Origin of the sequence: Paenibacillus sp. FSL H8-0280, assembly GCF_045040665.1 — a bacterium.
Taxonomy (GTDB): domain Bacteria; phylum Bacillota; class Bacilli; order Paenibacillales; family Paenibacillaceae; genus Paenibacillus; species Paenibacillus xylanexedens_A.
On record NZ_CP150296.1, the window covers coordinates 461,371 to 576,713 of the forward strand.

At 47.4% G+C, this 115,343-nt stretch carries 105 protein-coding genes and 2 riboswitches (2 of these 107 only partly in view); of the genes, 79 read left to right on the forward strand and 26 right to left on the reverse strand.

Going from position 1 to position 115,343, the window contains the following annotated elements:
* Positions 1-39, forward strand: partial view of a hypothetical protein gene (locus MHI12_RS02195; protein ID WP_017691019.1) — the final stretch only. The gene continues 129 nt to the left of window position 1, outside the view; the window shows 39 of its 168 coding nt (coding positions 130-168); its start codon lies beyond the left edge, outside the window; its stop codon occupies positions 37-39.
* A gap of 133 nt (positions 40-172) precedes the next feature.
* Here MHI12_RS02195 and MHI12_RS02200 read toward each other — a convergent pair whose 3' ends face one another.
* The 3 genes from MHI12_RS02200 to MHI12_RS02210 form a co-directional block, all read right to left on the reverse strand.
* Complete coding sequence (locus MHI12_RS02200) at positions 173-2,005, reverse strand: diguanylate cyclase (RefSeq protein WP_405171385.1); 1,833 nt, start codon at positions 2,003-2,005, stop codon at positions 173-175.
* A gap of 530 nt (positions 2,006-2,535) precedes the next feature.
* Entirely contained in the window at positions 2,536-3,126 is a 591-nt protein-coding gene (locus MHI12_RS02205; RefSeq protein ID WP_338590296.1) for a DUF5317 domain-containing protein, read from the reverse strand.
* A gap of 242 nt (positions 3,127-3,368) precedes the next feature.
* Positions 3,369-4,790: a hypothetical protein gene (locus tag MHI12_RS02210; protein WP_405171386.1), complete on the reverse strand. Its 1,422-nt coding sequence runs from the start codon at positions 4,788-4,790 to the stop codon at positions 3,369-3,371.
* Positions 4,791-5,066: 276 nt separating this feature from the next.
* On the opposite strand from MHI12_RS02210, the gene MHI12_RS02215 reads away from it, so the two are divergent.
* The 7 genes from MHI12_RS02215 (at position 5,067) to MHI12_RS02245 (ending at position 12,096) form a co-directional block, all read left to right on the forward strand.
* A complete protein-coding gene (locus MHI12_RS02215; protein ID WP_017691014.1) occupies positions 5,067-6,098 on the forward strand; it encodes a BMP family protein in 1,032 nt (343 codons plus the stop codon).
* Positions 6,099-6,328: 230 nt separating this feature from the next.
* A complete protein-coding gene (locus MHI12_RS02220; RefSeq protein WP_405171387.1) occupies positions 6,329-7,828 on the forward strand; it encodes an ABC transporter ATP-binding protein in 1,500 nt (499 codons plus the stop codon).
* The gene (locus MHI12_RS02225) at positions 7,825-8,892 is read left to right on the forward strand and encodes an ABC transporter permease (protein ID WP_253429402.1); all 1,068 of its coding nucleotides are present in this window, start codon (positions 7,825-7,827) and stop codon (positions 8,890-8,892) included. The genes MHI12_RS02220 and MHI12_RS02225 overlap by 4 nt, the downstream gene beginning before the upstream one ends.
* Entirely contained in the window at positions 8,876-9,799 is a 924-nt protein-coding gene (locus tag MHI12_RS02230) for an ABC transporter permease (protein WP_315939294.1), read from the forward strand. The genes MHI12_RS02225 and MHI12_RS02230 overlap by 17 nt, the downstream gene beginning before the upstream one ends.
* 47 nt (positions 9,800-9,846) lie before the next feature.
* Positions 9,847-10,518: a sulfite oxidase-like oxidoreductase gene (locus MHI12_RS02235; RefSeq protein WP_017691010.1), complete on the forward strand. Its 672-nt coding sequence runs from the start codon at positions 9,847-9,849 to the stop codon at positions 10,516-10,518.
* 1 nt (position 10,519) lies between these two features.
* The gene (locus MHI12_RS02240) at positions 10,520-11,278 is read left to right on the forward strand and encodes a nucleoside phosphorylase (RefSeq protein ID WP_405171388.1); all 759 of its coding nucleotides are present in this window, start codon (positions 10,520-10,522) and stop codon (positions 11,276-11,278) included.
* A gap of 206 nt (positions 11,279-11,484) precedes the next feature.
* Positions 11,485-12,096, forward strand: a complete 612-nt coding sequence (locus MHI12_RS02245; RefSeq protein WP_405171389.1) for a hypothetical protein — start codon at positions 11,485-11,487, stop codon at positions 12,094-12,096.
* Positions 12,097-12,161: 65 nt separating this feature from the next.
* Here MHI12_RS02245 and MHI12_RS02250 read toward each other — a convergent pair whose 3' ends face one another.
* Positions 12,162-12,347, reverse strand: a complete 186-nt coding sequence (locus MHI12_RS02250) for a hypothetical protein (protein WP_076319539.1) — start codon at positions 12,345-12,347, stop codon at positions 12,162-12,164.
* Positions 12,348-12,482: 135 nt separating this feature from the next.
* Between MHI12_RS02250 and MHI12_RS02255 the strand changes: the two genes are divergently transcribed.
* The 9 genes from MHI12_RS02255 to nfsA all read left to right on the forward strand — a co-directional run bounded on the left by MHI12_RS02255 (position 12,483) and on the right by nfsA (position 20,165).
* A complete protein-coding gene (locus MHI12_RS02255; RefSeq protein WP_101314873.1) occupies positions 12,483-12,770 on the forward strand; it encodes a hypothetical protein in 288 nt (95 codons plus the stop codon).
* Positions 12,771-12,874: 104 nt separating this feature from the next.
* On the forward strand, positions 12,875-13,060 hold the full coding sequence (locus MHI12_RS02260; protein WP_017691007.1) for a hypothetical protein: 186 nt from the start codon (positions 12,875-12,877) through the stop codon (positions 13,058-13,060).
* A 135-nt stretch (positions 13,061-13,195) separates the two neighbouring features.
* Positions 13,196-13,672 carry a GNAT family N-acetyltransferase gene (locus MHI12_RS02265; protein WP_405171390.1) on the forward strand — a complete coding sequence of 159 codons (477 nt, stop codon included), beginning with the start codon at positions 13,196-13,198 and terminating at the stop codon, positions 13,670-13,672.
* A 122-nt stretch (positions 13,673-13,794) separates the two neighbouring features.
* Positions 13,795-14,193 (forward strand): metal-sensitive transcriptional regulator, encoded by a 399-nt coding sequence (locus tag MHI12_RS02270; protein WP_405172919.1) that lies wholly within the window; start codon positions 13,795-13,797, stop codon positions 14,191-14,193.
* Positions 14,194-14,252: 59 nt separating this feature from the next.
* Complete coding sequence (locus tag MHI12_RS02275) at positions 14,253-14,453, forward strand: copper ion binding protein (RefSeq protein WP_253429412.1); 201 nt, start codon at positions 14,253-14,255, stop codon at positions 14,451-14,453.
* Positions 14,454-14,671: 218 nt separating this feature from the next.
* A complete protein-coding gene (locus MHI12_RS02280; RefSeq protein ID WP_405172920.1) occupies positions 14,672-17,158 on the forward strand; it encodes a heavy metal translocating P-type ATPase in 2,487 nt (828 codons plus the stop codon).
* A 355-nt stretch (positions 17,159-17,513) separates the two neighbouring features.
* Entirely contained in the window at positions 17,514-18,674 is a 1,161-nt protein-coding gene (locus tag MHI12_RS02285; RefSeq protein WP_405171391.1) for a YhgE/Pip domain-containing protein, read from the forward strand.
* A 155-nt stretch (positions 18,675-18,829) separates the two neighbouring features.
* Positions 18,830-19,429 carry a TetR family transcriptional regulator gene (locus MHI12_RS02290; RefSeq protein ID WP_074093225.1) on the forward strand — a complete coding sequence of 200 codons (600 nt, stop codon included), beginning with the start codon at positions 18,830-18,832 and terminating at the stop codon, positions 19,427-19,429.
* On the forward strand, positions 19,422-20,165 hold the full coding sequence (gene nfsA, locus MHI12_RS02295; RefSeq protein WP_405171392.1) for an oxygen-insensitive NADPH nitroreductase: 744 nt from the start codon (positions 19,422-19,424) through the stop codon (positions 20,163-20,165). Before MHI12_RS02290 ends, nfsA begins: the two co-directional genes overlap by 8 nt.
* Positions 20,166-20,464: 299 nt before the next feature.
* On the opposite strand, the gene MHI12_RS02300 is transcribed toward nfsA, so the two are convergent.
* From MHI12_RS02300 to MHI12_RS02330, 7 genes are all read right to left on the reverse strand, one after another.
* Positions 20,465-21,295: a TatD family hydrolase gene (locus MHI12_RS02300; protein ID WP_405171393.1), complete on the reverse strand. Its 831-nt coding sequence runs from the start codon at positions 21,293-21,295 to the stop codon at positions 20,465-20,467.
* Between the two features lie 81 nt (positions 21,296-21,376).
* A complete protein-coding gene (locus tag MHI12_RS02305; protein WP_405171394.1) occupies positions 21,377-22,285 on the reverse strand; it encodes an ABC transporter ATP-binding protein in 909 nt (302 codons plus the stop codon).
* A gap of 37 nt (positions 22,286-22,322) precedes the next feature.
* Positions 22,323-23,081: an ABC transporter permease gene (locus MHI12_RS02310; RefSeq protein WP_405171395.1), complete on the reverse strand. Its 759-nt coding sequence runs from the start codon at positions 23,079-23,081 to the stop codon at positions 22,323-22,325.
* Positions 23,081-23,371, reverse strand: a complete 291-nt coding sequence (locus MHI12_RS02315; RefSeq protein ID WP_127551654.1) for a thiamine-binding protein — start codon at positions 23,369-23,371, stop codon at positions 23,081-23,083. Before MHI12_RS02315 ends, MHI12_RS02310 begins: the two co-directional genes overlap by 1 nt.
* A 223-nt stretch (positions 23,372-23,594) precedes the next feature.
* Positions 23,595-24,635, reverse strand: a complete 1,041-nt coding sequence (locus MHI12_RS02320; protein ID WP_405171396.1) for an ABC transporter substrate-binding protein — start codon at positions 24,633-24,635, stop codon at positions 23,595-23,597.
* 307 nt (positions 24,636-24,942) lie between these two features.
* Positions 24,943-25,055: riboswitch (TPP riboswitch) on the reverse strand.
* Positions 25,056-25,199: 144 nt separating this feature from the next.
* Positions 25,200-25,955 (reverse strand): NAD-dependent epimerase/dehydratase family protein, encoded by a 756-nt coding sequence (locus tag MHI12_RS02325; RefSeq protein ID WP_405171397.1) that lies wholly within the window; start codon positions 25,953-25,955, stop codon positions 25,200-25,202.
* A gap of 17 nt (positions 25,956-25,972) precedes the next feature.
* Positions 25,973-26,359: a VOC family protein gene (locus MHI12_RS02330; protein WP_076253877.1), complete on the reverse strand. Its 387-nt coding sequence runs from the start codon at positions 26,357-26,359 to the stop codon at positions 25,973-25,975.
* 174 nt (positions 26,360-26,533) lie between these two features.
* Between MHI12_RS02330 and MHI12_RS02335 the strand changes: the two genes are divergently transcribed.
* On the forward strand, positions 26,534-27,043 hold the full coding sequence (locus MHI12_RS02335; protein WP_341005900.1) for a hypothetical protein: 510 nt from the start codon (positions 26,534-26,536) through the stop codon (positions 27,041-27,043).
* Positions 27,044-27,467: 424 nt separating this feature from the next.
* Here the strand turns inward: MHI12_RS02335 and MHI12_RS02340 are convergent, their stop codons facing one another.
* Complete coding sequence (locus MHI12_RS02340) at positions 27,468-28,703, reverse strand: MFS transporter (RefSeq protein WP_405171398.1); 1,236 nt, start codon at positions 28,701-28,703, stop codon at positions 27,468-27,470.
* A 387-nt stretch (positions 28,704-29,090) separates the two neighbouring features.
* On the opposite strand from MHI12_RS02340, the gene serS reads away from it, so the two are divergent.
* The 27 genes from serS to MHI12_RS02475 all read left to right on the forward strand — a co-directional run bounded on the left by serS (position 29,091) and on the right by MHI12_RS02475 (position 57,836).
* Positions 29,091-30,389 (forward strand): serine--tRNA ligase, encoded by a 1,299-nt coding sequence (gene serS / locus MHI12_RS02345; protein ID WP_405171399.1) that lies wholly within the window; start codon positions 29,091-29,093, stop codon positions 30,387-30,389.
* 276 nt (positions 30,390-30,665) lie between these two features.
* Entirely contained in the window at positions 30,666-31,772 is a 1,107-nt protein-coding gene (locus MHI12_RS02350; protein ID WP_405171400.1) for an Ig-like domain-containing protein, read from the forward strand.
* Between the two features lie 384 nt (positions 31,773-32,156).
* A complete protein-coding gene (locus MHI12_RS02355; protein WP_405171401.1) occupies positions 32,157-32,708 on the forward strand; it encodes a GrpB family protein in 552 nt (183 codons plus the stop codon).
* A gap of 4 nt (positions 32,709-32,712) precedes the next feature.
* Complete coding sequence (locus tag MHI12_RS02360; RefSeq protein WP_341005905.1) at positions 32,713-33,120, forward strand: DUF2809 domain-containing protein; 408 nt, start codon at positions 32,713-32,715, stop codon at positions 33,118-33,120.
* Between the two features lie 28 nt (positions 33,121-33,148).
* On the forward strand, positions 33,149-33,706 hold the full coding sequence (locus tag MHI12_RS02365) for a GNAT family N-acetyltransferase (protein WP_405171402.1): 558 nt from the start codon (positions 33,149-33,151) through the stop codon (positions 33,704-33,706).
* Positions 33,707-33,757: 51 nt separating this feature from the next.
* Positions 33,758-34,087, forward strand: a complete 330-nt coding sequence (locus tag MHI12_RS02370) for a DUF952 domain-containing protein (protein WP_036673184.1) — start codon at positions 33,758-33,760, stop codon at positions 34,085-34,087.
* 68 nt (positions 34,088-34,155) lie between these two features.
* The gene (locus tag MHI12_RS02375) at positions 34,156-34,746 is read left to right on the forward strand and encodes a DUF1572 family protein (protein ID WP_405171403.1); all 591 of its coding nucleotides are present in this window, start codon (positions 34,156-34,158) and stop codon (positions 34,744-34,746) included.
* Positions 34,743-35,333, forward strand: coding sequence for a histidine phosphatase family protein (locus tag MHI12_RS02380; RefSeq protein WP_405171404.1), 591 nt, complete (start codon positions 34,743-34,745; stop codon positions 35,331-35,333). The genes MHI12_RS02375 and MHI12_RS02380 overlap by 4 nt, the downstream gene beginning before the upstream one ends.
* Positions 35,334-35,336: 3 nt before the next feature.
* Complete coding sequence (locus MHI12_RS02385) at positions 35,337-36,170, forward strand: DUF2785 domain-containing protein (RefSeq protein ID WP_405171405.1); 834 nt, start codon at positions 35,337-35,339, stop codon at positions 36,168-36,170.
* Positions 36,171-36,208: 38 nt separating this feature from the next.
* On the forward strand, positions 36,209-36,925 hold the full coding sequence (gene pxpB / locus MHI12_RS02390; RefSeq protein ID WP_405171406.1) for a 5-oxoprolinase subunit PxpB: 717 nt from the start codon (positions 36,209-36,211) through the stop codon (positions 36,923-36,925).
* The gene (locus tag MHI12_RS02395) at positions 36,922-37,953 is read left to right on the forward strand and encodes a biotin-dependent carboxyltransferase family protein (RefSeq protein ID WP_405171407.1); all 1,032 of its coding nucleotides are present in this window, start codon (positions 36,922-36,924) and stop codon (positions 37,951-37,953) included. The genes pxpB and MHI12_RS02395 overlap by 4 nt, the downstream gene beginning before the upstream one ends.
* A complete protein-coding gene (locus MHI12_RS02400) occupies positions 37,953-38,726 on the forward strand; it encodes a LamB/YcsF family protein (RefSeq protein WP_405171408.1) in 774 nt (257 codons plus the stop codon). The genes MHI12_RS02395 and MHI12_RS02400 overlap by 1 nt, the downstream gene beginning before the upstream one ends.
* A gap of 86 nt (positions 38,727-38,812) precedes the next feature.
* Positions 38,813-39,271: an NUDIX domain-containing protein gene (locus MHI12_RS02405; protein WP_339285239.1), complete on the forward strand. Its 459-nt coding sequence runs from the start codon at positions 38,813-38,815 to the stop codon at positions 39,269-39,271.
* Between the two features lie 456 nt (positions 39,272-39,727).
* The gene (locus MHI12_RS02410; protein ID WP_405171409.1) at positions 39,728-40,144 is read left to right on the forward strand and encodes a pyridoxamine 5'-phosphate oxidase family protein; all 417 of its coding nucleotides are present in this window, start codon (positions 39,728-39,730) and stop codon (positions 40,142-40,144) included.
* A gap of 477 nt (positions 40,145-40,621) precedes the next feature.
* A complete protein-coding gene (locus tag MHI12_RS02415) occupies positions 40,622-42,895 on the forward strand; it encodes a bifunctional 2',3'-cyclic-nucleotide 2'-phosphodiesterase/3'-nucleotidase (protein ID WP_405171410.1) in 2,274 nt (757 codons plus the stop codon).
* Positions 42,896-43,107: 212 nt separating this feature from the next.
* The gene (locus MHI12_RS02420; protein ID WP_405171411.1) at positions 43,108-44,166 is read left to right on the forward strand and encodes an EAL domain-containing protein; all 1,059 of its coding nucleotides are present in this window, start codon (positions 43,108-43,110) and stop codon (positions 44,164-44,166) included.
* Positions 44,167-44,339: 173 nt separating this feature from the next.
* Positions 44,340-46,427, forward strand: a complete 2,088-nt coding sequence (locus MHI12_RS02425; protein WP_405171412.1) for a methyl-accepting chemotaxis protein — start codon at positions 44,340-44,342, stop codon at positions 46,425-46,427.
* A gap of 187 nt (positions 46,428-46,614) precedes the next feature.
* Positions 46,615-47,907 carry an arsenic transporter gene (locus tag MHI12_RS02430; protein WP_047840355.1) on the forward strand — a complete coding sequence of 431 codons (1,293 nt, stop codon included), beginning with the start codon at positions 46,615-46,617 and terminating at the stop codon, positions 47,905-47,907.
* 685 nt (positions 47,908-48,592) lie between these two features.
* A complete protein-coding gene (locus MHI12_RS02435; RefSeq protein WP_341005916.1) occupies positions 48,593-49,519 on the forward strand; it encodes a phosphate ABC transporter substrate-binding protein in 927 nt (308 codons plus the stop codon).
* 115 nt (positions 49,520-49,634) lie between these two features.
* On the forward strand, positions 49,635-50,570 hold the full coding sequence (gene pstC, locus MHI12_RS02440; RefSeq protein ID WP_017690972.1) for a phosphate ABC transporter permease subunit PstC: 936 nt from the start codon (positions 49,635-49,637) through the stop codon (positions 50,568-50,570).
* Positions 50,571-50,572: 2 nt separating this feature from the next.
* Positions 50,573-51,460, forward strand: coding sequence for a phosphate ABC transporter permease PstA (gene pstA / locus MHI12_RS02445; RefSeq protein ID WP_026081329.1), 888 nt, complete (start codon positions 50,573-50,575; stop codon positions 51,458-51,460).
* A gap of 12 nt (positions 51,461-51,472) precedes the next feature.
* Positions 51,473-52,228, forward strand: coding sequence for a phosphate ABC transporter ATP-binding protein PstB (gene pstB, locus MHI12_RS02450; RefSeq protein ID WP_036616781.1), 756 nt, complete (start codon positions 51,473-51,475; stop codon positions 52,226-52,228).
* Between the two features lie 195 nt (positions 52,229-52,423).
* Positions 52,424-53,440, forward strand: coding sequence for a phosphotransferase enzyme family protein (locus MHI12_RS02455; protein ID WP_405171413.1), 1,017 nt, complete (start codon positions 52,424-52,426; stop codon positions 53,438-53,440).
* A 355-nt stretch (positions 53,441-53,795) separates the two neighbouring features.
* Positions 53,796-53,921: riboswitch (glycine riboswitch) on the forward strand.
* A gap of 251 nt (positions 53,922-54,172) precedes the next feature.
* Positions 54,173-54,862 carry an L-serine ammonia-lyase, iron-sulfur-dependent subunit beta gene (sdaAB, locus tag MHI12_RS02460; protein WP_074093257.1) on the forward strand — a complete coding sequence of 230 codons (690 nt, stop codon included), beginning with the start codon at positions 54,173-54,175 and terminating at the stop codon, positions 54,860-54,862.
* Positions 54,852-55,790 (forward strand): L-serine ammonia-lyase, iron-sulfur-dependent, subunit alpha, encoded by a 939-nt coding sequence (sdaAA, locus tag MHI12_RS02465; protein ID WP_405171414.1) that lies wholly within the window; start codon positions 54,852-54,854, stop codon positions 55,788-55,790. Before sdaAB ends, sdaAA begins: the two co-directional genes overlap by 11 nt.
* A 264-nt stretch (positions 55,791-56,054) precedes the next feature.
* Entirely contained in the window at positions 56,055-57,269 is a 1,215-nt protein-coding gene (locus MHI12_RS02470; RefSeq protein ID WP_405171415.1) for a YhgE/Pip domain-containing protein, read from the forward strand.
* A gap of 54 nt (positions 57,270-57,323) precedes the next feature.
* Positions 57,324-57,836 carry a PadR family transcriptional regulator gene (locus MHI12_RS02475; protein WP_341005920.1) on the forward strand — a complete coding sequence of 171 codons (513 nt, stop codon included), beginning with the start codon at positions 57,324-57,326 and terminating at the stop codon, positions 57,834-57,836.
* Between the two features lie 134 nt (positions 57,837-57,970).
* Here the strand turns inward: MHI12_RS02475 and MHI12_RS02480 are convergent, their stop codons facing one another.
* Positions 57,971-59,725 (reverse strand): alpha-glycosidase, encoded by a 1,755-nt coding sequence (locus MHI12_RS02480; RefSeq protein ID WP_405171416.1) that lies wholly within the window; start codon positions 59,723-59,725, stop codon positions 57,971-57,973.
* A gap of 225 nt (positions 59,726-59,950) precedes the next feature.
* Here MHI12_RS02480 and MHI12_RS02485 point away from each other — a divergent pair, with 225 nt between their 5' ends.
* The 5 genes from MHI12_RS02485 to MHI12_RS02505 all read left to right on the forward strand — a co-directional run bounded on the left by MHI12_RS02485 (position 59,951) and on the right by MHI12_RS02505 (position 64,645).
* Positions 59,951-60,634 (forward strand): response regulator transcription factor, encoded by a 684-nt coding sequence (locus MHI12_RS02485; protein ID WP_341005922.1) that lies wholly within the window; start codon positions 59,951-59,953, stop codon positions 60,632-60,634.
* Between the two features lie 56 nt (positions 60,635-60,690).
* Positions 60,691-62,202: a HAMP domain-containing sensor histidine kinase gene (locus tag MHI12_RS02490; protein ID WP_341005923.1), complete on the forward strand. Its 1,512-nt coding sequence runs from the start codon at positions 60,691-60,693 to the stop codon at positions 62,200-62,202.
* 79 nt (positions 62,203-62,281) lie between these two features.
* Positions 62,282-63,196 (forward strand): ABC transporter ATP-binding protein, encoded by a 915-nt coding sequence (locus MHI12_RS02495; protein WP_036607503.1) that lies wholly within the window; start codon positions 62,282-62,284, stop codon positions 63,194-63,196.
* On the forward strand, positions 63,193-63,909 hold the full coding sequence (locus tag MHI12_RS02500) for an ABC transporter permease (protein ID WP_341005924.1): 717 nt from the start codon (positions 63,193-63,195) through the stop codon (positions 63,907-63,909). Before MHI12_RS02495 ends, MHI12_RS02500 begins: the two co-directional genes overlap by 4 nt.
* A 1-nt stretch (position 63,910) precedes the next feature.
* Positions 63,911-64,645, forward strand: a complete 735-nt coding sequence (locus MHI12_RS02505; RefSeq protein WP_405171417.1) for an ABC transporter permease — start codon at positions 63,911-63,913, stop codon at positions 64,643-64,645.
* Between the two features lie 93 nt (positions 64,646-64,738).
* Here MHI12_RS02505 and MHI12_RS02510 read toward each other — a convergent pair whose 3' ends face one another.
* Positions 64,739-65,299, reverse strand: a complete 561-nt coding sequence (locus tag MHI12_RS02510) for an acyltransferase (RefSeq protein WP_405171418.1) — start codon at positions 65,297-65,299, stop codon at positions 64,739-64,741.
* A gap of 678 nt (positions 65,300-65,977) precedes the next feature.
* Here MHI12_RS02510 and MHI12_RS02515 point away from each other — a divergent pair.
* A complete protein-coding gene (locus MHI12_RS02515) occupies positions 65,978-68,686 on the forward strand; it encodes a PAS domain S-box protein (RefSeq protein ID WP_405171419.1) in 2,709 nt (902 codons plus the stop codon).
* A gap of 163 nt (positions 68,687-68,849) precedes the next feature.
* Here MHI12_RS02515 and MHI12_RS02520 read toward each other — a convergent pair whose 3' ends face one another.
* Entirely contained in the window at positions 68,850-69,803 is a 954-nt protein-coding gene (locus MHI12_RS02520) for an L-lactate dehydrogenase (RefSeq protein WP_405171420.1), read from the reverse strand.
* Positions 69,804-70,347: 544 nt separating this feature from the next.
* On the opposite strand from MHI12_RS02520, the gene MHI12_RS02525 reads away from it, so the two are divergent.
* Both MHI12_RS02525 and MHI12_RS02530 read left to right on the forward strand, forming a co-directional pair.
* Positions 70,348-71,028, forward strand: coding sequence for a hypothetical protein (locus MHI12_RS02525; protein ID WP_405171421.1), 681 nt, complete (start codon positions 70,348-70,350; stop codon positions 71,026-71,028).
* Between the two features lie 135 nt (positions 71,029-71,163).
* Entirely contained in the window at positions 71,164-71,985 is an 822-nt protein-coding gene (locus MHI12_RS02530; RefSeq protein WP_405171422.1) for a serine/threonine protein kinase, read from the forward strand.
* A 219-nt stretch (positions 71,986-72,204) separates the two neighbouring features.
* Here MHI12_RS02530 and MHI12_RS02535 read toward each other — a convergent pair whose 3' ends face one another.
* Positions 72,205-72,414 carry a hypothetical protein gene (locus MHI12_RS02535; RefSeq protein WP_074093270.1) on the reverse strand — a complete coding sequence of 70 codons (210 nt, stop codon included), beginning with the start codon at positions 72,412-72,414 and terminating at the stop codon, positions 72,205-72,207.
* A gap of 207 nt (positions 72,415-72,621) precedes the next feature.
* On the opposite strand from MHI12_RS02535, the gene map reads away from it, so the two are divergent.
* Positions 72,622-73,368 (forward strand): type I methionyl aminopeptidase, encoded by a 747-nt coding sequence (gene map / locus MHI12_RS02540; protein WP_405171423.1) that lies wholly within the window; start codon positions 72,622-72,624, stop codon positions 73,366-73,368.
* A gap of 174 nt (positions 73,369-73,542) precedes the next feature.
* Positions 73,543-74,556: an NADP-dependent oxidoreductase gene (locus tag MHI12_RS02545; protein ID WP_341005929.1), complete on the forward strand. Its 1,014-nt coding sequence runs from the start codon at positions 73,543-73,545 to the stop codon at positions 74,554-74,556.
* Positions 74,557-74,676: 120 nt separating this feature from the next.
* Here the strand turns inward: MHI12_RS02545 and MHI12_RS02550 are convergent, their stop codons facing one another.
* Positions 74,677-75,162 (reverse strand): CcdC family protein, encoded by a 486-nt coding sequence (locus MHI12_RS02550; RefSeq protein ID WP_179088578.1) that lies wholly within the window; start codon positions 75,160-75,162, stop codon positions 74,677-74,679.
* Positions 75,163-75,379: 217 nt separating this feature from the next.
* On the opposite strand from MHI12_RS02550, the gene MHI12_RS02555 reads away from it, so the two are divergent.
* Genes MHI12_RS02555 through MHI12_RS02565 form a run of 3 tightly spaced genes read left to right on the forward strand, consistent with a single transcriptional unit; the run spans position 75,380 to position 79,147 of the window.
* Entirely contained in the window at positions 75,380-76,525 is a 1,146-nt protein-coding gene (locus MHI12_RS02555) for a HEAT repeat domain-containing protein (RefSeq protein WP_405171424.1), read from the forward strand.
* Positions 76,515-77,963, forward strand: coding sequence for a glycosyltransferase family 2 protein (locus MHI12_RS02560; RefSeq protein ID WP_405171425.1), 1,449 nt, complete (start codon positions 76,515-76,517; stop codon positions 77,961-77,963). The genes MHI12_RS02555 and MHI12_RS02560 overlap by 11 nt, the downstream gene beginning before the upstream one ends.
* A gap of 53 nt (positions 77,964-78,016) precedes the next feature.
* Positions 78,017-79,147, forward strand: a complete 1,131-nt coding sequence (locus MHI12_RS02565; protein WP_405171426.1) for a hypothetical protein — start codon at positions 78,017-78,019, stop codon at positions 79,145-79,147.
* A gap of 140 nt (positions 79,148-79,287) precedes the next feature.
* Here MHI12_RS02565 and MHI12_RS02570 read toward each other — a convergent pair whose 3' ends face one another.
* The 4 genes from MHI12_RS02570 to MHI12_RS02585 all read right to left on the reverse strand — a co-directional run bounded on the left by MHI12_RS02570 (position 79,288) and on the right by MHI12_RS02585 (position 81,808).
* Positions 79,288-79,791, reverse strand: coding sequence for a DUF3600 domain-containing protein (locus tag MHI12_RS02570; protein ID WP_405171427.1), 504 nt, complete (start codon positions 79,789-79,791; stop codon positions 79,288-79,290).
* Positions 79,781-80,344, reverse strand: a complete 564-nt coding sequence (locus MHI12_RS02575) for a sigma-70 family RNA polymerase sigma factor (protein ID WP_405171428.1) — start codon at positions 80,342-80,344, stop codon at positions 79,781-79,783. Before MHI12_RS02575 ends, MHI12_RS02570 begins: the two co-directional genes overlap by 11 nt.
* 163 nt (positions 80,345-80,507) lie before the next feature.
* A complete protein-coding gene (locus MHI12_RS02580; RefSeq protein WP_405171429.1) occupies positions 80,508-81,080 on the reverse strand; it encodes a TetR/AcrR family transcriptional regulator in 573 nt (190 codons plus the stop codon).
* Positions 81,077-81,808, reverse strand: a complete 732-nt coding sequence (locus tag MHI12_RS02585) for an MBL fold metallo-hydrolase (protein WP_405171430.1) — start codon at positions 81,806-81,808, stop codon at positions 81,077-81,079. Before MHI12_RS02585 ends, MHI12_RS02580 begins: the two co-directional genes overlap by 4 nt.
* A gap of 431 nt (positions 81,809-82,239) precedes the next feature.
* Here MHI12_RS02585 and MHI12_RS02590 point away from each other — a divergent pair, with 431 nt between their 5' ends.
* From MHI12_RS02590 to MHI12_RS02600, 3 genes are all read left to right on the forward strand, one after another.
* Complete coding sequence (locus MHI12_RS02590) at positions 82,240-82,704, forward strand: RrF2 family transcriptional regulator (protein ID WP_405171431.1); 465 nt, start codon at positions 82,240-82,242, stop codon at positions 82,702-82,704.
* Positions 82,705-82,719: 15 nt separating this feature from the next.
* Positions 82,720-82,902 carry a hypothetical protein gene (locus MHI12_RS02595; RefSeq protein ID WP_405171432.1) on the forward strand — a complete coding sequence of 61 codons (183 nt, stop codon included), beginning with the start codon at positions 82,720-82,722 and terminating at the stop codon, positions 82,900-82,902.
* A gap of 65 nt (positions 82,903-82,967) precedes the next feature.
* Positions 82,968-83,594: a nitroreductase family protein gene (locus MHI12_RS02600; protein ID WP_076215923.1), complete on the forward strand. Its 627-nt coding sequence runs from the start codon at positions 82,968-82,970 to the stop codon at positions 83,592-83,594.
* A 184-nt stretch (positions 83,595-83,778) separates the two neighbouring features.
* Here the strand turns inward: MHI12_RS02600 and MHI12_RS02605 are convergent, their stop codons facing one another.
* Both MHI12_RS02605 and MHI12_RS02610 read right to left on the reverse strand, forming a co-directional pair.
* Entirely contained in the window at positions 83,779-84,462 is a 684-nt protein-coding gene (locus MHI12_RS02605) for an S-layer homology domain-containing protein (protein ID WP_074093279.1), read from the reverse strand.
* 146 nt (positions 84,463-84,608) lie between these two features.
* Positions 84,609-85,469: an AraC family transcriptional regulator gene (locus MHI12_RS02610; protein WP_405171433.1), complete on the reverse strand. Its 861-nt coding sequence runs from the start codon at positions 85,467-85,469 to the stop codon at positions 84,609-84,611.
* Between the two features lie 234 nt (positions 85,470-85,703).
* Between MHI12_RS02610 and MHI12_RS02615 the strand changes: the two genes are divergently transcribed.
* The 7 genes from MHI12_RS02615 (at position 85,704) to MHI12_RS02645 (ending at position 94,307) form a co-directional block, all read left to right on the forward strand.
* Positions 85,704-86,759: a lactonase family protein gene (locus MHI12_RS02615; protein WP_405171434.1), complete on the forward strand. Its 1,056-nt coding sequence runs from the start codon at positions 85,704-85,706 to the stop codon at positions 86,757-86,759.
* 236 nt (positions 86,760-86,995) lie between these two features.
* Positions 86,996-88,363: a helix-turn-helix domain-containing protein gene (locus MHI12_RS02620; protein ID WP_405171435.1), complete on the forward strand. Its 1,368-nt coding sequence runs from the start codon at positions 86,996-86,998 to the stop codon at positions 88,361-88,363.
* A 243-nt stretch (positions 88,364-88,606) separates the two neighbouring features.
* Positions 88,607-90,484, forward strand: a complete 1,878-nt coding sequence (locus tag MHI12_RS02625; protein ID WP_405171436.1) for a rhamnogalacturonan lyase — start codon at positions 88,607-88,609, stop codon at positions 90,482-90,484.
* A 480-nt stretch (positions 90,485-90,964) separates the two neighbouring features.
* Positions 90,965-92,044, forward strand: a complete 1,080-nt coding sequence (locus MHI12_RS02630) for a sulfate ABC transporter substrate-binding protein (RefSeq protein ID WP_405171437.1) — start codon at positions 90,965-90,967, stop codon at positions 92,042-92,044.
* A gap of 87 nt (positions 92,045-92,131) precedes the next feature.
* Positions 92,132-92,968 carry a sulfate ABC transporter permease subunit CysT gene (gene cysT, locus MHI12_RS02635; protein ID WP_076319500.1) on the forward strand — a complete coding sequence of 279 codons (837 nt, stop codon included), beginning with the start codon at positions 92,132-92,134 and terminating at the stop codon, positions 92,966-92,968.
* Positions 92,969-93,035: 67 nt separating this feature from the next.
* A complete protein-coding gene (gene cysW / locus MHI12_RS02640; protein WP_405171438.1) occupies positions 93,036-93,911 on the forward strand; it encodes a sulfate ABC transporter permease subunit CysW in 876 nt (291 codons plus the stop codon).
* Positions 93,912-94,067: 156 nt separating this feature from the next.
* Positions 94,068-94,307 carry a YezD family protein gene (locus MHI12_RS02645; RefSeq protein ID WP_036607453.1) on the forward strand — a complete coding sequence of 80 codons (240 nt, stop codon included), beginning with the start codon at positions 94,068-94,070 and terminating at the stop codon, positions 94,305-94,307.
* 101 nt (positions 94,308-94,408) lie between these two features.
* On the opposite strand, the gene MHI12_RS02650 is transcribed toward MHI12_RS02645, so the two are convergent.
* The gene (locus MHI12_RS02650; protein ID WP_405171439.1) at positions 94,409-95,947 is read right to left on the reverse strand and encodes an extracellular solute-binding protein; all 1,539 of its coding nucleotides are present in this window, start codon (positions 95,945-95,947) and stop codon (positions 94,409-94,411) included.
* A gap of 315 nt (positions 95,948-96,262) precedes the next feature.
* Positions 96,263-98,584 carry a helix-turn-helix domain-containing protein gene (locus MHI12_RS02655; RefSeq protein ID WP_405171440.1) on the reverse strand — a complete coding sequence of 774 codons (2,322 nt, stop codon included), beginning with the start codon at positions 98,582-98,584 and terminating at the stop codon, positions 96,263-96,265.
* Positions 98,585-98,948: 364 nt separating this feature from the next.
* On the opposite strand from MHI12_RS02655, the gene MHI12_RS02660 reads away from it, so the two are divergent.
* Positions 98,949-101,660, forward strand: a complete 2,712-nt coding sequence (locus MHI12_RS02660) for an S-layer homology domain-containing protein (RefSeq protein WP_405172921.1) — start codon at positions 98,949-98,951, stop codon at positions 101,658-101,660.
* A 972-nt stretch (positions 101,661-102,632) separates the two neighbouring features.
* On the opposite strand, the gene MHI12_RS02665 is transcribed toward MHI12_RS02660, so the two are convergent.
* Positions 102,633-103,520: a hypothetical protein gene (locus MHI12_RS02665; RefSeq protein ID WP_405171441.1), complete on the reverse strand. Its 888-nt coding sequence runs from the start codon at positions 103,518-103,520 to the stop codon at positions 102,633-102,635.
* A gap of 111 nt (positions 103,521-103,631) precedes the next feature.
* Between MHI12_RS02665 and MHI12_RS02670 the strand changes: the two genes are divergently transcribed.
* The 10 genes from MHI12_RS02670 to MHI12_RS02715 all read left to right on the forward strand — a co-directional run.
* Positions 103,632-104,045 carry a GNAT family N-acetyltransferase gene (locus MHI12_RS02670; RefSeq protein ID WP_405171442.1) on the forward strand — a complete coding sequence of 138 codons (414 nt, stop codon included), beginning with the start codon at positions 103,632-103,634 and terminating at the stop codon, positions 104,043-104,045.
* 158 nt (positions 104,046-104,203) lie between these two features.
* Entirely contained in the window at positions 104,204-104,581 is a 378-nt protein-coding gene (locus MHI12_RS02675) for a hypothetical protein (RefSeq protein ID WP_062837265.1), read from the forward strand.
* Positions 104,571-105,842 (forward strand): MFS transporter, encoded by a 1,272-nt coding sequence (locus MHI12_RS02680; RefSeq protein ID WP_341009768.1) that lies wholly within the window; start codon positions 104,571-104,573, stop codon positions 105,840-105,842. Before MHI12_RS02675 ends, MHI12_RS02680 begins: the two co-directional genes overlap by 11 nt.
* A 185-nt stretch (positions 105,843-106,027) precedes the next feature.
* Entirely contained in the window at positions 106,028-106,165 is a 138-nt protein-coding gene (locus MHI12_RS02685) for a hypothetical protein (RefSeq protein ID WP_161799395.1), read from the forward strand.
* A gap of 118 nt (positions 106,166-106,283) precedes the next feature.
* Positions 106,284-109,028: a lanthionine synthetase LanC family protein gene (locus MHI12_RS02690; protein WP_405171443.1), complete on the forward strand. Its 2,745-nt coding sequence runs from the start codon at positions 106,284-106,286 to the stop codon at positions 109,026-109,028.
* Entirely contained in the window at positions 109,006-109,806 is an 801-nt protein-coding gene (locus MHI12_RS02695) for a hypothetical protein (RefSeq protein WP_405171444.1), read from the forward strand. The genes MHI12_RS02690 and MHI12_RS02695 overlap by 23 nt, the downstream gene beginning before the upstream one ends.
* Positions 109,803-111,269, forward strand: a complete 1,467-nt coding sequence (locus MHI12_RS02700) for a tetratricopeptide repeat protein (protein WP_405171445.1) — start codon at positions 109,803-109,805, stop codon at positions 111,267-111,269. Before MHI12_RS02695 ends, MHI12_RS02700 begins: the two co-directional genes overlap by 4 nt.
* Positions 111,251-113,008, forward strand: a complete 1,758-nt coding sequence (locus tag MHI12_RS02705) for an alpha/beta hydrolase family protein (protein WP_405171446.1) — start codon at positions 111,251-111,253, stop codon at positions 113,006-113,008. The genes MHI12_RS02700 and MHI12_RS02705 overlap by 19 nt, the downstream gene beginning before the upstream one ends.
* 263 nt (positions 113,009-113,271) lie before the next feature.
* Positions 113,272-113,904, forward strand: a complete 633-nt coding sequence (locus MHI12_RS02710; protein WP_405171447.1) for an NAD(P)-dependent oxidoreductase — start codon at positions 113,272-113,274, stop codon at positions 113,902-113,904.
* 203 nt (positions 113,905-114,107) lie between these two features.
* A protein-coding gene (locus tag MHI12_RS02715; protein ID WP_405171448.1) for an NAD(P)H-hydrate dehydratase crosses the window boundary here: on the forward strand, positions 114,108-115,343 show its 5' portion. It continues 444 nt past the right edge of the window; only the first 1,236 of its 1,680 coding nucleotides appear in the window; the start codon lies at positions 114,108-114,110; its stop codon lies beyond the right edge, outside the window.

The window sequence follows — 115,343 nt, forward strand, 5'->3', positions numbered from 1 at the left end:
CTGCATCAGACCTCACATGAGCTGAATACCAAATCTTAATGTAGAATCTGCACGAGAATGAAGTTGTCTGGTGTACGATTCATTCCATGAAAATGAAAATGGCGCTATCTCCGATCAGACCGGGGATAGCGCTTTTACTTTTTCAGGGCTTATAGAAGAAGCTCTGTTTATTTTACTGCAACTGTTGCTGAGCGGTTCTTTTCTCAATATATTGAATGAACAACTCGGCAAGCTCCGGATCGAACTGTGAACCCGAACATGCGCGTAGCTCTCGAATCGCTTCTTCCACGTTCTTGGTTTCCTGATACGGCCGCTCTGTCGTCATGGCATCAAAGGAGTCAATCACGGTCAGCATCCGGCAGAGCCGGGGAATCTCGTTACCCTTCAGGCCGTAAGGATAGCCTTTGCCATCATAGCGCTCGTGGTGAAGTTCAATATACGGAATCAGATCGGCGAAGCGATCGTTCGTGATCACCATTTTTTTGCCCCAAGTGACATGTCCTTTGATCGTTTCCCATTCTTCTGCGGTGAGCTTGTCCTTTTTGTTCAGAATGGACCAAGGAATCTCCAGTTTGCCGATGTCATGAATCAGTGCTCCCAGCACGAAACGACGTTTCTCGGCATTGTCCAGTGCGAGCAATTCACTGATATCCAGTGCATATTTGTAGACCCGTTTGGAATGTTTAAACGTATCCATATCCTTGTATCTGAACAGATTGAGCTGCTGCTCGATGTCACGAACGTCCTGTACCAGATCAATCTCGTGTTCCATGCCATCATTGCTGCCGTGGCGGTGCACGTTGTTCTTGCCCTGTTTCTTCGCATAATACAGTGCTTTATCCGCCTGATCCACAAGCTGGGATTTGTTATACATATCCACCTGATAGGGCGCAACGCCAGCAGAGAAGGAGAGACAACCGTGTGGAAACACTTCAACGCCTTCAAATGGCGTGTCGTTCAGTTGTTTACGCAGCTTGTTCATGAACCTGTAGGATTCGTCCAACTCCATGCCTGGCATGAGCAAAGTAAACTCTTCCCCTCCATAACGAAAGGCGGTAACAGGTGTGCCTTCCGTCTTTCGCATCAGAAAATCCCCCAGCAGGGCCAGCAGACTGTCGCCTTGAAGGTGGCCAAAACGATCGTTATACTTTTTGAAATCATCAATATCAATAAGCCCCAGACAGAGCGGTGTTCCTTGCGTACGAGCGGTAGTGAGTTCATTTTCCAACATACTTTCAAAATAACTATGGTTGAACAGACCTGTGCGTTGATCCGTATTAGCTTTCTCCTCAATGCTCTGATACATGACAAACAACTGCTTGAATGCATGGGAGAGCAGGATACTGAGACTCAGATACAACAACAGACCGAGCACGCCATTGTGCACAACCAGAATCGTCAGGACAAGCGCCAGAATCAGCGTACATAAATAAACCAGCAGGGATTCGGTAACGAATGCCCGCTTCATCTGCTGTAATGCATCCTTTGTTGAGAAATGAAAGAATAAGCCAAGTGTGATCGTGTTGATGATGAAGTAGGCTGCGAGTGCTGCAAAATAAGGTATCAGGTTATAGCCGTCCAGAGTTCCCGATTGCCCGCCAGTCCACTCAAACACGGCAGCTGCTCCTGTAATCATGAGACTGTAGATGCTGAAATTGACAATGTGTTTCCACCAAGTGAGCTTGCGCTCTTTGATTAACAGGATGATGGAGACAGGAAGCAGTACAGACAAACTGAAAGCTCCGCCAAACATGAATATACAGGCAAGGTATACCGATGAATCCATGGATTGCTGATTGCCTTTGGGTGGAATCTGGAACGTGAAATAATCCAGAATTAACGCCGCACCCAGCATGGTGTAGACCATAACCCAATCCGCCGTGGTTAGATGAAGGTAAGACCACTTATTCATGTACAGAAAAACACCGATCCCGGTACAACTAAGCAAAATAACATACAGACTGCTTCGATCTGCCTTATGGATAAGGTTACGAATAAAGTTCATAAAAAATCTCCTGCTTGGGTTTAGTCTACTCTTGATGTGTATATAAATTGAGCTGATGGGTATTAACACTTACACTTCGATGACAGAACAACCTTCCGATCGCTGTTATCCCCAGATTTTTTGATCTCTTTTCCAAAAGGGAAAATCCCGGGATAGCATATGCTTCCGATGTAGCTTTCTTTTAGAAAGCTTTTAGGCGAACACTTCGCTTCTTCAGGTTATTTCTGTCCTCTCCGTTTTCGTGTAAATGTTCAGTTCAATATATAATTGGTGTTCTTGTATATGGATATACTATATAGATGTATAACATACCAAGTTGCCTGCCAAAAATCCAGAAAGAAAAAACAGGCCGCTGGCAGCCTGTTTGTCTTGTTTGGCGGTATGGATACTAGCCGCCCAGCTTGTATCCCGAAGTTAATGCTACAACGACAGAAGCCACGATGATTGCGTTGATGACAATGCGGGAATATTTCACACCTTCAAATTTTTTCATGGAGAAGACCTCCCTTCCTTGGAGTCTACCTGTTTCTTCAAGCCTGATGAGTTTTAGCAGGTTGCACAGCCTTTTTGTCCCGATTCACCATCATGTACTGGATAAAAAGGAATATGCCAACGTTCATGACCACATCACCGATGCTGATGACTTGAGTCCGTGGATAAGGGCTGGAGAGTGGGATGATATCACCGAGAAAAGGCAAACGTGTAGATGCATCCATCATAAAATGCTTTGATACAGCGCCGCCTTCCCTGAGCATGTCTACATAATAGGGTCCCAGTACAGCAGAAGCTTCTACAGAAACTGGCATTCGCCCACCATTTACAGCCATAACGGCAAAATTGAGAAATACCCCAATCCAGATGAGCATGAAACCGGTGTGGTGTCTGTTGAGCCACAGGAAAGCGAGCCCTGTAATGTAGACGGCAGCAAAGAGATAACCATTAATGGATGCCACCCATTCAAATCGTTCCTGGAGATAGAAAATAAAGAACTGGATTAGCAACAATACCGGGAAAATCCAGCCACTTCGCAGCTTGAGTGCTGCAAACTGGTTGAGCCCATGCCGCAACCCGCCCCGAAAAAATCCAACGATCAAGCCTAGTAGAATACCGTCATATACCATGGAGTAACTCCTGTTCGTGCGGAGATATGCAATATGATTGCGTGTTTGTGTACATAAAGGATTCGACCTTATATTGGTAATTCCTGCATGAGAAAAATGATTTTGTAGAAGAAATTTGCAAAATGCTGAACAAAAAACCGCCTTTACGAATCTAGGGGTCGAAACCCCTGTAAAATTCGGTAAAGACGGATGTTTACAATGCCAAAATATGAGCTTTAATTCGGTTGGAGACGGAATTTATTTTATTCAGATCCACCGTTCAGATAGTTGAAGAAAGGCTGGTCCACCCAGAAGTCATACGTCGTAATGTCCGCATCAGGTGCCAGTTTCAGGAAACCTTCCCGAATGGATTTGGCATTCTCTTTCAGAGAGAAGGACTGAGCATAGTAATTGCCAAGCGCGATCTTATTATTGGAGATGACAGGGTAGTTCGCCAATGCGGTTGGTGAATAATACAGCGGTTGCCACCAGGAACTGAGAATCAATGGCGATGTACTGTCACTGTTCTTCTTGGCATATTTCAGAACAATGTCGTTGAAGCGAACTTTGTCTGCCACATTGTTGAACTCGAACTGAATATCATATTCCTTCGCAGAAGCAATATAGTTGCCGTTCTCAATCTGTGTCACTTTATAGTCTGGTGTTTCCTTTGGCTCGCCCCATTCCTTCAAATAAATGAAGGCAGATGTCTTCGGCTGGAATTGTACATCGGCGTCAATGCCTTCACTACGCAGCAAACCAACCAACTGTACAGCATGTTGAATATTATCGTGGCCGTAGGTAAGTGTCAGTTCATCGATAAAGTTGGAATCAAAGCGGCTATCCTTCAGGTTGTAACCTGTTACGAGATCATCTCGCAGGGCCTGATCCACAATCTTTCTCAGCTCAGGTGATTCAATCAGATCCGCTGTGCGATATGCAGCATACAATTTGGAATAGATGTCCGCATCGCCGGAACGCCCAATCTCATGTTTGTATTTCCCTTGACTGACCAGTACACGTCCAAGCAAAGTATTAGCGAAATCTTTACTTGCTACGCCACCCTTAAGGAGAGCGGGGTATAGGCTTTCAGGAATCAGGCCTGTATCGATCGCAGCAGCCAGCTCCTGTGCGGCTTGTCCCTGAACACGGTTTGGGTTAATGCCAACTTTGGCAAGCGCTTTGGCCGTTTTCTCTGTGGGATATGTATAAGCCAGTTCCTTGAATCCGGCTGCTTTCACCGCGATGAAGACGGCGGCATAAGTGCTCAGTTGATCCTTGGCACGTACTTCTGTACCCGTAAGAACCCCATTATTGTATAAGGATACGGCAGCATCATAAGAAGAATCACCAGAGGCCAGATCAGTAAAGGCAGGAGCTTTGGCTTCACTGTCACTTGCTTGAGTTGCTTCCGTGATGGCTGCAATGGCTTGAATGAAATCACCTTTGGTAATCTGTTGCGGCAATTGAATGTTGTATTTCGCTTGCAAGAATTGAGCAAAATCCGCTGCGCTTTCCGTGTAAGCAACTGGCGCCTGAGCTACCGGTCCTTTGACACTTTGTGAGGTGGTGGGTTTAGCCGGAGTTGCAGATGCTGCAGAAGCGGAAGCGGGCAAGCTAAGACTGCCGAGTGTTACCGGAGCGGCGAGTAGGGCCGCCAACGTGATCTGGGTGATTTTTTTCAAATGAATAGCCTCCTTAAAATGGGTTGGAAAATGATCAGCTTTGGGTTATAATTCTGACAATTCCTATCAGAATAGAATAATTGGATTGACTTTAGCACGGAGACGCGTTGGATGTCAACGAAAAAAAGCTTGATACAGAACGGTTTCCAAAGCTTGGTAGAAAGCGAATTGTCAATTATATTCTATTTGAGTGTATACGCTCAAAGATTTATTGACAAGGATCGACAGTATCCGCTAGGATAAGAAAAAAGAATGTTGAAAAGGGGTATTTTCAAAATGAAAAGAGGTTTATCGTTCGTCTTATCGATCATCATGTTGGCTATTTTGTTGGCAGCTTGTGGGAATTCGGCTTCCAAAGACGAACAATCCGCCCAAGGCAGTGATTCGGAGAAATCTCTTCGGATGGCCCTCGTACTTCCCGAAAAAATAGGGGTTAACCCTTTCTTTGTACAGATGGATGAAGGCTTCAAAAAAGCAGGCGAAGAATTCAAAGTAGATACCAAGACGATTGAATCGACAGACCCGGCAGCATTTGAACAAAATCTGCGTGCTGCGGTTGCCGAGAATTATGATCTGATTATTACAGCAACTTTCCAGGCGGAAGATGCATTGAAGAAAGTCGCTGCAGAGAATCCGGACAAGTCCTTTGCAATTGTAGATACAACCGTTGATCTTCCTAACGTTCGTAGTGTTGGTTTCCGTGAATATGAAGGGGCGTACCTGCTCGGTGCAGCTGCTGGATTGTCCACCAAAACAGATAAAGTCGGCATGATTGCAGCAATGGATGTACCCTTGATCAAGAAATATACGGAAGGTTTCAAAGCAGGATTGGAATCCGTGAATCCGGACGCAGAATTCCTCGTGAACTATGTAGGTGGATTTAATGACCCGGCCAAAGCAAAAGAATTGGCGTTGGTACAATTCGGAAAAGGCGCTGACTTCATCGCTGGCGCATCCGCTGTAGGTGATCTCGGCGTGTTCGAAGCAGCCAAAGAAAAAGGCTTCTACACTTCCGGTCAGGATACGGACCGTACTGTTGAAGACCCGGAACATATCGTATTGTCTCAATTGAAGTCAACCGATACGGTTGCTTATGAGACTGTGAAAGATTTTGTAGAAGGCAACTTCAAAGCAGGCGCTGTTAACTACGGTTTGAAAGAAGACGGTGTAGGCCTGACTTACGTTACACGTGACAGCGAATCTCCATTGAATGCTTTTGTTGGACAAGAAGTGATCGACAAAGTTAAAGCAATTAAGGATGATATCGTATCCGGCAAAATCGTAGTCAAAGATCCATTGCAACAATAGTTTTGATTGTTCTTTTCAATGAATGAGTGATGGAATTGATCAGCCGGCTGCCCGATCAGGCAGCCGGTTTTGCTGCTATTAAATGACCAGTATATGTTCAACTTATCGTTTACACGATAACGAAGAGGACAGAAATAACCTAAGGAAGCAACGCGATCGGAAGGTTATTCTGTCATCGTAGTGGCGAGTGTAACCTTTTTAAGTTGAACTGAGGGGAGCGAACGCAAGATATGCTGTTGGAGATGGAGCACATTACGAAGAAATACGGCGGCTTCACCGCTAACCGTGACATCCGTTTTAATTTGCGTGAGGGAGAGATTCATGCCCTTGTCGGTGAGAACGGAGCCGGTAAAACAACCTTGATGCGTATGCTGTACGGTATGGAACAGCCTACGTCAGGCACAATCAAAGTCCGTGGACGCGAGGTAAGCTTTGCTACGCCTTCCCAGGCGATGGCAAGTGGCATCGGCATGGTGCACCAGCATTTCATGCTGTTCCCTTCCTTTACGGTGGCGGAGAACATCGTGATCGGACGCGAACCGGCTAAGGCAGGCGCATTTGACCGCAAAAAAGCAGCAGCCCAGGTGAACGAGCTTGGCAGACAATATGGCATGCCGGTTGACCCGTGGAAAAAAGTGTCTGAGTGCCCGCTTGGCATGCAGCAGCGTGTTGAAATTCTCAAGGTGCTGCATCAGGGCGCAGACATCATTATATTGGACGAACCTTCAGCGGTACTGACACCGCTTGAAGTGAAGGAACTGCTGGCGAATATGAAATCTCTCGCCAAGTTGGGCAAAACCTTTGTACTGATCACGCACAAGCTGCAAGAAGTTATGGATGTAGCTGACCGGATCACGGTACTTCGGGATGGTCAGGTGACAGGTACGTTGGAAGCGAAGGATACACATGTGGAGGAATTGTCCCGTCTGATGGTTGGTCGTGAACTTGTGCGTATGGACAAGCAGCCATCGGTTCCAGCCGAAGCCGTGCTTCAAGTGGAAGGGGTTAATCTGTCCGGAGCGAAGGATCGTTCGGCGCTCAAGGACATCCACATGGAGGTACGAAAAGGTGAGGTCGTGGGTATAGCAGGCATCTCGGGTAACGGCCAGTCGGAACTGATTCAAGTGATTGCGGGACTTCGTAAGGCGGACAGTGGTCGCGTCTTGCTCTCCGGGCAGGATACAACCAACTGGCCGGTACGGCGCATTCGGGAGCATGGACTTGCTCATATCCCGGAAGATCGTTACATGTGGGGAGCGGCCAAGGATGCGAGTGTTCGCGAGAACGGGCTAATGGGACACCATCATCGCTTGCAGTCACGCGGCATTATCAAAGCCAAAGCGGCAAGAACAATGGTAGAGAGCTGGATCCAACAGTTCAGCATCAAGACAGGTTCTGCGGAGACCAAGGCACAGTTTCTGTCTGGAGGAAACTTGCAGAAGCTGATTGCTGCCCGTGAATTTGCACAGGATACACCGTTTCTGATTGCAGCCGAACCGACTCGTGGTGTGGATATCGGAGCGATGGAGACAATCCATGCTGAATTGCTGCGCAAACGTAGCGAGGGCGCGGGTATTCTGCTCATTTCATCGGAGTTGTCCGAAATTTTGCAATTATCTGATCGGATTATTGTCATGTATGAAGGCGAAATTGCCGGAGAACTGAGAGCAGAGGAAGCAACTGAGGAACAGATCAGCTTGTTAATGGCAGGAGGGAAAGAGCGGATATGAATCGGGTAAAAGAAACACTTCGCGGACTCGTACAGCCGCTGCTTGCCGTATTCATCGGTCTGATTGCAGGGGCTGTGGCGATTCTGATCGTTGGCGGTAATGTGGTGGATACGTATGCGGAGATGTGGAAAGGGGCCTTCGGCAACTTCTACTTCTTCACCAATACGTTGGCTCGTTCCACACCAATCATCTTGGCGGGGCTTGGCGTAGCATTGGCATTCCGTGCTGGATTCTTCAACATGGGAGCCGAAGGCCAGATGATTCTTGGCGGGCTTAGTGCCGCGCTCACGGCGCTCTATCTGCCAGGTCCGGGCTGGTTCGTGTGTATTGCTGCGATTGTAGCAGGTATTATTGCCGGGGGACTCTGGTCTCTGTTTGCAGGCTGGCTGGATGCACGCTTCGGCATGAACTTGTTGATCACGACTCTACTACTTAACTATATTGCCATTTATTTCGGGGGCTACATGGTCTCCTATCCATTTAAGGACCGCACAGGATCTGCAGCAATGGCTCAGACACCCATGATTGACCAGAGTATCTGGTTGCCGAAGTTGTTCCAGGGCATGGGGCTGCATGCAGGCTTCATTATTGCCATTGTAGCGGCCATTCTGATCTACTGGTTCACGCATAAAACGGTGACCGGTTACGAGATCCGCATGCTCGGCAGCAACCCGTCCTTTGCAACCTACGGTGGTGTTCGCCGCATTCGCATGATGATGCTGTCCATGGTCATCAGTGGTGGACTTGCTGGACTCGCGGGTGCGGGGGAAGTGCTCGGTACACAGTACCGTTTCCTTGATGGCTCATTGTCATCGGCAAGTTACGCATGGAGCGGCATTATGGCCACGTTGCTTGCCCGCTCGCATCCACTCGGTACAGCTGTAGCAGCTATTTTGCTGGCTGCGTTACAGACAGGTGCCATGGGGATGGAACGGAATACGGATGTGCCGTTGGAAGTCGGCAGTGTCATCCAGGCTGTATTGACGTTATTTGTATCAGCTCAGATCGGTTATTCATTCCTGAAGCGGAGAAAGGAGAAAAAGTCCAATGCAACAACTGTTTGATGCAGCCATGTTTGGCTCAACCTTGCGGATTATGACTCCAATCCTGCTTGCAGCGCTCGGTGGGGCTTTATGTTCCCGTGTCGGTCTGTTCAACGTGGGTCTTGAAGGACTGGTTCTGATCGGTGCATTCTCCGCAATTGTCGGCAATTATCTGTTTGGCAATGTGCTGCTTGCTGTACTTTTTTCCATTATAATTGTGATGTTATTCTCGGCGCTCTTTGCCTTTATAAGCATTAATCTGAAGGCCAACGCCATCGTGGTCGGGATCTCGCTCAACTTCCTGGCTGCGGGGGTGACGACCTTTGCATTGCGTGCGATTTTTGATGTAAAAGGTGCATACTACGACAAAGACATGGTGGGACTTCCCAAGTGGGATATTCCGCTGATCAAGGACATTCCGTGGTTGGGCGATGTATTATCGGGACATAGTCCTCTGGTCTACCTCGGCATTGTGCTCGTGATTGCACTGCAATTTTATCTGTTCAAAAGTGTATCCGGCTTCCGCCTGCGCTCCGTCGGGGAGAACCCGATTGCAGCGCAGAGCATCGGGATCAAGGTACGTGGCATCCAGTATGGTGCCGTTCTGATGTGCGGTGTGTTGTGCGCTCTGGCTGGAGCGCAGTTGTCGCTCGGTCAGGTAACGATGTTTACCGAAGGCATGACCGCTGGTCGTGGCTTTATCGCGCTGGTAGCAACGATGCTGGGGCAAGCGAATCCGCTTGGCGTGATGGGTTCCAGTGTGCTGTTTGGCTTCATGGAAGCATTGAGTATTCGTCTGCAAGGATTCTCCTTGCCAACCCATTTCACATTGATGCTGCCGTATATTGTGACGCTGGTCGCGATGTTCTTTTTCAAAGACCGTACTTATGCACAGGATGCACTGAAAGCGGGCGGAAGCTCGCGTTAATTCCTGAATGTCTATGTTAGAGACAGTAAAAGAAGGAGGAATTTCACTTGCATAACAAGGCTGAACGTTTGAAAAAAAGTAAAACCCCGGCACCCAAAACAGGTAACGATCACGGAGATCGGCTGCCGCCGGGACAGATGCTGACGGAGAAATTCCCGATTCTGCATGAAGGGGAAGTGCCGGAATATGACCTGTCCACGTGGGATCTGAAGGTATTCGGCGAAGTGGAAGAGGAGAAGGTCTTCTCCCTAGCTGAGTTGCAGGCGATGCCTCAGGTGAACACGGTGAGTGATATTCACTGTGTTACCCGTTGGTCGAAATTCGATACGCCGTGGGAAGGGATTCGCTTTTCCGATTTTGTGAAGCTTCTGGGGGTTAAACCGGAAGCGAAATACGTTATGATCCATGCGGATCATGATTATGAAACAAATGTACCGCTTGAAGAATTGATGCATGATGATGTATTGCTTGCATTCAAATATAACGGTGAGCCGCTAACGCCCAAGCATGGTTTTCCGCTGCGTATGGTCGTGCCACAACTCTACTTCTGGAAGAGTGCGAAGTGGATACGTGGTCTGGAGTTTATGACAGAAGACCGTAACGGATTCTGGGAAGTGAATGGTTTCCACCATTTTGCCGATCCGTTCAAGGAACAACGCTTCTCGGGTGAAGATCTGCCGATTCCGGAAGACGAGTGGACGAAGAAGGAGTTTGATTGATATGTTGATGCCTATTTTGCAGATTCATTCGGAAGACATGCCGGCATACGCCATCGTCTGTGGTGATCCGGCACGTGCGGAGAAGATTTCCCGCAAGCTGGAGCAGGTGAAAGAACTGGCGTTCAGTCGGGAGTATCGTACGTTTGTTGGTTTGTATGATGGAGTGCAGATGGCTGTCGTCAGCCATGGTGTAGGTTCACCTGGAGCAGCTGTCTGCTTCGAGGAATTGATTCGCGCGGGTGTAACGACTCTGATTCGTGTTGGTACAGCGGGATCGTATACAGCCGATTATCCGGCAGGTAGTGTGATTGTGAGTACAGCCGCTGTTCGTTCGGATGGGTTGACTCGTCAACTGGTACCAGATGGTTTCCCAGCGGTAGCGGACATTGGGGTGACACAAGCGTTGATCGAAGCTGCTCGTGAGCAAGAAAGCGCGGATGCTGCAACATTTGCAGGCAAAGTGGGCGTTGGTATCACCGTAACGCTGGATGCGTTCTTTGCAGGCGTAGAAGAGATTCCACACCGCAAGTACAAGCAGGCTGGAGCACTTGCGGCTGAAATGGAAATTGCGGCGCTCTATATCGTCAGCACCCTGCGTGGTGCTCGCGCCGGAGCCATTGTCGCGATCGATGGATTCGCGGACAGCGATCTGGCTGCCGAGTATGATCCGCATACGGATGCGGTTGGACAAGCGGTGGAGCGTGAGATTAATGCAGCGCTACGTGCGCTATCCGCGCTTGCTCGCCAGGATCAAGCATAGGCTGGTTAAGGCAAGTATGCATTTTTGTTTATTGTTACAAGCATAACAGTAGAAGTTGTCCATTTGATGTGGATAATATAATAGGGCGTCCCGCAAGGTCATGAATATGACCCAAGGGGCGTCCTTTCCTTTTTAAGAGGGGGATGCAGGTACAGTAGCGAATTGTATTTGCAGGGCATGTCATTAAATTAGGAGAGTGATTAAATATGGGCTGGAGTGAATTACGTGAAATTCCTAATGAATACAGCGATGAAGTACAGCGGATTGATGAGCAACTTTTGAAACTGGTTGCAGCCAGAAAGGACATAACCGGAGCTGCCCAATACCAACCCCCTCAAAATACCATCGATGAATGGGTGAGCTTACTGGATATGAAGGAGGAAGATATCCGATATGTTCTCCGTAGCGTGCAACCGATGCCGCAAAGACACTACTTTCCAAGTGAACCTCTTCAATTGACGAGTGTGGTGCCGATTATGAAGAAAATGATCAAAGATTCGTGTGAGTATATGATCACGCATTCGATGCAATATGAAGGCGAAAGCCTCGTTTATGTGGAGATTCAATATAAGGGGAATGAAGCTGAGCGTATACAAATGGTTCCACATTTGGCTCTGGAAATATTCAGCGAACAGAGACATATCACCATGCGACATGGCAGTCGTGGAGGAGGTGGGGAGACGCAAATTAGTTTCCGAGTGGTTCCTGCTCTTCCTTCGTCTCTGGAAAACGTTCGATTCTCCTTGATTCCCTCAATACCAGAGATGGAATACAAAGTAGAGGAAATCATTTTGGATAAACAGGTTGATTTCGATTAACGGGGAACAGGATATATCATGAAAAATGACGTATGGATAATGCGCATGTACTAAGGGCGCAAAATCTATACGTCATTATGTTTATCTGGGTAAATAACACCTTGTTCTTTCTCAAATTCTTCAATATGTTGTTCAATAAGATACTCAATTTGCATTGCAATAGATCGTTTGTTTTTGTCCGCAATCACTTTAATTTTCTCAAAATTCTTTTCTCGCAGCCTAAGTGTAAAGACTCTTTTATCTGTAGCCATGAAATAAAATCTCCTCAAAAAGTAATGTTCATATTGTATCATTACAAAATAATTCAATATACAATCATATTGACATCTAAGTGATGTCACTCTAATATTTATATTCATAGTGACGTCACTTTTTTGGAGGGGAACATGGAGGACTTCGAAGAAATATTTAACCAGTTCAAAGCTCTTCGTATGGAGAGTATCGGAAATCTTGTGATTTATAATTCAAAAGAATATAAAAGATTGAGTCAAGAAAGTGATCGTTTGTTTATGGAGCTATGTGAATATGTTAAGCCAGAGGGGATGGCTTTATTTTTGGACTATTGTAATGTAATAACCCTTCTTCAGGGTACAGCAGAGTCAGTAATGTACGAGCAAGGGTTTAGAGATGGATTTAGCTTAATAAAGTTAATGTTTAATTCAAATAACACATAACTTGGGGGACGGCCTGATCCTCGAAGAGAATGATAATGCAGAAAATGGGCACGTTATATAAAGGAACATCAACATGAATACGAAAAAAAAGGGAGGACTCTACGATGACACAGAACAATCAACCTCAGGACGAGGCGGAAATTCGCAACAAGCTGGATGAAGACGGGGATTCCTTGATGGAGAAAAAGAAAATTTTAAGCGGAGTCGACATTGAGCCGCAGGCGGACGAATGGGCAGCGAAGCCATCACCTGTTGCTTTTAATGAAGGAAATGCTTCTTCGAAAAAATAAACAACATGAGCATCACATTAGCTTTGTGGAATGAAAATAAATTTAGCGAAGCAGGTACCCTTATGGTATCTGCTTTTTGGTTGTATAATAATGTAAAATTCATTAGGCGAGAGAGTGATGGGGATGAGTACAGGTATGATTAACATCCGAAAGGCAGAAATAAGGGACTACTCTGGCGTGTCATTGTTGATGGATGAACTGCACCAGATGCATGTTCAGGGGCGGCCGGATCTATACAGAGCGTTAGAGACCAGAATGGAGGAAAAGGAGTTCACCGAACTGCTGGAAACGGACAAGCGTTACCTATATGTTGCCGAGTCTTTGGAAACGGGCTTGATTCTGGGTTACGGGAGTGCGCAGTTAAGTATTATTCAAGATAACCCATTAATGGTGGACCGCAAGATGTTATACATCCATGAACTTGTAGTAGATACCAAGCATCGGGGCCAAGGAACAGGCAAACGGTTACTACAAGCATTCATCGAGCTAGGGAGAGAGCTTCAGGCAGACAGCGTGGAATTATCCGTGTCGACGTTTAACTCTGGCGCACAGGCTTTCTATGAACAGATGGGTCTGGTCGTCCGCAGTAGCAGGATGGAGTATACCTTGTAAGATCACCGCTCTATTTAATTAGGAGGGATTCATCCATTTTTAATAAAATATCAGAATACTCTTGAATACCCCCATGGGGTATGTTACTCTTAGAAAAGAACGAAAGAAAAGGGGTGTTCATGATGGATCATCAGAGCCATCCCGAGGAACCTTTGCAATCCTCCGTAACTGATTCAACTGAAGCTTCGGGTACAGTTCAAGAAGCGGTATCCTGTCATGCCGAGGGCAGTGATGGGAAGCATGTGCGCAAGAGCCACCATTCGCAGGAGATGAAGAGTAACCTGGTTTCTCGTTTGAACCGTGTGGAAGGTCAGATTCGCGGGATCAAGGGATTGATCGAGAAGGATACGTACTGTGATGATGTGCTGACGCAGATTGCGGCGGCTCAGTCTGCTCTTAATTCAGTAGGCAAACTTTTGCTTGAAGGCCATATGAAGAGCTGTATCGTTGAGCGTATTCAGGCCGGTGAACATGAGGTTGTGGATGAACTGCTGGTTACGATGCGGAAGTTAATGAAGTAAGCTGAATCAATTCACCTATTTAATTTATCATTTTAATATACCCCAAGGAGGAATTTAGAATGTCTAATGTTACATTGAACGTTACGGGAATGTCTTGCAATCACTGCGTGAAATCAGTTGAAGAAGCTGTGAAGAATGCTGGGGCAAGCGGTCATGTGGATCTGGCAGCGGGAACAGTAGCGGTGGAATATGATGAGCAGACGGTGAACGTGGATCAGATCAAAGCTGCCATTGAAGATCAGGGATACGATGTAGTCTAACGGGATCACAGGCTTAAACCGAACATGCTCATGGGCGAAAAAGAGGTCAGAGTACCTTTTTCCAAGAGTCAGGTTTAAGCCTAATTTTCTGTCTGATATATACCCCTTGGGGGTATAATGAAATGCAACATACAATAAATTGAATCGACATGAAAGGAGCTGACATGATGGATAACTCAACGAATAAACCAATGGATAGATCATCCGAACCCACACCAATGCCACCTATGGCAGAAGCACCAGGACTGAAGGCAACACTGCACATCACGGGGATGACCTGTGCTGCATGTTCGACGCGAGTGGAGAAGGGCTTGTCCCGCATGGAAGGTGTGCATCAGGCCAATGTGAACCTTGCCATCGAACAGGCAACCGTATCTTATGATCCAAAGACAACCAACGTGAATGCGTTGCGGGATAAAGTAGAGGCGCTTGGCTACGGAACGGTGTCCGAATCGGTTGATCTGAACATCACAGGTATGACGTGTGCTGCCTGTTCTGCCCGGATTGAAAAAGGTCTTTCCCGACTACCGGGGGTATCTCAGGCCAATGTGAATCTGGCGCTGGAAACAGGGCATATCGAATATGCCGCTGGCGCACTCAAACCTTCGGATATTACCGCCAAGATCAAGCAGATGGGCTACGGTGCTGAACTGCAATTGACGCAAGAAGAGACCACATCGGTTCGTGAACGTGAGCTGCAACGCAAAAAGTGGAAATGGATGATATCTGCGTTGTTATCGATTCCTTTGCTGTGGGCAATGGTGGGGCATTTCTCGTTCACATCCGGAATCTATGTCCCAGATCTGTTCATGAACCCTTGGTTCCAGCTGATTCTGGCAACGCCAGTACAGTTCGTGATTGGATGGCAATTCTATGTGGGGGCATACAAAGCACTACGTAACCGCAGTGCCAATATGGACGTTCTCGTCGCACTGGGTACCAGCGCAGCGTTTTTCTACAGTCTCTATCTGACGTTATCCAGTGGGTACTTACCTTCTACAACCATGGATCACGGGGCAATGGGAACGAGCACAGCCGCCATGCCTTCGGTAGAACTCTATTATGAGACAAGTGCAATTCTGATTACGTTAATTTTACTTGGAAAATGGTTCGAAGCTGTGGCGAAAGGTCGCTCTTCACAGGCGATCAAAAGCCTGATTGAACTGGCTCCACGTGAAGCCCGTGTCATCCGGGACGGACAGGAAGTTATGGTTCCTGCCGCATATGTTGCGGTGGGTGATCTGATCCTGGTGAAGCCGGGTGATAGCATCCCGGTGGATGGTATTGTTGAAGAAGGCCAATCCTCTGTGGACGAATCCATGCTAAGTGGAGAGAGCCTTCCCGTGGATAAAAAGCCGGGAGATCCCGTTACAGGTGCTACGCTGAACAAAAACGGGGTATTACGACTACGTGCGACCCGAGTGGGATCGGACACGGCTTTGTCCCAGATTATTAAAGTAGTCGAGCAAGCTCAGGGCTCCAAAGCACCAATCCAGCGGATTGCAGATGTCATTTCAGGCATATTTGTTCCCATTGTCGTGGGTATTGCCGCGCTGACATTCCTGATCTGGTATCTGTTTGCAAGTCCGGGTGACTTCGCTGGTTCCCTGGAGAAAGCCATTGCCGTGCTTGTCATTGCCTGTCCATGTGCACTGGGGCTGGCAACGCCGACCTCTGTCATGGCTGGATCAGGACGTGCCGCTGAATATGGCATTCTGTTCAAGGGCGGCGAACATCTGGAGTCCGCACAACAGATTCAGACCGTGGTGCTCGACAAAACAGGTACAGTAACCCAAGGTAAACCGGTCCTTACCGATGTTATCACGGCTCCGAATTGGACGGAATCTGATCTGCTTGAGCGAGTGGGAGCGGCCGAACAGAGTTCCGAGCATCCACTGGCAGAGGCGATTGTTGCGGGTATTCGTGCCAAGGGTCTGGAGCTAACCCCAACAGAGAAGTTCGAGAACATACCGGGATACGGCGTGCGAGCTTCAGCAAAAGGGCAGGAAATTCTGGTCGGCACGCGTCGTTTGCTTGCGGATGAACAGGTGAATGTCTCTGAGGAAACCGTTCAGCAGATGAACCGTCTGGAGGAACAAGGGCGTACAGCGATGCTGGTTGCGGTGGATGGTCAGTGGGCAGGGATCGTGGCTGTGGCTGACACCATCAAGGATACCTCTCGTGAAGCCATCGGTCGTCTTCAGGCGATGGGGATCGATGTCATTATGATCACGGGAGACAATGAGCGGACTGCTCGCGCTGTAGCAGAACAAGCAGGGATCGGTAAAGTTCTGGCTGAGGTGCTGCCGGAAGGCAAGGCTGCGGAAGTGAAGAAACTTCAGGAGAGTGGCCTGAAAGTTGCGATGGTAGGTGACGGTATTAATGATGCTCCGGCACTTGCTACTGCTGATATTGGGATGGCCATTGGGACAGGAACGGATGTAGCGATGGAAGCGGCCGATATTACGTTGATGCGTGGTGATCTGAACAGCATTGCAGATGCCATTGAGATGAGCCGGCGCACGATGGGTAACATCAAACAAAACCTGTTCTGGGCACTTGGATACAACGTTATTGGTATTCCCATTGCAGCAGTTGGCTTCTTGGCTCCATGGCTGGCAGGGGCGGCGATGGCGTTCAGCTCCGTATCGGTTGTCCTGAATTCCCTGCGTCTGCAACGTATGAAGTTGAAGAGAAATGACTGACCGACCTTTGTTTGGAGATATATTCAACGCTTTATTGTAAATGAAGTGAGGATGAATAAATGCGCGGTTCGCTGCGGCGGACCGTGTTTTTTTGTTGAGAAAAATACAGTCTAGTCATCAGAAAGTTACATCCTGAATTGCTCGTCTATATGTGCTTTTCTTCGGGAAAAGGGCAGAGTAATGCTCTTTTGTGAAAATGGATCAATTGTATTCATGAATAAGGCTTACGTTTTCTGAATTTTTCAAAAAATGAGTTGACAATATGGACATATTCACATAAAATTTAAACGATCGTTTGATTCAAACAACTGTTTAAATCAAATTAGAACTATTTGAGTAATGGAGGACACCTTTTATGTTACAGGCTTTACGTACATTGTTTAAAAAACCGCCAGTGATTGTAGGGATCGTAACAGCACTTATGTTCCAAGTGATCTTTAGCGTGATCTGGATGACCGCATATTCTGGAGTAAATGACCATACGAAAGAATTGACGGTTGCGATTGTGAACGAGGACGGCGAAATGTCCAAAGGAATCGCAGATTCGCTCGCAGGAACACTGCCTTTCCATACCGTATCCAATCTGAGTGCGGCTGAAGCGTTGGACCAGCTGAATCATCACCAAGTACACATGGTGCTGGATATCCCGGCTGGATTTAACGAATTGCTTCAGACGGCTGGCTCAACCGCCGAGATTAAATACACCATTAATGAAGCAAACCCGGTTACGATTAAAAGCATGATGCAAGGTGTATCACAAAGTGTGACAAACACGATTAATAAACAAGCTACAGCACAAGGAGTACAGACGGTGTTGACCGCTTCAGGTGCGCCTGCCGATCAGGCTGCTGAAGCCGCGACAAACCTGACTACCCGAGTGGAAGGAACGACAACGTCCATCAACCCGGTTAACGGGATGAATAATCAGATGGTGCCGATGATGATGGTATTGGCTTCCTATGTAGGTGCCATGATCATGGGGATGAACCTCCAGACAGCCATGGGTATGCTGTCATCTACCTATTCCCGATTGACTTTGTTTGGCGCGAGAGTAGTCATTAACGTGGGTTCTGCATTGGTCGTTTCCTTGCTGGGATCTTCACTGATTGTGGCACTGGGAGGACAGATTGCACAAGGATTCGTTGCATTCTGGTTGTTCCAGGCGCTCTTCCTGTGCACGTTCATGTTCTTCTCCCAGTTCTTCCTGATCTGCTTTGGACCAGCAGGAAGTCTGTTCAACATCATCTCACTGTCCTTGCAACTGGTATCTTCCGGTGCAATGGTACCGCGTGAATTGCTGAACAGCTTCTATAGCGGCATTGGGCAGTACCTGCCTGCAACATACGCCGTTCAGGGTATTCTGAGCGTGCAGTTGGGAGGCCCAGGAGTTCAGTCTGCTGCGGGCTCTATCGTGATTGTACTGTTGGTTGCCGTTGCGTTGTCACTGGTTGTGACGTTGTTGAAAAAACAACGCATGCCAGCTATGGCTCCAAGCCCTGCTCAAGCAAACAACTAATACAGCAGATGCATACCATTGCATCATAGGATAGGACAAGCACCCCGATGATTTTCATCGGGGTGCTTGGTGTAATATAATAGACAGATGAATCGCTGGCTGCAGTCCTTGAGCTGGAGCGAATGAGATGAACGGACAAGAGGGAGCGGGACGGAATGACGGAACCGGAGTTGGATATCAAAACGAGGATATTGCTTGCAGCCAAGAAGCTTTTTGCACAGCAAGGGTATGACGGGACGAGTGTTCGTCAAATATGTGATGAGGCAGGTGCCAATGTGTCGCTGGTGTCTTATCATTTTGGCGGCAAAGAAAAAGTGTTCGAAGCATTATTTGAGCATTTCTTCCCGGGGCATATGATGAACGCGCTGGCGGAAGAGTCGATGTCCTCGCCTGTGGAAGGTATCCGCCGAATTATTGGTGAAGTTGTGAAGTTCACGATGACGGATCGGGAGATGAGCGATATTGTGCAGCTTGAAATTACACTGCGGACACATCGTACAGCTACCGTATTTCGTTTTCTAGACCCTGTATGGACCCGAGTGAGGGACCTGCTGCAAGAAGGAAAAGACCAGGGATTGTTCCAGGTCGAGTCCGTATCTTATGCAATGCTTCAGGTTATGGGCGTGGCTTTGGCGCACAAAAGGGCCAAGAATTCACGATTTGGCTTTGATTATCAGGATATGAATACAGACGAGCTTGCTGAGCAGACAATTGAGTTCGTACTACGAGGATTGGGAGTGAACCACCATGAATGAAACCATTGAGTTGATGATGAAACACCGCTCTGTACGCAAATTCAAGCCAGATCCAGTTAGCGAAGAGCAGCTTGCAGCCATCGTAGCGGCTGGACAGATGGCTTCCTCTTCAAGTAGTGTGCAAGCCTATACCGTGATTGCTGTGACTGACTTAGAGCAAAAAGCCAAGCTGGCTGAATTGGCAGGCAACCAGGCCTATGTCAATGAATGTCCGGTGTTTCTCGTATGGTGTGCTGATCTGTATCGACTGAGTGATGCTGCGAAACGTCATCTTCCTGAGAAGGAATCGTATGCCGATTCCACAGAGAATTTCATGGTAGCCACGATTGATGCTGCACTTGCTTCCCAGAACGCGGCTCTTGCGGCAGAGTCACTTGGTTTCGGAATTGTATATATCGGCGGGCTTCGTACCCGGATTGAGGAAGTAGCTGAGTTATTGGGATTGCCGGAAGGGGTATATCCGGTGTATGGCATGTGTATTGGTGTTGCAGATCAGGAAACGGGAATTCGGCCACGTCTGCCGCTGGATGCAGTCCTGCATCATAATCGTTATAATGCCGAGCAGAGCATCAAAGGCGTTGAGCAGTATGATGAGACAACGACGGCGTACATGAAAGAACGAACTAACGGTGAACGAACAACTCCATGGTCCGAAATGATGGCGAAGCGCCTGACTGAGCCGACACGGTTGCAGGTGAGACCATTCCTGGAAGGCAAAGGATTCTTGAAGCGTTAAGTTGAACTGAAGGTAGTTACACTTGCCACTCCGGTGACAGAACGACCTTCCGATCGCTGTTATCCCCAGATTTTTTGATCCCATTTTTGTGAAGGTGAAAATCTAGTGATAGCGTATGCTTCCGAAGTAGCTTTCTTTCAGAAAGCTTTTAGGCGACCGCTCTGCTTCCTCAGGTTATTTCTGTCCTCTACGTTCCTGTGTAAAAATTTAGTTCAACTGATATATATAGTAGACTAGAAGTCAGTCGGGGCGAAACCGACTGGCTTCTTTGTGCTGTGCTTGCTGCTATCAGATTGTAATCAAGTTAAACCATAGAAACGCTTTGTGTTCTGATAAAAGAGACGGGCGGCCCGCTCGGTTCCCATCCCAGTGATCTCACTCCAAGCTTGGATGACCTGTCTGGTCATGGCTGGGTGTGTCATTCGTCCCTGAAATGGTCCTTCGAAGGGCCAAGGTCCGTCGGTCTCGGCCATCACTTGTTCCGATGGATATTGCCGGGCGAGTTCACGAATCTCTTCTTCATACACAATATCCGGCGTGAAGGAAATGAAATAGCCATTGTCCGCCATGCGCCTTACAGTTTGGCGAGATCCTTTGAACCAGTGGAAGTGAGCACGTCGGAACTGATATTGCTCCAGCAGATCGCAGACGATATCCGCATCATCGTATACCGCATGAAGTACAAGTGGTTTGTTGTGCTTTTTGGCAAGTTGGACGAAACGTTCAAGCAGCATGATATACCCGCTCTGATCGAAGTGCTGTCCTGCCTGCTCCGCCTCCAGACGATTGTAATAGGGGAGCCCGACCTCTCCGATGGCTGAAGCTTGTCCAATATGCTTCTCGATCCATTGGAAGAAAATGTCTAGTTCTGCAACGGACGGCAGTTCCTGTTCCGGATGGAAACCGAAGGCTGGATAGATGGTGCGTGGATGTTGTTTTGCAAGCTCCAGATTGGCCTGGGCAGAAGCGAAATTCATGGACACGACAATGACTGCCTCGACCTGCTGAGACGGGAAAGATAACAGCATCTCTCGTTGTTCGTCAGGGGTATACTGATCGAAGTGAATATGAGCATCAATTAATGGTGCAAAAGCTTGAGAATGCACGAGGGAATTCCTCCTTGTGTTCATTTATATTCTAACTATGTTACGCAGAATTTCTTAAGGTGGATCACCCATTAAAGGAAAATAATAACTTAAAAACCCGCACTATCAAGATAGGCGGGCTTTCTGCTGTTCTTCTCTCATCCACTGAGCAATCTGCCGTTTACGCGCAAGGAATGCGGATTCCTCCGTAATTTCTTCTCGTCTTGGGCGATCAAAAGGAACATGTACCTCGTGCAACACTGTTGCAGGTCGGTTGGATAATACATAGACCCGATCCGCAAGCAGCAATGCTTCTTCGATATTGTGCGTGATGAACAGCACCGAGCGGCGGTTCTGCTCCCAGATATCGAGCAGCCAGCGCTGCATGTCGCTACGTGTCAGTGCATCCAGCGCACTGAAAGGTTCGTCCAGCAGCATCAGTTCCTGCGGACTGAGCAGGGCGCGCAAAAATGCAGCACGCTGCTGCATTCCGCCCGACAGCATGTGAGGATAGGCTTTCTCAAACCCGGAAAGACCCACGCTACTTAACCACTTACGAGCTTCTGCAAGTGCTTCGACCCGAGGGGGTGCACTTGAAGCCACTTCTCCAGCAAGCAGTACATTGTCTTCAATGGTACGCCAAGGGAAAAGGGCGGGCTGTTGCGGCATATAACTAATCTTGCCACGCTGTCCCGTTACATTTTGACCGTTCATAAGCACTTGCCCTTCCTGAGGCTTCAGCAGACCGCCGATGATATGGAACAGGGTACTTTTACCGCAGCCAGAAGGCCCGACGATAGCGACAAACTCGCCTTGCTCCACAGTCAGGGACAGTCCGTTCAGAACCGGTAACCTGCTCCGCCGTTCACGGAATGATGCATGAACATTAACAACGTCCAGTGCAGGTGGAACCGGAGCAGGAGTCGTATTGGCAGGTCGATTAGGCGTAGCCGAGTTTAACTTTTCACCGTTTGTTGGCTCCACTGCGTGTGCTCCTCGTCCAGGCTGGACTTGTTCGTCCTGTTGCCGATTCATATGGTCATCACTTCCTAATATACAGATTACTTCTTTATTATCGCTTCTGTGGCCGCCAGCGCACGAGCAGCTTCTCCAGCAGGGCAATGAACAGGAAGAGCAGCAAGCTGAGCGCGACAATAATCATGATCGCCACGAATAGACGATCGGTGCGATAAGCCGACTTTTGCAGCATCATATAATAACCAATACCCTTGTCTGCACCAATCCATTCGGCGATGATGGCACCCATCACGCTATAGGTAGCGGCGATTTTGATACCAGAGAACACGGATGGCAGCGCATGGGGAAGCTCCAGCTTCCAGAAGATCTGGTGACGTTTCGCACCAGCCATGCGCATATAGTTCATCATCGCTGCATCTGTACGGGTCAAGCCGTCCATTGCCGCCACTGCAACGGGGAAGAAGCAGACCAGGATGATCGTAATCAGCTTGGGCAACAGCCCGAACCCGAACCAGATTAACAGGAGCGGCGCGAGCGCGATGGTTGGGATATTTTGACTAAGGATAAGTAAAGGATACAGGGCCGACTTGAGAAAAGGGACTAAATGTAGCACCATCGCAATCAGTAATCCAACCGCGGTGCCAGCGGCGAATCCAATCAGCGTTAACTGAATGGTTGCGGAAGCGTGCATGCCAAGCCGCTCGGCCTGGGTTGCGGCTTCGCGGGCGATGTCGGACGGTGCAGGCAGCATCCATTTCTCAATATGGAAGAGGGAGACGGCTCCCTGCCATATCGCTATAAAGAGAATAACCGCCACAAAGGGCGGCCATACACTTTTGAAATAGGCAGGCATTAGCGATACTTCTCCGTCAGGGTATCCATGCTGAAGCCGGCAGGGCTATGGGCGATTTTGATCTGGGAGATGATGCTTGGGCTGCCAGCCTCCACGAGTACCTCGTGCATTTTACGGACAACCTCCAGCAGTTCCTCCAGTTCCCCCTCCATCGTGGTGTCGAGCGCGTTCACCTGATATTTCAAGCCAGATTGTTGAATAACTTCAATGGCGCGATCTACGTAAGGATAAGAGTTCTCGCCATTTGGCGTTTTCGGGATAACCTGAATGCTGAGTAGTGTACTTGCCATGAGAGATCACGGCTCCTTTCGTGATATATAAAATGAACTAATGACTGTTACACTTGCCACTTCGATGACAGAATAACCCTCCAATCGCTGTTATCCCCAGATTTTTTTGATTCCCTTCTCTAAAGGGAAAATCCGGTGATAAAGGCGACCGCTTCGCTTTTTCACGTTATTTCTGTCCTCTCCGTCCTCGTGTAAATATTAAGTTCGTTTTATATGAGAAATTTTATTGGGGTAAGAACTCGTTTGTATATGCCTTGCTCACATCGATCTGTTCATCCAGCAGTTTTTTGCTAAACATCCAGTCGGTGTAGTTCTGCCATACTTCCTGCTTTTGCTCACCCCAACGCGGGGCGTCATCTGTGTACTTGGGACTAAGCCATTTCTGGCTTGCCAGTACGAGGTCTTTATCCAGATCCGGTACAGCCTTGATCAGAATGTTCGCTGCGTCTTCGGGATGATCAATCGCATATTGATATCCTTCGGAAGTGGCTTTCAGGAATGCTTTCACCAGCTCAGGATCGTTCTGGATCGTCTGCTCGTTTGTTACGAGGACAGGCGTGTAATAATCCAGTGCATCCGAATAATCCTTCACATATAACATGTCGATCGGTTCCCCGCGTAGTTCGGCTTCAATCCCTGTCCAGGCGTAGAAAATCCACGCGAAATCAATATCCCGTTTCACTGCGGTGAAAAAGTCGGCATCACCCATGTTAATGTTTTTCACTTTGGATACATCGGCGCCTTCGCCTTCCATAATGGATTGCATCACGGCTTCTTCCACAGGGGAGCCCCATCCGCCATAGGTTTTACCTTCAAAATCTTTCGGTGATTTGATATTCCGATCCGCCGGAGCAGCGAACCCGGATGTATTATGCTGAATAACTGCTGCAATGGAGACCAATGGAACACCCTGTGTGCGGGCTTGAGTTACACTCTCCTGATAACTTACGCCAAAAGGCACTTCGTTCGATGCAACCATCGTATCTGCGCCTCCGGCACCTGGTTGAACAATCTCCACGTTCAAGCCTTCGGCCTTGTAAAAACCTTGATCCACGGCCGCATACAGGCCGGTATGATTTGTATTCGGTGTCCAGTCGAGCACCACTTTAATATCTTTCAGGGCGGCAGTGTCACCTTCATTGCTGCTTTCCGCATTCGTGTTGCCGTTCTGTTCTGCCGGGGCAGCTTCTTTGCCACCACATGCGGCTACCGTCACCAGTAGTACGCATAAGAGCAACAGTCCCATTGTTTTACGCCATTTCATCTGTGGTTCTCTCCTTCGGTATGTCCGGCCGAGTGGCACGGGGTACTCCTTGGCTTCATATCCAATCATCTTGCATAAATCGACAGATTTATACCAGTTGAGATCCGGATGACGTTATTTTAAACATAAGAAAACGTCTATCGATGTCATTCGAAGAAGCCAGACCGCGTTTAGCGGTAGTTTTTCTTGCAATATCAGGAAGGTGATGATTCCAAACTTATACTTTCTGATAGTAACAAAAAAAGCGCCCCGTATTCCGGGACGCGTGCAGGCGTTAGAGAGGTGGCGTTCAGCCATAGGGCTGTGCCATTTCGATATACTCCGATTCCTACGCTGGCATGATCCAGATCAGGTCTAAGGGTTAGTATCTTGGTGGGATACACTCTCAGCCGGCCAATTCCGACTCCCCTGGGAAACTATGAAGTTACGGGCATTACTAGGTGTAATTATAGGCCAGAGGGTGGGACCTGTCCAGTCATGAACTGGATAGGGGCACGTATAAGTTATCAAACAGGCCGTTATACATATGTATAACAGCCTGTTTGGATGTGTTATTTTCAATAATTATCGTGGGGAATCATATAAGGCAATCTGACTGAGTGCAAAAGCATCGGATTTTGGGTCATAACCTACCTGTTTCTGAGTGGTTTCCAGATTCAATCGTTTAAACCGATTATTCGAGATCCCATGCAGTATGGTGAAGGGCTCCAGATCTGTAGTTGTAATTGCTTTGAACATCAAATCGCACAAGTCAGCCGGACTAATATACGCGCTCATATCCCTTGCCTCCAGCACTGGTCCGTCCGGTTGAAAATCATCATATGCACCTATACGTACCGCAACACTTTGTAAACCTTCGGTATACGCAAAATAGGAAGCGAGCGATTCTCCAAAACATTTGCTAACCCCGTACAAATTCCGCGGGCGTGTGGGCATGTCCGGATAGACTTGAGCATCAATGGGGTACCCCTCAATCGTCTGAGCACTGCTTGCAAGAATGACTCTTCGTACACCTTGGTCTTTAGCTGCACGGAATACATTAAATGTACCTTTAATATTGATGTCCAACAACGATTCATAAAATCCGGCATTCGGGGAAGGATCTCCCGCCAGATGTACAACCACATCCATGCCTCCGCAAGCATGCTGACAGGCTTCGGGGTCTGTCACATCCAGTGTCATGATCTCATGGCCGGTCCCTTGATACGTATGCAGTCTGTCGATATTCAAATCCGTAAGTCGAAGGTGAAATGCCTCTGACAAGTGTTGGGACAAGTCACGTCCAATTTTTCCGGCTGCGCCAGTAATTAAAATGTTCATAAAATCAGCTCCAATTCTTAGCGCTGGAAGAACTCAATCCATTCCTTTTCAGGTCCATAGATGAAGAAATAGCGGTAACCGTTAGGCAGTGTGATAATCTCTCCATCGATAAATTCGGCTTCGGTGGATTGAATGCGTTTGTACTCAGAATCAAGATCATCCACGTGGATCGCAAAATGGTGCACCGTACCTTCGGAAGGCAGCTTGTCGCTGTATCCTTGAATTAACTCAATCTCAGTCTCGTTACTTCCATTGAAGCCAAGAAAGGCGAGCTGAATGACGCCGTTAGTATGGGTTACCCGGTCTTTTAATTCAAGACCAACAATCTCCGTATAGAAGCGCAGCGTGGTCTCCAGATCACGTACGGCAATACCAACATGGTCAATACGTTTTTGAAAACTCATAATCTAAATCCTCCTTATGTAGTGAATGTTTCTACCATTTTAAGGGATATCATAGGGCTGTGCTACATGGTTGTCAAATCCAATTTTAAATTGGAAAAATCATAATTGTTCACAGAATGTTCACTTATGTGGAGGGTTTCCTCATCTCTATAATTACGAAGGTAAACAGAGAGGATGAGAGAATTGCCAACCAGCAAGAAGGAACAGATTATTTTCGGATTAATGATGTGTACAGGAATGGTCTTGGTCATGATGTTCTTCAATCTATGGCACAGTGGGTTACTCGGCAAGATGTCCCCGCTTGAGATACTGCTTCAATTCATATTATGTTTTGTCATCGCGTTTCTGGTGGAGTCTTCCATTGTTGGCCCTGTGGCCAGAAAGATTGCATTCTCCTTGCCCTTTGACAAGTCCAACAAGATTTTGGGTGTGCTCGTCATGTCATTTTTCATGGTGATTGGCATGGTTCTGATCATGTCCATGTATGGAATGATTTCAGCGTATCTTGCAGACCAATTAAGTGGGGGTTCCATATTCCGTACCTATCTTCAGACGATCGCTCGCAACTTCAGCCTGGCGCTTCCATATCAGTTAATCATTCTGGGACCACTCGTGCGATATGTATTCGGTAAATTCATCAAGGATAACGGGCCCGTAATGCCTGTCGTTAACAAAAGTGTGTGATTCAGATGGGCCTAAAGTATTTCCTGGGCAATCTTGTGCAAATGAATAGATCGTATTCTCACCTTTAATGAAAGGTGATCAGAGAGGCAAAGATAGGGCACTTGCCACCATGATTACAGCGCTAACGAATTGAGGACATCTTATTAGGCCAGTTTTTAAGGAATGAAAAATCTAACGAATCTCAGCGGTGTTATTATGCAAAAAACCTCCAACGAGGCATTTAATTGAAGCTAATTATCTATAATAACGTCTCTAGGATTCGTTAGATTTCAAACATGCGGAAATGGATGGGAATAGCGTGTGTTAGGTTCGTTAGAACAGAGGAACGCTACAAAAAAATGCCCACTGTCAGGTCATGACAGTAGACATTTCAATATCTTTAATAGGTATTTCTAATCCTCAGGACCGGATCAACACAGAACTGTTAAGTCGCAGAATTCACTATATGTTTGTTCTGCCACTGGTACGTGATCACGCTAATGACAAGCAGGCCAACTGCAAAGATCGCAAGCATCCATGCAGACTGATTAACCGCCAGATGATCAAGACTCCATCCCGTAGTCAAAGGCAGAATGGCACCGCCAACCCCACCTGAGGCAATCAAAATGCTGGGTGTGGATTCTTCTGTTCCGGGCAGCAGTTTACTGGCGAAGACAAGGGCAATGGAGAATATCCCTGACATCGCAAGTCCAAGCAGCAAGATGATGAGAAATGCAGACCAGATTTGGTTTGTAAATGGAAATACCGTTAACAAGAGAACAGATGCGAGACAACTGTACAGGACATAGACGCGGTATTGGAATTTCTCTGCGATATACCCGGCGAAGAGTCGTCCCACGGACATGGCAATCCAGAAACAGGTGACACTAAGCGCTGCTCCGGCTTCCTTCATGTTCATTTTCTCAATCAGGATCGCCGGCATGAAGTTCGCAAGACTCATCTCTGTGCCAACATATAGGAAGAAGAACAGAACGAATAATGCCAGCAGAGTCCTGTTACGGCCACGATAGGTTGGACTGGATGTACTTGCAGATGCGGGATGCATCTCACCTGATGTCCCAGCAGAGTGCGTATTTACGGAAGCATGATTTGAACTCTGTCGCTCTAGAAACTTATCGAGTTCACCGAATGATCCTTTCGCCCAGAAAACAAAGGTCAGCGCTGCGCAGAGCGCAACAACGAGAAAGGAAAGGCGCCAATATCCGGCAGCAATCAGACCGCTGGCAATGAGCGGCATGACCATCGCCCCGATCCCGAATAACACTTCCAGTCGACTCATGGCAACGGCTGTATTGTCTTTGATTGCAGCGATGATAATGGTGCCAATAACAGCTTCAACCATTCCGAATCCAAAGCCGGCCGCAGGTGCAATGACGAACATCCAGCCCCATGGTGGCAACAGCATATAGGATAATTCTGCAATGCAGAGCAACGCAGTGGCGATTAACAGCCCTCCCCGTTTACCAAAGCGTCTGTTCAGCCATGGAGATAACAATACACCACCGAGGAATCCGGCAAATTGAGCAAAGATCAGCGTTCCGCCTTGGCTATAATCTTTGCCGTAATGTTCAAGTGCAACCGGTAGAATGGAACCGAGCACAACATGGGCAAGTCCAATCAGGAAATAGGATAGACATCCGATCCAAAGTAATTTTTTCATAAAGAACTCCTTCTACTTATATACATAAATTGAGGATCACAATAAAGCGCAATCTTGAAGACAAAGTCTATCATAACAGGACATGTTAAGTTGTGCCATGAATTCCTGATCGATACAGAAGGTTGCAATCTGGTCCGGCGTTCGTATATACTGAGACCAACAATTACAGATCGGACCATGCCGTTGAAGAGCATCCAACTCGGAGGCGTTTTCGCCAGGGGAGCGATATTTCCCCAAGTTAACCGGAACCGCCCGTTATCGCGGACCAAGAGGCTGGAAGCAGGATATCCTGATTCAGCAAGTTGGGTGGCACCGCGAGCAGAGCGCTCCTCGTCCCAAGGGATGAGGGCGCTCTTTGTATTTTTACAGCCAAAGGAGACGGTGACCATGTTAGAAATGAAATGGATTCGGGCACATGCAGAAGAGGTTCAGGCCGCAGCAGACGGGAAAAAAATCAAGATCAACATTCGCACATTGTTAGAGCGGGATGAGGAACGCAGGGCACTTTTGCAGGAATCGGAAGAAGGACGCAGATTGCGCAATTCGTTATCCGTGGACATTGGCAGACTCATGCAAGCCGGGAATCGGGAACAGGCCGAGGGTTTGCGGGCTCAGGTGAAACAGATCAATGAACAGTTGGAACAGGTGGAAGCGAGGCTCGCCCCTGTGCAGGAGGAAGTAACCAAGCTGCAATGGCTGGTACCCAATATCGTATCCCCGGATACCCCCAATGGCTCGTCGGATGCGGATAATGTAGAACTGCGACGTGTGGGAGAGGTGCCAACGTTCGAGTATAACACCAAAGATCATGTGGAACTTGGGGAGTTGCATGATCTGATCGATATTCCTCGTGGAGTTAAGATTGGCGGTACGCGAAGTTATGTATTAAAAGGCGCTGGCCTGTTATTACATCGAGCAGTACAGCAACTTGCGCTTGATCTCCTGTTGAAGCATGGGTTTACACCAATGGAGGTTCCGCTGATGGTCAGGGAGGATGCACTGGTGAACACCGGATTCTTCCCAACCGGTCGAGATCAGGTCTATGAACTCGAAGGGGAGAACAAGTGGCTGGTGGGAACTTCTGAAGTGCCACTGGTCTCGTATTATGCGGATGAGATTGTTGATGTTCAAGAACCTATGAAGCTGGCCGCGGTATCGACGTGTTTCCGCAGTGAAGTTGGCTCCGGCGGACGTGATGTACGCGGATTGTATCGGGTGCACCAATTTGCCAAAGTTGAGCAGGTCATTCTCTGTGCCCCTGATGCGGCAGAATCGGAGCGTATGCTGCAAGAGATTACGGGACACGCCGAAGAATTGCTGCAATTACTGGAACTGCCGTATCGTGTTGTCGCTGTATGTACCGGGGATATGTCGCAGAAAACGTACAAACAGTATGACATTGAGACCTGGATGCCAAGTCGCGATGCATATGGAGAAACGCATTCGTCGTCGAATCTGCATGATTTTCAGGCGCGCCGTTCAAATATTCGTTGCCTCGATGCCGAAGGCAAGTTGGCCTACTGTCACACGCTCAATAATACGGCGGTGGCATCGCCGCGTATCCTGATTCCTTTGCTTGAGAATCATCAGCAGGAGGATGGAAGCATTCGCATTCCGGCAGCCCTGCGGCCCTATATGGGCGGGGCCGAGAGCTTGATTTTGCCAGAACAGGATGAAGTGAATTAGAGAGGTTAGTTAAAGCTCTAGTAATTATTCAAAAAGGGGATGTTCCACACGTCATGTTGCATGTGACGATGGACATCCCCTTTTAAACTGAAATAGTATTTACATAAACCAGGCTCCTACTATGTTGGGCTAGATTCAAAGGTTTTTATAACGATTACACGCTGATCTCATGAATTGTTCCAAGACTCCCACTTTTGTTATTCAACTTTATGCAATTCGTATCCGATATAATATAATAGAAGTAAAATATTGGATTATGGGAGTTGGGAATTAAAAATGAATAGAATCAAACTGGCGCTTCGAGGCACACTTGCTCTAATTATTGCATTAACCGTACTGGTCCCTTCGTTGGCCTTGGCGGCTACCGGTGACGTGAAATCGATTGAAATAACCAATAGCAGCCCGCAGAAGATGAGTGTTTCCGAAACAGCTGCGCTTCAGGTGATGGCAACGGTAGAAGGTTTTGATAACAAGCAGGATGTTACCGAAGGCGTGACTTGGTCCACCAGTAATGCAGCAGTCGCGACGATGGTGAAAGGCAAAGTCAAGGCTGTGGCCGCGGGCGAAGCAACCATTTTTGCAGAAGTAGACGGGTCTAAAGCCCAGTTGGTTGTCCAGGTTCAGGAGAAGATCAAAAGCATCAAAGCTTCACCGAAATCCTACAGTTTTGTTAAAGGCAGTGAAAGCACCCTTCCGAAAGTAAGCATTATCCGTGCGAACGGCAAGGAAGAGGATGTGACGTCTGAGATTGTGTGGTCCGTATCCACTTCTTCGGCTGTGCTGGAAAACGGTAAAATCAAAGGCGTTACACCCGGTAGAGTATTGCTGCAAGGCAAATACGGAACAACGATTGTGAAAGTCCCTGTTGCTGTGACGGATGAGATTACCAAAGTCGAGGTTACCCCTGCAACTATGCAGCTGAATATCAAGAAGTCGAAAGCGTTGAAGGTTATCGGCACCTACGCGAATGGCAAAACGATCAACCTTTCGAAACAAGTGATATGGACTTCTTCCAATACAAATGTAGCTATCGTGAAAAATGGAGCCGTTAAGACGCTGACCGAGGGACAAGCAACCTTGACAGGAACTTATCAAAATCAGACAATAAAGGCAGAGGTTACCGTTGTACCTTTGCTCAAAAAGTTGATTACAGGCCAGAAAAAACTGGTTTTGTCCCCACAGGGAAGTACAACGCTGAGTGTGATGGCACAGTATGATACGGGCAAAACCACTGTTGTGACCAACAGTGCGGTGTGGAGCAGCACAAAGCCGGGCGTAGCGACAGTGACAAATGGCAAGATCGTGGCTGTAGGCAAAGGGAAAACGTCCATCACGGCCAAGTGGGGCAACAAAAAAGTGACGATCCCTGTTACGGTAAAATAAATCTTCATATAATGAAACATCTTGCATGAATCAAAAGTTAGTTTCAGTACATGACACGTTAAAATCATCAATATTATCAAGGTAACAGACAACTAGGGGCGTAGACATACGCTCCTTTTTTGGATATATAGAAATATGTATATGAAATGCCCTCTGCTAGAACAACAATATAACAGGATCGGATGGGATGAATATGAAAGCTTCGATTATAAGCTCAGACTCTAACTCTAGTAATCTGGCTTACCTGAAATATCTTCTTTTATCCCTAAGTTCCATACTTACATTTCAACGGAGCACTACGATTGAGCGCACGAAGCAACGCACCTATGAAAAATACAGAGAAGGTTACCATTTAAAATGTCTTGGTGAAGAGGAGATGCCTGAATGACAGATCCATTGCAACCGGAAAACTGGCCTGCCTGGGCGACAGAGGCGGTAGAGATTGCTCCGGCCAACCCCAATTGGGATGTGCAGGCTCAGGAAGAAATCGGACAACTCAAACGTCTTCTACAGCAGTTTAATATCCATCAATTCGAACATATCGGAAGCACGTCCATTCCAGGGTTACCCGCCAAGCCCATTATTGATCTGATGGCAGAGGTACAGTCATGGGATGACATGGATCTGATTGCAGATCAGCTGAATCCGGTGGGCTGGAATTACGTTCCGCCTGAACTGGATGGACGGGAGTACAGACGATTCTGGGTCAGGGTTAAGGATGGAAAGAGAGCTGTACACCTTCATCTAATGCGCCCGGGAGAAGAACGCTGGGATCGTCAAATTCGGTTTCGGGATGTGCTGAGAAAACGCCCAGATCTGGTGGAAGCTTACGCCATCCTGAAGACGAAGCTTGCTGATGAGAACAAGGAAGATAGGGAATCGTATACCGCTGCCAAAACGCAATTTATTTTACAAGTGCTTGATGAAGGCGTGTGATTGATTGAAAAGCGTACTTATCAGAGACAGGCTGATCTATTTCTTCGCAGTCATGATGACCATGACGGCAGGGCTCGCATCCAGACACTATAGTGAACGATTGCCAGGTTGGGTGCATGAACATTTCGGGGATGCATTATGGGCGGGCATGATTTATTTCGGAGTACGCATGGTGTGGCCTCATCGCAGCTTGGTATGGGCGATGTGTTTGAGTTGTGCATTCAGTTGGATGATTGAGTTCTCACAGTTGATTCAGACGCCTTGGTTGATTGAGATACGTTCAACCGTATGGGGTGCGCTTATTTTGGGACATGGTTTTCTGGTGATCGATCTGATTCGATATTCGGTTGGTATTCTGTGCATGGTTATGATAGATCGTTATTTCCTGAGAAATAAGATGGCTGGATCATGAAATCAAGTGAATCATGGAGGTGTGCTGAATGAATGTAGAAAAACTTTTTGCCGAATTACCCGAATTCGAAACACAGCGGTTAAAACTGAGGCGGCTTACGATGGATGATCTTGATGAATATTATGCGTTTGCCTCTGATCCGCGAGTGAGTCAACAAAGCTTGTGGAACTGCCATGAGACGGTGGAGGATTCAATTCAATATATTCAGCGGGTACTGGATAATTATGAACAGAAAACGGTACATATCTGGGCTTTTGTTTTGAAGGTAACAGGGACCTTGATCGGCAGGGGTGGCATTTTTCATCTCAACGAACCCATGCAGAGTGCTGAACTGGGATACGCGATAGCCAGCAGTCAATGGGGTAAGGGTCTCGCAGCAGAAGCGATGCAACCCATCGTGGATTATTGCTTTCAGGAACTGGACTGCAATCGGTTGGAGGGAAAATGTAATGCAGGCAACATAGGCTCTGCACGCGTAATGGAGAAGCTGGGCATGTCGTACGAAGGTTTGCTACGCAAACAGTTGAAGATCAAAGGTGTATTTACGGATCAAAAATTGTACTCCCGTATCCGGGATGATCTATAATACTTCCAATGACACATAGGGTACATCGCAGAAATTGAAGGAGGCGGAACCATGATCTATAGTATTATTTCCCGTTCGTTGTGGGAGCAAGTGTCAAAAGGGACTGAGTATGCACCAGATAGCCTGGAGACAGACGGATTCATTCATTGTTCCACCAAGGAACAGATCCCATGGGTAGCCGGGCAATATTATGCAGGCCGTACAGATCTGTTATTACTTAGTATTGATGAGAAGGCGTTGAAGCCGGAACTGGTGTATGAGGATCTCTACGAATTAAATGAACTATATCCACATATCTATGGAGAGCTCAATCTGGATGCGGTTCGCAAAGTCATTCCATTTGAACCGAATGCAGACGGCACATTCTCATTTCCTGAATAAATAACATGTGACGCTTCTGTTTGGACGTGATCAGTGGACAACATACTTTTCCGAAGGGTGGTTAACGGATGGATATGAATCAGGTTTTTCTGGAGACAGCGGAGAAACAATTCTTGTATTACAAGCAGCTCGGGGAAAAAGCCATGGCACAACTGGATTCCGAGCAATTGTTTCAATCCTGGAATGAAGACGCGAACAGCATTGCGGTTATCGTAAAACATCTATGGGGCAATATGCTGTCCCGTTGGACGGATGTACTGACAACAGATGGTGAGAAACCGTGGCGTGAACGGGACGCCGAGTTCGTGAATGATATTTCTTCCCGGGAAGAGTTGCTCGCCAAATGGGAGGAAGGCTGGAATTGTCTACTCGAAGCCATTCGTTCGTTTACCCCGGAACAATTGTCTCATATCATATATATTCGGAATGAAGGTCATACCATTATGGAGGCCATTATTCGGCAATTAGCACATTATCCGTATCATGTCGGGCAGATTGTATTTGCCGCGAAAATGCTTAAAGAAACAGCTTGGGACAGTCTCTCGATTCCGAGAAACGGGTCAGATCAATATAACGGCGGTAAATTTGCCAAGCCGAAGGCACGCAAACATTTTACAGAAGATGAACTTCATATAGAAAAAGGTGAGGACCAACAATGACTGAAATCGCATTGATTCGCCATGGAAGCACAGCGTGGAATAAGGAAAAACGTTCACAGGGACAGACGGATAATCCGCTGGATCAGGAGGGAAGAGAACAGGCCGTATTACTTGCCGCGAGACTGGCCGAGGAATCCTGGGATGCCATCTATGCAAGTGACTTGGAGCGTGCAAGTGAGACGGCTCGCATCATTGGTGACCGCTTGGGTATTCAGGAGATTCATCTTGACCCTAGACTTCGCGAGATGGGCGGAGGACAGGTCGAAGGAACGACGGAAGAGGAACGGTTAGCCAAGTGGGGAGCGGACTGGAGTGCTCTGGATCTGGGACGTGAGCTTGCAGATGCAGGGACTGTTCGAGGCAGTGCGGTGCTTGAGGATATTGTACAGCAGCACCCCGATGGAAGAGTGATTGTTGTCAGTCACGGAGCCGTTCTACGGAATACACTGCGAGGTCTGGTGCCTGAACTGGATATCAGCGTGAAACTGTCCAACACATCCATTACCCGGATCGCCAAGAATGAGAATACGTGGCAATGCGAACTGTACAATTGCAGCGTACATTTGGATTCGTCTAGGGAGTCCTAATAGATGGATGCTCTGACGTTAAAACAAAAATTACAGCATATTCAGTCGTCTAATCATTCCATTGATCATGAAGAACAGCCTTACGAATTGGCACTGCATATGATGCAGCATATTGGTAGTACTGACCCTGTCCTGCGGGATGAATTGATCTATGTTACGTTTGCAACCTGGATTGGACAGGGTGTATTTTCGGTAGATCAGCTAAGGCATGTGTTGCAGTTGGCGCTGGACGATCAGCACCTGTTCTATGGGATCGGAGAGCAGGGAACGGATAGTGTGTTTACGCGGACGTTCTCCGTATTGTTACTGCCTCCAATTCTGAATTTGGATCGTCAGCGACCTTTCCTGGACAAAGAGGATATCGCAGGGATTCATCATCGGTTGACTACATATCTGGAACGTGAAAAAGATGTTCGCGGCTACGCCGATAATAAGGGCTGGGCGCATGCCCCTGCACACGCGGCGGATGCGGTTGAAGACTTGGCACAATCGCCATATCTGGAGCGAACGGATCTACTGGAACTTCTGCATGCACTCGCTGTGAAAATAACCGAATCAAGTGTAGTCTACATCCATGATGAGGATCAACGAATAGCGCATGCCGTTATGACCATTCTTCGTCGCAATCTGTTGGAGCAAAAGGATATTACGGTATGGATCGATTCCCTTCATCAAGGAGATCAGGCGGTGAACAGATCACTTCTGGAAACCAGTCATAGGAGCCTGAATGTGCGTCTGTTTTTGCAGACACTGTATCTCGCGATACGTACAGAAGAAGACGAGCCTTTTTCGTTGGTTCGTTCACTGGTATTGCAGGCATTGGAGAGAGATAAATAACGATACGCTAAACGTGTGGACAAAAGGGGAGATGGCACATGACCAAACAGACGTATGCATGGACGGAGGAGATTTTATCTCCGCTGGGTGAGGCAGCGGTTATAATCCAGTGCGGCGATCAATTATCTGACGCAGTGCAGCGCAGAGTGATGTCTGTCTGTGCTTTGCTGGAAAAAAGCACTTTGCCAGCCATGATCGAATGGGTGCCTTCATATACGTCCGTTACAGTATTTTATGATCCGTTCATCTCCCCGTACCCCGAGTTATGCCGTATTCTGCTTCAGCAGTTGAATCAAATGAAGGAATCCATACAAGATAAACCCAGAACGGTCACGATTCCCGTATGTTATGGTGGCGAGTGGGGCCCTGATCTGGACTATGTTGCCAGTGAACATGGACTGACCCCAGAAGACGTTATTGCGATTCATACATCCGGGGATTATCTCGTACATATGATAGGATTCGCACCGGGTTTTCCGTATCTCGGCGGGTTGTCTGAACAGATTGCTACGCCCAGACGTGCAACGCCAAGGCTTCGGGTTGAGGCTGGCACAGTAGGTATTGGTGGCAAACAGACAGGAATCTATCCAGTGGACACACCCGGGGGATGGCAATGTATTGGACGAACGCCACTCCGATTGTTTCGGCCGGATGAGAACGTACCAAGTATGCTGGCAGCAGGTGATCGGGTTCGATTCGAACAGATTACGATGCAGGACTATCTGGCGTTGAAGCGGAAGGAGGGCGAACGATGAGTATTGAAGTGATTCGCCCTGGTCTGTTATCTACCGTTCAGGATGAAGGCAGAACCGGTTATCGCCGGTATGGTATTCATCCTGGCGGGGTCATGGACACCTTTGCAGCCAGAGCAGCCAATATGCTTGTGGCCAACTCCCGACATGCGGCAGTGCTGGAGATGACGATGACGGGGCCAGAGCTTCGATTTCAGGAGAGCCAGCTAGTCTCATTATGTGGGGCCGATCTGACGGCAACGGTCGATCATCTGCCTGTACCTTTGTGGCGTCCTGTGCTGGTGCGGGCTGGAAGTGTACTGAAATTTGGCCCATGTCGTCATGGCTTGCGTGGATATCTGGCGATTGCGGGTGGAATAGCTGTGACTGAAGTGATGGGCAGCCGAAGTACAGACCTCAAAACAGGTCTTGGCGGTGTGGATGGGCGAGCCTTGCGCGTGGGGGATCTGTTATCCAATGGTGAACCTTCTGCCGAAGCGCGAGGTTGGATGAAGCGTCTGGAGCAGCAGGTAGAGCAGAGTGAACGGGATCACCGAATATTGGCGCCTGCGTGGTTTTTATCTGAACGTGAAAGACCTGACTATTATGGGAGATCTGTTATTCGTGTGATGGAGAGCAAGGATAGTTTGCTGTTCAGCGAGGCAAGTCTGGGACAATTCTATGCCGAAAAATACGTGATCTCTCCACAATCGGATCGGATGGGCTATCGCTTGCAAGGCTCCAGACTGGAGCTGGATCAACCGCTGGATCGGCTGTCTGAAGCCGTTACCTATGGCACGGTGCAGGTGCCACCGGATGGGCAGCCGATCATCTTGATGGCGGACCATCAGACGATTGGAGGTTATCCTGTCATTGCACAGGTAGCTCGGGTGGATATACCTATCCTGGCTCAGACTAAGCCAGGAACCCGAATTTCTTTTAAGAAGATTACACATGATCAAGCCGGACAGTTGTATATGGAACAGGAAATCAATATGCAGCTCATGGATAAGTTGATACGCAGAAGAATGGCAGGAATGGGGGGCATTTAATGAATACCTCGAAAACCTTGGATATCAATTGTGATCTGGGCGAAAGTTATGGTATTTATCGCACGCTATCGGACGAGGCCATTCTACCCTTGATTACATCAGCCAATATTGCCTGCGGATTTCATGCAGGAGACCCGGCTACAATGCGTCTGACGGTAGATAGGGCATTGGAGCATCAGGTGGCAATTGGAGCCCACCCCGGGTTGCCGGATTTGCAAGGGTTTGGCAGAAGACGTATGGACATTACGCCACGGGAAGCATATGACATGGTGGTGTATCAGATCGGTGCGCTGGATGCATTTGTCCGGGCAAGTGGGGGGCACATGCATCATGTGAAACCACATGGCGCCTTATACAATATGGCCGCAGAAGATGCGAAGCTTGCTGAAGCCATCGCCGAGGCGATCTATCAAGTGCAGCCTGATCTGTATTTATATGGTCTGGCGGGCAGTGAGCTGATTCATGCTGCGGATCGCATCGGTCTGCGTAGCGTGAGCGAGGTGTTTGCGGATCGAACCTATGGGGCGGATGGGAAGCTAACCCCTCGAAGCCAAGCGGGAGCTGTCATTGAAGAGTCGGGACAAGCGATTGCTCAAGTGCTTCGGATGGTGAAAGACGGCGTGGTTGTATCCACGGATGGTACGTTGGTTCCCATTAAGGCAGAGACGGTCTGTATCCACGGTGACGGATCGAACGCTCTCGCATTTGCTCAAGAGATTCGTCGTGTGCTGGAATCGGAAGGCATTAAATTATCTACGAATACCAAGGGATGATACGCCTGTTCAGTAGAACAATAGTTTTATCAGGTTGTTCGAATTGAACTTTGAAATTTTGGAATGACAAGGAGTGAATGAACAGAATGAAACCCATACGCAACTCGGCGAAAGCTGTCATTGTGCAGGATGGACGATTGCTGGTCATCCGGCTGGAAGACCAATATGGTACCGCTTATGTGTTTCCAGGTGGAGGACAGGAGAAAGGTGAAGAGCTCAAGGATGCGGTCGCACGCGAATGTCTGGAGGAGATTGGTCAGGCCGTGAACGTGGGAGAGCTGTTACATATCCGGGAGTATATCGGTAAAAATCATGAATTCGCCGAGTGGGATGCAGATATCCATCAGGTTGAATTTTATTTTGCGTGCAGCCTGATCGATCCGGAGGCAACCGTTTTTGAAGGCTCCAATCCAGATGACCACCAAGTCGCCGTGGAATGGATTGCACTTGAAGACCTGTCCAACATTCGTTTATATCCAAAAACCATTGGTGAATTGCTTCTTAAATCAGGCTCTTCTTCAATCTATCTTGGAGATCTGAATTAAATTAGCCATGAAGAAATATCGTGCTAACCCCTTTATGTAAACATTTTTATAAAGAACTTTTCCAATTTTGTCACGTTAGCGTATCGGTTCATGGATTCACCATAGGTGAGGTGGGTACACTATAAGTACAGGCTTATTACAAAAGCATTTGCATTAAGCTGTCTCTAGTAATACGAGAATAATGAGCTGTCATTAAACACAAAGAGGTAGTAACAACTACACTACTCTTTGTACTTTTATTATTCACACTTAATTGGGAGAACGGTAGACGTAGTGGAGGGGACGGAATCGATTCTGAGGAAGCGAAGCGTTCGCCTTTATCACCGGATTTTCCCTTTGAGAAAAGGGAATCAAAAAAATCTGGGGATAACAGCGATCCAAAGAACGATCCGTACCCGGAACGACCTTCTACAAGAGTCCTCCCAATATTCCCCCAAACCGAAAGGAGCACTTCCCATGAACCAGACTGAATTGGAACAAAACATTGTAAAAGCATTGGAAAATAACCCTTTTTGCAGTTTCTCCACTGTGGAGAATGGTAAACCAAAATCCCGCTATATGGCGCTTTTCAACGATGGACTGAACATTCATCTGGCAACGAACCGCCGTACACACAAAGTAGAGGAACTGGAGAATAATCCGAATGTTAGCCTGCTACTTGGTTATGAGGCTGGTGGTTCCAAAGAAGTGGTTGGTATCGAAGGAACCTGTGAAGTGACAAAGAACGAAGGCTTGCGTGAGCAAGTGTGGAACGACGAATTGAAAGCATGGTTCGATGGACCTAATGATCCGAACTATGTCATTCTAGACATCACCCCGGCTCGTATTGAATACACGGGGAAAGATCATGAACATCATGTCTGGGAACAATAATCCAAATATGAACATAACCTCTGCAAAGTAGCGTCCTTATGCGAAAATACGCGCAGAGTTTAATCCAACCGTGAAAGCCATTAAGGTTTCACGGTTTTTGGTATGGATGAATAACGCTGAATTGGTTATACATGTAAGAAACATGTAATATACGTATTTTAAAGATGATAAGCACTAAATACCTACTAAAATGTTGAAAAAATTGTCGAAATCACGCATGATAATGTAAACTTGCCTAGGTATGTGCGGGTAATGTAAAAAATAATGCTTTTCAATGACTGAACATTGCGTTATGATTTGGAATGTAAACGACAAGCACAGACATAAATAGATGTTCATGTGAGATAAACTTACCTGAAATTCCGATGCATGTCATCAGAGCGTCAGTACGCACAACCCATGAAATCTATCTTTTTTCTGCGCTCTTCGTTTGCCCATTAATGCATGATTCAATGTACATAACCGGGAGGGGTTATTTTGAAGACGAGTAAAAAAGTATTATCAAGCCTGACTGCCGCTTTGGTTGCATTAAACGTGCTTGCGGTGTTTCCAGTACCTGTATCGGCTGCGGATGCTGCCAAGGTAAAACTGCGGATCATGGAAACCACAGACATTCATACCAACCTGGTTAACTATGACTACTATTCCGACAAAGAGACAGACCAGTATGGACTCGCCAAAACAGCTACACTGATTAAGAAAGCCCGTGACGAGGCGAAGAACAGCCTGCTGTTTGATAATGGGGATCTGATTCAGGGGAATCCGCTGGGAGACTACTCTGCGAAAATTGATCCACTGAAAAAGGGTGAGACTCACCCTGTATATAAAGCGATGAATCTGCTCGATTATGATGCAGGTAACATCGGTAACCATGAATTCAACTATGGTCTGGACTTCCTGGACATGACGCTCGAGGGAGCGAACTTCCCTTATATTAATGCCAACGTCTATGTAGACGATGGTGATGATGATGAGACAAATGACAAGAACTATTTCACACCATATGAGATTTTGGATAAAAAGGTAACGGATGAGACTGGCAAAGAACATACGATCAAAGTAGGTGTGATCGGATTTGTGCCGCCACAAATCATGCAATGGGATAGCGCTAACCTTGAAGGCAAAGTAATCGCCAAGGATATTATTGCTACCGCGAAAAAATTCATTCCTGAAATGAAAGCCAAAGGTGCCGACATTATTGTAGCTATCCCTCACTCCGGATTTGAGGAAATTCCTCAAACAGATCTGATGGAGAACTCCGTTCTGTATCTGAGCCAAGTTGAAGGCATTAATGCCATTCTGTTTGGACATGCCCACAAAGTGTTCCCGAGTGCTGATTTTGCCGGCAAAAAAGGGGTAGACCTGGAGAAAGGTACAATTAATGGCGTTCCTGCTGTAGAGCCAGGATTCTGGGGGGATCACCTAGGGATTATTGATCTGGATCTAGAACAAGTGGATGGCAAATGGAAAGTGGTTGATTCCAAAACGGAAGCACGCCCAATCTATGACACAGCCAACAAAAAGCCACTGGTAGATGCGGATCAGGACATCATTGATGCGGTTCATGAAGAGCATGAAGGTACATTGGAGTATGTTCGTGGTCCGGTGGGCGAAACGACTGCACCTATCAACAGCTTCTTCGCTCTGGTTCAGGATGATCCATCCATTCAGATCGTAACGAATGCACAGAAATGGTATGTCGAAAAACATATGCAAGGTACGGAATATGAGAAAATCCCTGTATTGTCCGCAGGTGCACCATTCAAAGCCGGTGGACGTTCAGGCGCTTCGTATTACACGAATATCCCTAAAGGCACCATTGCGATCAAAAACGTTGCTGACCTGTACGTATATCCAAATACGGTACATGCTGTAATGGTTAACGGCGCAGAACTGAAAGAATGGCTGGAATGGTCTGCAGGCCAGTTCAACCAGATCGACCCGGCTAAAGGTGGACAACAACAACTGATCAACAATGACTTCCCAACGTACAACTTCGATGTTATCGATGGTGTAACGTATCAGATTGATGTGACCCAACCAGCTAAATACGATAGCAAAGCTACGATTGTTAATGCATCCGCAAGCCGGATCAAGGACCTGAGCTTTAACGGCAAACCGGTTGACCCAGCACAAAAATTCATTGTAGCGACAAATAACTACCGTGCTTCTTCATCCAAACTGGCTAACCCGGACGGCAAACGGATCGTTCTGGCTGCACCGGATGAGAACCGTCAAGTGATCATCGACTACATCCGTGAGAATAAAACAATTAATCCGGCAGCGGACGGCAACTGGTCCCTGGCACCAATCAAACCATCTGCTGGGTTAACCGCAGCAACGCTGAACGATCTTGAAGTTGTGTTTGCTTCTTCCCCGGATGCAAAAGGTCTGGTTGAAGCAAACCCGGCGATGTCATTCATTGGTACGAACAATGAAGGTTTTGCAGAGTATGGCTTGAAACTGACAGGTGAAGCAACAACAACACCTGAAACAGGTGTGGAGCCAGCTCCAACGCCTACAAAGCCAACTAAACCTACGGAGCCGACTACTCCAACCAAACCAACGACCAAGCCACAGCCTGAGAAACCAGCGGGCGGCAAAGTGGTATATGTGGTGAAAAAAGGGGATAACTTGTACCGCATCGGTTTGAAATATGGTGTGGACTGGCGCAAGCTTGCGACAGCTAACAAAATCTCAAATGTGCATAACCTGAAAGTTGGACAGAAAATCGTGATTCCCGCTTCTTAAAGTTTTATAAGTTGAGTGAGACCGACAGTCATCAGACTGTCGGTCTTTTTTTCTGCAAATTTGAATATATTTGTTCCAAGAACCGTCATACAGGAAGTCATCAAAACAGTAGAGATTAATTTTAAGACCCATGATATAATATTTACAAACTTTGGGTATATACAAGTGAACATTAATGGACATGGAATCTAAATTGGCAAGGGGGGTCCTACATGAATTGCAGTGGCTGCAGTCCAATCTATCCTATAGAGGGCCAAGGTACCTTGTACTTGCGTCCCATTTCCCCCGCTTTGCTGGAAGCGCTACAAACGCCGGGAAGACTTATCGAGATGTCGGATGACATGATGTGGATGGATTTTTCGAATCTTGAGACGGTTCAGAATTTAATAGAAGAGATCGGCGAAATTGATCCGACATTACGTGATTCCCTAACCGTTCAGATTATGCCTATTTACGAACAGGTTAATGAAGAAAGCTGGATTAGTCTAACTATGCAGGAGTCCCGTTTCAAGCATGCGGAGCTTGTTTCCATTATTCTCGAGCATCAATTCAGCAGTCATATGCAACCCATCGTTGATGCATCGGAGCAGATTATCGGATATGAGTTTTTGCTTCGTCCTGCTGAGAATGGAAAATCCTTCAGTTCCTATGAATTATTTGAAGTTGCGCGCGAGACCGGACTACACTCTTTTCTGGATCGTACGGCGCGTATTACTGCTATTGAGACCAGTGCCCTTTTTTTGCCGCATGGTGTCAAACGCTTCGTAAATTTCCTGCCTTCCTCCATATATAATCCCGAATATTGTCTGACACATACGTTTGAAGCGATTGAACGCCTTTCGCTTGACCCTAAAGATTTTGTGTTTGAAGTCGTGGAAACAGAGCAGATTCAGCATATGCCCATCTTGCAGCAAATATTTGAGGTATATCGTTCCCGTGGAATGTCGGTTGCACTGGATGATGTGGGTGCCGGATATTCGACAATAGAGTTGATGAATCGGTTAGAACCGGATTTTGTCAAAATAGATCGAAGTCTCATTGACCGTTGTGATCAGGATTCGACCAAACAACAGCAAATTCTTCATATTGTTGAGATGTCGAGTCGATTTGGAGGGCAAGTCCTTGCCGAGGGGATCGAACGAATGGAAGAGTTTGAATTCTGTCGTTCCATAGGTATTGAGCTTGCACAGGGCTACTATTTTGGTAAACCCTCGGCACAACCGCCAGGCGGTCCGTACTGCAATACTTCATTTAATTCATGTAATAATTAGTAACCTGTACCTTGTACAAGTCGCTTCTGATCAGAGGTGGCTTGTTTGGCGTGCCTGCACATTTTTCTCTCAAATAAATACCCTCATTTAGCCGATATATAAGATAAGCCTTTTAGATTGATCCATACATACAAAGAAAGAGGGCATTTTTACATTTTGAGGGGGATAAAGACATGAGTGAAACTCAGGATAATAAACCAATGAAAGCAGCGAAACCTGCCAAACCAAAACATAGTCAAAATAAAAAGAAGAAAAAGAAAGGTTTTGTCTGGAATATAAGGAACAAACTATTGGTCTCCTTCCTGGCTGTTCTACTCCTGCCAAGCTTGGCAGTCGGCGTGATCACACTAACGATGGCTGAAGATGGCGTACAAGGACAATTAGTGGATAGTGCCATGCAAAGTGTGAGCACTGCCAATACGATTGTAGAAAACCAAGTGAATTACAAGATTCATGACATTAACTATTTCGCGGATGCTCTTGATCCGAGCCTGGTCAAAGGGGAGAACGATAGTCCCGAGCTTCAGGTGAAGCTGGAGCAATACCTGGGCTTGCATCCCGATGCCATGAATATTTTTGTAGGAACAACAGACGGAATCATGGTTCGAGGTAAACCAACAGCGAGCAGCACACGGGGAGATGCTTATGATCCTAGGGAGCGGGAGTGGTACAAACTAGCGATGGAAAAGCCAGGTACAGCTGTTGTATCAGCGGTGTCTGTTAATACCGATGGTGTTGCAGTTGTGTTTATCTCCAAAACATTAAAGGATCAATCCGGTGTCATCGGTTTATCTCTGGACCTGACAGACCTGCAAGAGCAGGCATCCATTAAGGTGGGCAAAGAAGGCTACGTCATTATTATGGATGCAAACAAAAACTATGTCGTATCCCCTGTAGCAGATGCAGGTACGCCGGAAACGAGCGGCACCCTTGATGAGATGTATCAGAGTCAAGAAGGTCAATTCGATTACGTGTACAACGATCAGCCGAAGATGATGATTTTCTCAACAAATGAAGCAACGGGCTGGAAAATTGCCGGAACGATGTTCAAGAGTGAAATAACCAATGCGAGTAAAGATATTCGCATGGCCACATTTATTGTTATTCTGGCGGCTACCTTCCTTACGCTCCTCTTTATTATCTGGTTTACACGCTCCATGCTGCGTCCAATTAAACGACTGCAGGAATCTGCCAGAGCCGTGAGTAAAGGTGACTTGACCGTGAAAATGGAAACAGGACGTAAAGATGAAGTCGGAGAACTTGCGAAGTATTTTGAACGAATGGTCGATAACCTTCGAATGATGATTCTTGGTGTACAGGAAACGACAGAGCAGGTATCAGCTTCTTCTCAAGAGTTGTCTGCCAGTGCAGAACAAACCACCAAAGCGATTGAACATTCAACACAGGCCATTCAGGAACTGGCTGAAGGTGCAGAGCAGCAGGTAAACAGCGTGAAAGACGGATCGGGACAGATGAGCCGAATGGCAGAAGATGTTCGAATGATGTCGGAGCGTGTGCAATCGATTACGGCGAATATGCGGAATACGTCCGGAGCAGCTACTTCTGGTAATGAGGCAGCAGGACAGGCCGTGGTGCAGATGAACAGTATCCAGGAAACGGTGGAGCAGCTGGGAACGGTGGTTCAGTCTCTGAATGCCCGTTCGGTAGAGATCGGCAGCATGGTTGACGTCATTGCATCCATCTCCAAACAAACGAACTTGCTCGCATTAAATGCTTCTATTGAAGCGGCAAGAGCGGGGGATGCGGGTCGTGGGTTTGCAGTTGTAGCTGGTGAGGTACGTAAACTGGCAGAAGAATCCGGAAGTTCGGCAGCGCAGATCGGTGAGGTGGTTCATAATATCCGTCAGGACATGGATGCCGCTCTAATCGCTATGAATGCGGCTCAGACTCGGGTAGGAGAAGGAATTCAGGCCGTGAATACGTCCGGACAATCGTTTGCCCAGATTCGGGAGGCGGTGGAAGATGCCGTTCATACATTGGATGACTTGTCCGCAACAACGAAGCAACTGGAGAGCGGTGCATCCCACGTTGCCAAGGCGATGAGTGATATTTCGAATGTGACCCAGGAATCGGCTGCGAATACAGAATCCGTGTCGGCATCTTCGCAAGAACAACTGGCATCGGTAGAAGAGATTGCATCATCCTCGGCACACCTGAATAGCATGGCGGAACAATTACAAGGGTTGCTTGGCATGTTCAAGATGGTAGAGGATACGCCGAAGGATAAGGGCAAAGAATAAATCCTAGCATTTAAACACCACAATTTACCACATTTTTTATAATAGAAGAAAATAAAGATAGACATTGCTCCTGTAGCCCTGTATAAATATATCGTCTGGTTATTCTGCGCGTATAGCGGTGTAATCTTACAAAACAAGATCGAAATAACGAAATAATATATGGATACAGGGTACAGCAGGAGGCTCTATGGTATACGTAGCAATACTGATTTTTGTAGTGACGATCACCTTGGTAATCTGGCAACCTCGTGGGTTGGGTATCGGTTGGACTGCCTCTGGTGGGGCATTGCTTGCTCTGCTATGTGGAGTTGTCAGCTTAAACGATGCCTCAGATGTGGCATCCATTGTATGGAATGCAACGCTGGCCTTTGTTGGCATTATTATGATTTCTCTCATTCTCGACGAGACGGGTTTCTTCGAATGGGCTGCCCTTCATATGGCAAGGCTTGCTGGAGGAGACGGTCGCAGACTGTTCTTCTACTCCATTCTGCTGGGAGCCGCTGTGTCAGCTCTGTTCGCGAATGATGGTGCCGCGCTCATTCTGACGCCAATTGTGCTGGCAATGGTGCGTGCATTGAAGTTTGATGAGCGCATGGTGTTGGCTTTTGTGATGGCGAGTGGATTTATCGCCGATACCACGTCGTTACCGCTGGTCGTCAGCAATCTGGTTAACATTGTATCGGCCGATTTCTTTGGCATTACATTTGTGGAGTATGCGGTACGCATGGTTGTGCCCAATCTGTTCTCAATCGTAGCGAGTACGGGGATGTTGTTTTTGTTTTATCGCAAAAGCATACCCCTTCGCTACGACATCTCCGCGGCACGTGACCCGAAGGAAGCAATACGTGATCCACGGATGTTCCGAATCGCCTGGTTCATGCTTGGCCTGTTACTGGTTGCCTATGCATCCAGTGAGTTTCTGCCGATTCCCGTGTCGGTTATCGTTGGCTCCGTTGCGTTGCTGTTCGCTTTGTTGGCACGCAAGAGCGAGGCTGTTGATCTGAAACGGGTAATCAAGGAAGCGCCATGGTCGATTGTGGTGTTCTCGGTGGGCATGTATATCGTCGTATATGGACTGCGTAATGCAGGGTTAACGGATCATCTGAGCCGCTGGCTGGATGCCATAGCAGAGCATGGTCTACTGGCTGCTTCGCTCGGGATGGGCATCATCGCTGCTGTATTATCATCGGTGATGAACAACTTGCCGACCGTCTTGATTAACCTGCTAGCCATCCAGGGCGCACATACCGAAGGTATCATTCAGGAAGCATTGATCTATGCCAATGTCATCGGTTCCGATCTGGGTCCCAAAATGACCCCGATTGGATCACTTGCCACATTGCTGTGGCTGCACGTGTTGTCTCGCAAAGGTGTGAAGATCACATGGGGGTATTATTTCAAAGCAGGCATCATCCTGACGATTCCAACATTGTTGATTACCCTAGCCGGGTTGGCATTGTGGTTATGGATTCTGGGTTAGTAAAATTAGATTTTACATTAAGTATCAATAAGATAATTCTGTTGTAATGTAAAAGGCTGCTCTCACAGCTGGTGTTAAGCACTGGCAGCGAGGCAGTTTTTTTCTGCTTTTGTACCTTCTATAGAAGAAACAGATTTTCTTTCTGTTAAGCACCTAAGCATTTACATAAGGCAAGCCCATTGTAGGGCTGGCCTTCTTTGCCTACTTCCCAGGCAGGAGATTGAAATGCCTGAGGCCTATCAAGCGCTGACACAGCGCAGGGAAACCGCGATCGTAGTGGAGGGGACGGAATCGATTCTGAAGAAGCGAAGCGTTCGCCTTTGTCTCCTAATTACAACAATTCAAATTGTTGATCAGAGAAATTTGGAGACAACAGCGATCAGAAGAACGATCCTTAACCGGAACGGCCACTCAAGGTATCAGATACTTCATATATCTATAAGTAAATTTTTTTCATGGAAATCTGGACACAATACGGATTGAAACAACGTCCGTTCCCGTAGCGACCTCTTCAGCGCTAGATTAAATCTCAGATAAATTTCAATATACAGCCGATATTTTTAACATTGCGTTTACAAAACACTGATTTTAAGATGACATACCGAAACTACAATGAGTAAAGAGTTGATGGTGAACAAACAAATTCACAAAACGCCATCACTACATTGGGGGAGGAAAACAAAACATGTTTAAAAAGTTGCCGTTTATTTTGATGACCTTAACGTTCGTACTGGTTCTCGCAGCATGCGGATCGAAAAATGACGCTGGTACAGAGGGTGCCGCAAGCAATGGATCAGGAGAAGCTGCTACTGAGCTTAGCGGTAACATTCTGGCAGTCGGATCGACAGCATTGCTACCTCTGGTAGAACAAGCTGGACAGAAATTTATGGCAGTTGATGAATATAAGAACGTAACCGTTCAAGTTCAAGGTGGCGGTAGTGGTACTGGTTTGACACAAGTATCTGACGGACAAGCTACAATCGGTAACTCTGATGTATTTGCAGAAGAGAAACTGGAGGACGAAGCCAAAGTAAAAGAATTGGTTGACCATCAAGTAGCAGTAGTAGCTATGGCGCCAGTTAGCAACAAAGATGCAGGTGTAGAAGATTTGACGAAGCAACAACTGATCGACATTTTCTCCGGTAAAGTAACGAACTGGAAAGATGTTGGCGGCGCGGATCAAGCAATCGTTATTGTAAACCGTCCGAGTAGTTCCGGTACTCGTGCAACTTTCGAGAAATATGCATTGGGTGAAAAAATGGGTGATATCCAAGGTTCCATTCAAGAAGATTCTTCAGGTAACGTAAGAAAACTGGTAGCTGAAACGCCAGGTGCTATTGGTTACCTTGCCTTGTCTTACTTGGATGACAGCTTGCAAGTGTTGAAATACGAAGGTGTAGAAGCAACAGTTGAGAACGTAGAAGCAGGAACTTATCCAGTGTGGGCTTACGAGCATATGTACACAAAAGGTGAGCCTGATGCAGCAACAAAAGCATTCTTGGACTACATCTTGAGTGACGAAATTCAACAAAACGACGTGACAGAACTTGGATACATTCCAATGTCAGGTATGAAAGTAAAACGCGATGCAGCAGGTAATGTGGTTGAGTAATCTTTGAACTTGCGCATACAGCGAAAGAGGCGGACTTAGGTCCCGCCTCTTTACGCGGTTTGCTCTAAAATAATCCCATATTTTGCATTAATTCTACTATAGAAGGATGGTTGTTATGGAACAGACCGAAGGGGGAACGGTAATGAATAACAAGTTGAAACCGCGCCGGCCCTTAAAAGAGAAACATTATTGGGAAGAGTGGACGGGACGGATCTATACGTCGATTTGTGTCGTTTTCCTGATCGTTGTCATGTTTTCCATTGTTTATTTTGTAGCGTCCAAGGGACTATCGACATTTTTCCAAAATGGAATAAGCATCAGCGAATTTCTTGGTGGGAAAACGTGGAATCCAACAGGGGAACCTGCGTTCTACGGGGCATTACCGTTCATTACAGGTTCTTTCATTACAACCTTGCTTGCAGCACTGATCGCAAGTCCGCTTGGCCTGTGTGCAGCGCTCTTCATGACAGAGATTGTTCCGGGTAAAGGGAAAAAGATCTTGCAGCCTGCGATTGAGCTCTTGTCCGGAATTCCATCCGTTGTGTACGGATTTATCGGTCTGAGTGTCATCGTACCTTTGCTTCGCAGTATCTTTGGTGGAACAGGCGTCGGGATTGCAGCCGGATGTCTTGTTCTCGCCGTAATGATTCTTCCTACGGTGACAAGTATTATGGCAGATGCATTATCCGCGTTACCAAAAGGATTGCGTGAATCTTCCTACGCACTCGGTGCCACTCGCTGGCAAACCATCTACCGTGTTATTATCCCAACGACTTTGCCAGCTTTGTTGACAGGTGTCGTATTGGGGATGGCCCGTGCTTTTGGCGAGGCTCTTGCTGTACAGATGGTTATCGGTAATGCGCCGCATGTTCCAACATCCTTGCTCGAATCAGCTTCAACACTAACAAGTGTAATTACACTCAGCATGGGTAACACCACGATGGGTTCTGTTCATAACAATGCACTGTGGAGTATGGCGCTTGTCCTGTTGGTGATGACCTTTGTCTTCGTCATTCTGGTTCGCCTGCTTGAAAGGAGAAACCGGGTATGAAAATGAAGGCAAAGACGGTAGATAAAATTGCAACATCCGTTATCGTTGTACTGGCCCTGTTCATTGTTATTCTATTGCTCGGGCTGCTTGGCTTCATCATGTATAGAGGCATTGGGCATATTAGCTGGAACTTCCTGACGAGCGCACCACAGTTGCTTAAGGGTGGCGGCGGGATTGGTCCACAGCTCTTCAACTCCGTATTCTTGCTTGTCCTGACTTTGATTGTTACCATTCCACTCGGGTGGGGCGGCGGAATTTACATGGCAGAGTACGCCAAACCAGGCAAGATTACCAGCTTCATTCGTCTGGTCGTTGAAGTATTGTCATCATTCCCATCCATCGTTATCGGTTTGTTTGGTCTCTTGCTGCTAGTAAATCAATTTGGTCTTGGTTTCTCCCTAATCTCGGGTGCCTTGGCTCTGGCGATCTTTAACTTGCCACTGATGGTGCGGACAACGGAGCAGGCCTTCCGTGCCGTTCCGAAGGAACAGAAGGAAGCAGGTCTGGCGCTTGGACTGTCCAAGTGGAAGATTATTACTTCGATTCTGCTACCTGTGGCATTGCCGAGCTTGATTACGGGTACGATCCTGGCATCGGGTCGGATCTTCGGTGAAGCAGCTGCGCTGATGTTCACCGCAGGTATGAGTAGTCCACCATTGGACTTTACAGATTGGAATCCGACGAGTCCAAGATCACCGCTTAATCCTTTCCGTCCGGCAGAGACACTTGCTGTTCATATCTGGAAAGTAAATAGTGAAGGTATTGGGCCAGATTCCAAAGAAGTGGCAGCAGGGGCGTCCGCCGTGCTTGTCATTCTCGTGCTGGCGTTCAATCTAAGTGCACGCTGGATCGGTCGGGTTGTATTCCGCCGCATGACAGCTTCGAAATAAGGAGGAACCAACATGGCCATACCTTTTGGTACGGAACAGTTAAGCATATATTATGGACATTTCCAGGCGGTCAAGCAGATTAGCCTGACGTTTCCTGAAGCAAGCGTAACGGCTCTTATTGGGCCGTCTGGTTGCGGTAAATCCACGTTCCTCCGGTCGCTGAACCGGATGAACGACGAGATTGCCGGTTCCCGTACAGAGGGACATATCTGGATGGACGGTAACGACCTGAATGAGCCTGGAACCGATGTAATCAAGCTTCGCCAGAAGATTGGCATGGTGTGGCAGAAGCCAAATCCTTTTCATAAGTCCATCTACAACAATATCGCGTTTGGCCCCCGCTACCGTGGTACGAAGAGTAAGAAGGCACTGGATGAAATTGTGGAAAAAAGCTTGCGTCGTGCTGCGCTCTGGGATGAAGTAAAAGACAGATTGCATGAGTCAGCTCTGTCTCTCTCTGGCGGACAACAGCAGCGCCTATGTATCGCTCGCGCCTTGTCTGTTGAACCACAGATTCTGCTGCTCGACGAGCCGGCATCTGCACTTGACCCGGTATCTACGGGTAAAGTTGAAGAGTTGATTACCGAGCTCAAGAAGGAGCTACGAATTGTTATTGTTACCCATAACATGCAGCAGGCGGCACGCATCTCGGATTACACGGCTTATTTCTATCTGGGAAGCATGATTGAGCACGGGGATACGGAGCATATTTTCACGAACCCGGACAATCGTCTGACGCAAGAATACATCATGGGTCGTTTCGGTTAATTGGATCATGGAGTGTCACATAGAGCAACAGACAGAGAGATTAAGAAATAAATAGAGACAAAAGAAAGCACAATGCCTGGACGGTTGTTCGGGAGTTGTGCTTTTTTAATTTCATTTTGGAAAAAATTGCTGTATGTAAAGCAATCATGCTACGATATTTAGTAATAAGAGAACGTTTACATTACTTTGAAGGAGATGTTGATAATCACTACGGACCAGATGTATTACGACCATATGGCAGCTCAGATTATACAGAACTACACTATTGAGAAACCTGTCGTTTCATATATTCGTCACAACGAGAATCTGACGTACCACGTCGTGGATGAAGCAAGCGCGCAGAAGTATCTGCTGCGTATCCATCAAGCCGCATATGCAAGTATGTCAGGGATTCAACATACGCTTCCTGCGCTGGAGGCAGAGATGAACCTGCTTCATGAGTTAAACGCAACGACAGCATTGCGCGTGCAGCATCCGGTACGCAATGCATCCGGTGAATGGGTCACGGTATGGACAAATGAGGAAGGGAAAGAGATTTGTTGTACAGTACTGGAGTGGATTGAGGGAAGGGACATCCAGCAGGGAGAACGCCTGACAACAGAGCAGATCTATGATCTTGGGGCACAACTGCAGATGCTTCATCAATATGGGCGTGAGCAGAATCAGACAGATCGAACAAAGGTGCGGCCGGCATATGGCAACATCCATGAGAACTTGGTCATGCTAGGGCAGCTAGAGGAAGGTGTCCGACTGGGGATTTTTACAACGGAAGACTTCGATCTGCTTCGTGAGACGTTTGAGAACATTAATGAGCAGTTAGAAACATACCCGCATCACGCAGGGACATGGGGGATCATTCATGGGGATATTACTCGCAACAATCTGCTGATAACGGAGCAGGGAATTTCCATGATTGATTTTTGTCTACACGGTTATGGTTATTATCTTTTTGATGCCGGAGGGGCAGCACTTATGTTCAATCGGGAGGAACGTGACATATTCTTATCCGGTTATACCCAACAGATCGCGCCACTGACGGATCGTGATATTCGATTAATGGAAGGGTTCATGTTGATCTTTACACTGGGTTATTATGCCTTTCAGATGGCAAATGAGTCAAGGCACGAATGGATGAAAGATCGCATGCCGAAGCTATGCAGCAAGTATTGCCGACCTTATGTACAGAACAAGAGCATCTTCTACGAACTGTGATTTATAATCCAGATGTGCAGACTCGGATGGGCTACTGAGTAGTGTGGTTCAAAATAGATGGTTGCCTGAATACCCGAACGGTTTCGTGGACAATATCATAAATAGTAGTGAGCACATCATTGATTGAAGTAGAACGAAATAACCTGTTTAAAAGATCTTTTTATCGCATTAATGTAATGAAAGCTAACAAAATATTCTGGTTATCATCGGTTCAATAGGAAATGATGGATATAAACCCAAAGAAATCGTCAAGTTTGTTGACACTGATCTTCCGGTCGATTAATCTTAATGAAGAAGAAATGAATGACTTCCATGACTGTTCTGACATAAGCTCAGAATGGTTCCATACGGCGGATGATAACGAGCGGGAGAGACCTGGGTTAGCCAAACAAAATGGCTAGTAGTTCAGGCACCGAAGGAGCAAGCTGCTGCGCACCCGGCGCAGTGGTTAATCTCTCAGGTAAATGTACCATCGTTGGACGCAACTCTGGAGAGTGCGCGAACTGCGCCACCCAAGGGGTATATGATCAGTCAGCCCGGTGAACTTGTCTGTAATCGCAGGCAATGCACCTTGTCATCAGACACTGCTGATCGTGAAACTCTCAGGTATCGAGGACAGAGAGAGGGCCTGAGGCCTTCTTCTGTCCTTTTTTGATGTCATCATTCAGTAAATAAGGAACAATGTGGATCAGATTCTGGATGGAAATGACGAATACAATTGGAGGGTTACAAGTGCGATTTAAAGATGTTTTTTCAATTATTGGTCCGTCGATGACGGGGCCTTCAAGTTCACATACAGCTGGAGCGGCAAGGTTAGGGAGAATTGCTCGACAGTGGCTAGGATGTACGCCAGATCGTGCTCGGCTGACGTTGTACGGTTCATTCGCTGACACGTATCAGGGGCACGGAACAGATCTGGCACTGATCGGTGGTCTGCTGGACTATGTCACAGACGATCCGCGTATCCCGGATGCAGAGCAATACGCAGAGGAAGCGGGCATGGAGGTTGAGTTTTATACAAGTGGCCTGCCTGCTCCTCATCCAAATACGGTCAAAATTGAGTTGTGGCATGGAGAACGTGCCTGCTCCTTAATCGGTGCATCCATTGGTGGTGGAAGCGTATCGGTGCATTCGATGAATGATTTTCGTGTTCAGATTAGTGGTGAGTTCCCGACACTCGTTCTTCGACATGCAGACAAAGCAGGGGTGCTTGCGTCGGTAACGTCCACGATCAGTTCATCCGGGGTTAACATCGGGTATATGCAGGTGGACCGGAAAGCCCGTGATGGTGAAGCACTGACTGCTATGGAGATGGACGGTGTGCCTAATCCTGATATGCTCAAGCGTCTAAGGGAGCTGGACCATGTGTTAGACATTCGTGTCATAGATTTGAAGAGAGGAGTTGATTCGGATGCGGTTTAAACATTTGCACGAACTGAATACGATCTGTACAGCGGAATCCAAAACCATTGCTCAGCTGATGATCGAGGAGCAAGTTCAGGAGACCAATACACCGGAAGCGGATGTTGTGCAGCAGATGTCAGAATATTATCAGGTGATGAAGGAAGCGGTACGCAAAGGGTTAACGGAAGATACGACATCACGCAGTGGACTAACAGGTGGAGACGGTAAAAAATTGGCCGAGTACATTCGCAAAGGTGAGACTTGTTCAGGAGATGCTTCCGCACTTGCCATGGCGTATGCCCTGTGTGTATCTGAAGTGAATGCCTCCATGGGTCGGATCGTGGCAACACCAACAGCCGGTTCCTGCGGCATTATCCCCGGTGTGTTTATCAGTTCACAAGAGCGGTTTGGCTGGACGGACGAACACTTGGTAAACGGCTTGTTCTGTGCGGGAGCGATTGGTTATGTTATTGCCAACAATTCATTTATCTCCGGTGCCGAAGGTGGCTGTCAGGCGGAAGTGGGTTCCGCGATCGGCATGGCTGCGGGTGCCATGGTTGAACTGCGTGGAGGTACATCGGAACAGGTCGTTCATGCCGTTGGTTTGGCGTTAAAAAATACACTGGGCCTTATCTGCGATCCGGTGGCAGGCCTTGTTGAAATTCCGTGCATCGTCCGTAATGGACTGGGTGCAGTTACGGCGCTGGCTGCGGCTGACATGGCCTTGGCCGGAGTGCGTAGTGCTATTCCGTCAGATGAAGTCATCGACGTCATGCTGGAAGTAGGCAGTGCGATGCCGAGCCGTCACCGGGAGACAGCCCAGGGCGGGTTGGCCCAGACACCAACCGGCCGCAAAATGATGCAGAAGTTGGCTAAACCAAAGGCAAAGCGTGCCGAGCCTGAGCCGGAGTCTCCTGCTGAAAATGACGTAGAACCTAAGGCATAAATAGGATGGATATGAATTAAATCTAACGCTAACTCGTGAAACCTTGAGCCTTGATTATTAAAGGTGAAGAAGAGCTCATTACTGGATACGAGAAGCCGATACAAACCTTCCTGGTGAAGAGATGTATCGGCTTTTTTTGTCTTTTTCCAACGAAGAAAAACAAAAAAACATTGACGACATATATATCGTATTGATATATTAACTACTGTCATATATCGATACGATATATATGAGAGCGAAACAAAACTAAAGGAGATGGATAGAATGAAAGGAATTTTCCAGACGAGTCTGCTGTTTTTGAAAAACGGAGCCACCATTGTAGGTTTAATTACGGCCGTGCTGTTCCAGGTGTTTTTTAATATCATCTGGCTTAGCGGATACGATCAGGTTAACGAAAGAATGACTCAGTTGGCTGTCACCATCGTGAATGAAGACGGGGTAGCGGCTGAACCGGTGGCCAAGTCTTTGGCGGCAGGTCTGAATTTCGAGATCATACCATCTGAATCAATGCAAGAAGCAAGACAGATGTTAACAGATCGGGATGTGTACATGATTATTGAGATTCCATCAGGTTTCATGCAGCAGGCAGAAGACTTGTCGAAGCCGATGACAGTGAAATATGTGATGAACGAATCAAACGTGGCTACCGTGAAAAGTGTGATGCAGAACGTAGCTGCACAAGTTACAGCGACATTGAATCGTGAAGTACAAGAGAATGGCATTCGCGGAGTGCTGAATCAGTCCGGTATGACTGCTGATCAGTCCGATGCGCTGGCGCTGGGGTTGTCTTCACGCGTGGAGGCAGAGGTGGAGCGACTGAATCCTGTTGATAATTTTGCTTTCTCCATGGTACCGATGTTGATTGTAACGGCTACGTTTACCGGAGCGATGTTGCTTGGCATGAATCTGCAAAAGGTTTCTGGAGAACTGAGTGGCAGGGCAGGGAAATGGGAGCGCTTCTGGGCGCGTAACATCGTGAATGTTGGTGCGGCATTTATCGTTTCGCTTGTTGGATCGGGGATGATGCACGTTATGGGGGTATCCTCAGCAGATGGTTGGTTAATGTTATGGCTGTTCCAGTTGCTGGTCACCATATCTTTTATACTCATGGCTCAGTTGAGCTTGTTGTTGCTTGGCAATGCTGGGGCTTGGTTAAACAGTGCGCTGTTGCCTCTGCTGATGTTGTCCTCGGGCTCAACAATTCCGCGCGATGTAATGTCTGAGTTCTACCAAGGGATCGGTCATTATCTACCGGCGACCTATGCGGTAGAGGGGATGACGAACCTTGTGCTTGGGGGAAACGGGATTGGCCGGGATGCATTGTTTCTTGGGGTAATCGGAGTTACAACGCTGACTCTGGGTGCTTTTAGCATCTGGATCAGACGTTCCAACCCGGCAATCTCTGAACCTCGGAGGGAGAAACAGCCTGCTACTGTACCTGCTGCTCTGGAAGCATCCGTGTCTTCATCCGATCATTGAATATGGGGGGCTGATTGTGATACGTTAAGAGGAATGGAAAGGAGCGGTGCACCGATGAACACGCAGCATGTCATCCTCGGAATACTGCACAATCAGCCATGTTCGGGTTATGAGATCAAGCAGTACTTTGAACAATATTTTTCATTTTTCTTTGATGCCAGCTTTGGCACCATATATCCTACACTCGCGAAGATGGAGAAGTCAGGGTTGCTCACGAAGGAATCGGTGAGGCAGGAAGGGAAACCCGACAAGAACGTGTACTCATTGACTCCGGAGGGAGCAGCACAGTTTCACGCCTACCTGATGAGTCCCCTGGAAGACGAGGTGTTCCGTTCTGATTTTCTGATGCGGTTGTATTTCGGAGAGTTGGCGGATGAGAATACTGTAACGGGGTGGATTTCAACAGAGTTGAAACGCAAGGAATTGTTATATGACAAGCTTCAGCGTCAGATGAAGGAGTTTGGCGAACACATTTCGCCTTCACAACGGTTGTGCATGCAAGTGGGACTTGTGCAATATGAAGCCACCATTCAATTGCTCAAGGAACAACTGGATCAGCCGGAGTAATCCCATGATAGTGATTGATATGCGAAATAGGCGCTCCACAGATCAGGAACAGATCTGTGAGCGCCTATTTCGTTTGATATGCCGATGAATTAAATAGACTCCTGTCTTGCATATGAGCAAGTGTAACTTGATATTTATGTGAGACTAGTACTCAGTACGGCATATCCATACGCGGGCAATTCAATGGCGAGTACGCCATCTTCCTTGGCAGTACGATGGTTTCCGCCGAATAACTCGGTCCATTCCTCGTCACCAGCCTCCAGCTCGACAATAGCCGTCTCCTCTGATCGATTGAACAGAACCAAAATGCGTTCCTCCTCATTTTGTCGCTCAAATACCAGTTGGCTGCCATCGGGACGAGCCTGCAGGAAACGAACGGTGCCTTCTGCACGCAGGGCAGGATGAGCATGACGCAGGGAGATCAGTTTCTGATAAAAGTCGAACAGCTCTCGGTCCTGCTTCGCTTCATCCCATTCCATGCATTTACGGCAGCCCGGATCATGTTCGCCGTCCATGCCAATCTCATCTCCGTAATAGATGCACGGAGCGCCCATGTAACTGAACTGAAATAACGCAGCCAGCTTCATCTTGCGCTGGTCGCCTTCACACAGCGTAAGCAGTCGCGGGGTATCGTGACTGTCCAGCAAGTTAAACGCCACTTCGCTGGCCTGAAGCGGATAACGGGACAACTGTCGCCCGATGGAGTTTGCGAACTGTTCGGCGTGCATTGTATTTTTCACAAAAAAAGCATTCACGGCATCGGTAAACGGATAGTTCATGGAAGCATCGAACTGGTCGCCTTGCAGCCAGGAAGAAGACTCGTTCCATACTTCGCCCAGAATATAGGCATCCGGATTAGCGGCTTTGACTACACGGCGGAAATCACGCCAGAATGCATCGTCCACTTCGTCTGCCACATCCAGCCGCCATCCGTCCGCGCCCACTTCCTTGATCCAGTACTCAGCAACCTCCAGCAGATAAGCCTTCACCTCGGCATTTTCCGTATTCAGCTTTGGCATGTGCGCTTCGAATCCGAAGGTCTCATACGTTGGAATGCCGTCCTTCACGTCCAGCGGGTATTCGTGTACATGGAACCAGTCCTTGTATTTGGATTGTTCTCCGTTCTTCTGTACATCCACAAACGGCGCAAATGTCTTCCCGGAATGGTTGAACACAGCATCCAGAAGTACGCGAATTCCACGTGCATGGCACAGCTCGACCAGTCGTTTCACGGTATCTGCGTCACCAAAGTGACGATCTACCCGCAGGTAGTCTTCGGTATCGTATTTGTGATTGGTGGTGGCTTCAAAGATGGGTGTGAAGTAGATCGCATTAATGCCAAGATCGCTGATGTAATCCAGATGGTCGATCACGCCCTGAAGGTCACCGCCGAAGAAATTGAAAGGTGTCGGCTCGCCGCCCCACGGCTCTACCTTTTCCGGACTAATATCCGGGTTGCCGTTGGCGAATCGTTCAGGGAAAATCTGATAGAACACCGCATCCTTAACCCATGCAGGGGGTGTGAATACAGCTCCGGCATGAATATAGGGGAACTGGAACATACGACCCGGATCGTCCGGTTCTTCTTCCTGGAAGTCCGTCTCGGTCATCCAGATCAGTTCGTCCCCGTTTTTGAGCAGAAAAGAGTACTTCAGTCGGTGGTAGGGAGGTTTCACTTCACCCTCGAAGTAATCGAACATGGAGTCAGAGGTGAACTTCGTTAAGGGAACCAGCGCTTTGGTTGCATCCCACGCATATTTATCCCCAGTCAGGGCATGTACCTCGGTCAGATCATTCTTTTTGGCACGCAAACGCAGATGGATTGTATCTTGGTCATAGGCATAGGCCCAGTTTCGTTTCGGTTGATGATAGATGGCTTCCAACAGCATAATGAATTTCCTCCCGTCAGGTGTAGAACTAGTATGTACTTGGTAGACTTGATGGATATGACGTTACCCGAGTTAATGGATAAGCTATAATTAGAATGCGTGGTAACGTAAGAGACTTCAACATTTCAATAAGACATGAATTCATATGTTATAGGCAGCTTTTATCATGATGATGCTCAGATATATCATTAACCCAATGGGGACAGAAAGGAAACGAATATTCGGATGAAAACCAAACTGTTATATATTGAAGATGATACGGAAATTGCGACTTGGGTCAGAGCCGATCTGGAGGAGCGCGGTTATGAGGTGGTATGGCTCGGCAGTGGTGAAGGTGCAGCGGAGGCTGCTGTCGGTTGCTCACTCATTATTCTGGATGTCATGCTGCCCGGGCTGGATGGATTTACGGTGGGCCAGCGACTGAAAAAAGAACTTCCTGGGGTTCCCATTGTCATGCTCTCGGCCAGAACGTCCATTGACGACAAGTTGCACGGTCTTGATTTTGCCGATGACTATGTGACCAAACCATTTCACCCCGATGAACTGGCTGCCCGGATTGAAGTACAACTGCGTAAGGCAGGAACAGCGGTCTCATCGGATACAGCCCTGAAGCTGGATCATCTCTCCATCTATGAGAAGGACAATCGGATCGTCAATGAGGAGACGGGAGATGAGATTATTTTATCGGGAAAACAGTTCCACATCTTCGCCTACCTGCTACGACATATGGGCATGATTCGAACCAAAGAGCAGATCTATGAAGCCGTCTGGAACGAGCCCTATCTGGATGGGGACAAAACTTTAATGGTACATATTCGACATCTTCGCGAAAAGCTGGAGCTTGATCCGGCCAATCCTGTAGTTATTCAGACGGTCCGCGGTGTGGGATATCGTGTGAAGAAGCCATGATTCGGTGGTTCAGGGAACGGAAGATCATGAAGGGTGAACGGAAGGGAGAACGAAGCATGGATCAAAAGCAATCCGGGCGGCGCAAGCTTCGCTTTGGGCGGTCCTTGATGTCCAGATACATCATCCTGATCTTGGCGGCTGTATTATTTGTGCCCGTTGTGCTTCCGATCATATCCGTTATATATATTGTCGTAGTGAATAACACGAACACAGACCGAGCGGCACCTTACGGTGACGTTACCCGAATCAGTAACCTTTGGTCACGTGAAGCGAAGAACCTGGATGGGGCTTCGGATGAAGAGATTAAGGCCCGGTTGGAGCAATTACATGGCTCGTATCCTAAATCTTCCATGTATCGTGTGAATGTGAGCGGTGAGACTCTCTTTATTCTTGGGGGTGAAGATGTAACGCTTCTGAAATCCACGTCGCCGGATGGCAGAACAGACACGACACTGAGATGGTCACTGGATTCCGGGCAAACGACAGAGACTCATATTCCAGCCTTATGGAATGTAAACAATACCGTGCAATTCATGAAAGAAGCTTCCTTTCGCGATCCACTGACCGTAGTTGCATATATTGGCGGAGATGAGCAGGACAAAGGACAGGGCTTCATGATCATTGAAGTGCCGAGATCACTTCTGCAAATGAATCACAGTAACGGGCTGCTGGAACTTTTGTATCTCGGCATTGTAATGACCATCATCTTTCTGAGCTTTATCATGATGTCGATTCTCTTCTTCGCACGCATTCGCAAACGACTTATTCGTTTGCAGACCGCCATGATGACCACAGGCAAGGAAGGCCTCCCGCTTCCGGTAGATATCCGCCAGTCAGACGAGATCGGTCAACTGGAAGAAGCCTTCAATCAGATGGTGCATCAACTGTCCGACAGCCGTCACCGTGAACGCGAGGAAGAACAATTGCGCAAACGTCTCATTGCGGGGCTTTCCCACGATCTGCGTACCCCGCTAACGGTGATTCGTGGACATATGCATGCCTTGCACAAGGAAGAGCTGAGCGAGCAAGGTGACCGTTCATTACATCGAATGGAAGCGAAAATGGAGGACCTCGGCGGGCTCATTGACAACATGTTATCCTACAATTTGCTCACGAGCGGGAAATATACACTGAAGCTGGAAGAGAAAGATATCCTGCGGATCGTCAGGGAAACGGCGGCGGCCTGGTACCCGGTCTGGGAGAAAGAGCAATTTGAGATTGATATTGACCTCCCGGAGGAACCGCTGATCTGGCATATGGATGAACAGGGCATGCGCCGTGTACTTGATAATTTGTTCCAAAACGTGATTCGTCATGCCGCCAGCGGGAAGTATATTGGCATATCAACCCAGGAGATTCAGGGTGAGACGGCTATTGTTATTCAGGATCGGGGTCCGGGAATGCAACCGAATTCCGACACAAAAGGCACAGGTCTGGGCTTATCCATTGTAGACCTGTTGATTCGTGAGATGGGTCTGCGCAAGCGGGTAGACAGTTCCGATACGGGTGTCCAGACATATATCTACAGTGGTAAGGGGAAACAGGGAAACAACAAACCGCTGAAATAGCTTTTTAAACTAAACTTAAACTGGAGACTACTTTGGCTTTAACCTTGGAAGGTTACGATAGTTCTGAGGTGATCATACAGTGAGTGAAAATATTATTCAAACGGCTAATCTATGGAAAACATACCGGGACCGTGCAGCGGTCCGTGAACTTGATCTGCATATTAAAAAGGGAGATATCTACGGCTTCCTCGGTCCCAACGGTGCCGGCAAAACAACAACGATTCGCATGCTTCTCGGCTTGATTAAACCAACCAAAGGCGTGATTCGTGTCTTCGACAAGGATATCCGCAAGGATCGCATGGATATTTTGCGCCGTGTGGGTTCCTTGGTCGAATACCCGTCCTATTACGGACATCTGAACGCAGTAGAGAATCTGGAAACTTTGCGTCGCATCATCAATGTACCAAAATCAAGAATTGCTGAAGTGTTGTCCATTGTAGATCTGACCAAGGATGCCAAACGTTCAGTGAAGGGCTATTCCCTTGGGATGAAGCAGCGTCTGGGTATTGCCAGCGCTTTGCTGGGTGAACCGGAGCTGCTGATTCTGGACGAACCAACGAATGGGCTTGATCCTGCCGGTATTCAGGAGATTCGGGAACTGATCAAACGCATGCCTCTGGAACATGGCATTACCGTTCTGGTTTCCAGCCACTTGCTGAGTGAAGTCGAACAGATGGCAAGTCGTGTTGGTATTATCCGTGAAGGCAAGATGGTGCTTCAGGATACTATCGCAAGTCTGCATAGTCAGACGGGTAGTTCTATCCGGTTAACGGTTTCCGAGCCGGAAGAGGCTATGAAGCTGGCAAAAGAACAGGGACAATTTGGTCATCAACAAGGTGCTGCGTTAACGTTCCCTTATATGGATAACAGTTCAGTGGCACTGCTTGTGCGCCGATTAATTGAGCAGGATCATGATGTGTATCGTGTAGAGGAACAGCGTCAGTCGCTGGAAGATCTGTTCATGCGGGTCATTGGCGAGGGGGCTTCCATATGACCGGGCGTGCATTATCGTCAGACTGGCTCAAGATTCGGGGGAAAGGGATCTGGTTTCTTGTCTTTCTGGCCCCTCTTGGATTGACAGCGATGCAGGCGCTTAATTTTGGCTTACGGCTGGACTATCTGAAAGAGCAGTATGCAGATAACCTGTGGGGCGGATTGCTCGGCAATGTGGTTGTCTTTGTGCCCTTGTCTCTGATGCTGGGAGCAACCATTCTCAGCTCCATGATCGCTAATGTTGAGCATGAACAGGGATCGTGGAAACAGTTGCTTGCGATGCCCATTCCCAGACCAGCCGTGTATTTAGCCAAGTTCCTGCTTGCTTGTGTGCTGCTGGTGATCTCCTGCCTGCTGCTAACCGCAGGAATTGTAGGTCTGGGTCTGATCCTCGGATTCCATGCCAGTGAGATCCCTTGGACACATGCGATCAAGCTGGGGCTGTTGCCTTTGGCTGGTGCACTTCCGGTGTTGTCGTTGGAGTTATGGCTCACGATGGTTAACAAGAATCAGGCGCTTCCCGTCACCCTGGGCATCGTTCTCGCGATAACGGGTATGTTCTCGCTCAGTATCTCACCGAGCTTTCCGCTCGCATGGGCACAGATGGCCTGGAATGGGCCCAATCCATACCTCTATGCAGGCATGGGAGCAGGTCTTGGGATATTGATCCTGTTGCTAGGTATGGTGCATTTTAGCCGGAAGGATGTGGCCTGATATGAGCTTTGCAACAACGTACTTCCGAATTTTGTCCGCTGAACGATTGAAAATGGGCAAATCGCCCATATGGCTCCTGATTCTGCTGAGTCCACTCATTGCGCTGCTCATCGGACTGTTGTCCACGCCATCGGGGAATTGGCAGGTATTGATGACCACGATGGTTTTCCTGCACGGATTGTTATTGTTACCGATGCTGACTGGCGTGTTTACATCCTTTGTCTGCCGTTTCGAACATGCGGGTGGAGGGTGGAAGCAGATGCTGGTTTTACCGCTCACACGTTCAGGCGTATATGCAGGTAAACTGACGATTGTACTCATGCTTTTGGCGGGTACGCAAGCATTGCTGCTGATGTCCATTCTGCTGGCAGGGTTGGTTCATGGCATTACGATGCCAGTACCTTGGGGATTCTTGATGAGCAAACTGCTGCTTGGGTTGCTGGCCTGTGTACCCTTGGCTGCCCTGCAGATGTTTGTTTCATTGGTGTGGAGCAGCTTTGCCGCACCGCTCGCACTGAATTTTGCACTGACCATACCGAATATTCTCATTGTAAACTCGGCGACATATGGGCCGTATTATCCATGGGCACAACCGATGATTCTGATGACACCCGTGGACGGCGCAGGTTTCGGAGCCTACAACGTGCCACTGATGACGATGCTGGCGGTCGTTGGAGGCAGTGCTGTCATTTTCATTGGAATCGGCATGATATATTTTGCGAAAAAAGAAATCTGAATAATCCCTTACACACTTGGTTATCGTAGATCAAAATCCTCTTTAAGCAAAACATGCAAACTCCATTGTATGTATGCTTCAGGAGGATTTTTTCTAATGTCTGACCCACCCATCATGAATGGTCAACTCCCGAATGATTTTGGCTGGTGCCCCGGCTACAAGTGTATTCTCGGGTACATCTTTAGTTACCGTGCTTCCTGCTGCCACAACTGCATTTCTGCCAATGGTCACTCCGGGCAAAATAAGTGCGCCTGTACCAATCCAGGCATTATCCTGAATCACAATCCGCTTGGCAGTCTGGCTCCCGTCATCCAGCGAGTCAATTCGGTGGTAGGCACTGTCGAATATGCTTGTTCGAGGACCAATCATGACGTTATTGCCGATGGTCACTTCAACGTTAGCGGCAATCCCCACACCTGCATTAATCATGACGTCATCGCCAATGGTTAATCGCGCACCTTTGACCACGGTTAACTGGGTTCCCCAAGGTTTGCCTATGATGTTAAGTCGTTTTTCTACCTGCAAATCACCCAATTTATTCAGATAAACCTTACCCCTGATTCGTTGCAGCAGGCCCATAGAGGGCTGAATTTTACCAAAGATGGCCAAACCTCTTAGTTTACCGTAAACAATTTTAACTCTGTTGGGCAGCATGATTCATCCGTCCTCTCCGTAATCAAAAAAACTTTTTTTAAAGATTATAGCCTTTTCGATACAAAATGTATCGTTGATTTTATATCGAGGCATCATAAGAGCGGATGATCTCTCTTTCTTTGAGAAACTTTGTTTCAGGCGGGGGTCGGGTTCATCCTCTCAGCTCGCTAACGAATCTGAGGAGTCTTAATCAAGGATTTGAAGCGATCTCAGAGAACTAAGGAACCTGAGACATGTTATATCCAATGAAACAACCGTTTGCAGCGTTTATGTCAGGAGATTATGGGGATTAACGTGTCTGATGTTCTTTAAAATTTTAAAAGGGGACCTGGACACCAAATAAGATGTCCTAAGTTCTTTAGAAAATCGTTTAGCCATTCGTCAGAATCAGCTGACTTGGAATTGAACTTCAAGCTTTAGAGGCTTACATTGATCCTTGTATAACTTGTGTGCCTTTGCAGGCACCTCCTAAGTAAAATCAAAATTCCAAGTATTACCTCACACATCATGTGAATTGAATCATAGATTGTAAGCAAAATGAGACGAGAATCTGGTAAAATAGAAAAAGCTGTTTCTAGGCAGGCTTACATGGTTATTCGAGGGTAGGCCTATTTTTGTAAGGGATAATTAATCCCTGCTGTTAGATGAAGATATTGGCTGAGAAAAGAGGGGTAAGCCTTGGATATTAATAAAACGGAAACCCTGAAGCGCATTATTTCTGAGGGAAGTTCTTACCAATCACTGTTTTTTAACCATCCGGATGCCATTTATGTAATGGACATCCATGGAAACTATATTGATGCTAATCCCTCGGTAGAGCGGATATCTGGGTATACACTGGATGACTTGATTCGTATGAATCAGAGTGAGATCTGTCCTCCGGACAGTGAAAATTCACGCAAACAATACATTAAAGAGGTACTGGCTGGACGTTCAGTCAGTAATCCAATTACTTTTTATCATAAAGATGGTTCCCTGAAACAGGCAGAGATAACGTATGTGCCTATAACGGAGGGAACAGAAGTTGTAGGAATCTATGGCATTGCCAAAGATGTTACCGATATCCTGGAAGTGCAACGTGAGCTTAAGGAGGCACAGGAGAAATATCAGGTGCTGGCTGACCATGCACAAGATCTGATTACAACTTGTGCTACGGATGGCGAGTTGTTATACGTTTCCCCTTCCGTGTACACCTTACTGGGTTATAAGCCGGATGAAGTCATAGGAAAGTCCTTCAAGGATTATTGTTATCCAGGAGATTATCCGGACCCTATGGATCTTTCCAAGATCGGCAATGGCTGCAAGATGCGTGTGTTGCACAAAAAGGGACATTATATCTGGATGGAGACATTGGCGAAACCTGTTGCTGGAGAGCGTGGCGAGAGTGTCCAGATTGTAAGCATCAGCAGGGATATTACCCAGCATAAGGATGCGGAAAGACGTCTTCGGGAAAGCCGTCAGCGATACAGATCGTTGTTCGAACATAACCCGGCAGCTGTGTATTCATTGAATCTGGAAGGTAAATACAGCGCAGTGAACAGCAAACTGGTGCAAATGTTGGATATTCCGCGCAATAAGCTTATTGGCCAATCTTTTTTATCCAATCTGGATAAATGCGAAGTGCAATATGGCAAACATTATTTTGACATGGTGAAGCAAGGCGAACCGCAATATTATGAGACCCGAGTCGTTAATTCAAGTGGTCGGAAGATTGAAGTATCTGTTACGAATGTGCCCATTATTGTGGATAAGGAAATGGTGGGCGTCTATGGAATCGTGTCCGATATTACCGAGCGCAAGGAATACACGGAACGGATTCAGGAGCTCAGCAAGCAACATGAGCTGATTCTCAACACGGTTACAGAAGGAATATTTGGTTTGGATGCGGATGGAATCACCATGTTTATGAATCCAGCAGCAGCTTCAATGTTCGGTTATGAGGCGAAAGAATTCATTGGCAAAAACTCACATCCCATCATCCATCACACCCGTGCAGACGGAAGTCATTTGCCACAAGAAGAGTGTCCGATCCACATGACCGTGTTGGATGGACAGAGACGTTCAATCAAGGAAGATGTATTCTGGCGTAAAGATGGCAGCAGCTTTCTGGTGCAGTATCAGGTGACGCCGATTATTGAGCAGGGACAGATTCAGGGCGCGGTGGTTGTATTTAATGATGTGACTGGCGAACGTGAAATTGTACGTGCCAAAGAGACAGCTGAGCTGGCAGCTCAGGCCAAGTCGGAATTTCTGTCGATGGTTAGCCATGAGATCCGGACACCGATGAATGGGATCGTGGGGATGACAGAATTGTTGATCGGTACCGATTTATCGGAAGAACAGCGTGAATATGCCGAGATTATTCGAGACAGCGGCGATGCTCTGCTGAACATTCTTAATGATATTTTGGACTTCAGTAAGCTGGAATCCGGGAAAATGGCACTGGCTTATGAACCATTTGCATTACGCAAGATGTTGGAACAGGTTGCCGAACTGTTTAAACCGCGTGCAGATGAGAAACATCTGGAGATCAGATATCGTCTCAATCCGAGCATCCCTGAGTTCATGGTCGGTGACGCCATACGTATCCGGCAGATTCTGGTGAACTTGGTTGGCAATGCGCTCAAGTTCACAGATCAGGGAAGCATTGAGGTTGCCGTGGATATTATCAAGGGCAGAAAGCCTGAAGACAGCGTTCTTGATTTTGCAGTGCAAGATACGGGAATTGGCATCCCCGCTGACAAGCTGGATCAGTTGTTTCAGTCCTTCTCTCAACTGCATCCGGTGATTAACCGGAAGTATGGTGGCACCGGACTGGGACTGGTCATCTCCAAGCGACTCGTGGAGATCATGGGAGGCAGTATCAGTGTCGAGAGTATAGAAGGGGAAGGCTCAACCTTCCGGTTTGCTGTTCCTGCGGCGAGTGTAGATGCTTCGGCAGAACAGACAGCAAGTCAGTTCCATCATGATCGCACACGTCAAAGTGACAAGGTCGCCATGCGTATTCTGGTGGCGGAGGATCATCCGGTGAATCGGAAGATTTTGCGAGAATATCTGGAGAAGCTCGGATACCAGGCAGATGTGTGTACTAATGGCGTGGAGGCAATTGATGCCATCTCTCAGAATGCTTATGATATCGTCCTGATGGATATTCATATGCCTGTGATGGATGGATTGAAGGCGACAGACCTGTTACACCGCCTAATTCCACAGGATCGCATACCTCCAATCATCGCAGTTACAAGCAATGCCAAACGTGAAGATAAGGAAGCTTGTCTGGAGATTGGAATGCGTGACTTTATTAGCAAACCGGTTATGCTGAGTGAGTTGAAGCGGGTGTTACAGCAATGGGGGCCAAGGGACGAACCTCAACTTGCACCCAATTGAACAACTACTCAAATCAATTATGAAATTGATTCATCTGGCTGTGAAAATAATAAACGCAAACACGCCAATAATCCTCCACTGATGGAGTGTTATTGGCGTGTTTGCGTGGACAGGCTTTTGAAGTTGAGCCGAAGCATACAAAGTGGAGTTGTACACGAATGGCTTATACCAGTGTCAGACGATTGATGTTACCTGATAGGATTTCACAGGAATTGTTGAATTTCTCACGTTCCGTTGCATCCAGATTCAATTCGATAATCTCTTGAATACCATTGCCACCGATGATTGCAGGAACACCGACGCAGACGTTATGTTGCTCATACTCTCCGTCCAGGATAGCCGATACGGCGATGATCTTGTGTTCGTCATTGAGGATGGAACGGGTGATATGCGCGAGGGCATTGCCGATTCCGAATTGGGTAGAACCTTTACGGGTAAAGATCTCCCAGCCTGCATCTTTCGTTTTGCGTGCGATATCCTCCAGATCCAGATGTTTGAAACGCTCCTTGTGCTGATCCATAATGTGCATAATCGGTTTGCCACCGATGGTCACATGGGACCAGGCCACGAACTGGGATTCTCCATGCTCCCCGAGAGCATAACCATGCACACTGCGTGGATCGATGGAGAAGACTTCAGACAGTAGTGTTTTGAGCCTTGAAGAATCAATGGACGTGCCTGTACCGATGACGTGTTCGCGCGGGAGGCCGGATAATTTCCATACCATATAAGTTACTATGTCAACCGGATTAGCAGCGACGACAAAAATCCCGTTAAATCCACTGTTCATGATCGGGACCACGATGTCTTTGGCAATCGATTCCGCTTCCTCCAGAATATCCAGCCGTGTCTGTCCTGGCTTGGGATTCGCCCCGGCAGTTAAGATAATAACATCCATATTGCCACATTCGGCGTACGTGCCTGCATATACCTTGGTGCGGTTATGTGTGAAGTCCATACAATGGGAAAAATCCAATGCCTGTGCTACAGCACGGTCATACGTCCGGTCCACCATCATAATTTCCCTGCATATCGATTGATTAATCATGGAATACGCACAACTCGAACCGACAAGACCCGCCCCAATCACCGCTACTTTGCCTGATTTGCCTAACACTGCCGTTCAGCCCCCATTTAGATTGATATTTATCCGTTACTAATGCGTCCTATGTTAAGTATAGTCCTTTATTTTATGCTGAAATCCACTTCTACGTTACATAAGATAACACATGGAAAAGCTGTGCAGCAATGATATCCGCTATCGCGGGAGCGTATTGGAGTAACGGAGTTAACAAAATTGACATGAATAATTCATAATCATAAGATTTGACGGCGTTTGCACCTGTGTCATTCGACATGACAGCATTCATGCTCGTTGTCGGATTGGGGGTTATTTGTGCGGATCATATACCTGACAAAACTTCTTAGGAATCCGCAGAAACAGAACAAAACCGCCAAAGGGATCTGCCGAGAAGCTGACGAATACATACGGACAAGCAAAAGATAAGCATACTTGATCCATGAGACAGGTTGCCCCGATCCGATGACGGTTCCATAAAGGAACGCTGAAGCCATAATGTTTTTATCCAAGAATCAATTTCATAACTTACTAAAGTTATATGAAATTGATTCCCAAAAGACTTCATTCCGGGAGGGAATTAATGATGATTGAAGAAGCAGGAGCAACGACGGAAACGGCCAAGAGCCTGGGCATAGGTGCCAGTACTCTTCGTAAATATGCGGCAGCACTGGAAGAACAGGGATACCGGTTCGAACGGTCCGCCAACAAATCCAGACTATTCAAGTCCGACGACATCGAGTGCATTGAACGTCTGATGACTGAACTCAGAGAGCATAATCTACCCCTGGCTGATGCTGTGGTGACTGTATTGGCTCCAGAAGTACCTGTAGTAGAAGTAGATGTACCAGTGGTGGGAATTGAAGGTCTGTCAGAGACGGAATGTGCAGCGACAGTCATGTCATCCGTATTCCCTGAAGAACCTGAAGTAATGGGTAATCTGAGATCCTATGAAGGTCTGGGGCAACTGGTAAGTGAGGTGACTTATGGTGCTGTAGAACAACAGCAGGATGATCGGGTACAGCTGCTGCAACAGCGAGTCGATGAACTGGAGCTGACCCTTCAGCATCTGGCTGATACACATATGGCTCTTCAGGAACAGATGGAAAAACAGCGTCTATGGATGAACGAGAAGCTGGAAGAGGAGCGAGATCGTGAACTCGTAACCAATCTGCGCAGTTTCCAGGGAAGAAAACGCAAACCCAAAGGAGTATCCCTGCGTATGTTGTTCGGGTTCCTGCCCAAGAAGCATAAGGAAGCTTGAATGACAGGCTCTGACTCATCGTGATTTTGTATTATGGGACTGATATAATAAGCTCCATACAACATGAAGACTGGCAACGGACTGCTCAGTATAGATAAAGACTGAGTGGATCAGGAAGCTGGCGTGGGAGGATCTGTGGAGCTGCGACGAAGTTGGCAAAGATTGCTCGGACTATGGACGGATCGTCCTCGGCGGGAAGGCACGACCATTGCTGAGCGTTATACAATACAGGAATTGCTGGGTATGGGGAGCTATGGGCTGACATACCTGTGTACAGATGACCAGAACGGCAGGGAAGTGGCGTTGAAGGAGTCCAAACCTAGCAAGGGCAGACTCTCTGCGCACTTGTTGGAGCGGGAGGCGGACGTGATGAGACGTCTGCATCATCCGGCGATCCCTGATCTATTGGATGTGTTCACAACCGGGAGACGAAGTTATATCGTTACCGAGTATATTCGTGGACAGACGCTGGAAGATTGCATATTTGAGCAAGGTCTTCGATATACGGAGCGGGAATGTCTGGAATTGGCAGGCCAACTGCTGGCTCCGGTGGCTCATGTGCATGAGCAGGGATATATTCATGGAGATGTGCGGATTCCCAATGTTATTCTACGTGAAGGGACGGTGCATCTGATTGACTTTGGCTTGGCGAGACGCTTGGGGGAGCCGTTGTTGCCGGAGCTAAAGCGACGTATGCGTGAAGTCCCTGAGCCTGAAGATGAGCGGGCTACACCGGATCATGATTTGCAGGATATCGGCCACTTTCTTCTCTTCATGCTGTATTCGGCTTATGAGCCAGAGAAGGGCCGTGAACCCGCCAGCTGGCAGGAGGAACTTAAGCTTACGCCGGAATTGCACCAGATGCTGGAGCGACTCCTTGGACTCCGTCCAGGTTATGAGGGTGGGGCGACAGAGTTACAGGCAGAGATTGGGAATGTGTTGCTGAAATTACAATGAACTAAGCTCTGTAGGTGGACCTATATTTGTTATCCGTGACCTCTTCGTATGATATCTGCAGGGGTCTTTTTCCTTTTTGCTATATAGAAACAATAAAGGGGTGTTCTGTTAGCCGTGTGTATGGCTAGCGAACACCCCTTTATTAAATATTCATTTATTGTAGCGTCTAATAAGCTGCTGGTGCGATCATTGCTCTTTAAAAGCAGTCGTGTAAGCCGCTTAGCTGGAGCTGTATTTTCTGCTTTTGTAATACCCGGAGCCACTACGGCTATCCCGGTATTTCACATCCGAAGAAGAATAGCGCTTGTAGGAACGCTTGCCTGAGGAACTGCTGTGACGTTTATATGAGCGCCTGTCTGAGGAGCTATGACGTTTGCGGTGAGATGAGGATTTGGAATCGATAAGTTTGCCGATAATCTTTTTGAACATGAGCTTTCACCCTTTCGACTTCAACTGTTTTAAGCATATACGTGGCTAGATCAGAAGGGGTTTCGATTTTTTCATGGATAATTGTATTCATTGGACAGGAGCTTGGCGTATAATAGGATGTTGCTGATTGCACGGAATTTTTTATTTTGAGCGTTTAGCGTTACAATAGAGGACAGGATAAGATTTTAACGGACAGGAGTAGTTGTTATGATTACATTGAAGACCAAAGAACAGATTGAATATATGAAAAAAGCCGGAGAAATTCTCGCCGCATGCCATAGAGAAATTGCAAAGATGATTCGTCCAGGCGTTACAACACAGGAGATCGACCAGTTTGCAGAAGCTTTTATGAAGAAAAATGGCGCTACACCGGAACAAAAGGGATATAACGGGTACCAATATGCGACATGTGCGTCGGTTAATGATGTGATCTGTCACGGGTTTCCGGGAAAATATGCACTGAAAGACGGCGATATCGTTACAATCGACATGGTCGTTAATCTGAATGGCTGGCTGGCGGATTCGGCTTGGTCATATGCCGTAGGTGAAGTGACTCCGGAAGCACAACATCTGCTGGATGTAACCAAAAACTCTCTGTACAAAGGCATTGAACTTGCCGTGGTGGGCAACCGGATCGGAGATATCTCCAATGCGATTCAAGTGTATGCAGAAGGTGAAGGCCTATCGGTTGTGCGTGAGTTTATCGGACACGGCATCGGTGAGAAGATGCATGAGGAACCACAAGTCCCTCACTACGGTCCGCCTCATCGGGGTCCGCGTCTCAAGGAAGGCATGGTTATTACGATCGAACCGATGCTGAATATTGGTACGTTCCGAAGTAAGCTGGATTCAGATGGATGGACTGCTCGTACTTTGGATGGAAGTCTGTCTGCCCAGTATGAACATACGATTGCGATTACGGCGGATGGTCCAGTGATTTTGACAGCACAATAATAGCCAAAAGCAGCTACAATGTGACGATATTTGCATATTTCAAGGCGGTCCACGTTTGTGATCCGCCTGTTTCGGTTTAAACTATTAAGAAGTGATAACACAGAGCCAGTGGTAAGTGATCTCAGCTGACAAGGGTTAACCTTGCGTCCACTTGGCAACAAGGAGGTAATTTTGGTGTCTTTAAATAAACAGATCGTACTTGCTTCTCGTCCCGAAGGTGCCCCTTCCAGAGAGAATTTCAACTTCATTGATGCACCTCTTCCTGAACCGGAAGCTGGGCAAGTCCTGGTACGTACATTATATTTGTCAGTCGATCCATACATGCGGGGCCGCATGAAAGATACAAAATCCTATGCTGCACCGTACGCGTTAAATGAAGTGATCAAGGGTGGAGCCATTGGACAGGTTGTGGAATCTTCGGAACCGAATCTGCGCAAAGGTGACCTCGTATCCGGCATGTGGGGCTGGCAGCAATATGCCGCAGTGAACACGGCCGATCTTTCGCTAATTGATACCGAAGAAGCACCAATCACGGCTTACCTCGGTGCGCTGGGCCTGACGGGTCTGACGGCTTATTTTGGTATGGAGGACATCGGCAAACCGAAGGACGGCGAAACAGTCGTTGTATCGGGAGCAGCCGGAGCGGTAGGCATGATTGCAGGTCAGATTGGTAAAATTGTGGGAGCACGCGTGGTTGGCATTGCAGGCTCTGATGAGAAATGCGCTTATTTGAAAGAAAAGCTGGGCTTCGACGTAGTGTTGAATTACAAGAAGGAGCAGGATATGTCAGCGGCCATTGAACGGGCTTGCCCGGATGGTGTAGATGTCTACTTTGACAATGTGGGTGGTGACATCTCGGATGCAGTCTTGCGCCACATCAATCGGAATGCACGTATTCCGTTATGCGGTCAGATTTCGTCTTATAATCTGGAGAAGCCGGATATCGGGATGCGACCACAGACGTTGCTGTTAACAAATACAGCATTAATGAAAGGTTTCCTGCTGGGTGACTATACAAAATCCTTCAAGGAAGGCCGTGCCAAGTTGGCGAAATGGATCAAGGAAGGTCATATCCAGTATGAAGAAAACATTGTGGAAGGGTTCGAACAGACCCCGGAAGCATTCATGGGTCTTTTCTCGGGAGATAATCTGGGCAAGCAACTGGTTAAGGTTGCAGATCCTGAATAGATATTGAATGGTTTACATGTACAATTAGGTTGAAAACGAAAAGACACGTTCTGCACACCGAGGGTGCAGCAGAACGTGTCTTTTTTATCTGTAAATCTGTGCGTGGTCTATGTAGGGTGACTAGTGTTCGGCGACCAGCACTTCTTTGTAGTGTTTGTACATATATACACGCCAGCGTACAATCATGCCAAAAGCCAGCAGGAAGAACAATCCGCCTGTTTGCGGAATACTTACATATCGCTGAATGACTTCATGCAGGATCAGGCGTACGGCCAGCAATCCAAGCAAGATAAAAGCAAAGCTGCGAGAACGTGTGGCAAAAATTTCTTCACCTACTCGTTCAAACCGTGTACTGCGAATGAGGGGATAGGAGAAGAGGAACCAGCCCACCAGAAACGCAATGAATGCCCAGAGTAGAGGAACATGTGTTGCCGGTACAACAAACATGAGAAATCCTGTGCTCATACCGAGCGGAGGAATAAGGATTTTGCGAATGGTCACCGGTCTGTGACTGGCTTTCATGCGGATGAAGATGGCAAGCAGTGCCATGACGAGCATGCCCACGGTTGCTCCGATTTGCAGGTAGTACGGACTGATTTGAGCCACGTAGAACTCCCTCTTTCTGGAATAATATGTTATCCGGAGATCCGGAACCCAGTACGAATTGCCGGAATTTTCAGTTCCTATTATATCACAAACGTAGAAAGCCGATAGAAAGCTTAGTGTATCATATACCCGATATGTATTCACAGGGTGTATTTGAAAATTTTGTATTATTGTGCCCGTTGTAAGGCCGTTTATTCGATTAAGGGGAAATCATGCAATGATTGGACAACAATGGATGTATTTCAAGCTTATCGGCTCACATCATAGAGGGTGGCTTGTGGGTAATACAGATTGGTTAGTACATGTAGTCAGCCTTGTATGTGCAAGTGTACTGGCTTTTTTGCTGATTATCTACGGTTACATCTTATGGATGAAATATAGCAGTAGGCGCAGTGAAAAAGTTAAGACGGCACTGATGCATGAATTACTTGCAGAAGGTTCATTTCTTCAGCGGTACCTGAACGAGGGAGAAATTGGCGTAGACTTATTGAATATGAGTGGAGATCAACAGAGCGTTTTGCAGCAACTGTTATTGCACCGGCTCGCTCAAGGTCCCGCAGAGCATGAGATTTTGCGAATTCGTCTGTTATCTTGGCAAGTCTTTGGAAGTTCATACCGGTCGGTTCTGAAGACGGGAAAGTGGAGTGAACGGGTCAACACGTTGTTATATATTGAACAGTTTCATATGGTGGAGCTTCTGCCCAAGTTAGAGGATATGCTGCGGGTTACTTCCTGTACGCCGCTTGAACGCTTCATCATATTGCGCATATATGCCCGAACCGGTTATTTCAGAATCGTGAAGGAATTGTTGCGTGAGCAATATGTATGGTCCGATTCGCAGTATCTGCAGATTCTGCTGTTGCTTACCGATTCATCTTGGACTCGTCTGAAGGATCATTTTAAGGATGTACCTTATCAGGTCCAGTGTAATATCGTCCATGCCATTCGTATTCGGGATGACCAGACGGAGGGTGCTGTTGTTCTACTGGAGAAGCTCATTCTTGGAGAGGATGCGCTGCTGCGTACCCACGCTTATCAGGCATTGGCTCAAGTGGGCAGAGGGCGTGAAGATATGCTGAAGGGGCTATTGCTGGTATGGAACGAATCTGGTGAGGAAAGGCAACGCTCTGAAAGACTAACAGTGACCCAGCTTATGGGCACTGTTCATGCGGATGCTTTTATTCCTAGACTGAAGGTAATGATGGGCGATCCTTCTTTTCAGATCAGACAGGAAGCGGCGAACTCCCTTGCCCGGTACGAGCAGGGACTTGAAGAACTCCGGGAAACGGCTGTAAACCATCCGGATAGATATGCAAGGCAGATAGCGAAAGAAACGCTGGAAAGGATGCAGTATGGACGATAGATGGATTGAGATGCTGCGGAGTTTTGTTTTGGCATGTTACGAGGGGATATTTATCTATCTGATGCTTGCGATTTTGACGTGCATTGTTCTGGTAGTTGCTGCCGCTCGCACATTGATCCCGAGAAGGGATCTGGACCCGCTGCAATATCACGAGATGTTGGATGAAGAATTGGCTCCGGCGGTATCCCTGCTTGTCCCGATGCGTAATAGTGAGAATACGATCGTACAGCGAATTAATTGTCTGCTGGATATTCAGTATTCACGCTATGAAGTTATTATTATTAATGATGGATCAGAGGATGGAACAATGCCACAGTTAATAGAAACCTATGATCTGATGCCTATTCGGAGTAAAGTTCATTATTCGGGACTCGGCCAGGAGACGGCTCAGATTAAATGTGTCTACCAATCCAGGCTGCATCATCGTCTGATTGTAATCGACAAGGCGTATGGAGGACGAATGGACTCCCTGAATGCAGGCCTGAATATCTCGCAATATCCTTATATCGCCTCTGTTGGACCCTGGACAGTTCTGGAACGGGATGCATTGGTGAAGATTATGAAACCCGTTATGGATGCTCTCCCAGGAGAAGAGGTCGTTGCTTGTAGTGGACGAGTAGATCTCATACCCCCCAGAAATACGGATCATACAGATTTAACGGATAATAGCACACGACTTATGGGCAGTACGTTGTATGTAATGCAGACCATTGAATACGTGCGTGCTTTTTTAATTGGTGGTGTGGGACTTGTTCGTTACAATATTAATGTGCTTTTATTTACGGCCCAAGTATTCGGTGTATTCAAAAAGAACCGGGTGATGGAAGTTGGTGGGTACAAGCGCAATGACCAGGTTGCTCACATGGAACTGGTGATGCGGTTGCAGAAACATATGAAGCGAACTCGGGAACGTGGTCGTATTATATATATTCCCGATCCGATCTGCAGGGTAGAAGTACCGGGCACATGGCGTCAGCTGCGCGCACAGCGTACACGTTGGTATATGCAGCTTGCGAGCAGTCTATGGGCCCAACGGAGCATGATTCTTAATCCAGCCTATGGCTGGATGGGGATGGTATCCATCCCGTATTTTATTCTGATCGAATTGCTGGGACCTGTGATGGAACTGGGAGCGATTTTGCTGTTCATCTCAGGCATAGGACTACAGTTGGTAGATATCAACCTATGCATCATTCTCGCTCTACTGCTGTTGCTCTATGGTTCACTGTTGTCCGCAGGTATGGTAATGTTCGAAGTATGGTGTTCACGCAAAGCGTACACGTCCAGAGAGGTGACGCGTCTGTTATTGTATGCTTGTTCGGAGACGTTCTGGTTCAGACCGCTGAACAATATATTCCGTATGTTTGGCATTTTGCAGGCTGTGGGATTGAGAAAGGAAAAGGAGAAGGAGAAGGAGATCAGGAATGGATTGGGGTAATCTAACGGTAATCCTGGTAACACCTTGGAACAGAGCAAGGAGGAATACGCTTCATGAAAAAAAGTTACAGGCCAGCCACGATGTGGACGTTGGCTTGTTTTACAGTGGTATCGGTGGTGCTGGTTGTCCCCTGGATTATGTGGCAATCTCAGGCCCCGGTTCCACTGAACATCATGATTATTGACAAGAGCAGACCGGACTTGTCCTATCAGGGGCACAAGGGGTTGGTCTGGCTTTTGAATCAACAGAAGATTGTACAGCACACAGGGGAATACTACTCGTATGAAGAGGATTATTACGGCTATGATCTTCAGAACGGGCCTCCCCGGATGAAACAACTGCTGCCTGATGAGGTGACAGATACGGATCTGATCTATCTGACGGCAAATCGCAGTAGTCTGTCTGCACAGAAGAGTGAAGGGAAACAAGGCGGAATCTATGAAGGATTAACGATATATGATGTGCAAAAGATCCGCGAGGCTGCGTATAAAGGGGTAACGATTGTCGCCGAATACAGTGCATTGGCAAATACGGCTTCCAAGATGACAAGAGAGCAACTATACCCCATCTTGGGCGTGAATAGCAGTGGATGGCAAGGGAAATCGGTATCTAATTTGCAAAGTATGGAAGAAGTACCCCGCTGGGTTAGGGCGCACTATGAGCAGCAGGAGAAGAAGAAATGGTCTTATCACGGAGCGGGTATGCTGCTGATCCATATGGATGGACAGGTCATGGTACTGGAGAAAGGTCCGGATGTGAAGACAGGCAATATACAGATTGCATTTACACCGGAAGGCAGCGATTGGAGCGGTATAACCCAGGATATACATTACAATGGCTGGTTCGATATCATTGTGCCGCAACAGAAGAATTCCATACTGGCCTGGTATAAGACGGATCTGACGGAGACAGGCGAGCAGAAGCTGGTGGATGCAGGAATTCCCGCGGAATTTGCTGCACTTGTCCGATATGACGACTATAATCGGTCGTATTACATGGCAGGGTCATTCGGAGAGATGAAGCATTATTCTTTCTGGCGCCGAATCCGAGGTTGGGAGGTTGTCCGGTCCAAGCTTACGCCCGATCAGAAAGATATTCCGGACATGTTCTACTGGAAGGTGTATGTGCCCGTGATGAAGCATATTCTGAATGAAGTGCAGGATGGAAGGCAGCAATGGCCATAGGGTGGGTGTAGAGAAACCGTTCCGATGGAGAGGAACGGGAGATGTACATATTAGATTTTCCGTTAGTAGAATATTATATCTCATATAATGTGTGGAAAAAGGGACCGATCCATAGCGGATTGTGTCCCTTTTTCATTTTCTTACGGCTTGGTAGTCTCGTTAATCTTATCGAAGTACGGAGCCAGCTTGGAAGCAAGTTGTTCAAACTGCTGCTGCTCTTCTTTGGTCAACTTCTCCTCATGTTTGACCCCATTTTCATCGGTCATCTTCAGCTTTAATTGCACCAACTGCTTTGTCAGCTCCATATATTCCTTAAATTCGTCCTCCGTAAGCTTCCCTTTTGCAGCTTGAAGCATTCCTTCAATCGCTTGATAATCTTCCTGTGTACCACCGCGCTGTTCAATGACCGCAGAAGAACCGAAAATATCATCGGCCAGATAGGAAGCAGCAACTGCGACAGACGGTATCAGGATTGCTACTGCGGCAATACCTGCTAGCATGCGTTTTTTCATAGGAGGTTTACCTCTCTTTTCATTCACATAGTCTTGATAAGACTGTCGGACACTTCCATACAACTCGGGTGGGCAATGCATCAAATCTGCCGTCTGACGAAGCTCTTCGCGCAATTCCTTGTCAATGGACATACACATCTCCTCCCGTCCTTTCGAAACGCTTCCGGAGTTGTTTCAGTGCCAGATGATGTCTGGATTTCACTGTGCCAATAGGAATCTGCAACATATCTGCGATTTCTTCCAGAGCATAGTCATGAAAATAGCGCAGGATGACGACCACACGTAGTTTGTATGACAACTGTCGGACTAGGCTGAACAGCTCATGTTGCATTTCGAACTTTAGGACAGCTTTGTCCGTCCAGTCGAGTTGTTCACAAGTCATCTGGCGGTTTCGTTCAAAGAGGCGAATTCGCCGCCAGGTCTTTCTTTTCCAATCTTGGACGAGACGGACAGTGATTCCGTGTAACCAAAACCGGAATGGCCGGTTTTGGTCGTACTTGTGAAACGACTTCCACATGCGCATGTAAACTTCATTCACAATATCCTCAATATCCTGTTTGTTGTAAACGAGAAAAGCAACCGTACGATAGACGTCTTGGTGAGTCGCCTCATAGACAAGCTCAAAGGCTGACTCGTCGCCCAATGTTGCTTTTTCAAGCCACGGAAGTAACTCTTTTTCATTCATAGGGGCCCCTCCTGAACGTGTTACAACTCTTAATTCGCTCCCGTGGGGAAAAAGGTTCAGTAAGAGAACAATTTTTTTGACGATACTTTCTAGAAACCCCCAGTTGAATGCCATTTTTTTTCATACGCGATTGTCCAGGAGTCATGGACATACTACGGACTTACTAGTTCTTGTGAAGCTGCCGGAGTCCGTGCAGGAAGGCGGATACGGTCAGACGCAGGCTTTCGTCCGGATCAAAGTTCATGCCGAAGCCGCCTTGTGCCTCAATGGAGGCAAATCCATGGCAGAGGCTGCGCAAACCACGAACGGCGTGCAATGCTTCCGCTTCGGTGAGTAGGTAGGGCTGCAAGCTGTGCAGCAGTAACTCCAGCGTAGCTGTGCTGGCCGCGGCGAGCTGTGGCTCCTCGCGGTCCGGGGCATGAAATGAGGCTTCGTAGAGCCCAGGGTGCTCGCGGACGAAGCCAATGTATGCCGCAGCGATGGCCTGGATGGCATCATCGCCAGTGCGGTCAGCGATAGCCGCGGTTAATGCGCGGCTAAGCTGTTGTACGGACATCAGCGCCATTTCCTGGCGAAGCCCGGGAAGTCCGCTGATGTGGTTGTAGAGCGACGGCGAGCGCACATCCAGCCGCTGTGCCAACGCGGCGAGTGTCAGCGCCTGAAAGCCGTCGCTGTCAGCAAGCTGGGTGGCGGCGCTGAGCAGAGCGCCGCGATCCAGCCCTTGCCGGGGGCTCATAGTTGCCCCCCGGCAAGATCAAACCGCTGCTGTGCATCAGCGGTTGCCGCGCGCATGGCGGCCGCGGGCTGGCGCAGCATCCGTCCGTGGCCTACAGCCAGCACGGACGGTTCCAGCTCCGCCAGGCGCTTCGCGCTGGCCAGAGCCGCTTCGCGGTTCCACGTTGCCAGCGCGGGGAACGGGAAGAGCGGGCGCACGCGGCCGGATACGGCAAGGCCGCCGTGCAGCTGGTACGCGTCGCCAGCAATGAGCACGCGGCTGCGCGTATCCATGAAGGACATATGCCCCGGCGTATGTCCTGGTGAGGCAATGGCGACCAGTGAACCAATCTGGTCACCGTCATCCAGCAAGTGGTTTGGCTGGGTGCGCACCGCTTTGGGTTTAGGTACCCCGCCGCGAACCGGGGTTTGTGGCTCACCGGGAAGAAGGGAAGTATCACCCGCCAATAGCCGGGCATCCCGTCTCGAGATGAAGACCTCGGCTTGGGGCAGTGCCTCTTTGAGACGATCCAATGCACCAATATGGTCGCTATGAGCGTGAGTCAAAATGATCTTGGTAATGGGTTTTCCAAGGGACTGGGCAGTTGCCAAAATCCCCTTAAGACTGACCGGTATTCCGGCATCAATCAGGGTTAAACCATCTTCCTCTTCAACCAGGTATACGTTCACAGGGAAGAGTCTTGGAAAAAACGTAACTTGAACGACATCAAACTCTCGGGTAATGCGCATCGATAAACCCTCCTTAAAACTAATGATATTAGTATAATAACTAATGGCATTAGTTTTAGCAATACTTGTTGTTCATTTTATTCAAATAAAAAAAATTTTAAATAATGATGCACTTTACAAAAAAAGCGTTTTCAAATTGAGGATTACCGATTATAATAATCACGTAAGCCCTTTCATATGTCTATCTTATTGGAGCCCTTCGCGTAGCGAAAGGCTCACTTTTTTGTTCTTTTTTGGATTAAAATGAAGACGGGATGTTAATCCTGGCTTAATTGTGTGGATGAGCTGTAAGTATTGGTATAACAGGAAAAATCACGTTTGATCTCCATCCTGGACGAAAGTTGACAAACATAACTGTTATTCATATAATGACAGTTATACTTACCTTGGGTTGGAGTTCATCGGTGTTGTAAGCCGGGAAGGAGTAAGTTATGAACAGCGAATTTACCATAGCGGTGCATTGTCTTGTTTTTCTGTCGATGAGAGATGAGTGTATGGCCAATAGTGAAGATTTGTCCCAGAGTGTGGGTACACACCCGGCCAGAGTCCGTAAGGTACTTAGTGTTCTGCGCAAGCATGGTTACCTGACGACCAAGGAAGGTGCTCATGGTGGGTACTTGCTTAGCCGTCCAAGTGAAGAGATCAAGCTGGGAGAATTGTACAGACTGGTAGCTGGTGGTTCACTCGGTCCCAGCTGGTGCTCAGGGGAGTCCGGTTCATCGTGCGTGGTATCTTCCAATATGCAGGATGTGATGGGGAACATTTATAATGGTGGCGAAGAGGCGCTCAGCGCTTATTTTGATCGTATATCCATTCAGGATGTGAAAGAACGCATAGGTCATGGGGAAACGTTGAACTTATCGCTGAAGGGATTATCTGCAAAGGAGAAGTCCTGACGGAGTCCGCAACGAATGGTCCTCCATGAATATGGTCTTGGTTTAGTCAGGCATGGTGGACAAGTTACGGCATGGGCGTATGTTCCGGTGAAAGATCCATTGATGTTCTCAAGCGATTCCGGGCATAACCTGAACACAGATGAGGAGAGATCGTCTGCGCTGATGTTATTTTCGGAAGGAAAATCCCTGGTAGAGTAAACTTCGAGATCACCTTGCGAAAGTAAAAGAAGTATAAACAAATTAGATTCTGGGGAGTGGAACACATGTCAGGCATTGAAAAAAATGAAACACTTCGCGTTATTAGCGAACGCCATGCTGTCAAAAAGTACGAAAAAGGGTTTGAATTGCCTGAAGCTGATCTCAATGCGATTCTGACAGCAGCTGCGGAAGCACCATCTTCATGGAACCTGCAACACTGGAGATTCCTCGTAATTGAATCCGAAGCAGACAAAGCGAAATTGCTGCCAGTTGCTTACGGTCAAAGTCAGATCGTGGAAAGTTCAGTTACGATTGCTGTTCTTGGAGATTTGGAAGCAAACCGTAACACCGTAATCTACGATCAAGCTGTTGAAGCAGGCGCACTGACTGCTGAGGTTCGTGACGCATTGGTTGGACAGATCAACGGTGCTTACCAAAGCCCGCAAATCGCTCGCGATGAAGCGATCCGCAATGCATCTTTTGCTTCCCAAAATATTATGCTTGCTGCACGCTCCCTGGGTTACGATACATGTCCAATCGGTGGATATAATCCACAAAAACTGATCGAAACATTTAACATTCCTGCACGATTTGTGCCAACGTTGTTGATTACTGTAGGTAAAGCTGCACAGCCAGCTCGCCCGTCAGGACGTTTACCGTTGTCTGAGGTTGTTGTTAAAGGTTCTTTCTAAGTTAGAAAGTTAAATCTGATGATTGCATCAGTGATATAGGTATAATACAAACGGCCGCACTTTCCTGTTGAGGGAAGGTGCGGCTGTTTGGCATATTGGAGTTGTGTGGAAAAACCCACTCACGGTGACTCCAATCGAGCGGATTCACCACTCAAGTGAGTTCTTAACTTCCACCAAGGAAATATTACTTCTCAGGTGTTTCCGGGATTTGTGGTGCATGGAACGATTCCATGTACTCGATTGCGTTATACATCATCACTGCTGCTTCAGCGCGAGTAATCGTTTGTTTGGGATTGAAGTTTCCGTCGGCATCCAGTTCATTGATTTTGAGAACGAGTGAACGCTGAATGGCACCTTGATACTCTGGCGTAAGTTCCTGTTCGTCGGTAATGTCCACAGGTTTGATATTAATCATCGGCAGACCGCCTTTGGCCTCGATGCCTTGCATCAGGAACAGTGTAAATTGTTCACGAGTAAGCGGTTTGGACGGATCGATATCCTGTGACATCTGAATGCCATTATATTGAGCACGGATAAATGCATCACTGTACCATACGCCATCTTTTACAGCAGAGAAGTAGTCACTTGGTACCGGCATTTTGATAAAACGAATCGTGTCCAGATTCAGATTCAGGCCGTCCGCAATCAGTTGAATGCCCTGAGCGGTATTTAACTCCAGTTCAGGTTTGAACAAGCTGTCACTCACGCCTTTGATGAATCCATCTTTATGGAGAGATTCGATTTTGTCTGCTCCTGCGATACCTTGAATATCCGTGAATTGGGCCTGCGCAGCGTTGATCGGGCCTGCACTTAGAGACAGCGTGAGCAGAGCTCCCGCAGTTAATGTAGCCAGTATATTTTTTTTCATGATAGGTTCGCCTCACTTTTCCAGGGATGATCCCTTTATATAAAAGTTATTTGCCCCTATAGACGACCCTTCTGTTCAAAAGGTTGCTGCAATTTTCCAACTGAAATTCATAATCATTCAGATAGGGATAAGTGAAGGCACTGCCTCTAACCTTTGGATTTATTTCGATAATCCGTGGGTGAACGTCCCATCATTTTGCTGAACAGACGGGAGAAATAGTACGGGTCCTTGAATCCAAGCTCCGAACTGATCTGCTTCACAGTCCAATCGGTAAAATCCAGATAGCGGCAGGAATGCTGAATCTTAAGCCGCAGGAAATAATCGATGGGCGAATGCCCCGTAGCTTGCTTAAATAACTGAGAGTAATGAGGGACAGACAGTCGCGCGTGTGCCGCCAGTTCCTTCAGGGTGATTCCATTCTCCAGGTGCTCCAACATATATTGAACGGATTGTTCGGCCGCGCGTTTGCTGCTCACAATCCCACCATCTGTTCCTGTCGTCTCCGGTCCATAAGCGAGCATACCAAGCATATAACCGATAATCTGGGAGGCATACGTCATCGTCTGCATGGAGTAACCCGTCTCTAACGCGCCGTAACATTCATGGAACAGCTCAAGCCATTTTTGAGCCTTGGCCGGTGGCATGGTATTAATATGATGAGTTAACAAGGGTTCTATGTAGGATAAAGCGTGTTCCCCGCGCAGATGAATCCAGAAGATGCTCCATGGTTCAGCTGCGTTGGCTCCGTACACATGAGGAACATGTGCAGGCAATATAACGAGGTTTCCCGGGCGGACATCATATGTCTTGCTGCCATCCATCGTATACCAGCCTGTGCCTTGGACACAGTACATCAGAATGTGTGATTCACAACCATCGGGACGGTCACGGTAATGATGCTCCGCTTCGTGAAAGTAACCGATATCGGTAACGTATAATCCGGACGTGACCGGATAAGCTGCGGTTTCTTGCAGCAGGGAGTCCGGAAGCACAATGAGTTTTTGCATACGAAATCCGTCAGATTTACGCTGTAGGGGTGGTCTGTTGTTAGGTCTCATACTTTGTATTATGGTGAGAGGCGATAAGGGAGTCAATGACAGATATGAGAGCGCTCACCGGAGGTGTTCTCGATTTAGAAAGCCACGTTACAGGAAGTGAAGCAGTTGCCCGTAAATTGGGTAAGTACATACCAGTGGGAAGAATCAGAACAGTGAATATACAGGATAAGGGAGAGATTAGATATGGAACCAGTCACAACTCAGGAAACACTTTTCTATACAGGTACGTATGCGTCAGCGGATGAACCCGGAATATACCTATGTGCGTTGAATGCGGATACAGGAGAGATGCGAATCGTCAATCACATGGATGGTGTGGATAATCCGTCTTATCTGGCGCTAAGCCCAGATGGAAACTGTCTGTATGTGGTGAGTGAGACGGACGAGGGAGAGGTGTTGGTCTATCGAAGAGATGCGGCAACGAGTGAGCTGCACCTGATGGATCGAAAACAGACCAGAGGGGCTTCTCCATGTTATGTGTCTGTCTCCACGGATGGTCAGTGGGTGTTCTCATCCAACTATAGCAGCGGCAGTGTCAATGTATTCCCGGTTGGTGATCAGGGGACGCTTGGTGAGATGAGTGCATGGGTGGAGCACACGGGAAGTGGAATCAACGAAGAACGCCAGGAAGGGCCGCATGCACACTCCATTCAACCAGATCCGTCCGGACAGTATGCTGTCGTATGTGACCTCGGTCTGGATCAGATCATTGTGTATCGGTTGGAAGAGGGACGTCTGGTTACCCATCGTGAGATGGATCAGCCACCAGGCGCAGGGCCAAGGCATCTTGTGTTCCATCCCAACTCGAAGTGGGCATATGTAATCAACGAATTGGACAACACGGTTACGGCATTCCTGTACGATGAGCGCAGAGGAGAGTTCACTACGGTGCAGCACATTTCCACACTTCCAGAAGGGCACAAAGGAGAGGGGACGGCTGCAGACATCCGTGTATCTCCATGTGGACGTTTCCTATATGCATCCAATCGGGGAGATGACAGCATCGTGCTCTATCATATTGATCAGGAGAGCGGTGAGTTGGAAGCCGTAGAGTGGACGTCCACGATTGGGCAGACACCGCGTAACTTTAATATTTTGCCTGGTGGGATTCTGGTTGTGGCGAATCAGGACAGCAATAACCTCGTAGGTTTCCAGATCAGTGAAGAAGACGGACGCCTGACGCATAACGGGTTCAAGCTGGAACTGCCTCGTCCGGTATGCATTGCGCCTGTGGTATAAAAGTTGTAATACGGTGAAGTAAACGTGGAATATTACATCTGAAAAGTGGCCTATAAGCTGTGAAATCATGGAGAAACACATGGTTTTACAGCTTTTTTAATCTTTTTATACGAGTAATTTGAAAATGGTGGATATTATAACATTTTTTATTGACCCTCGTTCGAACGTTCATTATGATCAGAATATAGGGTGATAAAACCTAAAATCTGGATGTTACACGAAGGGTGGTGCTTTCCTTGGAACCTGCAAATTCAATTCGGGAGCAATTAACCCAGTTTATCGATAAGAACAGTATGACGCTCTCCCGATTCTCGGAAGTATCTGGAATTAATACAGGCACAGTTAGTCGTATTCTACATGGGAATCGTCCCATATCCGTGAGTCAGTTGATTGCTATATCATCAGGAATGGGCGTGGCAGCGGATCATTTTTTTACCGACTATGTGGAAGAATGTTTTGCGTATTCCGTATCCATGCGGCGGATCAGACCGTTTATTCTCCGAAGTGCGGAGTTGAATCGGCTGGACTGCATTGAACAGATTCTTTATCGGCTACTGGACGACCTGGATTATGCGACAGAACTATTTGAGATGGCTGAACAATTATTTGAACAAAATCAGCGGTCTGCGGCGGCATTGTTATATAAGAGTGTGAGTGAAGTTGAGAAATATCAGCATTCTGAACGGCTTGCGATGTGTCAGTATCGAATGTTTTTAATTGGACAAGGAGAGAACCTGGAGGGAAATCTAAGGAAGGCTATCTTGTTCGAGCCCTATGTGGATCGACTGGATGAGGGATACCAACTGGAAGCCTTCAAAGATCTAATTCATGCTTTTGGCTCGGTAAATAAATGGAACGAGGTTAAAGATTTTGCTGACAAGATGTTACAGTTAGCCAAAATTCAATATGATACAATTAACATTTCGGAACGACAAAATCAGGAGTGGAAACTAACAGAGCGGCCACTTTACTTTTATATACTATATGCTTGGTTGATTCAGTCGACGGTATTTGAGGAGCAGGGAGACTATACCAAAGCATTGGAACTTGTTGAGCTTTATGCAAGTGGACAGAGCTGGGTGCGGGAGGACGATGATGAGTCTCGACGTGTGCTGAAGCAATTCGAAGAATGGGCAACGGCTAATAAGTATCTCTATCAGATGTTATCTGGAGATATAAATGTTGTTAACGAATATGCGAATTACATCACACAATATCCGGATGAGATATTTTTGGCATTACGTTACATCATCCAGGCAGCGAATAAGTTTAACTGGAATATTGATGATATTTTAGAGCGTTTCTCGGATTACATTCCTTTACGTACATACAAGACAGAATTTGGACAATACAATTCTTCAATGATGGATCAAAATTATGCAAAACTTCTAGGGGAATTGGCGATATACTATTTAAACCACAATCGCGATGTTGCAATAAGTCGAATTTTAGAAGGATTGAACTTCTCTATCCAAAAAAATAATGATCTCAATTTCATTAAATATGTAATGGCTTTTCTTGAAAAAAGCTTTAGTAGTGAAAATTTTGAAGACAAGGAAAAGCTTAAATTACTAATTAATGAAATGCAGCGAATTAATGCTTAATAGAAGTACTTCAGTTCTGAATCTATTTAGCATATTTAGCATTATGATTAAACTGTAATATACTTAACGCAGTCGAAGGAAAAATCCTTTGGCTTTTTTCCTTTACCACCATCCAATTACTAAATTAGACCTATAGATGGAATTATATGTTTAATTTAAAATGAATATATTAAAGCGCTTACATAAAAAGATGGCGCTACAAGGGCATCGGGCTTACCAATACAATTGGGGAGGCAATTGTTTATGGGGAATCGATCATCATTGTGGAAGCGCACATTACGTACAGCCGGAGTATCCCTGCTGAGTTCCGCGTTACTGGTCACTTCGCTTGGCTTGGGCAACACGCAAGTAACACATGCAGCGGGAGCAAGGCAGATGGAATATCTGGATCGCGGTGTGGTGGCTGTGAAGACCGGGACAGGTGTGTTTGTCAGTTGGCGGCTTCTGGGAACGGAAGGATCGAATGTATCGTTTAACGTATATCGGGATGGAACCAAGGTGAACGCTACGCCCATAACAAACAGCACCAACCTTCAGGATGCAAGCGGGACAAGCAGTTCCAAATATACGGTTCGCGCTGTAGTCAGTGGAGCGGAGCAGGCTGCTTCAGCGGCAGCAAGCGTATGGGGCAATAACTATCTATCTGTACCGCTCAGTGTACCCGCAGGTGGGACAACGCCCGATGGAGTAGCCTACACCTACAGTGCCAACGATGCCAGTGCAGGTGACTTGGATGGTGATGGTGAGTATGAATTGATTGTGAAGTGGGACCCCTCCAACTCCAAGGATAACTCCCAGAGTGGTTATACCGGGGAAGTATTTATCGATGCCTACAAATTAAATGGAACACGCCTCTGGCGAATTAGTATGGGCAAAAATATCCGTGCCGGCGCTCACTACACCCAGTTCATGGTGTATGATCTCGACGGTGATGGCAAAGCCGAGGTTGCGATGAAAACAGCCGATGGCACCAAGGATGGCACTGGCGTGGTCATCGGTGATGCAAGCAAGGATTACCGCAATTCCAGCGGTTATGTATTATCTGGCCCCGAATTCCTGACGGTTTTCAATGGGCAGACCGGCAAAGCACTCTCCACGGTGAACTACGAACCGGCGCGCGGCAATGTGTCCGACTGGGGAGATAACTATGGCAACCGGGTGGACCGATTCCTTGCCGCCATTGCCTATTTGGATGGGGAGCGCCCAAGTCTGGTCATGGCTCGCGGGTATTATACGCGCAGTGTGCTCGTGGCCTATAACTGGCGTAATGGACAGCTGACCAAACAATGGACATTTGATTCCAATACCTCTGGCAATTCAGGTTATGCTGGGCAGGGGAATCATAATCTGAGCGTGGCGGACGTGGATGGGGATGGGAAAGACGAGATCGTCTATGGTGCCATGGCGGTGGATGACAACGGCAAAGGACTGTACACAACAGGACTTCATCATGGCGATGCCATGCATTTGAGTGACCTCGACCCGGACCGCCCTGGACTTGAGGTATTTCAGGTCCATGAGACACCGTCCAATGCCGGCGTTGAATTCCGTGATGCAGGTACAGGTCAGTTAATCTGGGGAGTCAAAACAACGAAGGATATTGGACGCGGCATGGCGGCAGATATTGATCCAAGATATAAAGGCGCCGAAGTATGGGCAGACGGCAGTCTGTACACAGCCAAAGGGCAGAAACTCGGGACAACCCTGCCTTCCTCCACGAATTTTGGGATCTGGTGGGATGGTGATTTGCTCCGTGAACTGTTGGACAGCAACCGAATCGACAAGTGGAATTATGCCAATAGCACAACAGTGAACCTGCTCACTGCATCCGGCGTTTCTTCCAATAACGGAACCAAGTCTACGCCGAATCTGCAGGCCGATCTGTTCGGGGACTGGAGAGAGGAAGTCGTGTGGCGGACGAATGACAGTTCGGCGCTGCGGATCTATACCACAACAGCAGTTACGGACAAACGCATCTATACGCTGATGCATGATCCGGTGTACCGTCTTGGTGTCGCTTGGCAAAATGTAGCCTACAATCAACCGCCACACACCGGTTTTTATCTGGGAGAAGGCATGAGCACACCACCGGTACCCAATATCCGGTATGCGGGCAGATGAGGAATGGACAAGGTGTGGCCGTCCAATTCCGTTTATGTTCACAATAGCCAGCGAAGCATGGGATTCGCTGAAGGGAACAACGGAAGCTGGTTCGTTGTTCCTCTTTTTTGCCAATAGCCCAGAAATACGGTAAAAATCGGAAAAAACGTTTGACAGGTATATAGACTGCCTTTATTATACGTATATAACTTACTAAACAGGTAGGAATAATAAAAATGAATCTGTTTTCATTGTGAAAACGGTCATTTTACAGACAGATGCAACCATGCAACCTGAACAGAATAACGTTCTCACCGTATAGACGGAGGAACACCGCAGCGCATCCTTTTCAGATGGAGCATGCACGGCCTTAAGCCGGCATGACTTTATGGGGAGAAGTGCGCGGGGGTTCCTCCGTCTTCTTGTTTTTTTACGGGGCGTTCGATCCTGTTCAGCCGGCCTGAGGTAGTCATGCAGATCTATATCGGGGGAGTGTTATTCATGAAAAAGAGAATTCATAAGGGTATTTTGGTTGGTCTGGCACTGGTATTAACAGGAGTTCTGGCAGCATGCGGATCGGATAGCGGCGGATCCAGTGCGGCAGGAACATCGGGGGGAGCGGAAGGCGGCACAGAAGGGTCCAAGGCCATCGAACTGCTGAATGTTTCCTACGATCCAACGCGGGAACTCTATGAGCAATATAACAAAGCGTTTGCGGCGCATTGGTTGAAAGAGAAAGGCCAGGAAGTGACCATCAAGCAGTCCCATGGGGGATCGGGTAAACAGAGTCGTTCTGTTATTGACGGATTGGATGCAGACGTGGTGACGCTGGCATTGGGATACGATATTGATGCGATTGAAGATAAAGGTCTGATTAACGAGGGTTGGCAGGACAAATACGAGCATAACAGCTCTCCATATACCTCTACGATTGTATTCCTTGTACGTAAAGGCAATCCAAAAGGCATCAAGGACTGGGATGATCTGATCAAAGGCGATACCCAAGTCATCACACCCAATCCCAAAACGTCCGGCGGGGCGCGCTGGAACTATCTGGCGGCATGGGGATATGCCCTTAAGCATAATAACAATGATGAAGAGAAAGCGAAGGAATTCGTTGGTGAATTGTTCAAACATGCGCCTGTGCTGGATTCGGGTGCTCGCGGATCTACGACAACTTTTGTTGAACGTGGCATTGGGGATGTGCTTCTTGCTTGGGAAAATGAAGCTTTCCTATCGGTAAAAGAGTTGGGTCCGGACAAATTCGATATTGTCGTGCCATCGGTTAGTATCTTGGCCGAACCACCGGTTGCGATTGTGGACAAAAATGCAGACAAAAAAGGAAGCCGCGACGTGGCGGATGCCTATCTGAAATATTTGTACAGTGAAGAAGGACAGACGATTGCCGCAGAAAATTATTACCGCCCAACGCTGGACAGCGTGGAGGAAAAATTCAAAGATCAGTTCCCGGCACTTGAGCTGTTCACGTTGAAAGATGTATTCGGTACATGGCGGGATACTCAGGCCAAACATTTTAATGACGGCGGTATCTTCGACCAGATCTATGTTCCAGGCAGCTAAGTTTGCTCTGTTCAATGAACACCCGATCAATCGCGCTGTGAGCGGCCAACCAGCCTTACCGGCTGAAGGCAGAGAGGATGAACGTGCATGAGCAAGGTGGTTGTGGCGCGGAGACGCACATTGCCGGGATTTGGATTAACGATGGGTTACAGTGTGTTCTACCTGAGCCTGGTTGTACTTATTCCACTGGCTGCGCTGTTGTTTAACTCCACAGGGCTGACGTGGGCAACCATGATTGAGGTTGCGACCAATCCCAGGGTACTGGCTTCCTTCCAGGTCAGCTTCCTGACCGCAGGTGCAGCGGCGCTGATTGATCTCATGCTGGGGTTACTCCTGGCATGGGTGCTTGTTCGGTATGAATTTCCGGGCAAAAGGCTCTTCGATGCGGTCATTGATCTGCCTTTTGCCTTGCCGACAGCGGTAGCAGGGGTTGCTCTTACGGCGATCTATGCCGGCAATGGCTGGATTGGTCAGTTTGTAGAACCTTTGGGCATCAAGCTCGCCTATTCACAGGCCGGGATTACACTGGCGCTGATGTTTATCGGAATTCCGTTTGTAGTTCGCACGGTGCAACCGGTGTTGGAGGAGTTGGAGGCTGAGGTGGAAGAGGCGGCTGCCACACTGGGGGCAGGAAGATGGCGGATATTCCGCACGATTCTGTTGCCAGATCTGATTCCACCGTTGCTGACGGGTTTTGCGCTGGCTTTTGCCCGGGGCATTGGCGAATATGGCTCGGTTGTATTTATCTCAGGCAATATGCCGATGAAAACGGAGATTGCTCCCTTGCTGATCATGGCCAAGCTGGAGCAGTTCGATTATGCAGGCGCTACAGCTGTAGCTTTGCTGTTGCTTCTGGTTTCTTTCATCCTGCTGCTGATCATTAATTCCTTGCAACGTTGGAGCCGGAAGGCGGGCAGAGCATGACGATGAAGCATGATGGAATATGGATATTAAAAGACGTCACTCACCCAAACCAAAGGAGGTGCAGCATATGGCGGGTTCTGTCCCACTAAGCCCTGTTCCACCCGTAAAGACCGGGCGTGGAACTAACCGTGCAACAACGGAAGCTCCATGGGTCAAATGGTTGTTGATTGGACTGGCAAGCCTGGTACTCATATGGCTGCTTATTTTGCCACTGGCCATTGTGCTCATGGAGGCGTTGAAGCAGGGCTGGGGTGTATACATCGCGGCTCTTACGGAGCCGGATGCCATGTCTGCACTGAAACTCACGTTATTGGTTGCGGCGATTACCGTACCGCTGAATACGATATTTGGTGTGGCTGCTGCATGGGTCATTACCAAGTTCCAATTCAAGGGCAAGGGACTCATGATCACCCTGATTGATCTTCCCTTTTCCATCTCGCCTGTGGTGGGCGGGTTGATCTTTGTATTGGTCTTTGGTTCAAATGGGTGGTTTGGGCCGTGGCTGTCCGAACATGATATCAAAATCATTTTTGCGCTGCCAGGCATTGTCATTGCAACGTTGTTTATTACCTTCCCCTTTGTAGCCAGGGAGTTGATCCCACTAATGGAGGACCAGGGAACCCGGGAAGAAGAAGCAGCGGTTACGCTGGGTGCTTCCGGGTGGCGAATCTTCTGGAGTGTAACCTTGCCCAACATCAAATGGGGGCTGCTGTACGGCATTATTCTGTGTAATGCTCGTGCTATGGGTGAGTTCGGAGCCGTATCTGTGGTGTCCGGACATATCCGCGGGGAGACCAATACGTTACCACTTCATGTGGAGATTTTGTATAACGAATATCAATTCTCGGCTTCGTTTGCCGTAGCATCTCTGCTCCTGATTCTGGCTCTCGCCACGTTGCTGCTCAAGAGCTGGCTTGGATACAAAGCCGTTTCAGAAAAGTGATGATGAGAAGAAGAAAATACAGATTGACAGCTACTGGAAGCCCTGCTAATGTATAAACCAAGTATATAGGTTGGATAAGAATGATTTATAAATCCGTTGGATGACAGCGTACTTAGGAATATGGCGGGCAATAGCCCGAGAAGAGGAGGCGGCTCTATGGCTAAGCCGTTAAAAGTGGATGAGGTATGGTTGGACCGAATTGCCGGACAGCTGAATGACATGGAGTTTGGTTCTTTGCATATCGTGGTGCACGAAGGTCAGATTGTGCAGATGGAGCGGACCGAACGCAAGCGTTTTGAAAACACGCCCTCAGGCAGCGCCTCCAAATCCGGAAGCACGGCACGAAGCAGTTCAGCCCGTTCACTACGCGGATCAAATGCGAGTGCGAAGGGATAGAGAGTGACGTGGCGTGAGGAAAGCGAGGATGGGTGCATAGGAACACACACACGTATACTTTCCAGAAACTCATGGGAAATGTATGTTCCATATCGTCCCACCTATTGCGCGTGACTCGTCTCCTTATGCTCGTTATACCAATGATTCGCTTCAAGCAGCACCTGTTGCCCACCTGCATCCATGAATTCTTCCACAAAAGTATCGAAATACCCCACAGGCTGATCGCCAGTGATGACGGAGATGTACGCTCTGTCTCTCATGCGAATCAATTCAGATGAATATTGAATCAGGGCAGGGGTTGCAACCTCCAGGCGATTATAGATACCATTCTCCGTCAACCCTGCAGATGCAGCCCACTGTTCACGTTTATCCGAGGGTGTACCTGGAACCGTCATGCCGATGCTTGAGCCGATCATATTAATATAATTCTCCATTCTGTTGTATGGGTAAAGTAAATGGAACGAGTTTGAATCTTCATCACTCCAATTCCAGTGTTTTCCTGGAAGGCCATACTCCATTTTGATCTGCTCCTTCGGATCGGGGTTGGCACTTACATAATCGAGTATCTCCAAAATTTTCTCCAGTTTTCCCGGCTCCTTCGCAGCCTCAGCACCTATAGCAATAAAATTCATCAGCAGATTGTTCCCTTTTGAACCGCTATGTCCTTCAGGACCAATAACAGGAGAACCAAATACAACCTCTGCAGTTGCGTTCTTCTGTAACAGCTCATTAACATTGAACGAGGCTCCCACAGGGGTTTCTTGGCCATTTTCATTAAGGACACTGTAGTCTCCCTCTTGATTCCAATGATAATAGTTGCCCATCGAGGTCATCCCAATTTTTCCATTAATAAAAGTATGGGATAGATGTTTATAGCCGCCTTTATTTTCGCCGGTTATAAACTCAGGGTCGATAATCCCGTCCCGATACCATTTTTGCATATAAGTCAGGGCTTTTTTCATTTCAGGCTGCAAAGCGCCGATCACAAGTTGGTTGTTTTTTTCATTAAAATATAGCTGCTCGGTGAAAACGGACTGTCCAAAGGCACCAAACACGACATTTAAGCCCTCTCTGGATAGGCCATACGTATCTTGTTTACCATTTCCGTCCGGATCATCTTTGGCAAAAGCATACATAACCGTTTCAAATTCATCTAATGTCTTTGGCACCTCCAGACCAAGCTGCTTAAGCCAGTCCTCTCGGTATACAACAGGGGTTCGATAGATGTTGGTCTGATTAATGGCCGGAATTCCATATAAGGAGCCGTTTATTTTTCCGTACTCTAGGTAACGTGAATCATAATCGCGAATTCGCTGTACGATATTTGGCGCATATTGTTCAAGGACTTCCGGGGAGATTTCCGCTAAGACCCCTTGCATTTGATACTTAAGCAGATCATGCGGTTGTCTGATCCGGAACAGATCCGGTATTTTCCCTTGAGCAAGCTCCAGGTCCAACAGTTCCTCGTACCGCTTGTTCTCAAGATTCCACACCTGCAGATCGACATCAAACCGATCCTCAATATATGCAATCATCTCCGCGTCTTCAGGAACAGGGATATTTTGATGCATGGTCCAGGATATCGTATACTGTGGTGCTGTATCTTTCTCAGCGCTTGCTAGATGGTGCTGCTGTTGCACTTGTGCTGTTTCTCTCCCTAAAAAGGTACACCCACTTGTAAATACGAGAAGGAGAAGCATTGCGTAACATAGACATAGCTTTCTTGAAAGGTTAAGGTTCATAGCAGCTCCTTTCCTAATTTTAATTCTATATAGGTTCAATCAAATAATATTTACACGGACACTCCGATGACAGAACAACCTTCCGATCGCTGTTATTCCCAGATTTCTTTTGATCCCTCTTCTAAAGGGGGGAAATCCGGGAATAAAGGCGAACGCTTCGCTTCTTCAGGTTCTTTCTGTCCTCTCCGTTTTTGTGTAAATGTTAAATTCAACCTATATAGACCCCTGTTCCATTAGACTGCGCATGAAGTTTTTTGGCGTACAGCCGTGAATTTCTTTGAACTTTTTAATGAAATAAGCAGGGGTACGGTAACCGACCGTACTTGCGACCTGCTCAACCGTAATTTCACGCTGTGTCATCAGTTCCCGTGCGCGTTCCATTCTCTGATTCGTAACATATTCGGAATAAACAATCCCGGTTTCTTCCTTGAACAGTTTACTGAGATATTTAGGGCTGATGAATACTTGCTCTGAGACATGATCCAGCGTGAGATCGCCCGATAAGTGCTCTTGAATATAGGCTTTGACAGCCGAGATGGTATCCACACTTCGTACCTCACTTCGCTTCTCCATCTGCATCACAAATTCGGTCACGAGATGAATCATCCATTCCGAATAGCGGTTGATATTGTAGAACAATGAAAATTGCTTGTACAAATTCAATGAACTCGCCTCGGCAGGCTGCCAACGTACCTGATTAATACATTCAGCGTAAATAGATACCGTTTTTAATAAGATGATCCGACTGTATTCGGCTGAATAGGGGCCTTCCTTTATTGTCGCGACCAATTCCTGAATGGCCTGAACCGAACCTTGCACATCCCGAGTCTGCAATTTCTTCTCAAAGTTTACGAGGTATGACTCCGGGATCTCCAGACTGCTGGCTTCCCTGTTCAGAAGATCAAGATCCTGAATGGCAGACTGCTCGGGGAAGAAGTAGCTGTATCGAATCAGGGTATTCGCCTGATGATAGCTTGTGTGAATCTTCGTGAAGTGTTCTACCCATCCGCCTAACGATAGTACAAATTCCAGACCAAATCTGCTGCTCGCCTCAGCGTGAATAAAGTCTACAATGTGATCAGAGAGCGGTTCTTCGGGTTGGTTGGTACAGATGATTACTGCTATTTTGTGATCCTGCAATTCCTCTGCCAGCAGTTGAGTTCCATCCATTTCTGCGATCTCCAGTTGCTGGATCATCGTATACAACGTATGCTGCAACTGTCGTGGCTGCAGATCCTTCCACTTCTCATTGACGGGGTCAATGACGATGCAACGGAAGCGAGAGTAGGCCATTGAAATGTGAACAGACTGGAGCTGTTCCGTAAGTTCCTCGGGTGTAAATCGGTTATTTAACATATTGAGCATAATACTATGCTTAATCATTTTGTGATTGGCCTGTAAGGTTTCTTCAAGACTATCAACTTTATTGGACAGACTGTTAAACGTTGTATCAATGAACCGATATTCGTCCTGCTTTAAGCTGGTTGGGCTATCCATCCGGCTTTTGATGTTATTCATGATTCGTTTAAGAGGACTATAGTTGGCCCTAGTAAAGATGGACGACATCGCTATTCCAACCGCAACAGCCAATAAACCGAGAAGAACCGAAATCTCCTTCAAGCTATCCAATTTATAATAGAAGCTTTCATTAGGTGTGGTGGTGTAGATTCTCCATGCATTTCCTTTAAATTGATCTTGGGTAACGACATGAGAGTCATAGTTAAATACAGGTGTGAAGCTCTCATCTGAAGTATGAAAGGTGAGCAGCGACTGCGTCAGATTCTCCTCCGTGGAGCTGCCTATTAACGTTTTGTCCGCGGCAGATATGACAGTTCCGTCCTGATCGATGATTAATGTATTTGCATAGTCAGCAGGGAGCATATTTTTAATGATCTGACTGATCGCTGATTCTTTGATATCAATCGCAATCATGGCCTTACTGTCTTGTCCAGACGATTGAAACGGGTAACTATGGACATAGGAAATTAGAGGACTCATCTTGCCTTGTTCCCGTGATTCGATATAAATATCCTGAGGCACCATGCGAGTCTTCATCCATAGGGAGCTTTCTGGAGTCTCTTTCATCGCAGCAATCCAATCCGTCGTATGATCCACACTCGAAGGCGTGTCTTCATAGAGCAATAGCCCATATACAGATGAGACAATGAAGTGGTTCTTCGTATCGTACACATGAATAGCTTCAATGAGATCGGAATAATTTTGCACCATATTTTTGAGGGACTGTTCGATGTCCAGGATTTTGCTATGGTTTCCTTTTAAGCTATCTAAATCGATACTTGCTGCATTACCGAGTGCCAGGGACAGATAGACCTGATTCACCTTCTGGATCACGGAGCTCTCAATATAATTGACAGTGCTTTTCAGCGAAAGTTGATTATTGATTCGAATCTCTTTGCTGTATTGATGGGAGAAGAAGAGGTATAGAATGGAGCCGAAAAGAAGCGCAATGACAAGAACGACAGCAAGGTAGGAAAGAACCATCTTGGATCTTACAGATTGAAATGGCTTATGCATTCTTTTTCCCCCTTCATGTCTCTTTTCTAAACAACTTCATCATTATATAGCAGGCCGAGGACTAGAAATCATGTTGATCGAAATTTAACAAACTCCCACTCCATAATTTACTTTCAGTTAATAAAGCGTTTACAAAAGTAGGTATTTTAATTGACAAGTGTAGTATCTAATTCTATTTTTCTTGGCATATAAGCTCCGGAACGTACGATTTTGATATAAAACGGAATTTGTTCTATAGATGCGAAACGCTCCCTAATGCTACAGTAACGGCAGATCAGACATCTGTATAGAGTCTTTCTTACTCATTTGCAGATGCAGAAGCAAAAAAATAATTTACCATAACAGGAGCGTGTATTTGCAAGCCATGAGAAAACCACTTAAAAAGTCACTGGCATTACTTCTAATGTTGTCTATGGTAGGTCCGACATTTGCAGAGAAGAGTTTTGCAGCCGATCAGAAGATTCAGTTCTCTGATATTAAGGGACATTGGGCGGAAGCAAATATTCAAGCATGGGGTGATGAAGGATTAATTCGAGGTTACCTGGATCATTCATTTAAACCAAATACGTATATTACCAGAGCAGAATTTATGAATTTGGTAAACGGTGCTTTTGGATATTCCGGACAAGCTAAAATTACCTTTAACGATGTGTCTGAGAGTGCATGGTATTACGAAGCCATTTCTATTGCAAATGCGAATGGATATATAGATGGATACACCGATGGCACAATGAAGCCGCAAGATCCGATCACCCGTCAAGAAGCAGCTAAAGTGATCGCTGGCATTTTGAATCTGGAGTTAAATGAAACAGCAGCAAATGTATTTAGCGATTCATCGTCTATTGCGGCGTGGAGCAAGGGCGCTGTAGGTGGAGCGGCAGCAGCGAAAATTATCTCCGGTTATGCAGATGGAAGCTTCAAACCGCTTAATTCCATTACTCGTGCCGAAGCCGTGTCTGCGCTCGTTAAAGCTGTGGAAACAGATGCTACTACAGCTGCCAAACCAGCTAAGCCAAAAGGAACGGCAACCGTACTGAATGTTAATCCCCCGTCAGATGAAGCTCGGTTATCCGCCGTGAAGCATGGAGCCAATGCCGGAGACGACACCTTAAAAAATATTGCGGAAACCAATCCGTTTATTGATATTTTGGACGGTTTTGATCAAGTATGGTCCATGAACCAAGCGGATTGGAGAGATGGAACAGCGGCGACTAAAATTGGAGCTGATGGAAAGAATGCAAAGTATGGAGATGGACCGACTCCATACTATGACGGCTTTAAGAATGATCCAACCGTAGCTGTCGCTGATCAGAAAACATATGCAAATGAAGAGATCCGAAACAAAGCAACTTGGGAAGCCAATATCAAATACGTAGAAAAGGTCACGCAAAATCGCACAGGTGAAGAGACATTGGCAGCCTATTATGATGACCAAAGAGATAAGATCTATAGCGTGATGGAGGGCTTTGGTCCGTTGGCTAACACGTATGTAGATATCATCAAGCCGAAGACAAACGTCGAACGAACAGTAGACGAGATGAATGTGGTATTAACCGAAGAAACAGTGGAAGATGAAAGCCAAGGCATTGGAGATTGGGATGAAAAAACGGAGCTTTCAGACTTGGTTAATTTGGTTGATCTGGTTCGATTCAAAATTCCAGCCTCATCTAATCCCTCTAAATATTTCTACTCTTCCCCTAGACCGTGGAGAATGAATTCCAATGGAGAAGTGAAAGAAGTTGTTGACAGCAAAGGACTGCCTGTATGGGAAACCTTGGGCGAAGGTGAGAAAAAAGAAGTACCTTTGGCTTCAGGCGGAACCAAGTCAACAGGAGAAAAACATTACCAGCAATACGAAACCAACGTTAAGCTTATTCCTGCGTTAACGTATGTCAAACGAATCGCTGAGGATGGAAGAGGAAAAGATGGCGGATTTCCGAGTGGACATACCAGTGCAGCTTACTTGTCCGTATTTCCTTTGGCATACGCTACACCAGAACGATTCACTGAATTGTTAACGAGAGCAGCTCAGTTGGGCGAGAATCGAATCGTAACGGGGATGCACTCACCGCTTGATGTTATAGGAGGAAGAATACAATCCACAGCCATGGCTGCATATGCACTTAATCAGGCTGAGAATAAAGATGTGTTAGAGAAAGGTTATGAGAATGCAGGAGAAGTATTTGGAGCTGCAGCCAAGGAAAAAAATATGAGTCTGTATGAGTATGCACATACCGTAACAGAGGATTACACGTTCAAGAGTGCTTACGATGAACACAAATGGGAAGATCACGATGCCAATAAAGCCTTCTATAGAGAAAAGATGACTTACGGTCTACCACAAACAGGAACCAAAGGTTTGGCTCCCGTTGTACCGCAAGGAGCAGAAGCCCTGTTAGAAACACGTCAACCGTATTTAACAGATGAGCAACGCAGACAAGTATTGTATACAACATCCATTGACTCTGGATATCCTGTACTGGATGAATCCAAGGGCTGGGGTAGAATTGATCTGGTCACGGCAGCGGATGGGTACGGTGCATTCTTGAACAATGTAACTGTGGATATGGACGCTTCCAAAGGGCGCTTCAATGCACAAGACTGGTGGAGAAATGATATCACCGGTAGTGGAATGCTTACGAAAAAGGGAACAGGAAGCCTTACATTGACAGGGAAAAATAGCTACACTGGCGGAACATTGTTGCAAGCAGGAACGCTGGTAGCTGAATCTGCAACTGCTTTTGGTACAGGTGATCTGTATGTAGAAAATGGAACAGTTGTCGTCGATGTCGACGGAGCACTCAACTTAAATAGAAACTTTACCATGGATAACGGTACGTTGGAATTGGTAGTGGCTGACAACAACAGTCAGCTGAATGTTGGCAGAAAGCTCTATATTGATGGAGGAAACCTGAAGCTGGACTTGTCCAACTATAAGATTGAAGGTTCTAAAGATATTACGTTAATCACGGCTAATGGAATTACAGGTGAATTCGACAGTGTAACGGCAGATGGTTATGACGTGAGTGTCACGTACGAAAATGGCCGCGTCATTGCACATGTTGTAGCCAAATAAGTGAAGTAATTATGCATGATATAAAGTGAACTAAAGAATGTCACACATGCGACTCCGATGACAGAATAACTTTCCGATCACTGTTATGCCAGATTCTTTCCTTCTTCAAAGGAAAAAATCCGGGGATAAGCATATGCTTTCGATGGAGCTTTCTTTCCGAAAGGCTTTAGGCGTAGCGAATGCTTTCGAAGTAATTTTCTTACAGAAAACTTGTAGCTTCGCTTCTTCACGTTATTTCTGCCCTCTCCGTTTTTGTGTAGTTATTAAAGTTCGTTTTATATCGTTCAATTCTTCGCAAGAAAAGATTATAGAAAAGGGCTTAAACTACAATGTAGTTTAAGCCCTTTTTGCGTACAGACTTGCAGAATTTAGTGCGTTCTTTCAGAACCTACTGAAAGCCGAGGCGCCCTGAACAGGTCCGGAGTATGTAAGCGTACTGCACATTGGATGTTTAAGCAGGGGATCAGGATGCCGCGCGGCTTCCCTATTTTCCTCTACTAATGAGAATTTTCGCTTCGTACGAGAGGGACACGAGGTTGTCCTCTCAGTGCGCTTGGAACAGAGCATGAGCAGGGAGTGAGCGCTAACAAATCTGAGGCATCTTATTTATGGATTTGAAGCACCCGCAGAAATCTAAGGAATCTGAGACAAATTATATCGAAATGTACGGCGTTATAGAGCGTTTTTATCGAGCGATTTCGGGAAATAACGTGTCTGAGGTTCTTTACAATTTTGAAAGAGGCTGTAGAGGTAATATAAGACGTCCTGTGTTCCTTAGAAAATCGACTGGCTATTCAATAGGAACAGCCAGACGGGAGCTCGATAATTTTGGGACACAACATCCATCATCGTATAATGCCGAGTAAGGAGACACGACCTGATCTGTGAAAATCCAGCCGAAGGAGGGCCAAGTCTCGTATCATCGAGGTAGGTATCTAAGTTTAATCATACGGAAGCGGCTGGATGCGTAGGTTATTCGTCGGTGTTGGTACCAGATGTACGACGTGTATTCCCTTCCATCTCCGTAGAGACTTGCTTCGTTGGTTCCAGATCCGTATGTCCTGCATAGGGGCGATCACTTCGAGAGCGTGTCCCAGTCAACCCGAAACCCGAAGTGAATATAATCAGCTGTAGTCCCAGTGCGTAGGGCGCAGCAACAAGTCCAATCAGATGGAGCAAGGAGCATAGCGCGATCAGCAAGGAGAGCATTTTGGTTACTGTACGTGACCTATCCCGTCGTGGGCTGGCCCAGAGCAGGTAACCATATACTATGGTGATCATCAGGGAAATTGCCCGAAGCCATGGCAAGACGCTGTCCCATGAGTCCACAGGCACGTCCAACATCCGCTGACGAAATACCAGATCTGTAACCAGAAACCCTGTAGCCGCCAGTGCGGCTGGTTCGGCTACAGGCCGAAGGATGGTCCAGACCGCTGTGCCCCAATGATCTGCATGAGTATCCCGGTTGAGTTCATCCGATAATACGGTGCATTCCCGTTCCAGTGCTCTGTGCATCAGTCCAAGTCGGGCAGGATCATGATCCTTAATACAGTCACGGATCTGGTCCTGTAGCTGAGGGGATAGGTAAGATGCAGCTTTGCAGGCTAACATTGCTGTTATCAGATCATCGTGTTCGTGTTCCGATCGTTCATAATTCCGATTTTCCTGGATGGTAAGTTGTCCCAAGAGGGCTGTACTTATGTATAATGTATCTCGTATCCTTTGCATTCGCCTTTCGTGGCTGCGGCGAACTTCAGTGGCAGACCATATGTATATCCCCAGAAGCAAAGCCATGACTCCAAACAGCACAGCCACAGTGCCTGGGCGCGATGTTAGATCTTCAATCCAACGTTGAAACACACTTGTTCCTCCTTTGCACCAACTTCACGTATCATGAAACACGCTTCACATAAGCTTTCTCTCACTATTACACAGGAAGTAGATGAATTCAAGCAGAAAGGGGCACAATTCATGGATCATGTGAGTATTGAACACACACCACCCGCAGCTGTGGAGTATCTTGCCTTACGGCAGGTTTCGGGTCTTAGCCCGATGAGCAGGGAAGGGGCGGAGATTGGATTACCGAATAGCCTGTTTGCCGTATGTCTGCGAGAAGAGGATATGCTGATAGGCATGGGGCGAGTGATTGGAGATGGAGGTTGTTTCTTTCAGGTCGTCGATATTGCTGTACACCCGGATGTTCAGGGCATGGGGTATGGAAAACTGATCATGAGCGAGATTATGAATTATCTGCGTAAAGCAGTACCTGCCCGTGGTTTGGTCAGTCTGCTGGCGGATGTTCCGGCTGATCAACTTTATGCTCAATTTGGATTTGAATACACCAGCCCAAAATCGGAGGGTATGTGGTGGAGGCAGGGAGACTAGTGAACTAGTTAAATAACATATTCGGCGAACCTTTGGATATATCCAAAGGTTTTTTGCTTTACAACCATTTATTTACATGTATAATGTAAATAAAATCCAATTTACGATTTACAAATTACGATATACGGTTGCACTCGTGAAGAATGGAGGAAATGAATATGTACAATGACCAGAAAGCTCAGTTTAACCAGATGGTGGAACGATCTGTGGAGCAGGCGAACAAAAACCTTTCAGGAGCCAAGGGAGTTGTTTCCGTTCGATTAAGTCAGGAAGAGATTGATATCATTGATCAGCTTGTATTTCTTGAATTAGCCAAAAACCGTTCTGATGCGACTGCAATGTTGATTAGGGAAGGCATACGAACCCATCAGACCTTATTGGACGAGATACGCGAGTATACGGCTGAACTTGAACGGGTAAAAGCCAAGATACAACAGACCATTCGAGATTCAGGTTTGGTTACACGTCTGCATCGTATTAGTGATGATGAATCTGTTATGTACGAGGGAGAGGCGCGTGAAAAAGATGAAAAATGAAATTCGCGGCGACAGCTATCGGGCGGTTTTGCGCCTTCCTTCTTTTGTTGTGCTTCTTGTTGGTAGATTGATTTCTGGCGCAGGGCAGATTTTATTTTCCATGGCGACGATGTGGTATATCCTCCAATTAACGGAGTCGGCACTTGCTGCCGCACTGATTCCGATGTTGCCGTACTTGATCTATGCATTTTTGGGCATTCCTTTGGCTACGATCAGTGATCGCCTGCCGAAAAAGCAACTTTTGATCTGGACAGATATATTGCGCGCAGGCGTAGCTTGCATATTGGCTCTTTTGTTCATGACAGGATCCATGCTTCCGTGGCATATATACGCAGCCAATCTGCTCATTGCAATCCTTGGTTTTTTGTTCAATCCGGCAACCCAGACAGTCATCCCCGCTATTTTGCCAGAACCTGCAAAACAATTAGCTCCAGCCAATGCACTACTGAACTCTTCCTCCAAAACGATTGAATTGCTTGGATACGCCTTGGGGGGCATATTGATCGCGCTCATCTCCGTTCAGTCCATCCTGTTCATCTATGCCGTTACATTTCTGCTATCCGCCATATCCATTTTCTTTATCCGCATCCCTGTAACCAAAGTTGTGAAACAAAAAGGAATCTCCGGTTTTGTTAAAGATAGCATGCAGGGAATTACATTCCTGTTTTCCCGTAAAATTTTGGCCTGCTGCATTATCTTTGGAGCCATAATCAATTTTGCGGGTGCGCCGTTGCATATTTTCACGCCGATTTTTGCCAATATGGTGCTCCAGGCCGGACCACAAGGCTACGGTCTGCTTCAGTCAGCCTTTGCCGCTGGCAGTATTGCGGGCTCTCTGCTCAGTGGTAAATATGCCAAACGACTCTCGCTCGCTCACTGGTTTTTGATCAGTTATCTCATCTCAGGCACAAGTTTGCTGCTCATGCCGATGTTTCCTAACCTGTATATCGCGATTGCGTGTTCATTTTTGTTGATGATGGGACTTGCTCTTGTGAATGTACCATTGGTTACTTCCATTCTTTTATCCACCCCGGAAGAAAAGAGAGGACGTGTCATGAACAGTATGGGTGTTTTGATGAGTGGCATTAGTAATCCGCTTGGGTTGTTACTGGGAGGGTGGTTCATTGAAACGTACAACCCTTCATGGGTGTACATGGGGATTGGTACATTTGTTATTTGTATGGGCATGGCAAGCCTATTTGTCCGACCTTTCCGTGAAGAACGGAGCAAGCGTACCCGGCAACAAACGACCTCTATGTAGTCTGGAATTTGATGTCATATTGCGCCTCTTTTTAGCCCGAGGAATCAATAATTTGACATGATCAGGCGAAATAAATGGGTTTAATAAATAATTTATGTAAAATAATTCAATTAAAAAGAAGGAATATCAAATTTTATGTAGAATTTGGTTTATAAGAGGGGGAGACAAATGGGAGGTAATATATCATGGAAAACAAGGAAATTTTATCTGTACAGGATTTGATGGCACTAGAGGTTGAAGAGGATAACAACATGTTTGAGGAAACAAGCTTGTGTACAGTGTGCAGCTGGACTAGCTCACAAACAATCGTTGTCGAGAGCTAGGAACTTCTTTATACGCTCTATTCACTGAATCATTTGAAAGATAAGTCTTTGATTTTCGCGCATTACTAAAATAATTGTACCTCCCCCTCTTATTTTATTCAAAAAGGAGTGATTCTCATTGAAATTCGCAAGCGTAACCCCCAAGAAGGACGCCTTTGAGAACGCTTTGGAACATATAATCCGGGAACTTCCCCAATCCATCCAATGGTCGAATGACGGCCATTGGATTTGTTTTAGACCGGAAGAATTAAGGCTTCCCGCACAGGGCTGGAAAATTCATCTGTCTGTTATCCCTGTGGAAGGAGCTGAATTGCTGCGACGCATTGCACCTGTTCTCACAGAAAATGATGTGCAATGGAAAGTAGTAAGCAGCGGGCTGAAACTGATTGAAACATCTAACGGTTCTATACCTCTCCCTCAGACGGGGAAGTGTGTCACCATCTATGCACAAGACGAAGAGCGATTCTTGAAGTTACTTGAGCTAATGCATTCATGTACTAGTGATCTGAAAGGACCCGCTATTCCGACAGATCGGGCATACCTCGATAGCCAGTGTGTATTTTATCGATATGGTGCATTCACTGATCGTTTCTATTACGACCGTTATTCGGGTGCAAAAGTGTATGCCATCCAGAATCCAGAAGGTAAGCTGGAGGAGGATCGAAGAACACCTGGCAGGTATAAACCGGAGTGGGTGAGTGAACCTGAGGAATTAATGCGGATTCAGGTGATGGAGAAGAATCGGGCTGATTCTCGTTATTCCGATTCCAATAACAATGAGTTTGGTATACGAAATATTCGTGTGAGACGTGTACTTAAGAAGTCCGGTAAGGGAGGAGTATTTCTCATCTCTGGCACATCCTATGAACAGGCTGTCATGAAAGAAGCGGTCTACCGCATGCGTGTAGACGGTGGTGGGCGCTCTGCTCATAACTATTTGGACAATGAATATCGCGTGCTTGATCTGATGAAGGATACGGGAGTTACCCCAAGGCCGCTTGATCTGTTTAGTACTGAAAATAACCGCTATCTGATCCTGGAGTATTTTGAAAGCATCAGCTTGCGTGAATATATCCATCGCAGACATGTAGCCGCAGATTACAACCGGGCGGATATGCATCGGATGGGTATACATATTCTCAATATGGTGCAGCAATGTCACGATAAAGGAATTGTGATCAATGATCTGACGCCCAACAATATTGTTGTGCTGACGGACGGAAGTGTACGCCTGATTGATCTTGAACTGGCTTATGTCAGAAGTGATGAGGGTCAGGCCGATCCATTGACCGGTCATACTCCGGGCTATGTGCCACGGGGACGTGAGCACAGCAGGCGCTCCAGTTATGCGGATGATCTGTATGCACTGGGAGGTGTCTTCTATTACATGGCTTCATCCATCGACCCCTATCTGAAATACCAGCAATCCCATCTGGAAGCTGCACAGGCTTATCTGAATCATCAGAGTAATACACAGCTTCGTGGCTTGGGGAGTCTGGGCATCGAGATCATGTCTGGCGGACATGTGGAGTTATCAGAAATTCGTGAAACACTGGTTTTATTGCTGGAACAACAAGAGGTCAATTCAGGAGGAAGCAGGGATGTAATAGAGAAGGATGAATGCAATATGGAGCCAGAAGAAGTACTCCGTCAGGCCGAGCGTATGGTAAACACACTGTATACTTCTCTTGATTTTAATAGCCCCTTGCAACTGTTCCCGGAAAACAGCATGAGCAAGATGTTTCATCCGGCGAATTTCAACTTTGGCTGGACAGGGATGATCTTTGGTTTTAATCAGCTTGGTCAGATTACACAAAACAGACAATACCATCAATATGCACGTGAAGTGTTGGAATGGATTTTGACGAATCACCCTTATGTTCCAGATGAGACACCTGTAGCATTATACTTTGGATATGGCGCTGTTCCCTGGGCAATGGCAGAGACGGCTGAACGAATAAATGATCCATCGTTGCTTCGACGTGCAGAGGATCTGGCATTGGAAATCACCCGGCATGAGCCAGTACAGACCAATATTAGTCATGGAGCGGCGGGGTTGGGATTGATGCTGCTTGAAATATACCGTATTGGCGGCCGCCCTGAACTTCTGGCAAGAGCAGAGGAACTGGGTGTTTATATTTTGGAACAGGAAGAGCAGACAGATGAATCATTGAGTTTGTGGAAAGTGAAAGATAAATCGGACAAAAAAGGCCATCATTCCCTTGGATTCTCTCATGGCATCGCAGGCATCGGATATTATTTGCTTGCCTTGGCGGAGCGTACAGGTAAGGAAGCGTACTATTCTGCTGTGAAGCGAATTGTAGATACACTCGATCGTACGAGTCATGGAGGACAGAATGGCGTGAGCCTGTGGCCTGCATCGCCGGAAAAACCGGATACACTCTGGGTACACTGGTGTAATGGATCGGCGGGTATTGGTCGATTTCTAATGGCAGCGGCTGATATTTTACAAGATCCCCTCTGTACCAGACTTGGACTTCAAGCAGCGGATGCAGTGGCACAGGCAACGGTATTTGCTTCTTTTGGGCAGTGTCACGGAATTGCAGGTAATGGAGATTTTCTGCTCTTGGCTAACCGCAAGTTCCCAGGCAGATATGAAACCAAACTGGTGGAGTATACACAGAGCTTGTATGTATTGCGAAGTGATCCACAGGAAGACATATGGATGTGGCCTCTGGAGGACATGGAGTCTTTCTCCCCGGATTATATGACCGGTTATATGGGGATCTATACATTCCTGCTACGCCGTTTTTATCCGTCTGTTGCATCCGAACCACTGGTTTATTCAGGTTTCGATTATAACAGGGAGGGGAAAGCGTATGATGCTAACATCCATATCTGATATCCTGCCGCAATGCCAGCAAGAATCGGGGAAGACGGGTGATCGCTATTATGCAGTTGAACCTGGAAACGACGAAACCCTGTCTTCGTTCATGGTAATTGATCAGGGTGAAGGGCAGTATACATTGGATTTATGGAGTGAAGCACATTCCAATCTTTATTGGGAAGATCGGATGTCATCCGTTTTGGATAAAATCACATGGTCCTCTCTATATGCAACTGCTCCTGCCTCATTTCCGTGGGAGAAGCTTGGATACCGGGCGGACGTTCTTGCACATCGGTATCGATTTTTCGGCAAGTTGAAGGACATTCCCGTGCCGGCTATGCCTAATGAAGACGCGGTTTGGATGTCTGCGGAGGGGCAGGTGGATTCCCTTGCACACTTGCTCCAGGCCAGTGATCCTACCTGTCCAGGTTGGGAAGCTGCTCGTCAAGCTATCGGGGATATTTATCAGGGTGTATATGGCAAGCTGCTGAAAGGTTCCGGGCTTGTTGAACTGGAGGGAAGTAAGATCGGGGGCTGCCTGTTAAGCGATGAGTTTGGGAGTGTACTCCTTGCTCATATATTCACAATACCAGAAGCGAAACGTCAAGGATGGGCCCGATGGCTTGCTGCATATGGCCTCCATCGATGCAGTTCAGATCCGAATCAGTGGATTAAAGCATCACTTGATGCAAACAACCGGGGTAGTTATCAATTGATGACGGCACTGAATTTACAACAGGTGCCTGAACTTATACACGTATGCCGAATCACGAAAGAGAGTGAACTTTCATGATGCCTGTCTCACTGGAAAGTACGGATTATCATGATCTGAGAAGTAAATGGTTTCGTGTGAGTCATGAACCTGGATTGTTTGTCGTTGAAGGGACATCAGATGCGGTGAAGCATGAAATTCACAAACTGAGAACGCATTGGCAGGATAAGGCTATACAAATTGCGGTTGGTGATTCGTATGCTACTCTTCCGCTGATCTATCAACTAAATCCATTTCAGCCAATAGATGATCTTGTGGCATGTAAAAATGCGTTATTGAGATTCCAAAGATCAGGGTGGACGCCTGGTAATCGGAAATGGGTTCTGGTTGAAGTATCTTCCTACCTTCACCCTGCGGATCTGGGAGCCATCCACTATATCCTGTATCGACAGAAATTAAGGGGAGTAAGTGTAGTGCTTTTTTTTCATCGATATCCAACCATGGCGAGTCATCCTGAGGACATCCCCAAACTTCCGGTATCTATTGTCAGGGATACGCCTGATCAGACCCGACGTTTGTTGGAAGAACATCTACAAATGGTAAACAAGGATAAAGGGAAGGAAAAAGAGGCAGCATTGGCGCTCTACAATAGGCTGGCCTGGGTTTTGTTATCCAAATCGGCTGATCCGGCCCGCTACAGGTCCTGTTTTCATTTTTTCGACCATAATTCGTTATTTCAACGGTTGTCGGCAACACAGCAGGCAGTACTCTGGTTTGAGTTGGGTCAGCTGTTGACCAAAAACGGGAAGCATTATACCGAAGCACGACACTGTTATTCGAAAGCTCGTGAAATCATTGCCCATGATGAACTAACTGAAACGTATCGTACTGGGAAATGGGCTGCACTTGATAATGGTGAAGCATTAATTGAGATGCAGGAGGGCAATGTAGAACGCGCAATTACGTTGGAGCAACAGGCGGGCCAGCGTATACGCCAGCTTCCTGATGGACCCGATAAACAAGTTTTTCAGATTCAGACACTACTAAACATTGCGGGCTTGCAGCTCCGAGCGGGTCACTATGCAGAGGCAGGTAAGACGTTGCTGGCTGCGGAGAAGTTATGTGTTGATGCGTATGTAGATTGGCTGGGGCATGTACTGCAATTAAAAATGGTACTGCATCAACAGCTTGGTGAGCAGGAGCAGGAATACGAACTATTGATTCAATTGTTACGCATGAAGACAAACACTATCCATTCGAAACTGCTTGGTCGTGCCGTGGAAATCGCTGGCGCGCTGATTACTCAAGGATTAGAGGAACGGGCATCCCGGGTGTACCGTCTATTGATGATGGGGTTGCCGGTTGCCAGTCTGCCACAGATCAGATTGATTCGGGAAACATTAGGCAGACTGGGGACCCTTACGCCCCTAGATGCATATACGCAGGACCAGTATATTGATAAACTGGAATCGCAATTGGAGGGATGGGAGCAGTTAAAGAGCTGGAATGAGAGGAGGAAATCCGGTTGGGCTATCCATTCCTGACACGAATGAGTGTGAATAAGGAACGAACGAGTATGCTCTTGGGCTATGATGACAATACATGCGAATGGTGCAGTCTTGATGATACAGGCCGCATGAATAGCCGGCAGAGCCTTTCTGAACATGAGACAGGGTCAGATCAGCACACGCAGCATATTCAGTTTATGGGCAGGAACCGTGTTCTGGTGATTACACAGGACAAGTCGGGGAAATGGCTTCATATATACGAGAATGAGAAGCAAGCAATTCTGGTTCAGAGTCTATTTGTGAAGTTTCCATTTCCTGTGATGCAGGCTGCTTGGCAAGAGGAGCAATTAATTCTGCTATTTTCCATTAGACATCGTTCAGGAGCTGTCCGTATAGGTCTCTACGATCCCGAGAAGGATGAGGCGCGATGGGTTACTCCTGATCTGGACAACCCGCAATTTGTATTCTGGTCTGCATCAACACGAGAGGTTGGTGTAAACGTTGGTGGATTCGGAAGAGTGTACTCATATTCCGAAGATATCCTTTCATCATCCGAAATACCCTATACGGAGTATGCCTACCCTGTGATGGATAAGCAGGGGGATCTGATAGCCGTTTCTATTCCTGTGGAAGGTGGCTTCCAGCCCGGATGGATCAGGCAGGGAGAGGATCGGGTGCATGAATGTTCCAGGGATAGCCAACCCTTCTCTGAACTGATTAGAATGCAGCTCGATCCACATCAACAGCTAGTTCTCTGCGAAGGGATAACCTGCGGCAGGTGGCAATATGTTCTATATACATTGGACAGAGAGAAGAGGTATGAGCTGTATGATTATCCAGGAATCTTGACACAGGCTGTGCTCAGCAGGGACAGGCAGGGATTGATCGGAAAATATGAATCTATCATACGTCCTCCGGTGCCGGGGATATACATGTTTTCGGAACAAACGCGTACGATTACCCATTTCCCGGTTGAGCGAGATGAGAGGATTGGCAACCATCCTGACAAGGGACCTGATGTAATCTATGGATGGGTTCGTTATGGACATGACAAGATTCCGTACATGGACATACACCCGGAGGGCGCAGAACAGGTGGTCATCTATCTTCATGGCGGGCCTCATAATTGCCTGTTTGACAGCTTTAGTCCGGTCATCAGCGGATTATATCAGGCAGGAGTGCGGGTCATCGGGCTAAACTATCCCGGCAGTTCAGGATTCGGCATGGATTACAGGATGCGCATTCAGAATGATTGGGGCGGCGTGGATGCAGATGTCATCCAATTCATGCGGGAGCAGATGTTAACTTCCTATTCAAAAGTATCTCTCTATGGGGTGAGCTATGGGGCTTATCTGGCATTGCTGGTAGCAGGTAAAAGTCCGGCGCTATGGAGTACTGTGGTTGCCTGTGCACCGTTTACGGATCTGGAAGGACTGTACGCAGGCGGAGGAGCGAAGCTGAGATCATTCTTGGAAACTGAAATCGGTGAGCTTTTGCATGATCCATCTGCCCTGCGGGATAGAAGCCCAATAGCTTATGTATCCGGACTCAGTGAGGTGGATATTCAACTCATTCATGGTCAGGCTGATCAACTATGTCCCGTAGAACAGACGGAGAGGTTATATCTGGACATCATGGAAAACAAGCAAATGTCTGGAGCTGTAGGCAGGATTGAGCTTCATATTGTACAGGATATGGCGCATGAGGTTTATTCGGAGCGAATCTGGGCGCAGAAGGCTGTTGATTTTCTAACCTGCAGTAGAGTATCCACGTAAGATAAATACGTGATGTTGAAGCCGCAAATGCGGCTTTTTTGGCGATATTTAAGGTAATGATATGGAAAGGAAAAGCGGTAGGGGAAGTGTTGATCGTGGTCTGGTGCGTAGCTTGAGAGGTTAAGCGAATGAACATTAACGTTTACAAGATGTCACATCCGGTTTAAGATGGCGTGAGCCGTTTAAGGTATATAACAATAGGATTAAGTATTAAAATAACGGTAAGTTGACAAGATGATATCTACAGAAAAGAGGGAATTCATATGAAAGTAGCCATTTTTGGAGCAACCGGAGCGATTGGCAAGATGATACTGTGGGAGCTGATGGATCGTGGGCATGAAGTGACAGCGGTGGTGCGTGACCCTTCGAAGGTTGAGATGATTCATGAGCGTTTGCGTGTAGAACAGGGAGATCTGCTTAACCCGGATCAGGTGGCTGATTTTGCAGCGGGTCAAGAAGTGGTTGTGAGTGCATATGGACCGAAGTTCGGTGGAGAAGAAGAGATGCTGGAAGTGACACGTTCGTTAATCGAGGGTGTGCGCCGGGCAAAAGCAGGACGTCTGGTTGTAGTTGGTGGAGCGGGAAGTTTGCTAACCGATTCCGGTGATATGCTGATGGATACGCCGGGATTCCCGGAAGAAGTCAAACCGCTGGCGAAAGCACATGCAGATGCATATGAACTGATTGAAGCATCGGGTATTCACTGGACCTACATGAGCCCTGCTGCAACAATCACAACAGGACGTCGGACAGGCCAGTTCCGAGTGGGGATGAACCGTGTGATTACGGATGATATCGGGGAAAGCTCGATTTCGGTTGGCGATTTTGCAGCGGCTTTGGTGGATGAACTGGACGATCCGCAATTTATCCAAGCGCGGTTTACGGTAGGTTATTAAGCGTAGACAGGCTTTGGAATGGATGATTTAATCTGAAGGTCTCGTACACGGGAGCGATAGATTTTTTGATGATGTATCGAGTGGATCGTGGTAACTGGATGAGGTAAAGGTCAAGGTAGCGATACACATATAGGATACAGCGTTTAGGTGCGAAGTTGCTGCTTTTAGGTATGAGATGAGCTTGTCACGGGGAGGGATGAACGTTGTTTATCGTAACCGCTGAACAGATGAGAGCTGTGGACGAGCATACCATTCATCAGCTCGGTATTCCGGCAGCAAGTCTAATGGAGAATGCAGGCCGCGCCATAGCCGAGGAAGTGATCAAGCTGTGCCGAGAAGGGCAGGCAGAAGGTTGGCTTGCGGATTCAGGGCAGCTTGGCTATAGCAGCAAGACAGATGCGAGGCGGGCACACACCGGGCCCGGCGATCGGCAAGGTTATGGTGGCGACATCATCGCCGATCCGGCGCTGGTGATGGAGCGCCCGGGAGATCAGCAGTGGTACATGCTGATCGGCAAGGGTAATAATGGCGGCGATGGGCTGGTGGCCGCGCGCCATTTGGTTGAAGCGGGGCTTGGCGTGACACTGGTCTACGCCGATGCCCCTGATGCACTGCGGGGCGAAGCCGCAGTGCAACGGGATGCCGTCGCGAAGCTTGGCATCCCTGCTCTTGTCCACGGGCGCGAAGCTGTGGACTTCAGCCGGTGCACAGGCATCGTGGATGCGCTGCTGGGCACCGGGTCACGGGGGGCGCCGCGGGGAGCTTACGCGGCGCTGATTGAGGCGGCGAACGACAGCGGCAAGCCGGTCGTGTCCGCCGATGTGCCAAGCGGGCTGGACGCCGACACCGGAGAGGTGTACGAGCCCTGCATTCAAGCCCGGGTGACCGTATGTCTCGCGCTGCTTAAGCGCGGGCTGGTGCAGTACCCGGGCGCTTCTGCCGCGGGGCGCATTGTGGTGCGCGCCATCGGCATTCCCGCGCGGCTTGCGCCAGAGCATGGCCCCTCGGTCCGTCTGCTGACGGACGAGGTGCTGCGCGATGCGCTGCGCGTGGACACAGGCCGTCTCCGGGCACCGGACGGCCACAAGGGCACCTACGGCCACGTACTGTTGGCCGCAGGAAGTCTGCCGATGAGCGGCGCTGGCCTGCTCTCGGCCAAGGCCGCGCTGCGCGCAGGCTGCGGGCTCGCTACATGGGCGCTGCCCGCGGCACTGCTGCCGCATGTCATCGGCACCGTGCCCGAGCTCATGCTCGCTGCCGCCTCCGATGGCGACAGCGGCGAATGGAACGCGGCTTCCGTCGACGCCGTGCTGCGTCTCGCGGAGAGCCGCGACGTGCTCGCGACCGGCCCCGGCCTCGGCCGCTTCAAGGGCGACACAGACTGGCTGCGCCGTCTGTGGCAACATACGGATCGCCCGCTCGTCATCGACGCGGACGCC

Excerpts from the sequence above, each read along its gene's own strand:
- MHI12_RS02565 (WP_405171426.1), top strand. The coding sequence starts at position 78,017 with ATGAAAAAAAGTTACAGGCCAGCCACGATGTGGACGTTGGCTTGTTTT.
- MHI12_RS02505 (WP_405171417.1), top strand. The coding sequence starts at position 63,911 with ATGAGCTTTGCAACAACGTACTTCCGAATTTTGTCCGCTGAACGATTG.
- MHI12_RS02480 (WP_405171416.1), bottom strand. The coding sequence starts at position 59,725 with ATGCTGTTGGAAGCCATCTATCATCAACCGAAACGAAACTGGGCCTAT.
- MHI12_RS02575 (WP_405171428.1), bottom strand. The coding sequence starts at position 80,344 with ATGAATGAAAAAGAGTTACTTCCGTGGCTTGAAAAAGCAACATTGGGC.
- MHI12_RS02225 (WP_253429402.1), top strand. The coding sequence starts at position 7,825 with ATGAATCGGGTAAAAGAAACACTTCGCGGACTCGTACAGCCGCTGCTT.
- MHI12_RS02425 (WP_405171412.1), top strand. The coding sequence starts at position 44,340 with ATGAGTGAAACTCAGGATAATAAACCAATGAAAGCAGCGAAACCTGCC.
- serS (WP_405171399.1), top strand. The coding sequence starts at position 29,091 with ATGTTAGAAATGAAATGGATTCGGGCACATGCAGAAGAGGTTCAGGCC.
- MHI12_RS02710 (WP_405171447.1), top strand. The coding sequence starts at position 113,272 with ATGAAAGTAGCCATTTTTGGAGCAACCGGAGCGATTGGCAAGATGATA.
- MHI12_RS02590 (WP_405171431.1), top strand. The coding sequence starts at position 82,240 with ATGAACAGCGAATTTACCATAGCGGTGCATTGTCTTGTTTTTCTGTCG.
- MHI12_RS02375 (WP_405171403.1), top strand. The coding sequence starts at position 34,156 with ATGGATATGAATCAGGTTTTTCTGGAGACAGCGGAGAAACAATTCTTG.
- MHI12_RS02320 (WP_405171396.1), bottom strand. The coding sequence starts at position 24,635 with ATGAAATGGCGTAAAACAATGGGACTGTTGCTCTTATGCGTACTACTG.
- MHI12_RS02510 (WP_405171418.1), bottom strand. The coding sequence starts at position 65,299 with ATGCTGCCCAACAGAGTTAAAATTGTTTACGGTAAACTAAGAGGTTTG.
- MHI12_RS02350 (WP_405171400.1), top strand. The coding sequence starts at position 30,666 with ATGAATAGAATCAAACTGGCGCTTCGAGGCACACTTGCTCTAATTATT.
- cysW (WP_405171438.1), top strand. The coding sequence starts at position 93,036 with ATGGCGGGTTCTGTCCCACTAAGCCCTGTTCCACCCGTAAAGACCGGG.
- map (WP_405171423.1), top strand. The coding sequence starts at position 72,622 with ATGATTACATTGAAGACCAAAGAACAGATTGAATATATGAAAAAAGCC.
- MHI12_RS02525 (WP_405171421.1), top strand. The coding sequence starts at position 70,348 with ATGATGATTGAAGAAGCAGGAGCAACGACGGAAACGGCCAAGAGCCTG.
- MHI12_RS02595 (WP_405171432.1), top strand. The coding sequence starts at position 82,720 with ATGGTCCTCCATGAATATGGTCTTGGTTTAGTCAGGCATGGTGGACAA.
- MHI12_RS02700 (WP_405171445.1), top strand. The coding sequence starts at position 109,803 with ATGATGCCTGTCTCACTGGAAAGTACGGATTATCATGATCTGAGAAGT.
- nfsA (WP_405171392.1), top strand. The coding sequence starts at position 19,422 with ATGAATGAAACCATTGAGTTGATGATGAAACACCGCTCTGTACGCAAA.
- MHI12_RS02380 (WP_405171404.1), top strand. The coding sequence starts at position 34,743 with ATGACTGAAATCGCATTGATTCGCCATGGAAGCACAGCGTGGAATAAG.
- pstA (WP_026081329.1), top strand. The coding sequence starts at position 50,573 with ATGAAGGCAAAGACGGTAGATAAAATTGCAACATCCGTTATCGTTGTA.
- MHI12_RS02305 (WP_405171394.1), bottom strand. The coding sequence starts at position 22,285 with ATGAATCGGCAACAGGACGAACAAGTCCAGCCTGGACGAGGAGCACAC.
- MHI12_RS02215 (WP_017691014.1), top strand. The coding sequence starts at position 5,067 with ATGAAAAGAGGTTTATCGTTCGTCTTATCGATCATCATGTTGGCTATT.
- MHI12_RS02330 (WP_076253877.1), bottom strand. The coding sequence starts at position 26,359 with ATGAGTTTTCAAAAACGTATTGACCATGTTGGTATTGCCGTACGTGAT.
- MHI12_RS02615 (WP_405171434.1), top strand. The coding sequence starts at position 85,704 with ATGGAACCAGTCACAACTCAGGAAACACTTTTCTATACAGGTACGTAT.
- MHI12_RS02610 (WP_405171433.1), bottom strand. The coding sequence starts at position 85,469 with ATGCAAAAACTCATTGTGCTTCCGGACTCCCTGCTGCAAGAAACCGCA.
- pxpB (WP_405171406.1), top strand. The coding sequence starts at position 36,209 with ATGACCAAACAGACGTATGCATGGACGGAGGAGATTTTATCTCCGCTG.
- MHI12_RS02430 (WP_047840355.1), top strand. The coding sequence starts at position 46,615 with ATGGTATACGTAGCAATACTGATTTTTGTAGTGACGATCACCTTGGTA.
- MHI12_RS02535 (WP_074093270.1), bottom strand. The coding sequence starts at position 72,414 with ATGTTCAAAAAGATTATCGGCAAACTTATCGATTCCAAATCCTCATCT.
- MHI12_RS02655 (WP_405171440.1), bottom strand. The coding sequence starts at position 98,584 with ATGCATAAGCCATTTCAATCTGTAAGATCCAAGATGGTTCTTTCCTAC.
- MHI12_RS02310 (WP_405171395.1), bottom strand. The coding sequence starts at position 23,081 with ATGCCTGCCTATTTCAAAAGTGTATGGCCGCCCTTTGTGGCGGTTATT.
- MHI12_RS02325 (WP_405171397.1), bottom strand. The coding sequence starts at position 25,955 with ATGAACATTTTAATTACTGGCGCAGCCGGAAAAATTGGACGTGACTTG.
- MHI12_RS02270 (WP_405172919.1), top strand. The coding sequence starts at position 13,795 with ATGGATCATCAGAGCCATCCCGAGGAACCTTTGCAATCCTCCGTAACT.
- MHI12_RS02405 (WP_339285239.1), top strand. The coding sequence starts at position 38,813 with ATGAAACCCATACGCAACTCGGCGAAAGCTGTCATTGTGCAGGATGGA.
- cysT (WP_076319500.1), top strand. The coding sequence starts at position 92,132 with ATGAGCAAGGTGGTTGTGGCGCGGAGACGCACATTGCCGGGATTTGGA.
- MHI12_RS02340 (WP_405171398.1), bottom strand. The coding sequence starts at position 28,703 with ATGAAAAAATTACTTTGGATCGGATGTCTATCCTATTTCCTGATTGGA.
- MHI12_RS02600 (WP_076215923.1), top strand. The coding sequence starts at position 82,968 with ATGTCAGGCATTGAAAAAAATGAAACACTTCGCGTTATTAGCGAACGC.
- MHI12_RS02695 (WP_405171444.1), top strand. The coding sequence starts at position 109,006 with ATGATGCTAACATCCATATCTGATATCCTGCCGCAATGCCAGCAAGAA.
- MHI12_RS02630 (WP_405171437.1), top strand. The coding sequence starts at position 90,965 with ATGAAAAAGAGAATTCATAAGGGTATTTTGGTTGGTCTGGCACTGGTA.
- MHI12_RS02555 (WP_405171424.1), top strand. The coding sequence starts at position 75,380 with ATGATTGGACAACAATGGATGTATTTCAAGCTTATCGGCTCACATCAT.
- MHI12_RS02660 (WP_405172921.1), top strand. The coding sequence starts at position 98,949 with ATGAGAAAACCACTTAAAAAGTCACTGGCATTACTTCTAATGTTGTCT.
- MHI12_RS02385 (WP_405171405.1), top strand. The coding sequence starts at position 35,337 with ATGGATGCTCTGACGTTAAAACAAAAATTACAGCATATTCAGTCGTCT.
- MHI12_RS02315 (WP_127551654.1), bottom strand. The coding sequence starts at position 23,371 with ATGGCAAGTACACTACTCAGCATTCAGGTTATCCCGAAAACGCCAAAT.
- MHI12_RS02290 (WP_074093225.1), top strand. The coding sequence starts at position 18,830 with ATGACGGAACCGGAGTTGGATATCAAAACGAGGATATTGCTTGCAGCC.
- MHI12_RS02605 (WP_074093279.1), bottom strand. The coding sequence starts at position 84,462 with ATGAAAAAAAATATACTGGCTACATTAACTGCGGGAGCTCTGCTCACG.
- MHI12_RS02475 (WP_341005920.1), top strand. The coding sequence starts at position 57,324 with ATGAACACGCAGCATGTCATCCTCGGAATACTGCACAATCAGCCATGT.
- sdaAA (WP_405171414.1), top strand. The coding sequence starts at position 54,852 with ATGCGGTTTAAACATTTGCACGAACTGAATACGATCTGTACAGCGGAA.
- MHI12_RS02220 (WP_405171387.1), top strand. The coding sequence starts at position 6,329 with ATGCTGTTGGAGATGGAGCACATTACGAAGAAATACGGCGGCTTCACC.
- MHI12_RS02685 (WP_161799395.1), top strand. The coding sequence starts at position 106,028 with ATGGAAAACAAGGAAATTTTATCTGTACAGGATTTGATGGCACTAGAG.
- MHI12_RS02365 (WP_405171402.1), top strand. The coding sequence starts at position 33,149 with ATGAATGTAGAAAAACTTTTTGCCGAATTACCCGAATTCGAAACACAG.
- MHI12_RS02300 (WP_405171393.1), bottom strand. The coding sequence starts at position 21,295 with ATGAACACAAGGAGGAATTCCCTCGTGCATTCTCAAGCTTTTGCACCA.
- pstB (WP_036616781.1), top strand. The coding sequence starts at position 51,473 with ATGGCCATACCTTTTGGTACGGAACAGTTAAGCATATATTATGGACAT.
- MHI12_RS02335 (WP_341005900.1), top strand. The coding sequence starts at position 26,534 with ATGAGAGAATTGCCAACCAGCAAGAAGGAACAGATTATTTTCGGATTA.
- MHI12_RS02260 (WP_017691007.1), top strand. The coding sequence starts at position 12,875 with ATGACACAGAACAATCAACCTCAGGACGAGGCGGAAATTCGCAACAAG.
- MHI12_RS02680 (WP_341009768.1), top strand. The coding sequence starts at position 104,571 with ATGAAAAATGAAATTCGCGGCGACAGCTATCGGGCGGTTTTGCGCCTT.
- MHI12_RS02420 (WP_405171411.1), top strand. The coding sequence starts at position 43,108 with ATGAATTGCAGTGGCTGCAGTCCAATCTATCCTATAGAGGGCCAAGGT.
- MHI12_RS02560 (WP_405171425.1), top strand. The coding sequence starts at position 76,515 with ATGGACGATAGATGGATTGAGATGCTGCGGAGTTTTGTTTTGGCATGT.
- pstC (WP_017690972.1), top strand. The coding sequence starts at position 49,635 with ATGGAACAGACCGAAGGGGGAACGGTAATGAATAACAAGTTGAAACCG.
- MHI12_RS02500 (WP_341005924.1), top strand. The coding sequence starts at position 63,193 with ATGACCGGGCGTGCATTATCGTCAGACTGGCTCAAGATTCGGGGGAAA.
- MHI12_RS02265 (WP_405171390.1), top strand. The coding sequence starts at position 13,196 with ATGATTAACATCCGAAAGGCAGAAATAAGGGACTACTCTGGCGTGTCA.
- MHI12_RS02355 (WP_405171401.1), top strand. The coding sequence starts at position 32,157 with ATGACAGATCCATTGCAACCGGAAAACTGGCCTGCCTGGGCGACAGAG.
- MHI12_RS02470 (WP_405171415.1), top strand. The coding sequence starts at position 56,055 with ATGAAAGGAATTTTCCAGACGAGTCTGCTGTTTTTGAAAAACGGAGCC.
- MHI12_RS02675 (WP_062837265.1), top strand. The coding sequence starts at position 104,204 with ATGTACAATGACCAGAAAGCTCAGTTTAACCAGATGGTGGAACGATCT.
- MHI12_RS02245 (WP_405171389.1), top strand. The coding sequence starts at position 11,485 with ATGGGCTGGAGTGAATTACGTGAAATTCCTAATGAATACAGCGATGAA.
- MHI12_RS02485 (WP_341005922.1), top strand. The coding sequence starts at position 59,951 with ATGAAAACCAAACTGTTATATATTGAAGATGATACGGAAATTGCGACT.
- MHI12_RS02410 (WP_405171409.1), top strand. The coding sequence starts at position 39,728 with ATGAACCAGACTGAATTGGAACAAAACATTGTAAAAGCATTGGAAAAT.
- MHI12_RS02275 (WP_253429412.1), top strand. The coding sequence starts at position 14,253 with ATGTCTAATGTTACATTGAACGTTACGGGAATGTCTTGCAATCACTGC.
- MHI12_RS02205 (WP_338590296.1), bottom strand. The coding sequence starts at position 3,126 with ATGGTATATGACGGTATTCTACTAGGCTTGATCGTTGGATTTTTTCGG.
- MHI12_RS02490 (WP_341005923.1), top strand. The coding sequence starts at position 60,691 with ATGGATCAAAAGCAATCCGGGCGGCGCAAGCTTCGCTTTGGGCGGTCC.
- MHI12_RS02455 (WP_405171413.1), top strand. The coding sequence starts at position 52,424 with ATGTTGATAATCACTACGGACCAGATGTATTACGACCATATGGCAGCT.
- MHI12_RS02625 (WP_405171436.1), top strand. The coding sequence starts at position 88,607 with ATGGGGAATCGATCATCATTGTGGAAGCGCACATTACGTACAGCCGGA.
- MHI12_RS02255 (WP_101314873.1), top strand. The coding sequence starts at position 12,483 with ATGGAGGACTTCGAAGAAATATTTAACCAGTTCAAAGCTCTTCGTATG.
- MHI12_RS02645 (WP_036607453.1), top strand. The coding sequence starts at position 94,068 with ATGGCTAAGCCGTTAAAAGTGGATGAGGTATGGTTGGACCGAATTGCC.
- MHI12_RS02435 (WP_341005916.1), top strand. The coding sequence starts at position 48,593 with ATGTTTAAAAAGTTGCCGTTTATTTTGATGACCTTAACGTTCGTACTG.
- MHI12_RS02200 (WP_405171385.1), bottom strand. The coding sequence starts at position 2,005 with ATGAACTTTATTCGTAACCTTATCCATAAGGCAGATCGAAGCAGTCTG.
- MHI12_RS02395 (WP_405171407.1), top strand. The coding sequence starts at position 36,922 with ATGAGTATTGAAGTGATTCGCCCTGGTCTGTTATCTACCGTTCAGGAT.
- MHI12_RS02585 (WP_405171430.1), bottom strand. The coding sequence starts at position 81,808 with ATGCGCATTACCCGAGAGTTTGATGTCGTTCAAGTTACGTTTTTTCCA.
- MHI12_RS02670 (WP_405171442.1), top strand. The coding sequence starts at position 103,632 with ATGGATCATGTGAGTATTGAACACACACCACCCGCAGCTGTGGAGTAT.
- MHI12_RS02250 (WP_076319539.1), bottom strand. The coding sequence starts at position 12,347 with ATGGCTACAGATAAAAGAGTCTTTACACTTAGGCTGCGAGAAAAGAAT.
- MHI12_RS02570 (WP_405171427.1), bottom strand. The coding sequence starts at position 79,791 with ATGTCCATTGACAAGGAATTGCGCGAAGAGCTTCGTCAGACGGCAGAT.
- MHI12_RS02240 (WP_405171388.1), top strand. The coding sequence starts at position 10,520 with ATGTTGATGCCTATTTTGCAGATTCATTCGGAAGACATGCCGGCATAC.
- MHI12_RS02230 (WP_315939294.1), top strand. The coding sequence starts at position 8,876 with ATGCAACAACTGTTTGATGCAGCCATGTTTGGCTCAACCTTGCGGATT.
- MHI12_RS02280 (WP_405172920.1), top strand. The coding sequence starts at position 14,672 with ATGCCACCTATGGCAGAAGCACCAGGACTGAAGGCAACACTGCACATC.
- MHI12_RS02580 (WP_405171429.1), bottom strand. The coding sequence starts at position 81,080 with ATGAGCCCCCGGCAAGGGCTGGATCGCGGCGCTCTGCTCAGCGCCGCC.
- MHI12_RS02370 (WP_036673184.1), top strand. The coding sequence starts at position 33,758 with ATGATCTATAGTATTATTTCCCGTTCGTTGTGGGAGCAAGTGTCAAAA.
- MHI12_RS02285 (WP_405171391.1), top strand. The coding sequence starts at position 17,514 with ATGTTACAGGCTTTACGTACATTGTTTAAAAAACCGCCAGTGATTGTA.
- MHI12_RS02400 (WP_405171408.1), top strand. The coding sequence starts at position 37,953 with ATGAATACCTCGAAAACCTTGGATATCAATTGTGATCTGGGCGAAAGT.